Raw genomic sequence first — 82,630 nt, forward strand, 5'->3', positions numbered from 1 at the left:
ATATTAATGATCCGCGTTTTGCTCAGGCTGCCGCCGAGACTTTTAACGAGATAATGAAAATATCTGCGGAGAAGTAATATGCCAGGATTTCAACGTCATGAAATTTTGAATAAATTCAGAGAGATGATTGCCCGCCGTGAGCCAATTATTGGCGGCGGAGCCGGTACAGGCTTGTCAGCGAAGTGTGAAGAGGCTGGTGGTATCGATTTGATCGTTATCTACAACTCTGGCCGTTATCGCATGGCTGGTCGTGGCTCTTTAGCCGGATTATTGGCCTACGGCAATGCCAACGAAATTGTTGTCGATATGGCCAAAGAAGTTCTGCCTGTGGTTAAAAAAACGCCAGTTTTGGCGGGAGTAAATGGTACTGATCCGTTCTGCCAGTTTGACTATTTTCTGAGCCATTTGAAGCAATTGGGTTTTTCGGGGGTACAGAACTTCCCAACAGTAGGATTAATTGACGGTAACTTCCGTGCCAATCTCGAAGAAACCGGCATGGGATACCAGCTGGAAGTGGATATGATTCGTCTGGCTCATCAGAAAGATTTGCTCACTACACCTTATGTTTTCAGTGCAGCAGATGCTATCGCCATGACTGAGGCCGGTGCGGATATTATCGTGCCGCATATGGGGTTAACCACCGGCGGCAACATCGGTGCCGATACCGCGCTCAAACTGGCCGATTGTGTTCCACTGATTAATGAATGGGCCAAGGCGGCAAAAGGTGTGCGTGAAGATGTGATTGTGCTTTGTCATGGCGGGCCGATCTCTACGCCGGAAGATGCACAATACATTATGGATAACTGCCCACAATGTGATGGTTTCTACGGTGCCAGTTCTATGGAGCGCCTACCGACAGAAGTGGCATTAACCGATACCACGCGGAAATTTAAAAGTATTCAACGTTGATATTATTCGCCAATACCAAAGGGAAAGCCTGTTTGCGAATAAAACCCGTGAGTGGTTAGGTGCAGCAGGGTAGTCAAACCGGAGTCTTTTGGGACTCCGGTTTTTTTACGTGGTTTATCTCAGATAGCGTTGGCCAGCCGATGCAGAGGCATACCATTCCACCAGATTAGCGACGGTAGAATCGCCTTCAGCCGGTGACCAACTGGCGAAGTCTTCCGCAATTATCGGCTGATAAGGGCCGTGTTTGACTTCGAAAATCACCGCGTTTTCTTCCATTGACCTCACCGCATGCCAAGTATTGGCTGGAATTTCCAAGATAGCGACTTCCTTACCCAATAATACCCGCTCAATGACTTCTCCCTGATCGTTAAACAGCAGGACGACAAAATGGCCGGACAACGCTGTCAACAGCTCCCAAGTGTGTGGGTGGCGGTGTGGGCGAACGTAAGTGAGCGGCTCCATGGCAATGGCCAGGCGCTGAATAGCGTCGTCCAGCTCTGGATGAAAATTATGATTGGAGCGCAGGCGGCTAACCTGTCGTGCGCGTTCGCTCATTTGTACCAGCATCGGTTGGGTAATCTGTTTCATTCACAATGATTCCTGTTGGAGGATAAGCGTAATATAGCGAAAGTGTTGGGTTGATATAACGGGATAGAACAGTCGCCAACCGGTGGTTTACCTGCGGTTTATGCTGGCCATAATCTGTGTCAGTTAAATAGACAAATTCAGTGTCTGGATTAACTGTTCCATAGCGGTTGACAGTCTTTTTCTTCTCAGCGTAACATGCGCGCACTATTCTTTATGAGGACATTCGCCTTGGACACACCCAGTAGATACTGGCTCAATAACCCGTACATCGGGTGCAACTTCTAAGGCTATCCTCTTATGCTGATAGCCTTAGTGGTTGTCAGTGACCTCGTTTGATTGTCGCTGTGAGTCAGGTCTCCTTATGGTCTGAAACTTGCTGGTGTAACGACATCCCCTTGTTTCTGTGCTTCAATGCGTAATCCCTATCCATTACCCCAAGGGAGTTATGGCACATGCTGAGCGCATTTAAATTAGACAACAATCGCTTATGCCGTCTGGAACTGGATGAATCTGACGATCTGAAATCTTCTTTGTGGGTCGATCTGGTTGAGCCGGAAGAGGGTGAACGTGAGCGCGTCCAATGTGAATTGGGGCAAAGTCTGGCAACCCGCCCGGAACTGGACGATATCGAGGCTTCAGCCCGTTTTTTCGAAGACGAAGACGGTTTGCATATTCACTCATTCTTCTATTTCGAAGATGCCGAAGATCACGCAGGAAACTCCACCGTGGCATTCACCATCCGTGATGGCCGCCTGTACACGTTGCGTGAGCGTGAGCTGCCTGCTTTCCGCCTATATCGTATGCGTGCACGCAATCAGACCTTGGTTGATGGCAACGCCTACGAGCTGCTGTTGGATTTGTTCGAAACCAAGATCGAGCAGTTGGCTGATGAAATAGAAAATATTTACAGCGACTTGGAGGCATTAAGCCGCGTGATTATGGAGGGCCAGCAAGGGGATGAATACGATGCTGCGCTGTCTACGCTGGCGGAACAGGAAGATATCGGTTGGAAGGTTCGGCTATGCCTGATGGATACCCAGCGCGCGTTGAACTTCCTGGTGCGCAAAGCCAGATTGCCGACGGGTCAGTTGGAGCAGGCGCGGGAAGTACTGCGCGATATCGAATCTTTGCTGCCGCACAATGAATCGTTGTTCCAGAAAGTCAACTTCCTGATGCAGGCCGCGATGGGTTTTATCAACATCGAGCAGAACCGTATTATCAAAATATTCTCGGTGGTTTCTGTGGTCTTCCTGCCGCCAACGCTAGTCGCATCCAGCTACGGTATGAACTTTGAGTTTATGCCCGAGTTACGCTGGTCATTCGGTTATCCTGGTGCCATTGGCCTGATGATTGTGGCCGGTTTGGCACCTTATCTGTATTTCAAACGCAAAAACTGGTTGTAAGCCGGCGAGTTAATCATGCCCGACACCGATCGACGGGCATGATATTTCAGGACAGTGACTAACGTAATTTGCGTTGTGTGTACAGTGCATCCAGCGTAAATAGCAGCAAGGCTGCCCAGATAAATCCAAATGTCACCATCTTGTCACTGCTGACGGTCTCGCCATAGAAGCTGACAGCAAGAATAAACATCAACGTTGGGCCGAGGTATTGGAAAAAACCCAGTGTCGAGAGCCGCAAGCGGCTGGCCGCGGCGGTAAACAGTAACAATGGAATGGTGGTGATCACACCAGCGGCAGCCAGCAACAGATTGAGCGACCAGGCATTCACGCTCAGATGGCTGGTTGGACTGTCGGCAATGAAAAACAGGTACACGGCGGCCACAGGGAGTAGCCACAGGGTTTCGACCAACATGCCCGTCTGCGCATCAATTCCCATCTTTTTCCGCAATAAGCCGTATAACGCAAAGCTAATGGCCAGCCCAAGCCCAATCATTGGCAATGAACCAAATTGCCACAGCTGGATCAGTACGCCCCCAAAGGCCAGCGCTACCGCAACCCATTGCATCCGACGAAAACGCTCGCCGAGGAATAGCATACCGAATAGCACATTGACCAATGGGTTAATAAAGTAACCCAGACTGGCTTCCAACATATGGTGGTGATTTACCGCCCAGATAAACAGCAACCAATTACTGGCAATGAGTAACGCGGTCACGGCCAGTAATAGCAGACGTTTCCGATTCTTACAGGCTTGCCGTACCTGCGGCCAATTTTGGCTTAGCGTGAGCAGAATCAGCATAAAAAAGAATGACCAGATAATCCGATGAGTCAGAATTTCATCTGCTGGGACTTGCTGGATTAATTTGAAATAGGCCGGAGCAAGACCCCAAATAAAGTAGGCCGCCAGTGCAAATAAAATGCCCTGGCGTGTTTGTTGCTTATCCATGAAATGACTCGGTACAGAAAAGAGAGACAGTGAGTGTACTGAAGTTAGCGTGCCGAAGCACCTCTGAGCGGCTCACCGTCGCAAGGTCATGAATTATCCCACCAGATAAGTCGCGGTGGCGCTGGCAATATGTACAGATTTTTCATTATGCAATTCAACACGGGCAACCGCGACTTTATTCCCACTGCGCAGAATACTGCTACTGGCAGTAAAATGTTCCCCTCGGCCAGGACGTAAATAATCGACGCGTAAATCGATAGTACCCATTTTGGCCAAACGAACTTGCAGCTCCTCTAAAACCAGCGGCTCATCACGAATCAGGCTGTTACCGACACAGACCAGACCCGCAGCCACATCTAGCACTGACGCGATCACACCACCATGCAAGATACGTTGTGCAATGTTACCGACCAATTTATCTTGGTTACTGAAGGTGACTTCAGCATAATCCTGTTCAAAACGATGCAATTCAAGACCTAGCTCACGATTAAATGGCATGTGGTAAACAAAAACCTCGCCCACCATGCAGCGAGCCTCTTCAAGGGTTAATATAGTTCCTGACATGTGGCACGATTCTCATTTTGTCGCCACTGTAATACAGTGGCTGTTAATCAAATGTTTATTTTATGCTTATGTTTTGTTGCGCGCCAGTGGCTCAGTGATAAAACTAAACAACGCTAAACCAAGCTATTGTTTGTGTGTAGAATGAGCTGCTTTTCATAAAAAATACGAATAATCCATTCGATAATGGGAGTAATGATGGGAATCTTTTGGCGAATATTAGTGGCTTTGTTATTGGTGCCAACATTGGCACAGGCAGAAGAGGCGTTAGTAGAAAAGACTCATAATGCACCGGTGGTTCGCGGCAGTATTATTTCCGCCATGTTGCAGGATCATGATAACCCTTTCCTACTGTACCCGTATGAAACCAATTATCTGCTTTATACGTATACCAGTGATATCAACAAACAGGCCATCAGCTCCTATGACTGGGCAAATAATGCCAATAAAGATGAAATCAAATTTCAATTGAGTCTGGCATTCCCTATTTGGCGAGGTATCGCTGGGGAAAACTCCTTGCTGGGTGCGTCCTATACGCAACGTTCATGGTGGCAGGCATCTAACAGCGATGAATCTGCACCTTTCCGCGAGACAAACTACGAACCTCAAATCTTTTTGGCTTGGGCGACCGATTATGACTTTGCTGGCTGGACCTTACGGGAAATTGAGTTTGGTCTGAATCACCAGTCAAACGGTAAGGCTGACCCGACGTCGCGTAGCTGGAATCGTGGCTATGCACGTGTGATGGCGCATCGTGGAGATTGGGAAGTGGATCTGAAACCTTGGTTCCGCTTCTCGGAAAGTGATGCAAAAGATGATAATCCTGATATCACTAAATATATGGGTCACTATCGCTTAAAAGTGGGTTATGCCTGGGGAGACAGCGTGTTCAGCGTAGAAGGCCGGTATAACTGGAACTCCGGTTACGGTGGTGCTGAAATGGGCTGGAGCTACCCAATTACCAAGCATGTCCGTTTCTATACTCAAGTATTTAGCGGCTATGGTGAGTCAATGATTGACTATAACTTTAGGCAAACCCGCGTTGGTATGGGTATCATGTTGAACGACGTCATGTAGCGCCGTTTGGCGTGAGTTCAGAATCATACACAGGCCGGTTAACCGGCCTGTTCAGATCCAAGAGTTGGGGAAACGAGTGTCTACCGCGGCAGTGATAAACAAGGAGCAACTGGCAGCGCAAGTCTTGCGAGAGACTTTTGGCTATCAACAATTCCGACCAGGACAACAAGAAATCATTAACGCGACGCTCGCCGGGCAGGACTGCCTGGTGGTCATGCCGACGGGCGGCGGTAAGTCCTTGTGTTATCAGATTCCTGCGTTGGTGATGGACGGTTTGACGCTGGTGGTTTCCCCGCTGATTTCGTTAATGAAAGATCAGGTTGATCAACTCCTGGCTTACGGTGTAGCGGCAGGCTGCCTTAACTCGTCGCAAACCCGTGAGCAGCAGTTAGCCGTGATGGACGGCTGCCGTAACGGCCAGATTAAGTTGCTTTACATCGCCCCGGAACGTTTGGTGATGGAAAACTTTCTTGAGCAGCTCGAGCATTGGCGTCCGGCCTTGCTGGCTGTTGATGAAGCGCACTGTATTTCTCAATGGGGGCATGATTTCCGTCCAGAATATCGCGCGCTCGGCCAGCTTAAACGTCGTTTCCCTGCGTTACCGGTTATTGCATTAACCGCCACGGCGGATGAAGCGACGCGTGGTGACATTGTTCGTCTGTTAGACTTGAACCAACCGCTGATTCAGGTCAGCAGCTTTGATCGCCCCAATATCCGTTATACCTTGGTCGAGAAGTTCAAACCTTTGGACCAACTGTGGCGTTTTGTGCAGGATCAACGGGGAAAAAGCGGCATTATTTACTGTAATAGCCGCGCCAAAGTTGAAGACACCACGGCGCGATTGCAAAGTCGTGGGTTGAGTGTGGCGGCATACCACGCCGGGCTGGACAATGAACGGCGTGCGCAGGTGCAGGAAGCTTTCCAGCGTGATGACCTACAGGTGGTGGTCGCCACTGTGGCCTTTGGTATGGGTATCAACAAGCCTAACGTCCGTTTTGTGGTGCATTTCGACATTCCGCGCACCATTGAATCCTACTATCAGGAAACCGGTCGTGCTGGGCGTGATGGCCTACCTGCTGAGGCGATACTGCTTTACGATCCGGCGGATATGGCATGGTTACGCCGTTGTCTGGAAGATAAACCCGTTGGCGCACAACAAGATGTGGAACGGCACAAGCTGAATGCGATGGGCGCTTTCGCTGAAGCGCAAACCTGCCGCCGCTTGGTGCTGCTTAACTATTTTGGCGAAGGTCAACAGCAAGCTTGCGGCAACTGTGACATCTGTCTGGATCCACCACAACGCTACGATGGATTGGGTGATGCGCAAAAGGCACTATCCTGCGTGTATCGGGTTGGGCAACGCTTTGGCTTGGGGTATATCGTGGAGGTGCTACGGGGAGCCAATAATCAGCGTATCCGCGAAATGGGTCATGATAAGCTGTCTGTCTACGGTATTGGCCGCGAGCAAACTCACGAACACTGGGTTAGCGTACTGCGCCAACTGATACATCTGGGTCTGTTGAGCCAAAATATTGCCCAATTTTCGGCGTTACAGTTGACTGAAGCAGCCAGGCCGGTTTTACGGGCAGAAATTTCTCTTCAACTGGCGGTGCCGCGCATTCAAAGCCTGAAACCTCGCAGCAGTGCCAATCAGAAATCCTACGGCGGCAACTACGACCGTAAACTGTTTGCCAAGTTACGCAAACTACGTAAATCCATCGCAGATGAAGAAAATATTCCACCTTATGTCGTGTTCAACGATGCAACCTTGTTGGAAATGGCTGAGCAGATGCCGATCAAAGCCAACGAGTTGTTGAGTGTCAATGGTGTGGGCCAGCGTAAGCTGGAACGCTTTGGTGCGCCATTTATGGCGGTGATTCGCGACCACCTGGATAACGGCGAGTAACGATACATTTCCTATTCGGCGCAAGCATAAATGGCGGTCTGGTTGGGCTGCCATGCGCGTGATAGAGTGGTTCCTCTTCTTTATTTCCTGTCGGAATACCTTCATGTTAATACTGTTTCTTACCGTGGCACTGGTTCACCTTATTGCCTTGATGAGCCCAGGCCCTGACTTCTTTTTTGTATCACAAACCGCCGCCAGTCGTTCCCGTCGTGAGGCGATGAAAGGCGTGGTAGGCATCTCGCTGGGTATCGTGGTATGGGCGGCTATCGCACTCATGGGGCTGCATCTGATTTTGCAAAAAATGGCGTGGTTGCATCAGATAATTATGGTTGGTGGTGGGCTTTATCTGTGCTGGATGGGCTGGCAATTGCTGAAATCGGCACGAGCCAAAGGGCATTTGGCCGAAGGGCAGGTGGAAATGGCGCTACCGCTGCGTGGTCACACCTTCTTACGCGGTTTTCTGACTAACTTATCTAACCCTAAAGCTGTGATTTATTTCGGCAGCGTCTTCTCATTGTTTGTTGGAGAGGATGTTAGCGCAGGTGCGCGTTGGGGGCTGTTTCTCTTAATCGTCGTAGAAACCTTTACTTGGTTCAGTATTGTGGCCTGCGTTTTCGCCTTACCGCTTATGCGTCGAGGTTATCAGCGATTATCCAAGTGGATCGATGGGCTGGCAGGCGTGCTATTTGTCAGTTTTGGGTTGCATCTTATTTTCTCAAGATAAACCTCAACTCGCCTTGTCGCCATCAATGCTCGGCAATTGACGCGGCATCTCCGGTGGCGAATGGTGGTATTCATGGTGTTAATAGCATCGAAATTCGGTGAAAACGGCAGATAAAAATTGTTAGTGGATGGGTTAACCTCCGGTCTAAGGTTATGGCAAAACTCCCTGAATGGTTAAATTTGTGGCACAATGCGCTATTGCTTTTTAGATGTGCCACGACGCGAAAAAACCTAAGGACACCGGTTTAAGGATGCAATTAACAACCCTATGCCGCTAGAAACGAACATTGAAAACGGGTTAACCCGGGAAGCGCAATTTTCTGCGTTTGTTAACGGGCCACTGCTGGATTTCTGGCAGCAGCGGGAAGAGGCCGAATTTTCTGGTGTCGATAATATCCCTATCCGTTATGTTCGTTTTCGTTCCCCTCATCACACCAAGGTGGTGATGTTGGTCACTGGGCGCATCGAAAGTTACGTAAAATACCCTGAAGTGGCCTACGATCTTTTCCAGCAAGGTTATGACGTTATGGTGCTGGATCACCGTGGTCAGGGGCGCTCCGGACGTATGCTGCCAGACCCTCATCGCGGTCACGTGGTGAATTTTGACGATTATGTTGAAGATTTTTCCCAGTGGATCAGCATAGAACTCAGCAATAGCCATTACCTCAAGCGCTACGCGCTAGCGCATTCGATGGGTGGTGCAATACTGCTGCGTTATCTGATGCGTGACCCGACGGCTTTTGATGCTGTAGCGCTATGTGCGCCGATGCTGGGTATTCATCTTCCTATGCCGAAATGGTTGGCGCATCGGATTGTTAACTGGACTGAGAGCCACAAAAAATTTCGTGATTACTACGCCATTGGCACCGGTCAGTGGCGGCCGCTGCCGTTTATCGTCAATATGCTGACCCACAGCCGCGAACGTTATCGTCGCTGTTTGCGCCACTATGCTGATACGCCAGAAATTCGGGTGGGTGGCCCGACTTATCACTGGGTACGGGAAAGTCTGAACGCCAGTGAACAGATTATTGCCGAGGCAGATAAAATCACCACCCCAGTCTTATTATTGCAGGCCAGTGAGGACCGGGTAGTTTCCAACCCGGCTCAGGACGCTTTTTGTCAGGCAATGGCTCAGGCCGGCCACCCCTGTGATGGGGGCGCTCCCCGAGTGATTAAAGGAGCACGCCATGAGATCCTGTTCGAGCGGGACACGCTGCGTGTCGAGGCGCTAAGCGCCATATTGCGTTTTTTTGCGCAACATCATCAACCGCGCGTCCCTGCTGACGCTAATTCCACCAGAGGTTAGAACACCGCCATGTATCATGTTGTTGCTTCCGATTTAGACGGCACTCTGCTGTCACCTGACCATATTCTCACGCCTTACGCCAAAGAAACGTTAAAACTGCTGACCGAACGCGACGTACATTTTGTGTTCGCCACTGGACGCCACCATATTGATGTCTCACAGATTCGCGACAGTCTGGAGATCAGCGCATTTATGATTACCTCTAACGGTGCACGGGTGCATAACTCTGCTGGAGAGCTGATCTTCAGCCATAACCTTGATAGCGATATTGCTCGTGATCTTTACAATATTGAGCACAACAATCCGGATATCCTGACTAACGTCTATTTGGGCGATGAATGGTATATGAACCGTGAAAACCCAGAACAGAAAGAGTTCTTCCGCGAATCCGTATTTAATTACCAGCTGTTTGAACCAGCGCTGCTGCCAACCGATGGTGTGTGCAAAGTGTATTTCACCTGCGAAGACCACGATAAGCTATTGGTTCTCGAAGAAGCAATTAACGCGCGCTGGGGCGATCGGGTCAACGTGAGTTTCTCTTTCCCAACTTGTCTGGAAGTGATGGGGGGTGGCGTATCCAAAGGTCATGCCCTGGAGCAAGTCTCTAAAATTATTGGTTATTCACTGAAGGAATGTATTGCTTTCGGTGATGGCATGAATGATCTGGAAATGCTGTCAATGGCAGGTAAAGGCTGCATTATGCGTGATGCACATCAGCGTCTGAAAGATATCTTGCCGAATTTGGAAGTGATTGGCTCCAATGCCGACGATGCGGTACCGCATTACTTGCGCAAAATGTTTTTGGCTGAATAAAGGTTAACAGGGCGATAGTGTTATCGCCCTGAGGTTAATGACAAAGTGCTCGTTGCGGTGAAAACCGGCAGATCGTCAAGACGCCGTGAATACGTCCTTGTAGGCTCGTTCCGCGCCATCCCTGGCGCGGACGCTTGACTCTTCTACCGGTCTTCCCCACCAGAGATCGCAGGATCGCGGTTTGTCAGCAGTCTGAGGGCGATAGTGTTATCGCCCTGTTGTTACCACTGTCAATCAGCGGCAGTGTGTTCGAGTCGTGGCGTCATCGCCATAGTCGATCTCAACCTTACTTATGCTGCCCCTGTTTTTGCAGGAACTGTACGCCTTTATCCGGGAAATCGGTAAATACGCCATCAACTTTTGCCTGATTGTAAATGATGTCATAAAGCTGATTAACATCAGTAGCATATTTCGGTAATGCGTCAGCGCGGATAGTGTATGGATGCACCATCATATTGCTGGCGTGCGCGTCTTTAACCATATTGGTGAAGATAATTTTATTCGGTGTAGATTCGGCGGCCACCAACATATGGTAGTCTGGGCCAATGCCATCGGCATATTGTGCCACTTGCTTCATCGCTCCCGGTTTGAACATCCAGTCATAGCTATAGTTTACCCATTTACCGTTTGGTTGCTGTTCGTAGGTCTCGTTCCAATCGGTATAAGCCACTAACTGGATCAGCTTCAGATCCATGCCTTTCTGTGGTTCCAGCTCATTTTTAATTCTTTTTAATTCATTGGCATCAAAGCATTGCAGGTAAACTTTATCGGCTTTACCGGTGTAGCCATACTCTTTCAGCACGTCCAGCACTTTAGAGGAAATGTCTTTTCCTTCCTGACGATGGAACCACGGAGCTTTGATTTCCGGATAGATGCCGATATTTTTACCGGTTGAATGATTTAGCCCCTGAATAAACTCAATTTCTTCCTGGAAGGTATGAACACGAAAGTCAGATTTCCCCATAGGAAAACGGCCTGGATAACTTTGTACTTTTTTGCCGTCTTTAATATCAAAACCTTCGGTGAACTTCAGGGATTTGATTTCCGGCAGCGTAAAATCAATGGCGTAGTAGCGTCCATCTTTTCGTGCGCGGTCAGGGAAACGCTCCGCAACATCGGTGACGCGATCCAGATAATGGTCGTGTAATACCACCAGTTCATTATCTTTAGTCATCACCAGATCTTGTTCAAGATAATCGGCTCCCTGCGCATAGGCCATGGCTTTGGCTGGCAAGGTATGCTCAGGCAGATAACCGCTGGCACCGCGATGAGCGATAACAATTTTTTCTGCGGCCTGAGTAACACCGGCCATTGAGGATGCCAGAATAATGCCAGCGACCAAGGCTTTAACGTGAGTTTGCATGGTTTACCTACTCCATTTTTTGGTTTTAGGGTACAAAAAAGGCCGTGTCGCCAAATATAACGGCACGGCCTGAAACACAGAGACTGGCTACCGAACCTTAATTAGCGCGGTTTTTTGCCATTTCTTCGTGATGTTTTTTCTCGCTGAACATAACGACGATCAATAACAGAACCGCCAGAATGCTACCGCCAATCATCACCATAAAGCCGCCATCCCAACCGAAGTAGTCAACGGTATAACCGACGATGGCACTGGCGGCGACCGAACCGCCCAGATAACCGAACAGTCCGGTAAAGCCCGCCGCCGTCCCTGCCGCTTTCTTCGGCGCCAATTCCAGCGCATGTAAGCCAATCAGCATGACCGGTCCATAAATCAGGAAGCCGATAGTGATCATACAGGCCATATCAATGCCAGGATTACCGACTGGGTTCAGCCAGTAAATGATAGTGGCGATGGTGACCAGCGTCATAAAGAACACGCCAGTGGCCCCACGGTTACCTTTGAATACTTTGTCTGACATCCAGCCGCACAGCAGCGTACCTGGGATACCAGCGTATTCGTACAGGAAGTAGGCCCAAGAGGATTTATCCAGCGCGAAGTGCTTTACTTCTTTCAGATAAGTGGGTGACCAGTCCAGAATGCCGTAACGCAACAGATAAACGAATACGTTGGCAATAGCGATATACCACAGCAATTTATTCGGCAGAATGTACTGCATGAAGATCTGTTTAGCCGTCAGCTCTTCTTCTGCTTCTTGGCTGTAATCGTCTGGATAGTCGTTTTTATATTCTTCAATCGGCGGCAGGCCGCAGGATTGAGGCGTATCACGCATCAGACCGAACACAATCAGTGCAACCAGAATGGCACCGAAGGCAGGCATATATAACGCGGCTTTCCAGTCGTTAAACCAGGCCATCCCCAACAGGAACAGTAATGGTGGTAAACCACCGCCGACATTATGAGCACAGTTCCATACCGAAACGATGCTGCCTCGCTCTTTCTTCGACCACCAGTGCACCATAGTACGGCCACACGGTGGCCAGCCCATTCCTTGGAACCAACCGCACAGGAACAACAGTACAAACATGACAGCAATGCTGGAGGTTGCCCAAGGTACGAAGCCCATAAACAGCATCACGGCAGCGGCCAAAATCAAACCGGCGGAGAGGAATACTCGCGGGTTTGACCGGTCAGAAACCGAGCCCATGATAAATTTGGAAAACCCATAGGCAATTGAAATGCCAGATAAAGCAAAGCCAAGATCGCCGCGTGAGAAACCTTGGTCGATCAAATACGGCATGGCGAGAGTAAAGTTTTTACGCACCAGATAGTAGGCGGCGTAACCGAAGAAAATCCCCATAAAGATTTGCCAGCGTAGGCGGCGATAAGTCGGATCTATCCGATCTTCTGACAGCCGGGCTTGGTGAGCCGTAGGCTTAAATATACTCAACATGAGTGCCTCCAATGGCATTAATCATTTGTTCGATCTCAGCCTGACCTGGTGTCTGGACCGACGGCAGAATTGCTAACCTTCTATCGTTTATGTTCTATAACGAGCGCAATGCTAGATAAAAACGAACGACTTATCTGTGAGGGATGGCGCAATTGTTACAGTTTTATGTTAACGGAACGGATTTTGAGCGATTAGTTAACGATTTGAAATAAAAAGTGAGTCTTGCTGTGTGACTTTGATCACAATCATGGTTTTTATCCATCATTTGGTTTTCGTTTTTGGTTCGTTTTTGTTCCTTATCAAACAATCCGTTTACGGATTGTGTCTCAATAGGCGTAAATTTAGCCGCTAGGCGGTTGTCTATTAAAGTGGGGTCTTTCATGACGAACAGTTCTCCTTACAGCGAAACGGATGTCATCATCATTGGTGGGGGGGCAACTGGCGCGGGTATCGCCCGAGACTGTGCCCGCCGTGGATTAGGTTGTATTTTGCTGGAGCGGCACGATATCGCGACGGGAGCCACCGGCAGAAATCATGGGTTGCTGCACAGCGGTGCTCGTTATGCAGTGACGGATAGCGAATCAGCCAAAGAATGTATTGAAGAAAATCGGATTCTCAAGCGCATTGCTCGTCACTGTATTGAACCCACAAATGGCCTGTTTATCACCTTGCCAGAAGATTCTCTCGAGTATCAGCAACAGTTTATTGCCAGTTGTCAGCTGGCAGGTATTGATGCAGAAGCGATTGATCCCGCATTGGCGCTGCGAATGGAACCAGCAGCCAACCCAGCGATGATCGGAGCGGTTAAAGTGCCGGATGGCACGGTAGATCCTTTTCGCCTGACCGCTGCGAATATGCTGGATGCCCGTGAACATGGTGCTCAGGTTTTGACCTATCACGAAGTGATCGGTCTTATTCGTCAGGGCGATCGTGTGAGCGGTGTGCGTGTATTCGACCATAAAAATCAGCATCAGTATGATATTCATGCACAAATTGTGGTTAATGCGGCTGGGATTTGGGGGCAGCATATCGCGGAATATGCCGATTTGCGGGTCAGAATGTTCCCCGCTAAAGGGGCGTTACTGATTTTAGGTCATCGTATCAATAACATGGTCATTAACCGCTGCCGAAAACCGGCTGATGCAGATATTTTGGTACCGGGCGATACGATCTCCCTGATTGGCACGACCTCCACCCATATTGATTATGACCAAATCGACAATATGCTGGTCACGCCGCAAGAGGTGGACATTCTGATTCGTGAAGGTTCGAAGTTGTCACCTAAGCTGGCGGCCACCCGCATCCTGCGAGCCTATGCTGGTGTGCGCCCACTGGTGGCTAGCGATGATGACCCGAGCGGACGTAATGTCAGTCGCGGTATTGTGCTGCTAGACCACGCCAGCCGCGATGGTTTGGAAGGTTTTATTACCATCACCGGCGGCAAGTTAATGACTTATCGCCTGATGGCGGAATGGGCAACGGATAAAGTGTGTGAGAAATTGGGGCACACCGCCAGTTGTACTACGGCGCAAGAACCGTTACCTGGTTCTCGCCAGTCAGCAGAACAAACGCTGCGCAAGGTCATTTCCCTACCGGCAAGTATTCGCGGTTCTGCGGTGTATCGTCATGGCGACAGAGCAACCCAATTATTAGCAGGCAATCGGCTGGATAACAGTCTGGTGTGCGAATGTGAAGCCGTAACTGCGGGTGAAGTACGTTATGCCATTGAATCTCTTACGGTAAATAACTTACTAGATTTACGTCGTCGCACCCGCGTCGGCATGGGTACTTGTCAGGGTGAGTTATGTGCCTGTCGTGCCGCTGGTCTACTTAACCGTTTCAACGTGACTACACCGCAACAATCTCGTGAGCAGTTGACACAATTTCTCAATGAACGTTGGAAAGGCGTACGACCAATAGCCTGGGGTGATGCACTGCGGGAAAGTGAATTTACCAGTTGGATCTATCAGGGATTGTGTGGTCTGGATCGGGCCTCTGCCACGCATTCAGCTCAGGAGAAAAAGGATGAAATTTGACGCAATTATTATCGGCGGCGGGCTGGCAGGATTGACCTGTGGCATTCGTCTGGCAGAGCAGGGAAAATATTGCGCCATTGTGAGCGCTGGGCAAAGTGCGTTGCATTTCTCATCCGGTTCACTGGATCTACTGGCACAGTTACCGAATGGTGATGAAGTTCGTCAACCGCTTTTGGCACTGGATGCATTGGCGCAACAGGCACCTGAACATCCTTATAGCATAATGGGGGCAATGGCGGTAGCGTCGCTGGCCAGTGAAGCTCAGGCGTTGCTGAGTCGCTGTCATTTATCGTTTGTTGGTAGCGCGGCAGAAAACCATATGCGTATTACGCCGCTGGGAACCCGTCGACCAACCTGGTTAAGCCCGGCAGAAATTCCGGTCACTACGCTGGATGCTAACCTAAGTTACCAACAGATTGCGGTCATCGGTATTGAAGGCTTCCTCGATTTTCAGCCACAAATGGTGGCAGACGCGCTGCAAACTCAGGGAGTGGCTGCGACGTCAAGCTATATGCATCTACCGGCATTAGATCGACTGCGTGATAATCCGAGTGAATTTCGTGCAGTGAATATTGCTCGGGTACTGGATCTGGCTGAAAGCCTGGAGCCTCTGGCTGAGGAGCTGTGCCGCTTATCCCATCAGGCACAAATGATCTTGTTACCCGCCTGTATTGGTCTAGACAATCCAGAACAACTGGAAGCCTTGTGTTTAGCGGTCGGCAAACCGGTGATGTTATTGCCGACGTTGCCGCCATCTCTGCTGGGCATGCGTTTACATCAGGCTTTGCGCCAACGTTTTCAGCAACTTGGCGGCTTGGTGATGCCTGGCGATGCGGTATTACGCGCTGAGTTGGACGGCAACCGCGTGGCTGGCTTATATAGTCGTAATCACGGCGATATCCCACTAAGAGCGCCTCATATTGTTCTGGCGAGCGGCAGCTTTTTCAGCAACGGGCTGGTAGCCAGTTTTGATCAGGTCTATGAGCCGATTCTGGGGCTGGATATGTTATCACTGCCAAATCGTGCGGACTGGAGTCGTAGCGATATGTTTGATGCACAGCCGTACCTGCAATTCGGCGTAAAAACGGACGATCAATTGCGTGCATTACGCGGCGGTAAGCCGCTGGAAAATCTGTATGCCATTGGTGCAGTACTGGGTGGCTATGATCCATTACAGCAAGGATGCGGCGCGGGCGTATCTCTGACCAGCGCGCTGTTTGCTGCCCACCAAATTGCCGAAATCACGGAGGTGAAACCATGAGTTTACCGCGGGATAACAGTTTTGAAAGCTGCATTAAATGCACGATATGCACGACTTATTGCCCGGTGGCTAAGGTTAACCCGTTATATCCGGGGCCTAAACAGGCGGGGCCGGACGGAGAGCGTCTGCGACTCAAAGATCCGATGTTGTATGACGAAGCACTGAAATACTGTACTAACTGTAAACGTTGCGAGGTAGCTTGTCCGTCCGACGTAAAAATTGGTGACATTATTCAGCGCGCCAAAGCCAGTTATGGTAGCGATAAACCCAAACTGCGCGATGCGATTTTAAGCCACACCGACCTGATGGGCTCACTATCAACGCCGTTTGCACCAGTAATTAATGCTATCACTGGATTAAAACCGGTACGTAACTTGCTGGATAAAGCACTGAAAATTGACCATCGGCGTGAACTGCCCAAGTATTCTTTCGGGACTTTCCGGCGCTGGTATCGCCAGCAGGCGGCCAAACAGCAGCAATATGCCGAGCAGGTGGCGTTTTTCCACGGTTGTTTTGTTAACTATAACCATCCGCAGCTCGGGAAGGATTTAATCCGCGTGTTCAACGCGATGAACATCGGTGTGCAATTACTGAAACGAGAAAAATGTTGCGGTGTCCCGTTGATTGCCAACGGTTTTATCGAACAGGCCAAAAAACAGGCCAAAGTTAACCTTGAGTCACTGACTGACGCGGTGATCGGGCGGGATATTCCTGTCGTCGCGACCTCTTCCAGCTGTACCTTTACCCTGCGGGATGAATACCCTCATTTATTGGATGTGGATACGACGCCCGTACGGGATCGTGTCGAGCTGGCTACGCGTTATATTTACCGATTATTGGATCAAGGGCGGGAATTACCGCTGAAACATTTGCCATTGCGTATTGCCTACCATACGCCGTGCCATATGGAAAAAATGGGCTGGACGGCGTATACACTGGCCTTGTTGCAGCGCATTCCCGGTGTTGAATTGGTGACGTTGGATTCTCAGTGCTGCGGTATTGCTGGCACCTATGGATTTAAGTCCGAAAACTACGCCACATCTCAGGGAATCGGGGCATCACTTTTCCGCCAGATCGAGGAAAGTGGCGTGGATTTGGTGATTACTGACTGTGAAACCTGTAAGTGGCAGATAGAAATGTCCACCAGTAAACCATGCGAGCATCCGATAACGTTGTTGGCTCGGGCATTGGCATAGCATATTCAGAGCGCGGTGATCCGCGCTCTCTTAACGCTTAACCGGTTTATTTCAGTTTTAGGCTGCTGATAATGGATTCGGCTTCGGTCTGTGCCTGCTGCTGGTTTTCTGCTGGCAGCGTAATTTGCAGCGTCATGCTATTGTTACCCACATTGCCCATCACCACGGATGAATACGCTTTCTGACCGCCACTAGTGATAATGCTATCCAATTGCTGCAACGGTTTTGCGTCAATTTCGATAGATTTATTGGTGACGATTTGCAAATTGGCATCGCGGGTTTTCTGTTGTTCGATCAGACGCTGAGCCAGCACGTCCAATTTTTCGGTGTTCTTATCATTTAAAATAATCACTACCGCTTTTTCACCATTATTAGTCGCATAAACGTGCTTATTGCTGGCAGGATTGCTGATTTTATCGCTTTGATCGGAAAACTCGGCGGGCAGAACCAGAGCAATATTACCGTCCAACAGACTCAGTGGTTGGCCGACGTTATTGTCGTTTTTGACATCACAGGCGCTCAGCCCGCTAACCAGCAAACCAACGGCGAAGAGTTTGGTCATTTTGTTCATGGGAATTCCTTCTGGATGAAAGTTTTTAAGCCTTAACTCAATAGTTGTATCGCACCTTATTCAGCAGGTAAATGCAACAGATTGTTCGGTAAAGAAATGTCTAAAGGCCAAATTTAAGAGAATTCTATGCATGACAGGGGGCCATGCGCAAGGCCGGCCACCCTTACGAGTTAACCCCGATAGTTAGCCAATTTGTGCTAATGGTCGTGCTGCTGTTTGGCGAGCAAAATACTTCAGCAATACATTCAGCATTACGCCGTAGGCGGGCAGGAAGAAAAACAGACAAATCAGTAGCTTGAATGTGTAATCCACTAAGGCAATTTCTACCCAGTTCGCGGCCATAAAAGCGTCGCTGCTTTTGTAGAAAGCGATAAAGAAGAACGCCATGGTGTCACTAATATTACCGAAGAACATGGCCGCAGTAGGAGCCACCCACCAGGCGCTGCGTTGACGCAAACGGTTAAACACCTGAACATCCAAAATCTGCCCTAAAACGTAGGCCATAAAACTGGCTACGGCGATACGGGCAACCATCACATTAAAACTGGTGAGTGCAGGGAACCCTTGCCAGCTACCTTGAAAGAACAGGGCCGAAACCAGATAGGAAATCAGCAGCGCTGGTAACATTACCGACAAAATAATCCGGCGAGCCAAAGGCGCACCAAAAATTCGCACGGTAAGATCGGTAGCTAAAAAGATGAAGGGAAAGGTGAAAGCTCCCCAGGTGGTGTGAAAGCCAAAAATAGCAATTGGTAATTGCACCAGATAATTACTGGATGTGATGATGACAATATGGAATAGCGAAAGCCATACCAAAGCGGTCATCCGCTGTTGGGGCGTAAACGAAAACATGATGTGACCTTTTTGGTTATTGGGGTGAGGGAACCCAGACTGAATCTGCCCGAATTTTTGCGGTGCGGCGGCATAATACGTGTTTGCGCAACGAATGCAACGGTTAATTTTAGCGCAAACGTTAGCGTAGCTTGCACCAGGAAATGGGCGGAGTAAACTAGCTGGCTTTTATCGGGATGTTCCCGGCGAGATTGATTTTTGTACTATGACTAACGAGAGAAACCCGATGACCGACCCCTTTTCCCATCCCGATAAAACCCTGGATACGCTTGGCCTACGCTGCCCAGAGCCGGTAATGATGGTGCGAAAAACGGTACGCCATATGGAACAGGGACAGACGTTGCTGATCATCGCTGACGATCCGGCTACCACACGCGACATTCCGGGTTTTTGCCGCTTTATGGATCATGAACTGGTGGCACAACAGATCGAAGCTACGCCTTATCGATATCTGATTCGTAAAGGTATACAGGGTTAGTCACTGACTATTTACGTAGACGAAAACAACGGCTCATTGTTGGGCCGTTCAGGCCGCTGACAAACCTCGACCCAGTGATCTTTGGTTGAGAAGACAGGCAAACGAGTCAAGCGTCCGCGCCAGGGATGGCGCGGAACGAGCCGACAAGGAGGTATTCACGGCGTCTTGATGATCTGCCTGTTTGCGCCGCTACGAGCAGGTTATCATTGATGGATGTGGCTTAAAGATCGCGTTTCCTCAATAATCTCAAGGCATTGGCGGTCACTAGTGCCGTTGCACCCGAATCCGCCAGCACCGCCAGCCATAATCCGGTGAGTCCCAGCAGCGTTGTCACCAGGAAGATGCCTTTCAATCCCAGAGCAATAGCAATGTTTTGCCGAATATTGGCTCGTGCTGCACGGGAAAGAACGATGATCTCAGCCAGTCCGGTCAGGCGATTATGCGTCAATGCAGCATCGGCGGTTTCCAATGCCACATCGGTACCGCTGCCCATGGCAACGCCAATGCTGGCGGCTTTCATGGCGGGTGCATCGTTAATACCATCACCAACCATGACTGTAGGCTGTTGTTGGTTCAAGGCGGTTACCGCCTCGACTTTGTCTGCTGGTAGTAAACCTGCGCGGTAGTCGATACCCAATTCATAGGCAATTGCTGCGGCTGCTCTTGGATTATCACCGGTTAGCATCACGCCTTGAATACCAATTTTTTTCAATGCGTTAATGGCTGCTTTTGCATCACTGCGCAAGGTATCACGCAATGCCAATAACCCAATGAATCGATCATTTTCCAGTACCGCGATAGCCGTTTTCCCGCTGCTTTCTAGCTGATCCAGTTGTGTTTGCCAGTGGCTATCTAAGGTCTGTGCCGCCAGTTTTCCGGGTGAACTGACCAGAATCTTCAGGCCATCAACGACACCTTCAACACCAATCCCAGCTAATGCACGGCGTTCATTGGCCAGCGGTAAATCAGGCGAATCTTGCGTGGCTCGCTGCAAAATGGCTGTCGCCAGCGGATGATGAGAACCGGCTTCAACGGCGGCGGCCAGCGCGATCAAACGGCGTTCAGTCATGCCATCCACCGGCAGTACATCAGTGACTTGCGGTTTTCCTTCGGTCAAAGTACCTGTTTTATCGAAGGCAACAGTTTGAATCAGACCTAACTGCTCCAATGCCGCACCACCTTTGATTAGCGCCCCACGACGGGTAGCTGCCGCCAGCGCTGAGGTAATGGCCGCCGGAGTTGAAATCACCAATGCACAAGGGCAGCCGATGAGTAACAGTGTTAAACCACGGTAAATCCAGATATCCCACGACTGTGCATAGAATATCGGCGGTATCAGAATGACCAATACCGACAGCAGCATAATCAGTGGCGTATAAATACGGCTGAAGCGGTCAATAAAGCGTTCGATCGGAGCGCGACGTTCTTCTGCCCGTTCAATCAATTGCAGAATCCGATCGATGGCGTTGTTGCCGGGTTCAGATACCACCTGCATTTGTGCCGCCCGATCGACGGACAAACTACCTGCCGCCACTTTTTCCCCTTGTTGGCGTTCAACGGGGATCGATTCGCCGGTCAATGCACTTTCATCGAAACTGGCGAACGCTGTAACCAACTTTGCATCGGCGGGTAAGCGTGCACCCGGTGCGATTTCGATAACGTCACCTGGGCGCAGGCTGGCAACCGGCACCCGACGCCGTTGCCCTTCGGTTAGTAACAGCGCCTCTTCTGGCACCAGCGCCATTAGTGCCGAAACGCCTCGACGTGCGCGGCCGGCAGCATAAGACTCCAGTAACTCACCCAGCATAAACAGCAGCAGCACCATCGCTGCTTCCGCCGTTGCACCGATAAACAGTGCACCAATGGCGGCGACGCTCATCAGCGTCTCTATGGCGAAAGGCGTTCCGGAGCGGGTGAGTTTCCACGCTTTGCTGACGATCGGTACCAACCCGACCAAAGTAGTAATAATAAAGGCGATACGACCCATTTCAGGGCTGAATAATGATGCTACCCAACTGAGTACCATCAAGGTGGTTAGGATAATAAGTGGAAAATATTCGCGAAATTTTTGCTCGGCAGCGGGGGATTGTTGCCCCGAAGCACCCACCGTATTCACCAAACTGAAACCTGCTCTGGTGACGGCATCTTGTACCTGCTGGCGGATATCGCTTTTAGCATCGACAACCAGTTTTTCCGTCGCAAATAGCACTTTGACCTGTTCCACGCCACTTAGATTGCCAACGGCAGTTTCAACTTTGCGTGCGCAGCTTGGGCAATCCATACCTTTAATCTGCCAGCTGTAGCGCTGGTGGTCGGCGGCCAGCGGCGCAGTATTCAGACTATCGTCAGCGCTATTGCTACAGCACGTTTTTTGAGCTGTGTGAGCATGTTTTTCCGACTCATGGCGATGAGTGGAATTTTGCTGTTTATGGTCGTGATGTGAATGCATAGAGTCCCCGAAACGGATAATTCATCGTTAATGATAGGACTTTACACCTTGGAGTTGACTCCAGAGTCAATAGAAGAATAAGAATTATTACTAAATAGCGATGAATTAATCGGTAGTGGAAATAGTAGAAGGTTTATGGCGGACAAAATAAAAAGCGACACCCCACTAGCGTGGGGCGTAGGGGTTACAAGTAAAGGGAGCGGACAATCAGGAAGTGACCGACGAAGTAACAGCCTGCAACCAAGGCATCAGCGGCCCGGAAAGAGAAACGATAGCGACTAAGCAGCCAGACGATATTGGCCAAAAGTAGCAGCGAGGTACCGATGAGTAACGAAAACCCCAAATCGGTGCTACGGGCAAAATATTGTTCGCCAGCGACCCACACCATAAACAGCGTCATGGCCATATAGGTTACTATCGGCCAGCGCATTTCTTCCAACCGCGTCCACAGGATTGCCAGCAGCAATGCGCCAATAATGATCAGCACTAACGGCAATGGCCAGAAAATACTGATCGACATCTGGGTCGCAAAACTGATGGTATACAGCAGGTGGCAAAGGAAAAAAGCCCCGATGGCATAAAGTAAGCGCTCACTGGGTAGCAACAACAATGCATCGGCTACCATGGTCGCTAACAGACCGAGGACAATCAGATAACCCGCCGGCCCAAGAACCGGAGCCTGCCAAGCGAGTAGCACCAGCAGTAATAATGTAACAGGTTTGAATAGCCAGCGTTGCCAGCGTGGCCCACGGTAGGTGGCATCAACGAATAACCAACCAGAAAAAAATACAGCAAGGAATGGCCAGCTCATTTTCTATCCTTTTCAGCGTTAGGTGTTTGTAAAAATGCCTGTTTTATTGCGACAACTTTACACCCAGTTTCTCTTTTAAGTGTAGGGGATAGCAAGGTGGAACAACAACGTCTATTCTGCCGTCAGCCTATTTTATCTGCCGACTGGTGCAGGTGGATGCTCAGCATTGAGTGAGATAGTGAGAATGATATTCTCAATAAGCATTAACCTATAATAATGGGTCTTTTTATAAATATGATTCACAGGTGTGAAAATAGATAACTTTTTGATTGTATTTGCAATATGTTTATCGTTGGGTCTTGGATGGAACAGAGGGAATAGTGCAACTTGGTAAACCATTCGCGCCAATCTGGCGTGCTTTATTGCCAGACGTAATCACGTCAAGGGTACGGATGCGTCTTTAGTGGCTTCATGGTATGTTAACCACCGATACTCTCCCTCTGAGACTGACGTGATAAATGGATATCAATAGGTAACGCAATGGCGAATGATCAAACGCTTTACCGTATTCAGTTCATGAACAACGGTAAAAATTATCAGCTCTATGTCCGCGAGATAATGCCAAGCTCGCTATTTGGTTTTATTGAAATCGCTGGTTTTGTTTTTGATAGCCAATCGGCTGTGTTGGTCGATCCTTCAACAGAAAAACTGAAAACCGAGTTCTCCGGCGTAAACCGCAGTTATATTCCACTTCACGCAATCATTCGCATTGATGCGGTGACGGAAAAAGGCAACGCGCGTATCTCTGAATTGGGCGCGAATGTGATGAGTTTCCCTTACTTACCCGGAAATAAACCCTGAGCGGATGCAATTATCCATGAGTAAACCACCGTTAATTTTTATTGTGGTCGTTGCGCTGATTGTGATTTTAGCCACGCGTCAGTATTGGCAAAAACGGCGTCAGGATGCGGAAAACGATAAGTTGCCAGTGCGGAGCCTTCAGGTCGAAGTCAGTAACAAACGTGAGATATTGTCGCCGAATCGCCGTTCCCGCCAGCGGGAGGAAATTGTGGCGGAAGATAAAGATTATGAAGTGTCTTTCCGCCCGTTATTAAGTGGTAGTGAACTTAACATTAGATTGGCGCGGGAAGAATATCAGCGTATTAACCCAGGTACGCAAGGCACCTTGCAATTACAAGGTACCCGATATATTGATTTCACACCGAGTCAACATTCTAATAGCCCGAAAAAAGACTGATGCTTATTTCTTGGGCATCGGTGGCTGTTTTTTCTGCCATGCCAATAATTCAAATATGCCAAACACAAAAATCCTGACTTGCTGCCAGCCGCTGATCGGCTGATCTTTTGGCTGGGTCGATTTTAGCAATATCAGCTGCAATCCATGCATCAGTACCATAAAAATCATCGCAACATTCACAAAGTATTTCAGTGGACTAGGGAATGGCTGAATCAAATTCAGAACTAAAAAAGCCCATACGCCGAGCATCAATAAACGACCAAGATTAATCAACATCTTGTTGCTCCTGTACCGCATTTTCCGCAGCATAATGACGAATATATAAACGATAGGCGACCTGACCGGCCACTTTCTCACGATGTAATTGCCAGCTTGATGGTACGTCTGTGGCGGCGCTCTCGGCTTCGGCTTCTACATAAATCCAGGCCTCATCAGCCAGCCAGCCTTGTCGCTCCAGCAAATTGACCGTTTCCGCCAGCAACCCTTTACGGAAGGGGGGATCGAGAAAAACCAAATCAAAGGGTTTACCTGCTTGCGCCAGCCAGTTTAGGGCATTGGTATTCACTACTTGTGCATTATCGGCATTCAACAGTGCCAGATTGCGGCTAAGCTGATGGGCAACATGGCGCTCGTATTCCAGCAACACGGTTTCGCCTGCATAACGAGAGAGGGCTTCTAGCCCCAGCGCACCACTGCCGGCAAAGCAATCCAGACAACGTGCGCCCTGAATCATCGGAGCTAGCCAGTTAAACAGGGTTTCTCGCACGCGATCGGTTGTGGGACGCAAACCCGGGCTGTCGGGAACGGGTAATTTCCGGCCACGCCATTTGCCACCGATAATTCGAATCTGCCCGAAGGATTGTTGCTGTGGTTTTTTTGCCATAACTCGCTTGCTTGAAATGTGGCCATTTTGGCGGCACTGAACAGAAGATATAGCCGCTATTCTACCGATGTGTGCTGCGAGGGGAAACGTTAATACTTTGTTGATTGAATTCACAACGGAAAGCAGCATCGTGTGCGTGTTGCTGTTCGGGGGAAAGTGATAGACTGCGAGTTATTATCTTATTTATGTAAGCCATGATTTAACCGCGAGGAGTGTAGTCGCAAATGGCAAAAGAAAAAAAACGTGGATTTTTTTCCTGGCTGGGTCTTGGCCGTCAGAGTGAAGAACAGAAGAAAGAAGAGTCGGTCGCTGAGCCGGTTGTTGATGAACAACCAACTGTAGCGGCGGAAGTCGCACCTGTTGCCGCTCAGGAACCCGTGCAGTTGGCGGAAACCTCAACACCTGACACTGTGGTGCCAGGCGAGTGGGATAGCGAAGTTAACGCCGAAGTGGCGGCTGAAATTGCACCAGTTGTTGATATCGCGCCATTGCTTGATGAAACACCGTTTGAACCTGAGCTTGCTGCCATTCAGTCTGTCGCTGAAACAGTGGAACCCAAAGTCATTGAGCCAGCTAGCGCTGTGGTGACAGAACAAGTGCAATCCGTTGAGCTCTTGGCCGAAGAAGTGGTGCGGGCTATCGAGCCGGTCATGGACGAAACTGTTGTTGAAATGGCCACCGAACAGGTGCAACCGCAGGTTTCTGAACCTGAATCAGCCCTGATTGAAGCAGAGATCGTCATTCCTGCGGAAACAGTGCCAGAAGTTGAGGTTATTCAGCCGGAGCCAGCAGTTGAGGTTGTTGCTCTTGCTGAACCGATCGAAGACGCTGGGCTTGAAGAGCACGAGGCGGTGATTGCGCCAGTTGCGCAGGAACAAGAACGCCCGACCAAAGAAGGTTTTTTTGCGCGGTTAAAACGCAGCTTGCTCAAAACCAAACAAAACCTGGGTTCCGGTTTTATGGGCTTGTTCAGCGGCAAGAAAATTGATGACGATTTATTCGAAGAACTGGAAGAACAACTGCTGATCGCCGATGTGGGTGTGGAAACCACGCGTAAGATTATTGCCTCACTGACCGAGCATGCTAGCCGTAAGCAATTGAAAGATGCCGAAGCTCTGTATGGAAAACTGAAGGAGGAGATGTCTGAGATTCTGGCTAAAGTCGATAAACCTCTGGATGTGAGTGGCAAAAAACCGTACGTCATCCTGATGGTTGGAGTGAATGGCGTCGGCAAAACGACCACTATTGGTAAGTTGGCGCGTCAGTTCCAGGCGGAAGGTAAGTCGGTCATGTTGGCGGCTGGGGATACGTTCCGCGCCGCAGCGGTAGAGCAGTTACAGGTGTGGGGCGAGCGCAACAAGATTGCAGTGGTGGCGCAGCATACCGGTGCCGACTCGGCTTCTGTTATTTTCGATGCGATTCAGGCGGCTAAAGCCCGCGGTATTGATGTGTTGCTGGCAGATACCGCAGGACGTTTGCAGAATAAAGCCCACCTGATGGAAGAGCTGAAGAAGATTGTCCGGGTAATGAAAAAGCTGGACGGCGATGCCCCTCATGAGGTTATGCTGACGTTAGATGCCAGCACCGGACAAAATGCGGTCAGCCAGGCCAAACTGTTTAATGAAACCGTCGGCCTGACGGGGATCACCCTGACCAAGCTGGATGGTACCGCCAAAGGTGGGGTCATCTTCGCGATTGCTGATCAGTTTGGTATTCCTATCCGGTATATTGGTGTTGGCGAAGGTATTGAAGATTTACGGCCATTTAAGGCTGACGATTTTATTGAGGCTCTTTTTGCCCGAGAGGATTAATACGGATGATTCGCTTTGAACAGGTCAGTAAAGCTTATCTGGGCGGCCGACAGGCGCTGCAAGGGGTAGATTTTCACCTGCGCCCGGCGGAAATGGCGTTCTTGACCGGCCACTCTGGCGCCGGGAAAAGTACGCTACTCAAGCTGATTTGTGGCATTGAACGGCCCAGTGCCGGCCACATTTGGTTTGGTGGGCACGATATCAGCAGGCTAAAGAATCGTGAGGTTCCCTTTTTGCGTCGTCAGATCGGGATGATCTTCCAGGATCACCATTTGCTGCTGGATCGAACCGTTTATGACAATGTGGCAATGCCATTGATTATCGCTGGTGCCAGCACTGAAGATATCCGTCGCCGGGTCTCTGCGGCGCTGGATAAAGTCGGTTTACTGGATAAGGCTAAGAACTTGCCGATCCAGCTTTCTGGCGGTGAACAGCAGCGGGTGGGGATTGCCCGCGCAGTGGTGAACAAGCCAGCGGTGTTATTGGCGGATGAACCTACCGGTAACCTCGATGAAGCCTTGTCTGAAGGTATTTTGCGCCTGTTTGAAGAATTCAACCGCGTGGGTGTCACTGTCTTGATGGCGACGCACGATACCTCGCTGATTGCCCGGCGACGTTACCCGATTCTAACGCTGAGTCAGGGCAGAATGTCAGGAGCGCGTCATGGCGAATAATGCAAAGAAAGCGAAAACCAAAGCGCTGAAAGGCGGCTGGCGTGAGCAGTGGCGCTATTCTTGGGTCAATGCTTTGGCGGATATGATGCGTCAACCACTCGCCACATTATTGACCGTGATGGTGATAGCCATCTCGCTGACGTTGCCGAGTGTCTGTTATATTGTGTGGAAAAACGTCAGTACGGCAGCCGAACAATGGTATCCAACGCCGCAGTTGACGGTGTATCTGGATAAATCCCTTGATGATAACGCAGCAGAAAATGTGGTGACCACATTGAAAGCGGAAGCGGGCGTGGAGAAAGTGAACTATCTATCGCGGGAAGAAGCGATGGGCGAGTTCCGCAATTGGTCCGGTTTTGGCGGTGCGCTGGACATGTTGGAAGAAAATCCGCTGCCGGCGGTGGCCATTATCACACCGCAAATGAGTTTCCAGCGTTCAGATACCCTCAACACCCTGCGCGATCGGGTGACCAAAGTTGAAGGTGTGGCCGAAGTTCGCATGGATGACAGCTGGTTTGCCCGTTTGGCGGCGTTGACCGGCCTGGTTGGACAGGTCGCAGCGATGATTGGCGTGCTGATGGTTGTTGCCGTGTTCCTGGTTATTGGTAACAGCGTGCGGCTCAGTATTTTCAGCCGACGAGATACCATCAACGTCATGAAACTGATCGGCGCCACCGATGGCTTTATCCTGCGTCCGTTCCTTAACGGTGGCGCGATGCTCGGTTTTGCTGGCGCGGTGTTGTCTCTGGTTCTGTCGGAAGCATTGGTGTGGAAATTGGGTTCGGTGGTGGCTCAGGTTGCGACCGTCTTCGGTGCCAGTTTTACTCTGCATGGTTTGAGTTGGGATGAAGCGCTGCTGTTAGTGCTGATTTCCGCGATGATTGGTTGGATTGCAGCTTGGCTGGCAACGGTGCAACATTTACGCCGATTTACACCGCAATAAGTAATCTTTGCTATACTCTTCCTCTGTCTGCTGCGGATAATGCAGGGGAAGAGTCACCTCATGTACTGTCTGCTGTATCCGCGAATTTCCGCATAATTCCGCTGGTAAGATCCTTGGTTTATCGGCTAGGATCGACAACTAAAACTTCTGGTTCACGTTGAACTTTTATGGTGAAAGCCAGTCGAAAAACACAGTGAAATGATTAAGGTGTTCAGCGCTTGAATCTGGTTATCCGGATGCTAAAATATCCGCGCTGAAAGCCAATGCACGATCTGCACATGCTATGAGAGGGTTTAAATGACCAAAGAAATGCAAACTTTAGCCTTAGTACCGCAAGGTAGTCTGGAAGCCTATATTCGGGCTGCCAATGCCTATCCTATGCTGACAGCAGAGGAAGAGCGGGAGCTGGCTGAACGGCTGCATTACCAGGGCGATCTGGGGGCAGCTAAAAAGCTAATCCTGTCTCACCTGCGCTTTGTTGCTCATGTTGCCCGTAACTATTCTGGATACGGTCTGCCGCAGGCTGATCTGATTCAGGAAGGTAATATTGGCTTGATGAAAGCGGTTCGTCGGTTCAACCCGGAAGTCGGGGTTCGTCTGGTGTCCTTCGCAGTGCACTGGATCAAAGCAGAAATTCATGAGTATGTTTTGCGTAACTGGCGCATTGTTAAAGTCGCGACCACTAAGGCACAACGTAAGTTATTCTTTAACCTGCGCAAAACCAAACAGCGTTTAGGTTGGTTCAATCAGGAAGAAGTTGAGTTGGTTGCCAAAGAGTTGGGTGTGACCAGCAAAGACGTTCGTGAAATGGAGTCTCGTATGTCCGCCCAGGACATGACGTTTGACCCCACCCCGGATGATGACGTACGTGATGGCCAATCTATGGCTCCGGTTCTGTATCTTCAGGATAAAACCTCTGATTTTGCCGATGGCATTGAAGAGGACAACTGGGAAAGCCACGCGGCAGATAAATTGTCTTATGCGTTGGAAGGCCTGGATGAACGTAGCCAGCATATTATTCGTGCCCGTTGGCTGGATGACGACAACAAAACGACATTGCAGGAGCTGGCCGATCAATACGGTGTTTCTGCGGAGCGTGTTCGTCAGCTTGAAAAGAATGCCATGAAGAAACTGCGTATAGCAATCGAAGCGTAAGAGCGATAAAGCGTAAACACCAGAAAGGGCGATAATAAGATATCGCCCTTTTGTTTTTTTCGATTTTCACCCACGGCTCACTTCCTTAACATCCATTCTGTTTTTTTGTTACGCTTGGCTAAAGCGGTTACCCAATCTGTTTTTTGAAGCATGTATCGGTAAAGATTGCAGGATTCACGTAGAGTGAGTGACGAATAACTTTCCCCACATTTCTGTGTTATGCGAGCAGTAAACCAATGCGCCAGAATCATCTCGAAGAATCTACCGCTCGGCAAATTGTCCAGCGAGCCATGAGCATTATTCAGCATTCAGTTAACGTAATGAATGAACAGGGCATTATTATTGCCTCCGGTGATCCGCTGCGGGTGAATCAACGCCACGAAGGCGCAGTGTTAGCCCTGATGGAAAATCGGGTGGTAGAAATTGATTCAGCAACGGCTGCCAGGTTAAAAGGTGTGAAACCTGGCATCAATCTGCCGATTATCTTCCACCAGCAACTGGTGGGTGTGATTGGTATTTCTGGGGAGCCAGCAGAAGTTCGGGCTTATGCTGAGCTGGTACGGATGGCTGCGGAACTGATTCTGGAGCATGCGGCATTACTGGAACAGAGCCAATGGGAAAAGCGTTATCGCGAAGAACTGGTCAGCCAATTGTTGGCTGAACATCAGCAAACGACTTCTATCGGCTCAATGGCTGCTTATTTGGGGCTAAATTTGTCGTTGCCACGTATTGCCCTGATTATCAAGTTGGATCAGCAGGATCATGAATCTTTGCGTCAATTGATTGAAGTTTTAGATGCAACAGGATGGGATCATCTGGTCAGTATGATGGGATTCAATCAATTAGTGATGCTGAAACCTTTGGTTGCAGACAGGCTTTCCCGGCCGATAAATAAGCAGTTACAACCTTTTATCTCCAACCTCCAGGCTCGGTTTGATGTGCGGGTGTTTGTTGGTGGTGTTTTCCCCGGCATCGAAGGTATTCGGCGTTCGTATTTAACCGCCCGCGCAGCACAGGCAATGACGGAGCGCCTAGGGCTACGTCATAAGACGCTGTATTACAGCGACTATTCTTTGCCCGCTTTATTGGGCGAGTTTGCCGGTAGTTGGCAAGCTGAAGAACTGGGCACCAGTTGGCTACAACTTTGCGCATCCGACAGTAAAGGGGTGCTGCGACAGACACTTCAGCATTATTTTGATCAGAACTGTGATCTGTCTCAATCAGCGAAACAGCTACATATCCATGTGAATACCCTACGCTATCGTCTGCAAAAGATAGAGGAGATTACTGGAATGAAAATCAATGAGTTACCTTCTATATTACGGCTGTATATTGGCATGAAGATTTATAGCTGATTTGTCGATTACTACAATTATCCCGTACTTTACCCCCTGATTTTTTGGTTGATCCTCCCAAGCCTTTCGTTGAATAAGCTTACATAATGCTCGCTCCTTACCCTACAAATAACAATGATACCCAATCGATTTTGAGGCCATCTGATATCAGATCTCCTTGAAAATTAATGGGATAGAAAACCTCCAGGGAGCAGATCATGACAACGATTTCAGCCTTAGGCGCATTGGTGGCACTTATTGTCTCCATCGTGCTGATATTACGCAAAGTTCCTCCTGTTTACGGCATGATGGCCGGTGCGCTTGCTGGTGGTCTGGTGGGGGGGGCTGATTTAATTCAAACCGTCAGTTTGATGATCAGCGGCGCGCAGGGGATTACGAATGCAGTTCTACGTATTCTGGCGGCTGGTGTATTGGCCGGTGTGTTAATTGAATCCGGTGCTGCCAATACGATTGCCGAAACTATCGTACGTAAGGTCGGTGAGAAGCGAGCCTTGCTGGCGTTGGCTGTGGCTACCATGTTATTAACCGCCGTTGGGGTATTTGTTGATGTGGCGGTGATTACTGTGGCGCCGATTGCTCTGGCAATCGCTCATCGGGCAGATATTTCTAAAATGGCCATTTTGCTGGCGATGATTGGTGGCGGTAAAGCGGGAAACGTGATGTCGCCAAACCCCAATACTATTGCTGCCGCCGATAGCTTCCATGTGCCACTGACCTCATTAATGGCTGCCGGTATTATCCCTGGTCTGTTCGGTTTGGTAATGGCTTATTATTTAGCCAGACATCTAAAACACAAGGGTAGTAAGGTTAGCGCCGACGAACTTATCGTGCATGAAACTAGTCAGCTTCCTTCTTTTATCACCGCTATTTCTGCGCCTTTAGTCGCTATCGCCTTACTGGCACTACGGCCAATCGCCGGTATCACTATTGATCCATTACTGGCGCTACCGTTGGGTGGATTGGTTGGTGCGGTGGTGATGGGGCGCTGGCGTCAATCGAATCGTTATATGATTTCCGGTTTGAGCCGCATGGCACCAGTAGCCATTATGTTATTGGGAACCGGCACCTTGGCGGGGATTATTGCTAACTCGGGTTTAAAAGACGTACTGATTGATGGACTGACTGCCTCCGGTATGCCTGCGTATTTGTTGGCACCGATCTCTGGGGCGTTGATGTCGATGGCGACGGCCTCTACAACGGCAGGTACCGCTGTGGCTTCTGCGGTGTTTAGCTCCACGTTACTGGATCTGGGCGTGACTGCGCTAGCGGGTGCCGCGATGGTGCATGCTGGAGCAACCGTGCTGGATCATATGCCGCATGGTAGTTTCTTCCACGCCACCGGAGGTAGCGTCAATATGCAGGTACACGAGCGCTTAAAACTGTTGCCTTACGAAACACTGGTGGGCTTTACCATCGCACTGGTATCAACATTGATGTTCGGTGTGTTTAATCTGGCGGGCTAATTGAGGTATTCCATGAAAATTGTCATAGCGCCCGATTCATTCAAAGAAAGTCTGACCGCCATGCAGGTTGCAGACGCTATTGAACTAGGATTTCGCGAAATCTATCCACATGCGGATTATATCAAACTACCGATGGCCGATGGTGGTGAAGGTACCGTTGAGTCGATGGTCGCGGCCACCGGCGGTGAGATTATTCAGGTTGCGGTTCGTGGGCCACTTAATCAATCGGTCAATGCGTTCTATGGTCGATTAGGTGATGGTGTGACTGCGGTTATCGAAATGGCAGCGGCCTCTGGCTTACATCTGGTTCCGCAGGAACAGCGCAACCCGCTGCACACCACCAGTTATGGCACCGGCCAACTGATTTTATCAGCGCTGGAGAACGGTGCGCGTAAAATTATCTTGGGTATCGGCGGTAGTGCCACTAACGATGGCGGTGCCGGCATGATGCAAGCGCTGGGCGTGAAGTTTTTCGACGCACAGGGAATGGAGCTGGCTGGCGGCGGCGCGGCATTAAGCCGCTTGCATCACATTGATTTATCAGCGTTGGATTCACGTCTGGCGCAGAGCGAAATCATTGTGGCTTGTGACGTAGATAATCCGCTATGTGGTATCAAGGGCGCTTCTGCTGTTTTCGGGCCACAAAAAGGCGCTACGCCAGAGATGGTCAGCATTCTGGATAGCGCTTTACACCATTATGGTGAGCAAATCGGGATGTTGACCGGACGGGCAGTGATCGACGTTGCTGGCGCTGGAGCCGCGGGCGGTATGGGCGCCGCATTGTTCGGTCTGCTTAATGCGCAACTGAAACCGGGCATTGAAATAGTCATTAATGCGTTAGGTTTGGCAGAAGCCGTAGTTGGAGCCGATCTGGTGATAACCGGCGAAGGGCGTATTGATAGTCAGACCATTCATGGGAAAACGCCGATTGGCGTCGCGCGGACGGCCAAACGGTTGGGTATTCCAACCATAGCGCTAGCCGGTGGCATGACGAAAGATTATCAGGTAGTCCATCAATACGGTTTAGACGCGGTATTCTCCGTGGTAAACCGGATTGTTACTTTGCCCGAAGCGTTAGCCGAAGCGCAGGAAAATCTGCGCATAACGGCTCGTAATGTTGCCGCAGTCTGGCAGCTGGCTAGCGCCTCTAACGCTGCCAACCTTGTGCGCCAGAACTAAAACCACAGGCACACATAAATTGATCCATTTCAGAGTGTCCAACACCAGGGACCTCGCTATAACTCAACTGCCAGTGCTGGATGGCTGGCAGTTGATGCAGCATCTCTTCTATCAGATACAAGCCCACGCCACGACGGCGGGTGACAGCTCGCACCTGTAAATCCTGTAATTCAGCCTGTTCATCCTGCACTCTGACTTTCACTGCACCCAACAATCGTTCATTAAACCGAGCAGCAAACAGCGGTTGGCCAGCATCTATCCAGCCTTGCCAGTCGCTGGCCTGCTGATTTGGCCAGATTTTTGCCAGATCGATAAGATCTTGATGCGAGAGATCGGTTAAACGCTCAATGGTCAATTTCATCGGGGATATTCCGAATAAAAATAAGAGGGATAGTGTACTGGATCTCGGGTGATGGACGTGTGTAAGTTTTTCGGTACGCGAACGGCGGAAAATGTTTTTTGCGCTGCGCATTTTCCGAGTTAAAAATTAGTAAACAGAATCATAACCAGCACAAGCCACTACCTATTGTGTATAAACCATGCAGTTTGCGCCTTATTTTATCTCGTTTGTGCCGCTTGTTTCTGCTTGTCTGAGTTGATTTGCAGCATAAAACTCCTGTTTAATAGTATGAAAAATAAAGTCTTATTAGAAAATGTTGCCATATAAAAGACTAAATCATTATTACGTATAGATAAAAGCTAAAGGTAATGATGAATTGGCGGGCAAATACAACAGTAGGTTCACAACGACAGATGGGGATTGCGCGGATGAAATTAACCAAAAGTAAAGTGTTGCTGGCAGGTTGTATGGCAATGGCGATGAGCCATTCAGTATTGGCGAAAGACATTAAAGTGGCGATTGTCGGGGCGATGTCTGGCCCGGTAGCACAGTACGGTGATATGGAATTCACTGGCGCGCGCCAGGCGATTGCCGATATTAATGCCAAAGGCGGTATTAATGGCGATAAGTTAGTCGCGGTAGAATATGACGACGCCTGTGACCCGAAACAAGCGGTCGCGGTGGCGAACAAAGTGATCAATGATGGAATTCGCTATGTCATCGGTCACCTCTGCTCTTCCTCAACCCAGCCTGCTTCAGATATTTATGAAGATGAAGGCGTGATCATGATTACCCCAGCAGCCACCAATGCCGATCTGACGACGCGTGGCTACAAAATGGTACTGCGAACCACCGGGCTGGATTCTGATCAGGGACCAACAGCCGCCAAATACATCGTTGAAACTATTAAACCTAAACGTATAGCTGTGGTGCATGATAAGCAGCAATACGGCGAAGGTCTGGCTCGTTCGGTTCGTGATAGCCTGAAAAAACAAGGCGCGGATGTGGTGTTGTTTGAAGGTGTGACCGCAGGGGATAAAGACTTCTCTACGCTGGTGGCTCGTTTGAAGAAAGAGAACGTCGATTTTGTTTATTTCGGCGGCTACTACCCGGAAATGGGGCAAATTTTACGTCAGGCTAAACAAGCTAACCTGACAACCCGCTTTATGGGGCCGGAAGGTGTGGGTAACTCTTCGTTGTCTAACATCGCCGGTGCAGCTTCCGAAGGTATGCTGGTGACCTTGCCAAAACGTTACGATCAAGTGCCAACCAACCAGCCAATCGTCGATGCGCTGAAAGCCAAGAAGCTAGACCCAACTGGGCCATTCGTCTGGACAACCTATGCCGCGCTGCAATCGCTGACCACTGCCATGGAACGTAGCGGTAGCCAAGAACCAGCTGATCTGGTGAAAGCGTTGAAAACCGGTAAACCGGTTGAAACCGTGATGGGGCCGTTGAGTTGGGATGAAAAAGGCGACCTGAAAGGTTTCGAGTTCGGTGTTTTTGAATGGCATGCCGACGGTTCATCAAGCGCCGTCAAATAACCACCTGACTAAATCAATAGGCAGTTAAGATTGCCGTGATTGGGCAATCAGGCCCCTTTACCCGCAATGTATCCCCCAGATTTTGGGGGATGTTTCCATATCCAGTAAACGATGATGGAGCGGGTGGGAAGGGCGGCCAGGCAAGAGAATTCAAGGGTTAGAGTATGTCAGAGCAGTTTCTCTATTTTTTGCAGCAAATGTTCAACGGTGTCACTTTGGGCAGCACCTATGCGCTGATCGCCATCGGTTATACCATGGTGTACGGCATTATCGGCATGATCAACTTTGCCCACGGTGAAGTCTATATGATCGGTAGCTACGTTTCTTTTATCGTCATTGCCGCTTTGATGATGATAGGGATCGATGCCAGTTGGCTGCTGATCGGCTCGGCTTTTGTGGTGGCGATAGTGATCGCCAGCGCCTACGGCTGGAGTATCGAGCGGGTGGCCTACAAACCGGTTCGCAGTTCTAAGCGTCTTATCGCATTGATCTCGGCGATCGGAATGTCGATCTTCCTGCAAAACTACGTCAGTCTGACCCAGGGTTCGCGAGATTTGGCTCTGCCTAGCCTGGTTACCGGGCAGTGGACACTGGCTGAAAGTAACGGTTTTGCCGCCACCATTAGCACCATGCAGCTCACTATTTGGATTGTGACGTTCCTGGCGATGTTAGCGCTGACGTTGTTTATCCGCTATTCCCGCATGGGACGTGCGTGCCGGGCTTGCGCGGAAGATTTGAAAATGGCCAGCCTGCTGGGTATTAACACCGATAGAGTTATCTCGCTGACCTTCGTGATCGGTGCGGTAATGGCTGCTGTTGCCGGCGTGCTGTTGGGGCAGTTTTATGGGGTTATTAACCCGTATATTGGTTTTATGGCTGGGATGAAAGCCTTTACTGCTGCGGTATTAGGCGGTATTGGCAGTATTCCTGGTGCGATGATTGGTGGATTGATTCTGGGGGTTGCCGAAGCGCTGACCTCTGCTTATTTAAGTACAGAATATAAAGATGCAGTGTCATTTGCACTGCTGATTGCGGTGCTGTTAGTCATGCCAACCGGGATTCTGGGTCGCCCGGAGGTAGAAAAAGTATGAAGCAGCTCAATGTGTTCAATGCGATTATTTCTACTCTGGTCATGCTGGTGCTGGCCTCGTTTCTGATGGGGTTGCAATTGGCTCTGGACGGAACGCGGCTGGTGGTTCATGGCGCTGGCGAAGTGCGTTGGTTCTGGATTGGTATCGGCTGTGCTGCCGTATTCTTCTTCCAACTTTTTCGACCGTTGATGCAGCAGGGACTCAAGAAAGTGACGGGTCCAAGCTGGGTATTACCGAGCTTTGATGGCACGACGCCAAAACAGAAACTCTTGGCAGCCTTAATGATTATTGCTGCGATTGCCTGGCCGTTTTTGGTGTCCCGTGGCACGGTGGATATTGCCACTCTTACACTGATCTACATTATGCTCGGCTTGGGTCTGAATGTGGTGGTGGGACTGTCTGGCTTGCTGGTATTGGGCTACGGTGGTTTCTATGCCATTGGCGCCTATACCTATGCCTTGCTGAACCATTATTACGGTCTGGGTTTTTGGGAAAGTCTGCCGCTGGCTGGTTTAGTCGCCGCACTGTTCGGCTTCTTGCTCGGGTTCCCGGTGCTACGGTTGCGTGGCGATTATTTGGCTATTGTGACGTTGGGATTCGGCGAAATAGTAAGAATCCTACTGCTGAACAATACTGAAATCACTGGAGGCCCGAATGGTATTGGCCAGATTCCGAAACCGACTCTATTTGGTTTGGAGTTTAGCCGCAACGCTAAAGACGGGGGCTGGGATACCTTCCATAATTTCTTCGGACTAAATTACGATCCCAGCGATCGGATTATTTTCCTGTATCTGGTGGCTTTACTGCTGGTCATTTTGACACTCTTCGTGATTAATCGGTTATTACGTATGCCATTAGGGCGTGCGTGGGAAGCACTGAGGGAAGATGAAATTGCCTGCCGTTCTTTGGGTCTTAGCCCGACTCGAATCAAACTCACGGCATTTACCATCAGTGCGGCTTTTGCCGGTTTTGCCGGAACGTTGTTTGCCGCTCGTCAGGGTTTTGTCAGCCCGGAATCCTTCACCTTTGTCGAGTCGGCCTTTGTACTCGCCATTGTGGTATTGGGCGGTATGGGATCACAATTTGCGGTGATTCTGGCGGCTATTTTGTTGGTGGTATCGCGGGAGTTAATGCGTGATTTAAATGCCTACAGCATGTTGTTATTGGGCGCATTAATGGTGTTGATGATGATTTGGCGTCCGCAGGGTTTACTGCCAATGAAACGGCCACAGTTAAAATTGAAAGTGGCTGATGTGAAACAGAAACCGGGGGAGCAGGCATGAGTGCGCAACCTTTGTTAGTTGTCGAAGGGCTATCGATGCGCTTTGGTGGACTACTGGCGGTAAACAACGTCGGTTTGACCCTGAATCAAGGGGAAATTGTTTCGCTGATTGGCCCCAACGGTGCGGGTAAAACCACCATATTTAATTGCCTGACCGGTTTCTATCGTCCCACTGGCGGCACCATTAAACTGCGCGATCGTCATTTGGAGGGTTTGCCCGGTCAGGCCATTGCCCGAATGGGCGTGATCCGGACTTTCCAGCATGTACGGTTATTCCGTGAAATGACGGTGATTGAAAATCTGTTGGTTGCGCAACATCAGCATTTAAAAAGTGGTGTGTTCGCCGGATTATTGAAAACCCCCGCTTTTCGTCGGGCAGAGGCGGATGCGCTGGATCGTGCTGCCGTTTGGCTCGAACGTGTAGGTTTATTGGACTTAGCCAATCGACAGGCTGGGAATTTGGCCTATGGGCAGCAGCGACGTTTAGAAATCGCCCGTTGTATGGTGACGCGTCCAGCATTACTGATGTTGGATGAGCCGGCTGCGGGTTTAAACCCGAAAGAAACGGATGAGCTGAATCAACTGATTATGGAATTACGCAATCAGCATCAGGTTTCTGTATTGTTAATTGAGCACGATATGAAACTGGTTATGGGCATTTCTGACCGTATTTATGTGGTGAATCAGGGAACGCCATTGGCACAGGGTATTCCAGCAGAAATTCGTAATAATCCGGATGTTATCCGGGCCTATTTGGGTGAATAAAGGTGGGCGAGGCTTAATATGTTGTCATTGAATCAGGTTTCAGCCCACTACGGCAAAATTCAGGCATTGCATCAGGTTAGTTTACATATTCAGCAAGGGGAAATTGTCACGCTGATTGGTGCCAATGGCGCGGGTAAAACTACGCTATTAGGAACATTATGTGGTGAACCGCGGGCGACGGAAGGCAGTATTCATTTTCTCGATCAGGAGATTACGGACTGGCAAACGGCGCGAATTATGCGTGAGGCAATTGCTATTGTACCTGAAGGGCGTCGGGTATTTTCCCGTATGACGGTAGAAGAGAATCTGGCAATGGGGGGATTCTTTGCTGACCGCGAACAATATCAGCAACGCATTGCACGGGTTTATGATTTATTTCCCCGTTTGCATGAGCGGCGTATTCAACGTTCCGGCACCATGTCCGGTGGTGAGCAACAAATGTTGGCTATTGGTCGGGCGTTAATGAGTCAGCCAAAATTATTGCTACTGGATGAGCCATCGCTAGGATTAGCGCCGATTATTATTTTGCAGATTTTCGACACTATCCAGCAATTGCGTGAGGAGGGCATGACAATTTTCCTGGTTGAGCAAAATGCCAACCAAGCGTTAAAACTGGCTGACCGTGGTTATGTGCTGGAGAATGGTCGAATTGTTTTAGAAGATACCGGTGCTGCATTGTTGGCGAATGAAGCCGTGCGCTCAGCCTATTTAGGCGGTTAATCAGCCTGATGTGAATGAAGCCGTGGTTGTAGGAGCGGAGGCTATCAGCGGCCTGAGGCTCAGGTATAACCTGAGCCTCAGACAATGAAATAAGTCCATTAGTCTTATTTTATAACGCAGTTTCTTGGTCATGAGAGCGGCGTAAGAGTAAATGATAAGGTATCCGAATAAAGATCCTGATCGGTACTTTCTGTCGGATACAGGAGGATATTGGGCCACCAACATATTTTTTCTGAGCTATGGGCAATATTCTTCGTCAGGTTTATCTCCTGGGCTTTCCCCGGCAAGATAAAACTCTCACCGTTAGGACGATTCAGCCTTACCGAATAATGAATCAAGTGCTTGGGGTCTGAGCCGGTTAGGCGGAAATAATCGTTTGGTGGTTTGGTATTATTACCTGTGGCTGAAATGGCATAGCGTGGAAGGTCTTGATCCAGCCCTAAACCTAATGGTCGGTAGTTCAGGCAAAGCTGATTTTGCAGCGGCGCCATAATTTCGGCCTGAAATCCGGCTTTTTTTGCTGCTATCAGCTCGTCCAAATCAACCGTTTTTAGTCGCCAAACGGCAGAGTCTAATCGAAATTTTGGATCAACCTTTAACGGCACTGGTGCAGATCGATTCATTGGGATATAGGATTCGCAGGAATTACCCTGTGGCCCAAAGGAAATACCTTTGATATCGACAAAAAAATATTTTTCATCATCAGTTATTAACCGTCGGCCGGCGCTGGCTCCGATCGCCAGTTTTTTTAAAGCGGAGGTCCTTATTTCAAAGGACACGTGATAGCTGGCATTAATCTCAGAGTCGCGATTAATCGTGAAGTGGATCCCTGAATCATTTTCCAAAAGTTTAGGTTGTTGGTTATTTATCCGAAGATTCAAAATATCCCTGTCAGTGATAGTCATATCTTTATTTTCGCCGGCATCATAAAAATAGAGCGATAGCACAACGCCATTGGATACGGAAAAAACTACGTCCTCTTCGGTGTCTCTTTTATCTCTGAATGGATTACCTAACACGAAATTAAACGTTACCTGAACAAATTGATCATCGTCGGTCAGAGCCATCTTGCAATCGGAATACCGATTGAGCATAGGTATCGATATCCCCTCCAGCTTTGCGTCTGCACGCCCGGTAAATAATCCACTTATTCCTAAAGCACAAAATAAGCTGGCAGACAGGTAATTCATTTTATTTTTCATCACTCCTCCCTAACTGAGGCGTTCTGTCCCAGGTTCATGCTTCGGCTTCAAAGAGCAACGTCAACACGCCGTGGTAAAGGCCTATGGTATTGTTGCCGGTTGGGGCTTTAGCTGAAATATCAAGTTTATAGTCTTGAGAGTACCAACCACTCCCAGAGTGTTTATGGTTGAATAACAATGGGTTATGGCTTAATTTGGCTGTATTTGCCCGATTTTCTCCCACCTTATGTAAACGTACGGTTGCCGCAGAGAACTGGCGACTACCCGGTCTGTTTCCGTCAGATTGATGGCGTAAAATTAGCGGTTGTGCTAACCGAACTCTGAAACCTTTTGCTCTTTTGACTTTTACTGTGACGGGTGCTTGTGCTCGATAAATATCCTGCTGATGCAGATCATGTTTTAACGTTAGGGATGTCAGCGAGCCACCACCGGTTTTTTCAACAATTATTTTCGATTTTTCAGTGACCTGGACGCTAACGTCTATAGTGCCAATCTCAATGGATTCTGAAGCGATAACGGGGAGGGAGAGTAAGGGAAGTATCAAGGCCGCAATCATATGGTGGATATTCATAATGCCTCCTATTCTCTGAAACTGCGTTGGCATGATAGGTTGACGGGGGCACCCTCTACGTTTCCGGTGATTTTGTGTACGCCAAGCTGCCGTTGCTGGTTGGGGTAAAGATTAAAGTCGTCGATAACCTGTAGATTCCTCCAGCTTAAACGGATATTTCCCTTGTTATACAGTAATATACCTTCTATTTCACAGGAGTGATGCCACTGTGGGGCAGGTTTTTTTGGCAAATGTCTGACTAAGCCCATATAGGCAATTTGGACACCAATCACCGCTCCTTTTTCACCACTGGCTGTTAGATTTCGCTGCGGCATCACACTGAGCCGATAAACTTGTTCCTGCTCCGGAGCCCCTCGTGCTTTTAAAGCGATCCTGCTTCGTTGATTGACTCCAAGGGCTAATTTCATTGGTGCAGCGAATAACAATGGTTGAACGGTTATTCCCAACGGTGTCAGCGATTCTTGATCTGGCGGTACGCCGGGGTTGTTCAAACGGTATAACGCAATGGCAACGTACTCGGTCTGCTCTCCGGTATTGATTATCTCAACGTAAGATTCCGAGTTATCAATAACAGCGATATGAGGCCGCATATCGATAGCGCTTATAGCTTGAAACGGGAGTGCCAAGCATGCCAGCGCCATTCCGCTATGGACAATGAAGGTCAAAGGGTACGCCATCGGCTTCTCCTGACAGTTGTTTTACCGGTACGATATAAGGTGTGCCGGGGTAAATACTTTTACTTTTTTCTGTCTCTTTCTGTTTTTGTTTTTTGGACCACAGATTCAAGCGGGTAAATTGGCTGCGTACATTGCCGGTTGCCGTCAGTTGGATGCCTTCGGCAACGCATTGATGGCTCCAGCTTTTTCTTTGCATTTTCTTTTCAGGAACGTGATGGATCAGTACGCCATAGGCGATACTAAGAATCATCGGGGCGCTGATCGTTTGCTCCGGTTTTGCTGATAGGCTGGCGGGTTTAAGATCTAATACCGGGTTGATATACAAGCGATAGAGTGTTTCCTGTTGTGGCATCTGGAGTGGGATCAGATTGATCTCCCGCTCTTGGTTGGGAGCCAGAGTGATGCGCGTAGGATTGAAGATCATTTCCGGCCTTTTGATTTCACCGATAGGGGTTTTTATCTCCGCGATTTCGCCGGGATTCTCGATCCGAACCAGTGTGACATCCAGATAAAGCGGCGTATCACCACTGTTATAAGCCCTGACGGTTCGGTTTTTTTGCAGGCCTTCTATTGTCGTTCGGGTCGGGTCAGCCACGAGATTGGCATAACTATTCTCACTGACAAAAAAAAGCAGTTGTAGGCAGAGTAACGGGAGCGTGTATCGGGACATCATCATTTTCCTTATCAAAGAAGCTGACCATTATTTAGGGTGGCAAAGGTAGTCGTGGTTATGTTGCTGACGTAAATCGCATAGGTAGAGCATGGTTTTATCCTGCACGTTGACGTGCTTCATCGCTTTGTCTGAAATAATGGAAAACAGGCCGTTGGGATAAACGGTTTCGCCAGTTTCCAGAATGGTGCCGGAAACCGGTTGGTTTTGAGCATCGATGAAAAAGCCGTTGTACAGCAGCGTTAATTGAATATCAGCCTGTGCGGCAAAGACTTGGCCAGGATGAGCATGCATAAAGTTAACCGGCAGGTTGATGTGCATATCCATATCGTTGCGACGAGTCTGAACCTCGGCAAATGTCTGTTTAGCGTAGCGTGGAACCGGTATTGCAGTGGTGGTTCCACCTACGACCGGATAGCCTTCAACGCTAAAACTATAAGGGGTGCCAACGTCAGGTGTTTTGACCAGCATTGCGGTGCCGGTATAGCCATTTGGCCCGAAGGCAATACCTTGTGTATTGGCCGCCACCATGCCGTCATAATGCAGCCCGCCGTAGATTGTTTGATTGCTGGCTCCTATTTCCGCAGACAAATTGCCTCGTGAACCTTGACGGGAAACGAGGCTACTGAGGTTATAATTTTGCCTATTAACGGTGCCGCTGAGGCCCAACGCGGTGTTACCGTAATCATCTGTTTGGTTATGTTGATAGTTGATGCCGCTGGCAATGTGTTTATCGGTATAAATGCTGGTTAGCTGAGTATTATGCTTTTTGAATGTTAGGGTGGCGTTTAAAAACAGGCCATAGTCATTTTTTCGATCGTTACGTTGGTCTTTACGCACGCCGATTGAAAAATTTACTCCATATTGAGGCTGTTGCCAGCGCCAGTTACCGTGCAACCGATGCTGAGCGGCGTTATTTGCATGGTGCAAATGGTAGCTGAGCGTAGTCGTACCAAATCGGCGACCATAAGAGAATGTGCTGCTGTTATTGCCCGTCGGGGTATAGAAAGAAACATTGGGGTTTTGATAGCGCGAAACTGACCAAAATCCGAAAGTCGGATTGCTTCCACTGAGGCGTAGGTAACCGCCGCTACCTTTTTCACCGGAGATGACGCCGAGTGAAGGTGAGATATTAAGGCGTCCAAAAGTGAGTGGCCGTGAAATATTGCCTTCGGCCGCCCAATGATGCGCATTATCTGCGAGTAAGCTAACGTTAGAATTGAACCAGGGGGTAATCATGCTACGGCCAAATTGCATCAGATAGGCATCGGTTATCTTTTTTTTCTTTCTGGCGCGTAGAGATTCACCAACGGTAATAAACCAGCCTTTATTACCGTGGAAACTTATATTAGCAATTTGCAGACTTTCTCTGCTGACTTCTCGGCCGGTACGGTCAATCAAGCGTATGTCAGCATTATAATACCCGCTGGGTAATTGGGCGTAATCGATTTCATTACGGCCAAGCTGGGCAGGGAAACGACGGATAAACTGACCATCGCGATAAATATCAAAATCCCCGTTTTGCGTGGCATATAGCACTAACGTCTCCGCCGAAGACGTTTCTGACGATATGTGATGTTGACTACCCAGCGAGACAAAATGATCGAGCGCTGGGGAGATTAGGGTCTGCACCCTTGCGGCACTGTTATCTAAATAGTTTCTGTGTCCCGCGCGTAAATAAACAGAGGAAAAGTTCTTCTGTATATACCAGTTCTGGCCAATACCCTTTTTGGTGTCTCCATTGCGTAGCAGTCGTTGTACATGACTGGTATTATTATAGAACCAACCAAGATAGCCGTAGGACTGAAAAGGAAGGCCAATATAGCCTTGTCCATTGACTGATATTGCCAAGTAGTTATTATTTGCTGCGCGTAAATCTACGGATTGATTATGAACCAACCCAAAGGTTGTTATGGGTAGTACGTTACTCAACTTAGGATCTTTAATGATAAGAGTCTGATTTATTTTATCCAGCGTTACTGAATGCCCGTTGAGGAAGTAGTCACAGCCTGACTTACATTCATCATAAGGTAATTTCTCGAGTAATTTTTCTAATAAAACTATTTTTTCTATTACTATACCATTGTGTAGAAGTGACTCTTTATCGAAATCCAACCTCTTGAGACTGTGTGAATAAAATAGTGGAAAAGGAAGATATTCACCATTTAATACAACCAATATTCTTCTTGATGTATCTTCCTCTACAGCAGTAAAACCAGCAGGGACAAGGTGGTTAATGATGATTTCTCCATTGGAATAGAATGGGGTTATTATCATTAAAGAATAGAATGTAATTTTCCATTTTGAAACGTGATTAGTTGTAATTGCCATTGGATTCCATTCCATTATTCATGATGGCGATTTTTACGACTCTATTTATGACTAAAAGACGGAGTTTTCACCCCGTCTAATTCACTCTTTATGGGTTGTTAAATCTGGTCTTCTTGGTCACCTACTTCTTCTAATGGGTCAGCATCAGGTAGATGGATGACCGCTGATGTGCTGGACTCCAGCATTAAAGGAATGACACCAGTATAAATCTCTCCAGCGACAGCATTTGCGGGTGCCCGGGCTGTTACCCGGAAATCGACATTGGATCTGCCATTCCCCTCCACAGCAAACGTTTGTGCATTATCGTTACCAATCCCGATATCTCTACCACTAATACTAAGATTAATATTCTCAAATGCTTTTTGACGATCATCCGTCATCAGTGTTGGCAGACCTGAGATATAAATCACGAATTCATCATGGGATGAATTTGAAGAATTTAGCCGTACCTCCCTTTCTCCTGCATAGTCATTTTGGTCTAAGGATCTTAAATCGTGAACCAGCGTTATAGCACCCAATCTGGAACCATTTGCTTCGCTGATTGAAATATTTTCTGTTATTTCAGCCGTTATATCTACATCCTGATGTAATGCGGCATGGAGTGGAGAGCTTGCCAAGATGGCTATTGCCAAGGTCGATATTGCTAATTTTTTCATTTTTATATCCTTATGTTTAGTTAACAGATTTCCGTATTTATAACGGTCGGTCACAATTTTGATAAGCTGTAGTTTTTTTAAAATAAATAACGTTATCTTTGTGCGTAGAAAACACTAACATGGTTAATAATCGATGCTCAAGATTATCTTTTATTTATTTGCCTTATTCTTTTTTTTGTTTTTTTTATTCAGAATTGTTATTTATGATGTTTGTCGCATGGGTTGGGCTTATTTGATTTCTGAGTGGCCATGTTTTTATTAATATAATAACAATCTCCATTTATTCATTGATTCATAGTCTATTTGTCATATCGCGGAAATGGCGCAAAAGTATATTTTGGCGCAATATATTTTTTTTGTCACATCCGTGTCATAAAAAAAGTATTTTTTTGTAATCAATCAATGTCATGTTTGTTTTCGAACAAAAAACTGATTTATTTCGCTCACGGTTATCTTTTATTCCATCTGTTCATTAACTGCGTGAGCTACACCAATTGATTCAGGGACCAGACATGTTCTATCAGACGCTTCGTAACACAACGCTGTGTGCCGCGCTTACTTTGGTATTTAGTGCTCATGCACTCGCGACCACTGAAATTCCTTTTTGGCATTCAATGGAAGGAGAGTTAGGCAAAGAAGTCGACTCTCTGGCCCAGCGTTTTAATCAGACTCACCCAGATTATAAAATCGTTCCGGTCTATAAAGGTAATTACGAACAGAACCTGGCTGCGGGTATTGCGGCATTCCGCTCTGGTAAAGCACCGGCTATTTTGCAGGTTTATGAAGTCGGCACCGCCACGATGATGGCCAGCAAAGCCATTAAGCCGGTGTTTGAAGTTTTTAAGGACGCTGGGATTAATTTTGATGAGTCAATCTTCGTGCCTACGGTTGCGGGCTATTACACCGACGCTAAAACTGGCCATTTATTATCTCAACCATTTAACAGCTCCACACCGGTACTTTATTACAACAAAGACGCTTTCAGGAAAGCGGGTCTGAATCCCGAACAGCCGCCAAAAACTTGGCAGGAACTGGCAGAAGATACTGCCAGGTTACGCACTGCGGGTATGACTTGTGGCTACGCCAGCGGCTGGCAAGGATGGATTCAGATTGAAAACTTCAGCGCCTGGCATGGCCAACCGATAGCCAGTAAAAATAATGGCTTTGATGGAATGGATGCGGTACTCGAATTCAACAAACCTTTACAGGTCAAGCATATCCAATTGCTGGCTGATATGAATAAAAAAGGGGATTTCTCTTACTTTGGTCGTAAAGACGAATCTACTGCCAAGTTCTATAACGGCGATTGTGCTATCACTACGGCTTCTTCTGGTTCACTGGCCGACATTCGACACTATGCCAAATTCAACTATGGCGTGGGCATGATGCCTTATGATGCGGATGCTAAAAACGTGCCGCAGAACGCCATCATCGGCGGAGCCAGTTTGTGGGTAATGGAGGGTAAGACTCCCGATACCTATAAGGGTGTGGCCGAGTTCCTACAGTTCCTGACTCAGCCAGAGATTGCCGCCGAATGGCATCAGAAAACCGGGTATCTGCCCATCACCACTGCGGCTTACGAATTGACTAAACAGCAAGGCTTCTACGATAAGAATCCGGGTGCCGATGTTGCTACTCGTCAGATGCTGAATAAACCGCCATTGCCTTATACCAAGGGTCTGCGCTTGGGCAATATGCCGCAAATCCGTACTGTAGTTGATGAGGAATTGGAAGGCGTGTGGACCGGTAAGAAAACGCCGCAGGAAGCATTGGACAATGCTGTTAAACGAGGTGATGTGCTGTTACGTCGTTTCGAGCAAGCCAATAAATAATCCAGTGCCCCGCTGATGTGGGGAAGATCGCGCTCTCTTGTATTGATGATAGCAATGAGGGAGCGCGATTTAATGCTTCAATATATCAATGAGCTAAATTCTTTATGAGTGCTTCCCGCCCCGGTTTTTCCTGTAGCTGGTTACCCTATTTACTGGTTCTGCCACAGTTATTGATCACCGCAGTCTTCTTTCTTTGGCCTGCGGGTGAAGCGTTATGGTACTCGGTGCAGTCCCTTGATCCTTTTGGTCTTTCCAGTGAGTTCGTTGGTCTGAGCAACTTTACCCAGCTTTTTCAAGACGAATATTATCTAGCCTCTTTCTATACCACGTTGATTTTCAGTGGCTTGGTTGCGGGTATCGGCCTGATTGTTTCGTTGTTTTTTGCAGCCATGGTGGATTATGTCCTGCGTGGCAGCCGTATTTATCAAACCCTACTGATTTTGCCTTATGCTGTTGCGCCCGCAGTGGCGGCAGTGCTGTGGATTTTCCTGTTCAGTCCTGGTCTTGGATTGATTACTCATTTCCTCGGAATATTGGGCTATAACTGGAATCACGCACAAAATAGCGGCCAGGCGATGTTCTTAGTGGTATTGGCATCGGTTTGGAAGCAAATTAGCTATAACTTTCTATTTTTCCTCGCTGCATTACAGTCAATTCCTCGTTCATTGGTTGAAGCGGCCGCTATTGATGGCGCAGGGCCGGTACGACGCTTTTTTAATATTGCGGTACCGCTGATTTCACCCGTGAGCTTTTTCCTGTTGGTCGTCAATCTGGTTTATGCCTTTTTCGATACATTTCCAGTCATCGACGCGGCAACGGGCGGCGGCCCGATGCAGTCCACCACCACTCTGATTTACAAAATCTATCGCGAAGGATTCGCTGGTTTGGATCTTTCCAGTTCTGCCGCCCAATCGGTGGTGTTAATGCTGCTAGTGATTGGCCTCACCGTCATTCAGTTCCGTTTTGTCGAACGTAAGGTACGTTACCAATGATTGAGAATCGCCGAGGGCTGGATATTTTCTGCCATGTGATGCTGATTATCGGCGTATTGCTGATTCTTTTTCCGCTGTATGTCGCTTTTGTCGCCGCTTCGTTGGACGACAAGCAGGTATTTCAGGTGCCGATGACTCTGATTCCCGGCACGCAGCTATGGCATAACATCAGCCAAATCTGGTATGGCGGAGTGGGGAGCAGCAGCGCGCCTTTTGGTTTGATGCTATTCAATAGTTTTGTGATGGCTTTTGCGATTACGGTAGGGAAAATCACGGTATCGATACTCTCTGCCTACGCCATTGTTTATTTCCGCTTTCCCCTGCGAAACCTGTTTTTCTGGCTGATTTTTCTTACGCTGATGTTGCCGGTTGAAGTGCGTATTTTCCCGACAGTTCAGGTTATTGCCAACCTGAATATGCTGGATAGCTACACCGGGCTGACATTACCATTGATGGCCTCCGCTACAGCGACTTTCCTGTTCAGGCAATTCTTTATGACTTTGCCTGATGAACTGTTGGAAGCGGCGCGGATTGACGGAGCCGGTGCCATGCGCTTCTTTTGGGATATTGTATTGCCACTGTCTAAAACCAATTTGGCAGCGCTATTTGTTATTACCTTTATCTATGGTTGGAACCAATATTTGTGGCCAATATTAATCACCAGTGATGCCTCAATGGGCACTGCGGTGGCGGGTATCCGAAGCATGATTTCCAGCTCGGGTGCTCCTACCCAGTGGAATCAGGTGATGGCGGCAATGATCCTGACATTAATTCCACCGGTTGTGGTGGTTCTTCTGATGCAGCGCTGGTTTGTGCGCGGTCTGGTAGACAGTGAGAAGTAATCTGATATGGCATGTTTAAAGCTTCAGGCAGTAAGTAAATCCTATGACGGCATTACGCCGGTGATTAAAACTATCGATCTGGATGTCGCCGATGGTGAATTTATCGTGATGGTCGGCCCGTCAGGCTGTGGAAAATCAACGTTGCTCCGGATGGTAGCGGGTTTAGAATGTACCACCAGCGGCGATATTTATATTGATAACCAACGGGTGACTGATCTGGAACCCAAAGATCGCGGTATTGCGATGGTATTCCAGAATTACGCGCTGTATCCCCATATGAGTGTTTACGACAATATGGCCTATAGCTTGAAAATACGGGGATTTGGCAAAGAACAGATTCGTCAGCGTGTGGATGAAGCTGCGCGTATTTTAGAGTTACAGCCGCTGCTCAAACGTAAACCGCGAGAACTGTCCGGAGGCCAACGCCAGCGTGTAGCGATGGGACGCGCTATTGTGCGTGAACCTGCGGTATTCCTGTTTGATGAGCCATTATCAAATCTGGATGCCAAGCTGCGGGTGCAGATGCGCCTTGAATTGCAACAGTTGCATCGTCGCCTAAAAACCACCAGTTTGTACGTCACTCACGATCAGGTTGAAGCCATGACATTGGCAGAGCGGGTAATTGTGATGAATAAAGGTGTGGCAGAACAAATCGGTACGCCAAGTGAAGTGTATAAGCGCCCTGCCACATTGTTCGTAGCCAGTTTTATTGGCTCACCGGCGATGAATTTACTGTCGGGTAGTATCAGTCAGGATGGCAAACAATTTTTGTCTGGAGAGAGTGCGCCAATCTTGCTTGAACAGCCAAGACCTGCCTGGGCAGGGCGATTGTTGACCTTGGGTATTCGACCAGAGCATATTGAACTGACTACTTTGGCCCAAGGCGGGATCCCCTTAAACCTGCTGACACTAGAGCTACTGGGTGCAGATAATCTGGCTCATGGTCAATGGAATGGGCAGGGCGTTATTGCTCGGTTATCCCATGAGCATATGCCCGCAGTGGGTAGCACGTTATATTTGAAACTGCCGGCTCAGGCACTGCACTTTTTTGATACTCAAAGCGGACTACGAATGGAATGATGAATATAGATTGGCCTTATCCTACGATTGTTGCCCACCGTGGTGGTGGCTCCTTGGCTCCGGAAAATACCTTGGCAGCGATTGACGTTGGCGCTCGCCACGGCCATAAGATGGTCGAGTTTGATGCGAAATTGTCGCAGGATGGACAGATTTTTCTGTTGCATGACGACACACTGGAACGCACCAGTAACGGTTGGGGCATTGCGGGGGAATTACCGTGGGACAAACTGGTGCAGCTAGACGCTGGCGATTGGTATAGCTCGGCATTTCAGGGCGAGCGCTTGCCGTTATTGTCGGCGGTAGCGGCACGTTGCGCAGAATACGGTATGGCGGCCAATATCGAGATTAAACCGACGACGGGCGTAGAAATGCATACGGGACGCGCTATTGCGCTGGCGGCTCGTTTGCTGTGGCAGGGATGCAAAATACCGCCGTTGCTTTCTTCTTTCTCGGTCACGGCACTGGCGGCGGCACAGGATGCAGCACCGGAATTACCCCGTGGGCTATTGCTGGATGAATGGGATGAGCGCTGGTTGGAACTGACTCAGTTTCTGGGCTGTGTTTCTTTGCATATTAATTATAAAGAACTGACTGCTGAACGAGTGGCGCGACTGAAAGCTGCTGGGCTACGTATTCTGGTCTACACGGTAAACCATCCAGCGCAAGCCAGAGAATTGTTAAATTGGGGTGTGGATTGTATTTGTACCGACCGTATAGATTTGATTGGTGTGGATTTTGCCAACGGCTGAGCTACCTGATGACGGTTTGTTGCCGGTTAGCTCAGTCATTATTTTGACGCTAACTGTCTTCGAATATTACGATAAGGTTACGGGTTTAATCGGTACCATTTTGGGTACGGCGGGTGAGGCGCGATGAAATAGATCGATGGCTGGCGCGATCGGTATGACCGGTTTCACCTGTAATAGCGGTTGTTGCTCCTGAGTATATTGTTGTAAGCGCCGTTGCTCCTGCTGCTGATTAATGAGCAGCCGTTGTTGCTGGCGCATCTCGCTTTGCTGATTAATCACCCGTTGCTGTTGTTCCAAAGGTGTAGATATGAGGCTATTTTGTGCCAGCGTCGCGACGGGCAGCAGCAAATAACCCAACAGATAATGAATTTTTTTCATCTTAATTTCCCGCTTGCTACTGCGATAACCCATGAAAATCGCCCGTTCGAACTAAAATCACTCAGATGTAAACCATGTTGACGATAAATTCAGCATCCGCTTCCGATACAATTGTTTTTTATTACTTCAATGAGCTTAACCTATCGTGTTGTTACTGGTTATTACTACCATCTTGTGGGCATTTTCTTTCAGCCTGATCGGCGAGTATCTAGCAGGCCAGGTAGATAGCTGGTTCTCTGTGCTCATGCGGATCGGTCTGGCTGCCGTAGTATTCCTGCCATTTCTCCGCTGGAAGAACATTCAGAGACGGGTTATTGCACTGTATATGATTGTCGGCGCGATCCAGTTGGGTATCATGTACCTGTTTATCTTCCGCGCATATTTATATCTCAGTGTCCCGGAATTCTTATTGTTTACCGTGATGACGCCTCTGTATGTCACCTTGATTTATGATTTGCTCCGCCGTCAGCGTTTACGCTGGGGCTACGCTCTCAGTGCATTACTTGCCGTGGTGGGCGCCGCTATCATTCGCTATGACCAGCTAAGCGAACATTTCTGGTTGGGATTGGCGTTAGTACAGGCAGCGAATATCTGTTTTGCCATTGGACAGGTCGGTTATAAACGCTTGATGGAAGTGCATCCGATCCCGCAGCACACAGCTTTTTCCTGGTTTTACCTTGGGGCTTTGCTGGTGGCAGCGGTGGCTTGGTTTGCTTTCGGTAATCCCAATAAGCTCCCAACCACAGAATTGCAATGGGGCGTATTGATTTGGCTCGGGGTCGGCGCATCTGCGCTGGGTTATTTTATGTGGAACTATGGTGCCACGCAGGTTGATGCTGGCACCCTCGGTATTATGAATAATATTCACGTTCCAGCCGGCTTACTGGTTAACTTGGCAATCTGGCAGGAAAAACCTCACTGGCTGAGTTTTATCATTGGCGGGACGGTGATAATGGCCTCGTTATGGGTACACCGGCGTTGGGTCGCTCCGCATTCTTTACAAAGGGTAGGTGATCGCAAGCGTGCTGACGAGCCGAACGAATAAAGGCTTCCGTTACCGGCTGGCGCTGCTCCCCATTGCGGACTGCGGCGTACAGTCGGCTCCATAACCCTTCTCCCAAGGCTGTTGTTACCACTAAACCCTGACGTTCGAAGCTTTCCACCACCCAGTGCGGCAAAGCCGCTATTCCCATCCGCGCCGATACCATCTGAATCAATAACAAGGTGTTATCCACACTTTTCAGTGAAGGACTGACGCCAGCAGGCTGTAGGAAATGACGCCAAATATCCAGCCGCTGACGCTGAACCGGATAAATCATGAGCGTTTCATCGGCTAAATCTTCGGGTTCTATCCGTGCCTTTCCGGCCAATGGATGGTCTGGAGCCAGCACCAAGCGCACTTCAAAATCAAACATCGGCGAGTAATGCAGACCGCTACGCGGCAAAATATCGGAGGTCAATACTAAATCTAGCTCGCCTTGTTGGAGTGCGGGTTGTGGGTCAAAAGTCACGCCGGATTTGAAATCCATGGTGACCTGTGGCCAATGCTGGTGGAAATTGTCCAGAGCAGGCGTAAGCCACTGAATACAGCTATGACATTCAATCGCAATTCGCAATGCCGTTTGGTGCGGTTCACTACAGGTTTGCAGCGCTTGTTTGATTTGCGGTAATACTTGTTCAGCTAACTGCAAAAGAATCTCTCCCTGAGTGGTGAAACGCAGCGGCTGGCTTTTACGCACAAACAAACGGAACCCCAGACGTTGCTCCAGATCGCTGAATTGATGTGATAAAGCCGATTGGGTTTGGTGGAGTTGCGTTGCTGCCGCCGCCAGCGATCCAGTATTACGCAAGGCTTGCAGGGTGCGTAAATGTTTCAGTTCGATCATGAGAGTCCTTCACAGTGACAGTGAAAAAATTGCGCTTGTGGTTAATACAGTACCTGCTGATTATGGATGTGTAAACATCTGGATGGCTAAATGGGAAATACAACGATGACAATTTTAAATCACACACTGGGTTTTCCGCGCGTTGGTCTGAAACGTGAACTGAAAAAAGCACAAGAAAGCTACTGGGCAGGCAACATCACGCAGGAAGCATTGCTCAATGTGGGTCGTGAATTGCGCGCTCGTCATTGGCAACAGCAGCAGCAGGCGGGCGTCGATTTAGTCCCGGTCGGTGACTTTGCCTGGTATGACCATGTATTGACCACAAGTTTGTTGCTGGGCAACGTACCTGCTCGTCATCAAAACGACGATGGCAGCATCGATCTGGATACCTTATTCCGTATCGGCCGTGGCCGCGCACCAACCGGTAAGCCGGCCGCCGCCGCTGAAATGACCAAATGGTTTAATACCAACTATCACTATATGGTGCCAGAGTTCCAGCAGGGACAGGCGTTCAAATTGAGCTGGACACAACTCCTGGACGAAGTGGACGAAGCGCTGGCATTAGGCCACAAAATCAAACCGGTACTGCTTGGCCCGATAACTTACCTGTGGCTGGGTAAAGTCAAAGGTGAGCAATTTGATCGCCTGTCACTGCTAAAAGACATCTTGCCGGTTTATCAGCAAGTGCTGGCTGAGCTGGCAAAACGTGGCATTGAATGGGTACAAATTGATGAACCAGCGTTGGTGTTGGAACTGCCTCAAGCGTGGCTAGATGCTTATCAACCCGCTTATCAGGCACTACAAGGGCAGTCTAAGCTGCTACTGACTACCTATTTTGATAGCATTGGCCACAATCTGGATATTATTCGCACTTTACCGGTACAGGGTCTGCACGTGGATGTGGTTGCCGGTAAAGATGATATTGCTGAACTGAATCAGACATTGCCAAAAAACTGGCTGCTTTCATTGGGTGTAATTAATGGCCGTAACGTATGGCGTGCCGATTTGAGTACATGGTTTGAACGTCTACAACCGCTGGTAGCAAGCCGCCCGCTGTGGATTGGAACCTCTTGTTCACTGTTGCATAGCCCGATTGATCTCAGCGAAGAAACCCGGCTGGATCATGAAGTCAAAAGCTGGTTTGCCTTTGCTCTGCAAAAATGTGCGGAACTGTCATTGCTGACAAAAGCGCTGAATGCACCAGATGCCGTGAAACTGGCAGAACTGGCTGCCTACAGCGCGCCGATCCGCGCTCGACGGTCATCTAGCCGAGTTCATAACCCTCAGGTAGAACAACGTTTGGCTGCGATCACGCCAAAAGATAGCGAGCGCCAGCACCGCTACCAACAGCGTGCCGAAGCGCAACGTCAGCGCTTTAATCTACCGGCCTGGCCGACCACGACGATCGGTTCATTCCCGCAAACAACAGAGATTCGCGGTTTGCGTCTGGATTTCAAACAGGGTCGTCTGGACGGTAAAAATTACCGCACCGGCATCAGCGAACATATCAAACAGGCGATTGCCGAGCAGGAGCGACTAGGGCTGGATGTTCTGGTTCACGGTGAAGCCGAACGCAATGATATGGTGGAGTATTTTGGCGAGCATCTGGACGGTTTCGTATTTACCCAAAACGGTTGGGTGCAAAGCTACGGTTCCCGCTGTGTAAAACCGCCAGTGATTATCGGCGACATTAGCCGCCCGGAAGCCATTACCGTCGAGTGGGCTAAATATGCCCAGTCGCTGACGGACAAGCCGGTCAAGGGCATGTTGACCGGGCCGGTAACCATCTTGTGTTGGTCATTCCCACGGGAAGACGTCAGCCGAGAAACCATTGCAAAACAAATTGCCTTGGCACTGCGTGATGAAGTGGAAGATTTGGAAAAAGCTGGGATTGGAATCATTCAAATTGATGAACCGGCGCTGCGTGAAGGTTTACCGTTACGTCGTACTGAATGGCAGGAATATCTGAATTGGGCGGTAGATGCATTTAAGCTGAATGCTGCTGTGGCGCAAGATGATACCCAGATTCATACTCACATGTGTTATTGCGAGTTTAACGACATCATGGATTCTATTGCTGCGTTGGATGCTGATGTTATTACTATAGAAACTTCCCGTTCAGATATGGAACTACTTGAGTCATTTAAAGATTTTGATTACCCGAATGAAATTGGGCCCGGCGTTTACGATATTCACTCGCCGAATGTGCCAAGTGTCGAATGGATTGAAGCCTTGCTGCGCAAAGCGGCACAGCGAATCCCGGCGGAACGCCTGTGGGTTAACCCGGATTGCGGTCTGAAAACCCGTGGCTGGCCAGAAACCCGTCAGTCACTTGCTAACATGGTGCTGGCCGCTCAACGTCTGCGTGAAGAACAGATTTAATTCGTTATCGTGATCTTAGGAGCACGGAAACGCCCTCAGACTGCTGACAAACCTCGATCCTGCGACCTCAGGTGGGGCAGACCGGCAGAAGAGTCAAGCGTCCGTGCTAGGGATGGCGCGGAACGAGCCTACAAGGAGGTATTCACGGCGTTCAACGCGGCGAGCACTTTGTCATTAAACCTCAGGGCGCGTAAGCGCCCTTTTTCACGCTGATGACCTGACGGTGGAAGGCGTATTTTACGGTGCTTTACGAGGGCTGATATCATAGCGATTAAACCAGCCAATCATACGCTGCCAGGCATCCAAAGCGGCTTCCTGATGATAGTTCGGACGATAATCCGCATTAAACGCATGTCCTGCTTCGGGATACACAATCAGTTCAGCCTCGGCATTGGCGGCGCGCAATGCGTGGCGCATCGTTTCCACTTGCTCCTGAGATATTCCGCTATCCTGACCACCGTACAAACCAAGCACCGGCGCAGAAAGATTCACTGCAATATCAACTGGATGCTTAGGACAGTTCAGGCTTTTATCTCCGGCCAGCTTTCCATACCATGCTACTGCGGCTTTCAACTGCGGATTATGTGCCGCGTAAAGCCATGCGATACGGCCTCCCCAGCAAAAACCGGTGATAGCTAATTTGCTGATGTCTCCATCGTGGCGCGAAGCCCAGTTAACCGTATGATCCAAATCCACCAACACTTGTCTATCTGAAACTTTGCCGACCAATTGGCCAATGAGTTCGCTGATATCATGGTATTCACTGGCATTACCTTGACGAAAATAGAGATCAGGAGCGATAGCCAAATATCCTTCTTTGGCCAAGCGACGACAAATATCTCTGATGTGTTCATGCACACCAAAGATTTCATGCACTACAATCACCACCGGGTAAGGGCCATGATGTTGTGCGGGTTTGGCGATGTAGGCTGGCAACAGCTCTCCTTGTGAGGGAATAGTTGTATCACTTGCATGAATGTCTTGTGAGTCAGTATGAATCACTGAGGAGGCCAAAAAATCGACGGCTGGGGTGAACTGGCTGGCAGTTTGCCTGAGTGTCATGTCTTGATCGGTTTTCATTATGCTCTCCCTGAAGTTAGCGAATGAGATGGCTGGCCTTAACTATAGGTAATATTGCACATTAATGGACAGGCGCAGGTGCAGTAAGCCGTCGATTTTGTGACGAATGAGAGAGAGGGTAGCTTGGCGGCCTGATATTGCCGTTGTTTCTTTTACTCTGATGCCATGGCACTTTTTTTTGGCTCATTTAGGGATAGAAAATAACGTTTATTGGATTATTTTGTGATTAAGGTCACGATATTAATGTATTTGTTGTTTCTATTTCTTTTATCAAGGTGATAGTCGTCACGAAATTATTTGGCGATTTTAAGTAAAGTAGTTCTTTGTTCCTCCCAACCACATTTCTCATGAAAGAGGAGTCTCATATGTCTAAATCCGATGTTTTCCACCTTGGCCTGACTAAGGACGATCTGAAAGGGGCCACTTTGGCCATCGTTCCTGGCGATCCGCAGCGCGTTGAGAAAATCGCTCGACTCATGGATAACCCGGTACATTTGGCTTCTCATCGTGAATTTACTACTTGGCGTGCCGAATTGGATGGCAAGCCAGTGATCGTTTGTTCAACCGGTATTGGTGGACCCTCAACGTCTATTGCCGTTGAGGAACTCGCTCAACTGGGGGTGCGTACTTTCCTGCGTATCGGCACTACGGGGGCGATCCAGCCGCACATTAACGTGGGTGACGTATTAGTGACTACCGGTGCAGTACGTTTAGATGGTGCGAGCCTGCACTTTGCTCCGCTTGAATTCCCTGCGGTAGCCGATTTTGCCTGTACGACTGCGCTGGTTGAGGCCGCTAAATCCGTTGGTGCAACCACCCATATCGGGGTTACTGCCTCGTCAGATACTTTCTATCCTGGGCAGGAACGCTACGATACTTTCTCCGGTCGCGTAGTGAGTCGTTTCCGTGGTTCGATGGAAGAGTGGCAATCTATGGGAGTCATGAACTATGAGATGGAGTCAGCCACCTTGCTGACCATGTGCGCCAGTCAGGGCTTACGTGCCGGTATGGTTGCCGGTGTCATTGTCAACCGTACGCAGCAAGAAATTCCTAATGCAGAAACCATGCAGAAAACGGAAAGTCATGCAGTAAAAATTGTGGTAGAAGCGGCTCGTCGCCTGCTGTAATTCCTGTGACGGGCTGCTTCATGTAGCCCGTTCATTCTTTCCTTCCGTCTATAATCTGGTAAGGTCATATCTCTTATAATGGACGATAAAATAAGAGGATAGTATGACAACTGCCTTTGCACAGCATCCTTCTCTGCTCCCACTCGACGGCGGTATTAACTTTCGTGATATCGGTGGCAATCTCGCGGCTGATGGCCGGAAAATCAAACAGGGATTACTGTTTCGCTCTGGTTCTCTGGATCGTTTGAGTGAGAGAGACTGCCAGTTTCTCAGCAGTTGCGCAGTGAGCCACATTCTTGATTATCGGGATGTAGATGAAGTGCGTAATAAGCCAGATATTCTGTGGCAAGGAGTCCAATATCATCATTTTCCAGCGAACCCACTCAGTACCGAAGTGAATGCCAATTTGGAAAAACTGACCAATGAGACACTGTCTGGGTTTGATGCCCGCGCATTTATGTTAGAGCTGTATCGCCGCTTACCTTTTAATAATTCGGCTTACAGGCAGTTGGTAGATTTACTGCAAAATTCTAACGGTGGCAGCATTGTGCAGCACTGCGCGGTGGGTAAAGATCGGACGGGTATCGGTTCGGCATTAGTATTGTTTGCTCTAGGAGCAGATGAAGATACGGTTCTGGAAGATTATTTATTGACTGATACCACTTTGTCGCCTTTTCGCCAACTGATGCTGAACGAATTAGCGAAAAAACTGAATGACCAAGCTTTAAGTCAGTTTGCTTATGTTCTATCAGCCAAAGAGGAGTTTCTCCAGACCGCATTGAACAGCATTAATGCGCGTTATGGCAATCGGGAAAGCTGGTTGCAACAGGAGTTTGGTTTGGGCCGTGCCGAGTGTAAAAGATTGCAATCATACTTCCTTGAATAAGCGATAGCTCGCTGTATTTTTGTGATGTATATCATGTTGTTGACGGTGAATTCCCCGTCAGCTTTTTCTTCAGGTCTCTTTATTGCCTCTCGACATCCACCACTCAATCGCCTTTTTTTACCGCTTAATCATGCTGGCTACCGCTCAATCAGATCCCCTGCACTCCTTTTATAACCCAGGCGTATGTTAGCACCTGATAAATTCCCTGGAGAGAATGATCATGCAACATGCGATTACCTTTGTTATCGCCTCCGCGTGTGTCCTGACGATTTGCTACCGTTTATACGGTATCTTTTTCGTTCGTAAGGTGCTGCGAGTCGATGATACTGAAGTAACACCTTCCCACACCTTTGAAGATGGTAAAGATTACGTCCCAACTAAAAAATGGGTTAACTTTGGTAGCCATTTTGCGGCTATTGCAGCCGCGGGTCCTTTGGTTGGCCCAGTATTAGCAGCTCAGTATGGTTATTTACCTGGTTTTCTGTGGTTGCTTATCGGCTGCGTGATTGGTGGCGCAGTTCACGACACGGTCGTGTTATTTGCCTCAATGAAACATCAGGGCAAATCTCTTTCTGAGGTTGCTAAATCAGAATTGGGTCCCATTGCTGGCTGGTGTACCGGTCTGGCCATGTTGTTTATCATCACCATCACGATGGCAGGTTTATCGATGGTTGTGGTGCACGCTTTGGAACGTAACCCTTGGGGCACGTTCGCCGTCTTTATGACCATCCCAATCGCCATCTGCGTTGGTTTATGGGAGCGCATGACCGGCAGTATGAAAGGTGCTTCCTATGTTGGTATCGCCGCCATCATGGTTTGCGTTTTTGTCGGGCCTTATATTGAAGGCACTTGGTTGGGTGAATGGCTGATGTTGAAAGCGGATACTGTCAGTATCATTCTGCCAATGTACGCTTTCTTTGCGACCGCTTTACCTGTGTGGATGCTACTGACTCCCCGCGGTTACTTATCCAGTTTTATGAAGATCGGTGTATTCGGTGCATTGGTTATCGGCGTTGTTTTCATTAACCCAGAAATCCAGTTCCCGGCAGTCACGCAATTTATTCACGGTGGTGGCCCCGTGTTGGCTGGCCCGGTTTGGCCCTTTATTTCTATCACTATTGCTTGCGGTGCAATCTCCGGTTTTCACGCGTTTATTGGCTCAGGTACGACGCCAAAACAGATCGATAAATGGAGCGATATTTTACCGGTAGGTTTCGGTGCCATGTTGGCTGAATGTATGGTTGGCGTAATGGCATTGATCGCTGCAACGGCTTTACATCCTGCGGACTACTTTGCTATTAACTCCTCTGCTGAAGCATGGGGTGCACTAGGCATGGAAGTTGTGAATCTGCCAACGCTTAGCCAGGAAATTGGTCTGGACTTGTATGGACGTACTGGCGGTGCTGTTACTTTGGCTGTGGGTATGACAGATATTTTCATTCGTGTGCCTTGGTTCAGTAGTATGGCTGCTTATTTCTTCCAATTCGTTGTGATGTTCGAAGCGGTATTTATCCTGACTGCTGTTGACTCTGGTACTCGTGTGGCACGCTATTTGCTGCAAGACTTCCTTGGTGATATATGGGCACCACTGAAGCGTACCGATTGGTTGCCTGGCACTTTAGTTTGCAGCGTTATAGCCTGTGCGCTGTGGGGTTACTTGTTGAACTCTGGCGATATCAACTCCGTTTGGGCTTTGTTCGGTGTATCCAATCAGCTAATGGCATCCGTTGGCCTGATTATCGGTGCAACCATTATCCTGCGCCTGGCTACCAAACGTGTTTATATGCTGACTTGTGTTATCCCATTGGCTTATCTGTTTGTCACCGTAAACTACGCAGGTTATTGGATGATCAAGCACGTATATTTCAATTCGGCAGCCAAAGGTTACAACCTGTTTAATGGCATCATCTCGATCATCATGATGACGTTGGGCGTAATTATTCTGATTGCCGCACTCAAGAAATGGCGTGAGTTGTGGAAACGTCGTTCGGCAGAAATGGCGGCGCAACCTGTTACTGCAACGGCCTGAAATCTGTAATACTGTGCATTAACCTTAATTTAAACGGCCGGCATTCACCGGCCGTTTGTTTTTTGTTGAGTTAGAGTCAACTTGGATTGGTTATGCTGTTGGCTCGTAACATCATCAATAACAGGAAAATGCATGTGACCCTTAATGATCTCATTACTTACATAACGGATTTTGTTCGCGAACATGAAATCTGGGCGATACCTATCGTTTTTGTCCTCGCTTTTGGTGAATCACTGGCGTTTTTGTCACTGCTGTTTCCCGCGACCGTTATTCTGTTGGGGCTAGGGGCGCTGATCGGTGAAAGTGGTATTCCATTCTGGCCAATCTGGGCCGCGGCTGCCTCGGGGGCATTCTTTGGCGACTGGCTTTCTTATTGGATCGGTTTTCACTATCAGGATCGTGTAGCAACATTATGGCCGCTTTCACGTAATCCCCAACTGCTGGTCCGTGGTCATGCTTTTTTCGAACGTTGGGGTATTTTTGGTGCCTTTATCGGTCGTTTCTTTGGCCCATTGCGGGCTATTGTTCCTTTGGTTGCTGGTATTTGTGCTATGCCTCAACGTTACTTCCAGCTCGTCAATATCACTTCAGCCCTGATTTGGGCATTCGGTATCTTGGCTCCTGGTGCTTTTGGAATTAAATGGCTCTCTCATTGGATAGGGTAGCTCCGATTGTCGGTTGCTGTTGGGATGTCTTGTTTTATCCGATTTAGTGGTGAAGGAATACAACGTTTCGAAGGGTTTTATTATTTTGCGCGCGGCCTCGCATCACCAGATGTAAGACAAAAACCCTCTGGACATCCATACAGTATCGTCTTACCTTGACGGGCAGAGGGTTAATGTGGCGGAGGAGCCGTGGATACCAGTTTATTTTTGGGTTTGAGTGCCTGTCTGGTTGGAGGATTGATTGGGTGGCTAATTGCCAGCCTGCGCTTTCAGCAGATCAATACGCAGCGTGAAACGACGCTGCGCCTTTTGGAGCAATCCTTGGCGCAGGCGCAGCAAGAGCTGTCCGCTCAACACCAAATTCAGTTGCGTAATGAGCAAACGCTTCAGGAGAATGCATTGGAGCTGCGTAATCTGCATAGCCAACTGGCTGCAGCCAATGAAAAATTACAGCAGCTTGGTCATTGGCGAAATGAATGCGAACAGCTAAATCAGGAGTTGCGCGCCCAGCGTGAAGTGAATAGCGCGCAGGAAGCTGAATTACGCGAAGTCACCATTCGTCTTGAAGAGACGCGTCTGGCGGCGGAAGAAAAGCAGCGTTTGCTGATGAATAGTGAGCAACGACTCACCACTCAGTTTGAAAATCTGGCTAACCGCATCTTTGATCAAACGGGGAGGCGGACAGATGAACAAAATAAGCAAAGTCTGGATAAGCTGCTGTTGCCACTACGTGAGCAGCTAGAAGGTTTTCGCCGTCAGGTTCAAGATAGCTTTGGTCAGGAAGCCCGTGAACGGCACACGCTGACACACGAAATTCGTAGTCTCCAGCAACTAAACGCACAAATGGCACGTGAAGCACTCAACTTGACTAAAGCATTAAAAGGCGACAACAAAACTCAGGGTAACTGGGGTGAAGTTGTTCTCAGTAAAGTACTGGAAGCCTCCGGACTGCGAGAAGGGTATGAATACCAGACGCAAATCAGTGTGAGCCTCGATAATAATAGCCGCATGCAGCCTGATGTTATTGTTCGTCTTCCTCAGGGCAAGGATGTGGTCATTGACGCCAAAATGTCATTGGTAGCTTACGAGCGTTATTTTAACAGTGAAGATGATGCCGAGAGGACGATAGCCATTAATGAGCATCTGGCCTCAGTTCGAAATCACATCAAATTGCTGGGTAGAAAAGACTATCAGCAGTTACCTGGCTTACGTACTTTGGACTATGTATTGATGTTTATCCCAGTAGAACCCGCATTTTTGGTCGCCATTGATAAACAACCGGAATTAATAAACGAAGCACTACAGCACAATATTATGTTGGTCAGCCCAACGACGCTGTTAGTCGCGTTACGCACGATTACCAACTTATGGCGCTATGAGCACCAAAGCCAAAATGCCCAGCTTATCGCTGAACGTGCGGGTCGGTTATACGACAAATTGCGTTTATTTGTAGATGACATGGAATCGATCGGACAAAGCTTGGATAAAGCGCATATAAGTTATCGCCAGGCAATGAACAAACTGGCTCAAGGCCGTGGTAACCTGATAGGACAGGTTGAAGGTTTCCGTGCTTTGGGTGTTGAAGTTAAAAAGCCCATTAGTCCGTCATTAGTGGCGCGCGCTAGCGCAGAACACAATCCTGAAGGTGATGTGGCACGCGTAAATGATGAGGTGGAATTGTCGCAGCAAGATGGTCCTGCCTCATTGAAATATCAGAATTAGCTGTATGCCGCTCAATATCACTGCGTTGAAAAACAGCGGCAATCCCATTGGTTCAACGTTAGGCGAAGTGGGGCTTTCCCCCCAGTTCTGGTACACTCCCCCGAAAGATTGACTGAAAAGCAGGCAGAGAAAATGGTAGATCAGGTTAAGGAAACCACTCATTTCGGTTTTCGCACCATAGCCAAAGAAGAAAAAGAAGGCATGGTGGCAGAAGTTTTTCATTCCGTAGCAGCGAAATACGATTTGATGAATGATCTGATGTCATTCGGTATTCATCGTATCTGGAAGCGTTTTACCATTGATTGCAGCGGTGTCCGCCGTGGGCAGCGAGTATTGGATCTGGCTGGTGGTACGGGCGATCTGACGGCCAAATTTTCCCGACTAGTCGGCGATCAAGGTCAGGTTGTCCTGGCTGATATCAATGAATCCATGCTACGAATGGGGCGCGAAAAACTTCGTGACAGCGGTATTCTCGGTAATGTCAGCTATGTGCAGGCTAATGCTGAGGCTTTGCCTTTCCCCGATAACTATTTTGATTGCATCACCATTTCTTTTGGTCTGAGAAACGTTACCGAAAAAGAGAAAGCATTACGCTCCATGTTCCGGGTACTGAAACCGGGTGGACGCCTTCTAGTACTTGAATTCTCTAAACCTTTGCTTGAGCCATTGAGTAAAGTTTACGATGCCTATTCATTTCATATCTTACCAAAAATCGGTGGTATGGTTGTCAATGATGCAGATAGTTATCGCTATCTTACCGAATCCATTCGCATGCATCCTGACCAGGAAACATTGAAAGATATGATGATTGATGCTGGTTTCGAGAATGTGACTTATACAAACTTGACCGGTGGTATTGTTGCATTACATCGTGGGTTCAAATTCTGAGATGAATTCGCCTATCTTGTTGAAACCAATGCTGTTAACGCCTTTGATTACCGCAGCGCTAGAAACCTTGCTAAATAGCCTTTTGTTCCGCGATCGGAGCTTGAAAGCCGCACGTTCGCGCCTGTTTGGCAAAGTGTTACGCGTTGAGCTACATGAGCTTAATCAGCCATTGTTACTGGTATTCAGTGATAACCAGGTTGACGTTCTGGGCGAGTGGGAAGGGAGTGCTGACTGTACGGTGAAAACAAGGTTCTCGGCGCTATCTAAGCTGCGGGATCGGCAACAGTTATCTCCACTGATGCGCAATGGTGAATTGGTCGTTGACGGCGATATCCAGGTGGTTCAACAACTTGTAACTCTATTGGATCTTGCCGAGTGGGAGCCTGCTGAATGGGTGGCTCCTTATCTGGGTGATATTGCCGCAGAAACAATAGGGCTGGCGTTACGCAAAGGTGGTCGCTTTTGGGGTAACCATTTGCAACAACAACAGGAATATTTGGCTGAAGCATTAACTGAAGAGTGGAAGTTGGCACCCGCTCCATTGGAGGTGATATGGTTCAACGAAGAGGTTGATGCTATCGCCCGTGATGTGGACGCACTTATAAACCGGTTAGTCAAAATGGAGACAAAGCGATGACGCCAGGAGAGCTTCGGCGGCTGTATTTGATTATTCGGGTATTTTTGAGTTACGGACTGGATGAATTAATCCCGAAAATTCGTTTGACGCTCCCACTACGCATTGGTCGCTATTTGTTTTTCTGGATACCTAACCGTCATAAAGACAAGCCGTTGGGTGAACGTCTGCGTCTGGCCTTGCAGGAACTAGGACCCGTCTGGATAAAGTTCGGGCAGATGATGTCTACTCGCCGCGATCTGTTCCCCCTTGTCATTGCTGATCAACTCGCTTTATTACAAGATCGCGTCGCCCCTTTTGATGGCGCATTAGCGCGTAAGCACATTGAACTAGCCATGGGCGGGCCGCTGGAAACCTGGTTTGATGATTTTGATCAGGAAGCTTTGGCATCCGCTTCAATTGCTCAGGTACATACAGCTCGGCTGAAAGAAAACGGTCAGGAAGTGGTACTAAAGGTGATTCGCCCGGATATAAGACCCATAATTAAAGCTGACGTACGATTAATGTATCGCCTAGCCGGTTGGGTCCCTAAATTATTACCTGACGGTCGTCGGCTTCGCCCAAGAGAAGTGGTTCGCGAATACGAAAAAACGCTGTTGGATGAGCTGAATTTGCTGCGTGAGGCTGCTAATGCTATCCAGCTACGCCGCAATTTTGAAAATAGCCCAATGTTATATGTTCCTGAGATACTTTCAGATTACTGCCGCGAAAGCGTGTTAGTGATGGAACGTATTTATGGTATTCCAGTATCTGATATTGTTGCATTGGAAAGCCAGGGTACCAATATGAAGTTGCTGGCTGAACGTGGGGTACAGGTTTTCTTCACGCAGGTATTCCGCGACAGTTTTTTCCATGCAGATATGCACCCAGGCAATATTTTTGTCAGCTATGAACATCCTAATGACCCGCTCTATATTGGTATTGACTGTGGTATCGTTGGTTCACTGAATAAAGCAGACAAACGCTACCTGGCGGAGAACTTCATCGCTTTCTTCAATCGGGATTACCGTCGGGTAGCGGAATTACATGTAGATTCAGGTTGGGTTCCCCGCGATACCAATGTGGAAGATTTTGAATTTGCTATTCGTACCGTTTGCGAACCGATTTTTGAAAAGCCACTGGCCGAAATATCATTCGGGCATGTATTGCTGAATTTATTTAACACTGCTCGCCGTTTCAATATGGAAGTGCAGCCACAGTTGGTTTTATTGCAAAAAACGTTGCTGTACGTTGAAGGATTGGGTCGTCAGCTTTATCCACAACTTGATCTTTGGACTACGGCCAAGCCATTTTTAGAAAGCTGGTTGCGAGATCAGGTTGGAATACCGGCGGTTATTCGGGCACTGAAGGAAAAAGCGCCATTTTGGGCTGAAAAATTTCCCGAACTCCCTGAGCTGGTTTATGACAGTTTGCAGCAGCATAAATTGTTGCAGCAAAGCGTGGATAAGCTAACGACACAAATGCAGGGGCAGCAGCAACGGCAGGGGCAATCACGGTATTTATTCGGCGTGGGCGCTACACTATTAGTCAGCGGTACGATCTTTCAGTTGGCGGGTTCAACCGAGATTTCAGTCGGGTTGGTCGTTGTAGGTGCGTTAGCCTGGATTATCGGATGGCGACGTACCAGCTTATAGTTGCCAGGAATGTAGGTTGTTTAAAGATTGCGTAAGACGTAGTAAGTTAGATCAGTATCCAGAGAGAAAGTATGTCGTATAATGCGGCCATCTTTGGAGTAACCCCTGTTAATAAAGGTGATTGAAATGGGTGGTATCAGTATTTGGCAGTTATTAATCATTGCCGTGATCGTTGTTCTGCTGTTTGGCACCAATAAACTGCGGACGTTAGGTTCAGATTTAGGCGCATCCATCAAAGGCTTCAAAAAAGCGATTGGTGATGAAACTTCTACACCTACAAATGTTGAAAAGAACAGTAATGACGCTGATTTTACAACGAAAACGATTACCGATAAGCAGCCGGAAGTAAAAGCTGAAGAGTCCAAGAGTCAAAATAAAGAGCAGGTGTAAGCCGTGTTTGACATCGGATTTAGTGAACTGCTACTGGTGATGGTGATAGGCTTGGTTGTTCTTGGCCCTGAACGGTTACCTGTAGCAGTAAGAACTGTTGCTGGCTGGATTCGGGCGTTGCGCTCACTAGCTGCCACGGTTCAAAACGAGCTGTCTCAGGAACTCAAATTGCAAGAGCTTCAGGATAGTCTGAAGAAGGTGGAACAGGCCGGTTTGCAAAATTTAACGCCTGAGCTCAAGGCTTCAATGGATGAGTTAAAAGAAGCGGCTGAATCACTGAAGCGTTCTTATCATCCAGATTCGATCTCGGATATGCCTCATACCATCCACAATCCGCTGGCTACCGATCCGGAAGCTATGCACGATGTGGCAGCTCATGCTGAATCTGCAATGGTAACGTCGACGCCGGTTAAGGCGTTAGATACGGATACCGTCGAGACGTCTCATGCTGCGGAATCGGCACCTGCAGTGGTTTCCGGCGTTTCTGATGTCAAAGTAACCCTGGCGTGTACACCGAATTCTGCGCCGGTATCCCATGCAGATCCTGTTTCTAGTCAATCTAGTCTTACTCAACCAGGCGGCGATCGGTAAACATGGCTGTTGATGATACCCAACCTCTTATTAGTCATCTGATAGAACTGCGCAAGCGGCTGTTGAATTGCATCATTACCGTTTTGGTGGTTTTTTTTGCATTGGTTTATTTTTCCAATGACATTTATCAATTAGTATCAGCTCCGCTTATCAAGCAGTTACCTCAGGGTGCCAGCATGATTGCAACCGATGTGGCATCGCCGTTTTTTACGCCGATTAAGTTGACCATGATGGTTTCGGTGTTTGTTTCAGCACCGATGATTCTCTATCAGGTGTGGGCTTTTATCGCTCCGGCGTTGTATAAACACGAACGCCGTATGATGGCACCACTGCTGGTTTCAAGTAGTCTATTATTTTATTTAGGTATGGCATTCGCGTACTTCATTGTCTTCCCGCTAGCTTTTGGTTTTTTTGCCAAAACAGCACCTGAAGGCGTAATGATTGCTACTGATATTAGCAACTATCTCAGTTTTGTCATGGCACTGTTTATGGCTTTTGGCATATCGTTTGAGGTGCCAATAGCGATTATTTTGCTATGTTGGAGCGGCGTCACCAGCCCGGCTGAGCTAAAGAAAAAACGGCCCTATGTATTGGTTGGGGCGTTTGTGGTGGGGATGCTATTAACGCCACCAGATGTCTTCTCACAAACTTTGCTGGCGATTCCTATGTATCTGTTGTTTGAGGTTGGTGTGTTCTTTGCCCGTTTTTATGTTGGCAAACAACGTCGCCCGATGACGGAAGAAGACAGTGACGATGTGGAAGAGCATTCCAAAGAACTTTAAATACGCCAGTTTCCTTTAAGCCGCCCTTTTCGGGCGGCTGCTGTTTTGGAATACTTATGTTTGATATTGGTGTTAATCTGACCAGTTCACAGTTTGCTAAAGACCGCCATCAGGTGGTTGAGAGAGCAAAAAATGCCGGGGTGACCGGTTTATTAATCACCGGAACTAACGCGGAAGAAAGCCACGCTGCCGCATTATTGGCAGCAGATTATTCGGGCTATTGTTGGTCAACGGCAGGTGTACACCCTCACCATGCAAGTCGCTGGAATGATCGGGTTGCGCAGCAGATTCGCGAGCAGGCTGCCGCACCGGTTACGGTTGCCATCGGTGAATGTGGTCTGGATTTTAATCGCAATTTTTCTACACCTTTTGAGCAGGAAACCGCTTTTACTGCACAGCTTGCTCTTGCCGCCGAGCTGTCTCTTCCGGTTTTTTTACATTGCCGCGATGCCCATGAGCGTTTTGTCAGCCTGCTATCTCCATGGCTGGAAAAGATACCTGCGGCTGTAGTGCACTGTTTCACCGGCACCACTGATGAACTGGATGCTTGCATATCGCTAGGTTTGTCTGTGGGAATTACCGGCTGGGTATGCGATGAACGTCGTGGTCTTGAACTGCGGGCGTTGCTGCCACGTATTCCCGCCGATCGTCTGCTATTAGAAACTGATGCCCCCTATTTATTGCCCCGGGATCTACATCCTAAACCTGCATCTCGTCGCAATGAACCCTGTTTTCTGCCTCACATCGTCCGGCAGGTTGCCACTTGGCGAGAAGAAGAACCTGAATGGCTAGGACAGAAAACTGCTGAAAACGCTCGCCGGGTTTTCCGGTTGGTTTGAGTTAGGAGAAAAATATGAGCTATGCATTTCCGGGTACATTCCCAGGTCGCCGTATGCGTCGTGTACGTCGCCACGACTTTAGTCGCCGTCTGACTGCCGAGAATCAGTTGACGGTTAACGATCTGATTTATCCGGTATTTGTCATGGAAGGAGTGAATCGACAGGAAGCCGTTCCTTCCATGCCTGGGGTTTCGCGGATGACGATCGATCTGTTGCTGAAAGAAGCAGAGGCTATTGCGAAACTGGGTGTTCCCGTCATTTCTCTCTTCCCGGTAATCGAGTCGAGTTTCAAATCATTACATGCTGAAGAAGCCTATAATTCGGATGGTTTGGTACAACGTACCGTGCGTGCGCTGAAAGATGCCATACCGGAGTTGGGTATTTTGACGGATGTTGCGCTTGATCCCTATACCACTCATGGCCAAGATGGCGTGATTGATGATGATGGCTATGTTATTAATGATATAACCAAGGATATCTTGGTTCGTCAGGCATTGTCACATGCGGAAGCCGGGGCTGAAATAGTCGCCCCAAGCGATATGATGGATGGTCGTATTGGGGCCATTCGTGAACGTTTAGAAGCTCAGGGGCTGATTAATACCCAAATCATGGCGTATTCCGCCAAGTATGCCTCTTGTTACTATGGTCCATTCCGTGATGCTATTGGTTCCAGCAGTAATCTGAAAGGGGGTAATAAAAAAACTTACCAAATGGATCCGGCAAACAGTGACGAAGCGTTACAGGAAATTGCGCAGGATCTTCAGGAAGGTGCTGATATGGTGATGGTGAAGCCGGGGATGCCGTATCTTGACGTTGTGCGTCGCGTCAAAGACACCTTTGGTGTGCCAACTTTCGCCTACCAAGTCTCGGGGGAGTATGCAATGCATATGGCCGCCATTCAAAATGGCTGGTTACAAGAGAAGCCAGCGGTTATGGAGTCATTGTTATGCTTTAAACGGGCTGGTGCGGATGGCGTACTGACTTATTTCGCCCGGCAAGTGGCTCAGTGGCTCCATGATGATAAAATGCAACGCTAGTTGCTGATACCTAATGAGGCAAGTGTTGCATCGTACTTGCCTTGCTAAATAGCTTTATATTTTATCGAACTGGCTGTTACTCAAGCTCTGATTAATCGGTTTATTGAGGATATTTAACAGCAGCATTGAACGAGCCTCTCCGTCGGGTTCGTTATAAATAGCCTCTAATCCGGCGAAAACGCCCTCTTTAATCCTGACAATATCACCGGGAACGGGGACTGCTGGATCAATAATAACCTTTTGAGAACAGCTAATTAATTCATTGATTATATTTTCAGATACAATTGTCGGCCCAGCGCCGAAACGCACGAAGTGACTGACGCCTCGGGTCGCGCTGATCGTTGTGGTATGAATACATTCAGGATCGAATTTTACAAACAGATAGTTTGGAAATAGATGCACATCGGACGTCTGACGCTTGCCCCGAACAATTCTCTCCATCATGGCTGTCGGCGTAAAGCTGACAACTTGCTGCCGCTCTAAATGCTCTTTGGCACGTAAGAGTTGCCCGCGCTTGCAATATAATAAATACCAAGATTCCATGATTTCATATGCCTTAGGACTGAAACATCAGCATATCAAAAGAGATGGCTAAGATATAGATACTGGAAATGCTATTAGATATAGGTTAGTTACAGTCAATGAAATAGCTTTGATATAGATTCCCTATCAGTGTTACAGCACCAATAGCGCAAAATCAGATAGAGAAGGACAACCTATTAATTATCTAGGCGGTTACTTAAAGCGGTTAAGTAAGAACCTATCAGGTATATGTATTGATAAGGGCTTTAATGATTTGCTAAATAACATAATACATATCAAATGAGACAATTTCCTAATGTATAACTCATGAATGGTCGCCGTTGCCCAGTGCTGCCAGGATAGAAATATTAGGAGATAACTGATGCGAAAAGTAAGTCCTTCCTTGTTCTCATGCCTTATTACCTTTAGCTGTTTGCCAAACGTTGCTGCTGCAACTGCGGCCAAAATTACACCTGAGCAGATGGTCGACGCTCTGAATGATGTCTTCGGTGTACACCGTCAACAACGGGCATCCCATGCCAAAGGTTTTTGTTTTTCGGGGAAATTTATTGCGACCGGCAAAGGAGCGGAACTTTCGCAGGCAGAGTTATTGATTAAGGGGGCACAGGCTGATGTTGTCGGTCGTTTTTCAATCGGCGGAGGGAATCCTGAGGCTGCCGATAACGCGAAAAATTTGCGCGGATTAGCGTTTGAGTTGGTTAATGCAAAGCAATCTCGCTGGCAATTCGTGATGATCTCGTCGCCTTTCTTTTTTGCTCGAACACCACAAGAATTTATTGAATTCTTAAAGGTTAGAGTGCCAGATCCAAAAACAGGGAAACCCAACCCGGATCGCCTAAGTGCGTTTAATCAATCTTATCCGCATACTCTGCGTCAGGCCCAGTACATTGCATCACAGCCAGTACCCGCCAGCTACGGTTCTATTCCCTATTGGGGCGGTAGTACGTTTATCACTTATAAAGGCCAAGAGCAGCATGCCGTTCGTTGGCGCATGGAACCGGTGAAAGGGCCGCAGGGGTTAAGTGATGAACAAGCGAAAGCACAGTTACCGAATTTTTTGCAGGAAGAATTGCACCAACGTCTTACCAAGGGACCGGTAGAATATGATCTCTACGCCACCATTGCACAAAAGGGCGATAACTTGATTGATCCGACGCAGTCTTGGCCAGCAGATCGGCGTGATGTTAATATGGGGCGGTTATTTATCGAGCAAGTTACGGATCAGCAATGTGATAAAAAAGTCTTTATTCCAACGGTGTTGCCACCAGGTATTGGTGTCAGCAACGATCCTACATTGGCCATTCGCACGGAAGCTTACCTGATTTCGGCCAGCCGCCGTGAGTGACAACATAATGTTTGAGTACGGACATGGCTTGCTCGCTAGCGAGCCATAACGTCTAAAATAATGGTATTTGCGGGGAGCTATGCGACATTTGTCGCTAACAACGTTTTCATTTTTAACAAAAAGACAGCAACTGCTATAAAGACAGCCTATAATGGCGCATCATATAGCCGCCGAAATGATCAGCATGAAATACCGTGACTTACGTGACTTCCTCTCGTTGCTGGAACAGAGGGGGGAGCTTAAACGCATAACCCAGCCGATTGATCCCTATCTGGAAATGACAGAAATCGCCGATCGTACCTTACGTGCCGGTGGCCCCGCCTTATTGTTCGAAAATCCTAAAGGTTATGACATGCCGGTACTGTGTAATCTGTTTGGCACGGCCAAACGGGTTGCGATGGGAATGGGGCAAGAAGATGTTAGCGCACTGCGGGATGTCGGTAAGTTACTGGCTTTTCTGAAAGAGCCCGATCCTCCAAAGGGTTTTCGCGATTTATTCGATAAATTGCCCAAGTTCAAGCAAGTACTGAATATGCCAACCAAACGCCTGAGTTCGGCACCTTGCCAAGAGCAAATCTGGCAGGGTGATGATGTCGATCTCAGCCGTATTCCAGTGATGCATTGCTGGCCTGAAGACGCAGCACCTTTAGTTTCCTGGGGGCTGACGATTACTCGTGGGCCGCATAAAGAACGGCAAAATCTGGGTATTTATCGTCAACAGGTGTTAGGTAAAAATCAGCTGATTATGCGCTGGTTATCCCACCGTGGTGGCGCGCTGGATTATCAGGAATGGTGTGAGACACATCCTGGCGAACGTTTTCCGGTTTCGGTTGCACTGGGTGCCGACCCTGCGACGATTCTGGCTGCGGTGACGCCAGTGCCTGATACTTTGTCTGAATATGCTTTTGCCGGTTTACTGCGTGGGCATAAAACCGAAGTGGTTAAATGTATTTCTAACGATCTTGAAGTCCCTGCCAGTGCAGAAATCGTTTTGGAAGGATATATTGAGCAGGGTCATATGGCACCAGAAGGTCCTTATGGTGATCATACCGGTTACTACAACGAAATAGACAGCTTCCCGGTGTTTACCGTGACGCATATTACTCAGCGCAAAGATGCAATTTATCACTCAACCTATACCGGTCGTCCACCTGATGAGCCTGCCGTTATGGGTGTGGCGTTGAATGAAGTTTTTGTTCCGATTTTGCAAAAGCAATTCCCGGAAATTGTCGATTTTTATTTACCACCAGAAGGTTGCTCTTATCGTCTGGCCGTTGTCACGATTAAAAAACAGTACGCGGGTCACGCTAAACGCGTAATGATGGGTGTCTGGTCATTTTTACGACAGTTTATGTACACCAAATTTGTTATTGTTTGTGATGATGATATTAATGCCAGAGATTGGAATGATGTGATCTGGGCAATCACCACCCGGATGGATCCGGCGCGGGATACGGTATTAATAGAGAATACGCCAATTGACTATTTGGATTTTGCCTCGCCGGTTTCCGGTCTTGGTTCAAAAATGGGGCTGGATGCCACTAACAAATGGCCAGCAGAAACACCTCGTGAGTGGGGGCGTCCAATCAAGATGGATGAACAGGTTCGCACTCGTGTAGATGCTATCTGGGATGAGCTTGCCATATTCAGTGACAAAGAGCCTGAGCGCTGATTGCGTGATCTTTGTCCTCAGTTTTGCATTTGATGACCCGACAGAGGGAACGCATGACGACATTGAGCTGTAAAGTAACCTCCGTAGAGGCCATTACCGATACGGTATACCGGGTACAATTAGTACCAGAATCGGCGTTTTCTTTCCGCGCTGGTCAGTATCTGATGGTGGTGATGGATGAGCGTGATAAACGCCCATTCTCAATGGCTTCTACGCCATTGGAAACGGATTATATCGAGTTGCATATTGGTGCTTCAGAGCTAAATCTGTATGCAATGGCCGTGATGGATCGCATTTTGAAAGAAAAAACGCTGGATGTGGATATTCCTCACGGCGAAGCTTGGTTTAGAGAGGGCAGCTCTCGACCCTTGATTCTCATTGCGGGCGGCACTGGTTTCTCTTATGCCCGTTCGGTTCTACTGGCGGCATTAGCTGAACAGCCAAACCGCGAAGTCTCAATCTATTGGGGTGGACGTGAATCCAAGCACCTCTATGATTTGATTGAACTGGAAGCACTAACGATTAAGTATCCGCAACTGAAGGTCATTCCAGTTGTGGAGCAGCCTGAAGACGAATGGCGTGGCAGAACCGGCACCGTGTTAAGCGCAGTATTGCAAGACTACGGTTCGTTGGCTGAACAGGATATTTATATTGCTGGTCGGTTTGAAATGGCAAAAATTGCCCGAGAGCGTTTTTGTGCTGAACGTAATGCAGAGGAAACGCATATCTATGGCGATGCCTTCGCCTTTATTTGATAGCGTTGTTGTCGTGTCACTGTGCCTTGGTCCGCCGGTGGAGAAAAAAAGCCCGCCCCTGACAGGCGGGAAAAACGGCAACTAAACTCCAGGTACAACAGCGGTATGGACCCGTTTTGATGGGTCCGATAGTTTGTTTCAATCAAATACGTTCAATAACGGTCGCAATTCCCTGGCCTAAACCAATACACATGGTTGCCAGCCCGAACTGTACATCGCGGCGCTCCATTAGGTTCAACAAGGTTGTTGAAATCCGCGAGCCTGAGCATCCCAATGGATGTCCCAATGCGATAGCCCCACCGTTCAAGTTCACTTTGTCATCGATACTTTCCGCTAGACCCAAGCCTTTCACACAGGACAGCGCCTGTGCCGCGAAGGCTTCATTCAGTTCAAACAAATCAATATCCTGAATGCTTAAACCTGCACGTTTCAACGCCAATTGGCTAGCTGGCACCGGGCCGTAACCCATAATGGACGGATCGCAACCGACTACGGCCATGGAACGAATCCGCGCACGCGGTTTTAAGCCCAAAGATTTTGCACGGGACTCACTCATAATCAGCATGGAAGAAGCACCATCGGATAACGCCGAGGAAGAACCCGCCGTCACGGTACCATTCACCGGATCGAATGCGGGTCGTAATGCAGCCAACCCTTCCAGACTGGTTTCCGGACGGATGACTTCGTCGTAATCAAAGTTTTTTAAAACGCCATCAGCGTCATGACCATAAGTTGGAATGATTTCGTTGGTAAATGCGCCGCTATGCGTCGCTTCAGCGGCTCGCTGATGCGAGCGAAGGGCGAATGCATCCTGTTGCTCCCGGCTGATATGATGAATTTTTGCCAGCATTTCTGCGGTCAAACCCATCATGCCCGCTGCTTTTGCCACTGAACGACCCATCCCAGGATGGAAATCAACGCCATGATTCATTGGAACATGCCCCATATGTTCCACACCACCAATCAGGCAGATTTGTGCATCACCCACCATAATCGCGCGCGCACCGTCATGGAGTGCCTGCATCGACGAGCCACACAAGCGGTTAACAGTCACTGCGGCCACGTTGTGAGGGATTTCTGCCAGTAAAGAAGCATTACGGGCGATATTGAAGCCTTGCTCTAAAGTTTGCTGTACGCATCCCCAATAAATATCGTCGATTTCACCGGCATTCAGCGCTGCATTACGGTTTATTACCGCACGCATCAAATGAGCCGAAAGATCTTCGGCACGGACATTACGGAACGCACCGCCCTTAGAGCGACCCATCGGAGTACGGATGGCATCAATAATAACTACGTTTTCCATTTTTTCAGACCTCATGCCGGTTGGTCAGTGGAGATATCTGGCAGCGTCGCCGCTACGGGATAATAGGTTTCGTTATGTTCGGCTTTAGCTCTTAACCCTGCCGGAACATGGTAAAGTGCGCCAAGTTCAGCGTAGCGTTGTGCCATTTCCACATATTTAGTGGTACCCAACGTATCCAAATAACGGAACACGCCGCCGTGGAATGGAGGGAAACCGAGTCCATACACCAACGCCATATCACCTTCAGCCGGGCTGGCAATAATGCCTTCTTCCAGACAACGCACCACTTCGTTGATCATCGGGATCATTGCGCGTGCGATAATTTCTTCATCACCGAGTGACTTGCGCGGCTGACTAACCGTGGTGAGCAGTGCATCGGTAGTTTCATCGTTCTCTTTACGCGGCTTGCCTTTGGCATCTGGTGTATAGCGATAGAAACCCAGACCGTTTTTCTGACCATAACGCTGGTTTTCAAACAGTACATCGATAGCATCACGATAATCTTTGGCCATACGCTCAGGGAAACCGAGAGCCATTACCGCCTGAGCGTGATGTGCGGTATCAATACCTACCACATCCAGCAGATAGGCTGGACCCATTGGCCAACCAAATTGTTTCTCCATCACTTTATCAATCTGACGGAAATCCACGCCATCGCGAACCAACATGCCAAAACCGTATAAATATGGGAATAACACGCGGTTAACGAAGAATCCTGGGCAGTCATTGACCACAATCGGGGTTTTGCCCATTTGAGTGGCGTAGGCCACGACGGTAGCGATAGTTTTGTCCGAAGTTTTTTCACCGCGAATAATTTCTACCAATGGCATCCGGTGTACCGGATTGAAGAAATGCATACCGCAGAAGTTTTCCGGGCGTTTAAGCGATTTGGCTAATTCATTAATCGGTATGGTCGAAGTATTCGACGCGAGAACTGTCTCAGCGCTGATAAGTGTTTCTACTTCGCTCAATACGGCAGCTTTAACCTTTGGATTTTCTACAACCGCCTCAACGATAATTTGGGCTTGTTCGATACCGGCGTAGTTCAGCGTTGGGTGGATAGTGGCAAGCGTTTTTGCCATCTTTAAACTATCCAGTTTGCCGCGTTCCAGTTGTTTATTCAGTAGCTTGGCAGCCTCGTTCATCCCCAGATCCAGCGATTTTTCGCTGATATCTTTCATCATCACCGGAACACCTTTCAGCGCGGATTGATAGGCAATACCGCCACCCATAATTCCAGCACCCAGCACGGCCGCCTGTGTTGGCGCACTAATGCCTTTCGTCATTCTTTTCGCCTGACCTTTGACGAACTGGTCATTGAGGAAAATACTGACCAGAGCACGAGCAACACTTGAACCGGCTAATGGAACAAAACTGTCAGTTTCCAGTTTTAACGCGCCTTCACGACCCAGTTTGGCGGCAGCTTCAATGGTTTTTACTGCGGTAATCGGCGCTGGATAATGTTTACCAGCCACTTTCATGACCATGCCCTTGGCAATGGTAAAACACATGGCGGCTTCGGTGGCATTCAGCTTCAACGGTTCCAGTTTCGGACGACGTGCGGCTTGCCAGTCCAGCTTGCCTGCAATTGCCTGATTCAACATGTTTAATGCCGCAGGAATAAGTTTTTCCTGAACAATAATGGCATCAACCAAGCCAATTTTTAACGCGTCAGCGGCACTGACATCTTTGCCCGCAGCAATAATTTCTAGAGCGCTATCGGCTCCTAACAGGCGCGGCAAGCGAACTGAACCGCCAAAGCCAGGCATGATGCCAAGTTTGGTTTCAGGTAAGCCGATACGGGTTTCTGGCGATGCAATACGGAAGTCGGTTGCTAACACGCACTCACAGCCACCGCCCAGCGCATAGCCGGTAATAGCAGAAAGGGTTGGAACCGGTAAGTCTTCCAGTCGGTTAAATACGCTATTTGCGAAACCCAGCCACTGATGCAATTTTTCTGGCGGGGCATTAAACAGAGACAAAAATTCAGTGATATCCGCACCAACAATAAAGGCTGCTTTAGTTGAGCGTAATAGCAACCCTTTGAGTTCATTTTGTTTTTCAAGCACGCTTAGGGCTTCCCCTAAACTGGCCACGGTTTTGGTATCTAATTTGTTTACTGAGCCGGGGGCATCGAATACCAACTCGGCAATACCGTTTTCAAGCCAGTGCAACTTTAGTGTTTCGCTTTGGTAGAGCATATCTATCTCCTGAATAAGCGCATGTGATCTGGTATGACCAGATATTCAGGAAGTGTGGTTTTTTTGTTAAAAAAATGCAAACAAGAGATTGTTTTTTTGCAGTGACGATCACAGGGATTTGATGAATGCATTGATATATATACTATTTATTGTTTTTCTATATATAGGCTCATTATTTCATTGATGGCTACATTTGAACGATATCCTGCTGTCATTGGTAATAAATTGACGAGAGCCACATAAAATCCCCGCCCGCTAATCCGCCTTTCAATGATATCTTTTAAGGAGTTAGCGGAGTTATTTCACGGTTGAGGGTAGATAAAACACCGCCTCGATGACTGTGATAAGATAAAAAACCTGAAGTTCTATTGGCAAAGGGTACTTTGATGGAAACGCTGGCTTCTTTATATAACGAACATTTATCCACACTACAACAACGCACACGTGAAGTATTAGAGCGCAATAAGCTTGATGCCTTACTGATTCACTCTGGAGAGCTACAGCGCATTTTCCTTGATGATCGGGATTATCCGTTTAAGGTCAATGCGCAGTTCAAAGCGTGGGTGCCTGTCACCGAAGTGCCAAATTGTTGGTTATGGGTTGATGGCGTCAATAAGCCAAAACTCTGGTTCTACTCACCGGTGGATTATTGGCACTGTGTTGAACCTTTGCCAGACAGCTTTTGGACCCCATCCGTCGAAGTACTCCCGTTAACCAAAGCCGCGGATATTGCGGGGTTGCTGCCACAGCAGCGTCAGCGTGTGGCTTACATTGGCTACGCGCAAGAACGCGCCCTTGCCTTGGGCATCTCAGCTGAAAATATCAATCCGCAGCCGGTGCTGGATTATCTTCATTACCATCGTTCGTATAAAACGGACTATGAGCTGGCCTGTATGCGTGAAGCGCAAAAGACCGCAGTGGTCGGTCATCGCGCCGCTTACGAGGCTTTTCAGTCTGGAATGAGCGAATTTGATATCAATCTCGCTTACCTGATGGCGACTGGCCACCGTGATACTGATGTACCTTACGATAATATTGTTGCTCTCAATGAGCATGCCGCAGTATTGCATTACACTACATTGCAATATCAGCCACCGGCTGAAATGCGTAGTTTCCTGCTGGATGCTGGCGCTGAATACAATGGTTATGCCGCAGATTTGACCCGCACTTATGCCGCTAATAGCAAAAGCGACTTTGCGACACTTATCAGTGACCTGAATGCGGAACAACTGGCACTGATTGCGACCATCAAAAGCGGCGTGCGTTACACCGATTATCATCTGCAAATGCACCAACGCCTGGCTAAACTGCTGCGTAGCCACAAATTAGTGGAAGGTATTAGCGAAGAGTCTATGGTAGAGAAGGGGCTGACCTGCCCATTCCTGCCACACGGTCTGGGGCATCCGCTGGGGCTGCAAGTTCATGATACTGCTGGTTTTATGCAAGATGATACTGGGGCTCATCTGGCCGCACCGTCGCAGTATCCCTATCTACGTTGCACCCGTATTCTAGAACCTCGTATGGTGTTGACTATTGAGCCGGGTCTTTACTTTATTGATTCTCTATTGGCACCGTGGCGTATTGGCGAATTCAGTAAACATTTCAATTGGGATCGGATTGATGCACTGAAGCCTTACGGGGGTATTCGTATCGAAGACAATATCGTTATCCATGAAACACGGGTTGAAAATATGACGCGTGATCTGAATCTGGCCTGATGCAGCCTTATCTCATACCAGCGGCTTCTGTCAGTGTTAATGAAGAAATAAAGAAAAGCCGCTTTATCACGCTACTGGCGCATACTCGTGGTGTGAATGAGGCTAAGGCGTTCATCCAGCAGGTCAAAAGTGAACACCCAACGGCCCGGCATCATTGCTGGGCCTTTGTCGCAGGTGCGCCAACGGATTCCCAACAATTGGGTTTCTCTGATGACGGTGAGCCGTCCGGCACGGCTGGAAAACCTATACTGGCACAGTTATTGGGTAGTCATATTGGTGAAATTACGGCGGTTGTTGTGCGCTATTACGGCGGTATCAAATTGGGTACTGGTGGACTGGTCAAAGCCTACGGAAGTGGCGTACAGCAGGCGTTAAAACAGACAGAAGTAAAATATAAAGTGCCGCAGCTAGAATATACTCTGTTGTGTGATTATGCCCAATTGGTCATGGTGGAATCGCTATTACAGCAGGTCGACGGCCAGATTTTGCAAGGTGAATACGGTGTGCAAGTCAGCCTCCGTCTCTCTCTGCCAGCGACTCTGGCTTGTCAGATTGGGGATAAATTACGTGATCTCAGCCGTGGTTCGTTGCAATTGACGCTCATTTCGCAATAATCCCCATCCAAGTGAATTGCTAAGGAACGTGCCGGAATGCATTTTCGTGCCATAACTCGTATTGTTGGTCTACTCGTCATCTTATTCTCTGGAACTATGTTTATCCCCGGAGTGGTGGCTTTGATCTATCGTGATGGTGCCGGTCGTGCCTTCAGTCAAACCTTCTTTGTTGCCTTGGCCATTGGCTTATTTCTCTGGCTACCCAACCGAAAACAGAAGCACGAACTGAAGCCGCGCGAAGGTTTTCTGATCGTCGTATTATTCTGGACGGTATTGGGCAGTGTTGGGGCTTTACCGTTCCTCTTTTCTGAGCGGCCCAATCTTTCTGTCACTGATGCCTTCTTTGAGTCCTTTTCCGGTTTAACGACCACGGGAGCAACGACCCTGGTGGGGCTGGACTCTTTACCGAAAGCGATATTGTTCTACCGACAAATGCTGCAATGGCTAGGCGGGATGGGGATCATCGTACTGGCCGTGGCTATCCTGCCGATTTTAGGCGTTGGGGGAATGCAGCTGTATCGGGCTGAAATGCCTGGTCCGTTGAAAGATAACAAGATGCGACCACGTATTGCAGAAACGGCCAAAACTCTGTGGCTTATCTATGTGTTACTGACAATCGCCTGCGCACTCTCTTTATGGGGAGCCGGGATGTCGGTGTTTGATGCTATCTCCCACAGTTTCTCTACTATAGCGATAGGTGGTTTCTCCACTCATGATGCCAGTATCGGTTACTTTAACAGCCCGACGATTAACACCATTATCGGCATTTTCTTGCTGATTTCGGGGTGTAACTTTGGTCTGCACTTTGCCGTACTCAGTGGCCGCAGCCTAAAAGTATATTGGCGCGATCCTGAATTTCGCATGTTTATCTTTGTGCAACTGACACTCGTGGTGGTGTGTACTTTGGTGCTATGGCATCACAATGTATACAAATCGAGTCTGGAAACGTTAAATCAGGCGTTCTTCCAAGTGGTATCAATGGCAACAACGGCGGGATTTACCACGGATAGTATTGCCAAATGGCCATTATTCCTGCCAATCCTTCTACTCTGTTCAGCCTTCATTGGTGGGTGTGCCGGTTCAACAGGAGGCGGTCTGAAGGTTATCCGTATCCTACTGCTGTACCTGCAGGGTTCGCGGGAGTTAAAACGTCTGGTTCACCCGAATGCGGTTTACACCATTAAACTCGGCCGACGTGCGTTACCGGAAAGGATACTTGAAGCAGTATGGGGATTCTTCTCCGCTTACGCGTTAGTGTTCATCATTAGCATGCTGGCGATTATCGCTACCGGTGTGGATGAGTTTTCAGCCTTTGCTGCTGTTACGGCAACGCTGAATAATCTTGGGCCGGGTTTAGGCGTTGTCGCTGATAACTTCACATCAATGAATCCGGCGGCGAAATGGATACTGGTAATAACTATGCTATTCGGTCGGCTGGAAGTGTTCACCTTGCTGGTGCTGTTTACGCCGACATTCTGGCGCGAGTAACTCTGAATTAAGGATGTTGTTATGAAGGTATTGATACTCTACTCAAGCTGCGATGGGCAAACTCAAGCGATCTCTTCTTATATAGCTAATGAGTTAGCGGTGCTGGCAACCTGTGATGTACAAGATCTTGCTTCAGTAGGGCAGGTCGATCTTGGTCAGTATCAACAAGTACTCATTGGCGCGTCTATTCGTTACGGGCATTTTAATAAGGTACTGGCAAAATTCACTAGCCAACATCTTGAACAGCTAAACGCTATGCCTAGTGCATTCTTTGCTGTGAACCTAACGGCACGTAAGCCAGAGAAGCGCACTCCAGAAACGAATGCCTATGTACGCAAGTTCCTGGCTAACTCACCTTGGCAACCAAAACTCTGTGGTGTATTCGCGGGCGCGCTGCGTTACCCACGTTATCGCTGGCTAGATCGCATCATGATTCAACTTATTATGCGTATGACAGGTGGCGAAACCGATACAAGTAAAGAAGTGGAATACACCGATTGGCAGCAAGTTAGCGCTTTTGCTCGTGAGTTCTCGCAAATACAGTACAAAAAATAGTAAATTTGTTGATTCTTACTGCAATTCGTTGAAAAAAAGCGCGGTTGGAAAATTATTTGAAATTAGGGGTTGCAGCCTGTCAGGAACTCCCTATAATGCGCCTCCACTGACCGGGAACAACGAAACACACTTCGCCGGGTCAGGAAGAGAACAGATGAGTTTGACTTCGAAAGAAACCAAATAAAACCTTGACTCTTCAGCGGGAAAGCGTAATGTGCACCTCCCGCGTTACCGTAAGATTCGCCGCAAGCGAACAGGTAACGAACGCTCTTTAACAATTTATCAGACAATCTGTGTGGGCACTCGCAAGACGATATCTAGCCTGTTTCGGCAGGCAGAAGAAATATCAAAGTCTTGAAGAGTGACCAAAGCAGTACACATTTGAACTTCGGTTCGAATGCATATTTGCAGAAAGTAATCTTTGAGCATCGCTACCCTCGGGTAGCAAATCAAACAAATCTTAAATTGAAGAGTTTGATCATGGCTCAGATTGAACGCTGGCGGCAGGCCTAACACATGCAAGTCGAGCGGCAGCGGAAAGTAGCTTGCTACTTTGCCGGCGAGCGGCGGACGGGTGAGTAATGTCTGGGGATCTGCCTGATGGAGGGGGATAACTACTGGAAACGGTAGCTAATACCGCATAACCTCGCAAGAGCAAAGTGGGGGACCTTCGGGCCTCACGCCATCGGATGAACCCAGATGGGATTAGCTAGTAGGTGGGGTAATGGCTCACCTAGGCGACGATCCCTAGCTGGTCTGAGAGGATGACCAGCCAC

The 82,630-nt window shown here is 48.5% G+C and carries 78 protein-coding genes and 1 other annotated feature (2 of these 79 only partly in view); of the genes, 53 read left to right on the forward strand and 25 right to left on the reverse strand.

Features of this window, described 5'->3' with window-relative positions; genetic code table 11:
• A protein-coding gene (locus DJ39_RS02555) for a Tm-1-like ATP-binding domain-containing protein (RefSeq protein WP_004722715.1) crosses the window boundary here: on the forward strand, positions 1 to 77 show its end. It extends 1,144 nt beyond the left edge of the window; only the last 77 of its 1,221 coding nucleotides appear in the window; the start codon falls outside the window, past its left edge; its stop codon occupies positions 75 to 77.
• 1 nt (position 78) lies between these two features.
• Complete coding sequence (locus DJ39_RS02560; protein ID WP_004722713.1) at positions 79 to 909, forward strand: phosphoenolpyruvate hydrolase family protein; 831 nt, start codon at positions 79 to 81, stop codon at positions 907 to 909.
• A 114-nt stretch (positions 910 to 1,023) separates the two neighbouring features.
• Here DJ39_RS02560 and DJ39_RS02565 read toward each other — a convergent pair whose 3' ends face one another.
• Positions 1,024 to 1,497, reverse strand: a complete 474-nt coding sequence (locus DJ39_RS02565) for a WbuC family cupin fold metalloprotein (protein ID WP_004722711.1) — start codon at positions 1,495 to 1,497, stop codon at positions 1,024 to 1,026.
• Positions 1,498 to 1,949: 452 nt separating this feature from the next.
• On the opposite strand from DJ39_RS02565, the gene corA reads away from it, so the two are divergent.
• On the forward strand, positions 1,950 to 2,900 hold the full coding sequence (corA, locus tag DJ39_RS02570) for a magnesium/cobalt transporter CorA (RefSeq protein ID WP_004722710.1): 951 nt from the start codon (positions 1,950 to 1,952) through the stop codon (positions 2,898 to 2,900).
• A gap of 58 nt (positions 2,901 to 2,958) precedes the next feature.
• On the opposite strand, the gene rarD is transcribed toward corA, so the two are convergent.
• Both rarD and DJ39_RS02580 read right to left on the reverse strand, forming a co-directional pair.
• Positions 2,959 to 3,846, reverse strand: coding sequence for an EamA family transporter RarD (rarD, locus tag DJ39_RS02575; RefSeq protein ID WP_004722707.1), 888 nt, complete (start codon positions 3,844 to 3,846; stop codon positions 2,959 to 2,961).
• 93 nt (positions 3,847 to 3,939) lie between these two features.
• The gene (locus DJ39_RS02580) at positions 3,940 to 4,410 is read right to left on the reverse strand and encodes a thioesterase family protein (protein ID WP_038243158.1); all 471 of its coding nucleotides are present in this window, start codon (positions 4,408 to 4,410) and stop codon (positions 3,940 to 3,942) included.
• 195 nt (positions 4,411 to 4,605) lie between these two features.
• Here DJ39_RS02580 and pldA point away from each other — a divergent pair, with 195 nt between their 5' ends.
• The 5 genes from pldA to yigL all read left to right on the forward strand — a co-directional run bounded on the left by pldA (position 4,606) and on the right by yigL (position 10,232).
• Complete coding sequence (pldA, locus tag DJ39_RS02585) at positions 4,606 to 5,484, forward strand: phospholipase A (RefSeq protein ID WP_038243161.1); 879 nt, start codon at positions 4,606 to 4,608, stop codon at positions 5,482 to 5,484.
• Between the two features lie 76 nt (positions 5,485 to 5,560).
• On the forward strand, positions 5,561 to 7,390 hold the full coding sequence (recQ, locus tag DJ39_RS02590) for an ATP-dependent DNA helicase RecQ (RefSeq protein WP_004722700.1): 1,830 nt from the start codon (positions 5,561 to 5,563) through the stop codon (positions 7,388 to 7,390).
• Positions 7,391 to 7,493: 103 nt separating this feature from the next.
• A complete protein-coding gene (gene rhtC / locus DJ39_RS02595) occupies positions 7,494 to 8,114 on the forward strand; it encodes a threonine export protein RhtC (RefSeq protein WP_004722699.1) in 621 nt (206 codons plus the stop codon).
• Positions 8,115 to 8,381: 267 nt separating this feature from the next.
• Positions 8,382 to 9,419, forward strand: coding sequence for a lysophospholipase L2 (gene pldB / locus DJ39_RS02600; protein WP_004722697.1), 1,038 nt, complete (start codon positions 8,382 to 8,384; stop codon positions 9,417 to 9,419).
• 9 nt (positions 9,420 to 9,428) lie between these two features.
• A complete protein-coding gene (gene yigL / locus DJ39_RS02605; protein WP_004722696.1) occupies positions 9,429 to 10,232 on the forward strand; it encodes a sugar/pyridoxal phosphate phosphatase YigL in 804 nt (267 codons plus the stop codon).
• A 286-nt stretch (positions 10,233 to 10,518) separates the two neighbouring features.
• On the opposite strand, the gene glpQ is transcribed toward yigL, so the two are convergent.
• From glpQ to DJ39_RS02620, 3 genes are all read right to left on the reverse strand, one after another.
• A complete protein-coding gene (glpQ, locus tag DJ39_RS02610; RefSeq protein WP_004723319.1) occupies positions 10,519 to 11,595 on the reverse strand; it encodes a glycerophosphodiester phosphodiesterase in 1,077 nt (358 codons plus the stop codon).
• A gap of 97 nt (positions 11,596 to 11,692) precedes the next feature.
• On the reverse strand, positions 11,693 to 13,048 hold the full coding sequence (glpT, locus tag DJ39_RS02615; protein ID WP_038243165.1) for a glycerol-3-phosphate transporter: 1,356 nt from the start codon (positions 13,046 to 13,048) through the stop codon (positions 11,693 to 11,695).
• A 163-nt stretch (positions 13,049 to 13,211) separates the two neighbouring features.
• The gene (locus DJ39_RS02620) at positions 13,212 to 13,430 is read right to left on the reverse strand and encodes a hypothetical protein (protein ID WP_038243168.1); all 219 of its coding nucleotides are present in this window, start codon (positions 13,428 to 13,430) and stop codon (positions 13,212 to 13,214) included.
• Here DJ39_RS02620 and glpA point away from each other — a divergent pair.
• The 3 genes from glpA to glpC are packed head-to-tail and all read left to right on the forward strand — an operon-like array spanning position 13,429 to position 17,541.
• Positions 13,429 to 15,084, forward strand: a complete 1,656-nt coding sequence (gene glpA / locus DJ39_RS02625) for an anaerobic glycerol-3-phosphate dehydrogenase subunit A (protein ID WP_004723317.1) — start codon at positions 13,429 to 13,431, stop codon at positions 15,082 to 15,084. The two genes, DJ39_RS02620 and glpA, sit on opposite strands and share 2 nt — an antisense overlap.
• The gene (gene glpB / locus DJ39_RS02630; protein ID WP_038251132.1) at positions 15,074 to 16,345 is read left to right on the forward strand and encodes a glycerol-3-phosphate dehydrogenase subunit GlpB; all 1,272 of its coding nucleotides are present in this window, start codon (positions 15,074 to 15,076) and stop codon (positions 16,343 to 16,345) included. The genes glpA and glpB overlap by 11 nt, the downstream gene beginning before the upstream one ends.
• Positions 16,342 to 17,541 carry an anaerobic glycerol-3-phosphate dehydrogenase subunit GlpC gene (gene glpC, locus DJ39_RS02635; RefSeq protein WP_038243172.1) on the forward strand — a complete coding sequence of 400 codons (1,200 nt, stop codon included), beginning with the start codon at positions 16,342 to 16,344 and terminating at the stop codon, positions 17,539 to 17,541. Before glpB ends, glpC begins: the two co-directional genes overlap by 4 nt.
• A 46-nt stretch (positions 17,542 to 17,587) precedes the next feature.
• On the opposite strand, the gene DJ39_RS02640 is transcribed toward glpC, so the two are convergent.
• Positions 17,588 to 18,112, reverse strand: a complete 525-nt coding sequence (locus DJ39_RS02640) for a DcrB family lipoprotein (RefSeq protein ID WP_004723314.1) — start codon at positions 18,110 to 18,112, stop codon at positions 17,588 to 17,590.
• A 183-nt stretch (positions 18,113 to 18,295) separates the two neighbouring features.
• The gene (locus DJ39_RS02645) at positions 18,296 to 18,964 is read right to left on the reverse strand and encodes a 7-cyano-7-deazaguanine/7-aminomethyl-7-deazaguanine transporter (RefSeq protein ID WP_004723313.1); all 669 of its coding nucleotides are present in this window, start codon (positions 18,962 to 18,964) and stop codon (positions 18,296 to 18,298) included.
• A gap of 226 nt (positions 18,965 to 19,190) precedes the next feature.
• On the opposite strand from DJ39_RS02645, the gene tusA reads away from it, so the two are divergent.
• Entirely contained in the window at positions 19,191 to 19,442 is a 252-nt protein-coding gene (tusA, locus tag DJ39_RS02650; protein WP_004723312.1) for a sulfurtransferase TusA, read from the forward strand.
• Between the two features lie 220 nt (positions 19,443 to 19,662).
• Here the strand turns inward: tusA and DJ39_RS02655 are convergent, their stop codons facing one another.
• Both DJ39_RS02655 and DJ39_RS02660 read right to left on the reverse strand, forming a co-directional pair.
• A complete protein-coding gene (locus DJ39_RS02655; RefSeq protein ID WP_038243175.1) occupies positions 19,663 to 21,891 on the reverse strand; it encodes a zinc/cadmium/mercury/lead-transporting ATPase in 2,229 nt (742 codons plus the stop codon).
• Between the two features lie 184 nt (positions 21,892 to 22,075).
• Complete coding sequence (locus DJ39_RS02660; protein ID WP_004720572.1) at positions 22,076 to 22,702, reverse strand: lysoplasmalogenase; 627 nt, start codon at positions 22,700 to 22,702, stop codon at positions 22,076 to 22,078.
• Positions 22,703 to 23,182: 480 nt separating this feature from the next.
• On the opposite strand from DJ39_RS02660, the gene DJ39_RS02665 reads away from it, so the two are divergent.
• Positions 23,183 to 23,503 (forward strand): DUF1820 family protein, encoded by a 321-nt coding sequence (locus DJ39_RS02665; protein ID WP_004720570.1) that lies wholly within the window; start codon positions 23,183 to 23,185, stop codon positions 23,501 to 23,503.
• 16 nt (positions 23,504 to 23,519) lie between these two features.
• A complete protein-coding gene (locus tag DJ39_RS02670; protein ID WP_038243178.1) occupies positions 23,520 to 23,900 on the forward strand; it encodes a DUF2500 domain-containing protein in 381 nt (126 codons plus the stop codon).
• Positions 23,901 to 23,903: 3 nt separating this feature from the next.
• Here DJ39_RS02670 and DJ39_RS02675 read toward each other — a convergent pair whose 3' ends face one another.
• Together DJ39_RS02675 and rsmD are read right to left on the reverse strand one after the other, a co-directional pair.
• The gene (locus DJ39_RS02675) at positions 23,904 to 24,176 is read right to left on the reverse strand and encodes a DUF1145 family protein (RefSeq protein WP_038243180.1); all 273 of its coding nucleotides are present in this window, start codon (positions 24,174 to 24,176) and stop codon (positions 23,904 to 23,906) included.
• On the reverse strand, positions 24,166 to 24,783 hold the full coding sequence (rsmD, locus tag DJ39_RS02680) for a 16S rRNA (guanine(966)-N(2))-methyltransferase (protein WP_004720564.1): 618 nt from the start codon (positions 24,781 to 24,783) through the stop codon (positions 24,166 to 24,168). Before rsmD ends, DJ39_RS02675 begins: the two co-directional genes overlap by 11 nt.
• A gap of 224 nt (positions 24,784 to 25,007) precedes the next feature.
• On the opposite strand from rsmD, the gene ftsY reads away from it, so the two are divergent.
• The 7 genes from ftsY to DJ39_RS02715 all read left to right on the forward strand — a co-directional run bounded on the left by ftsY (position 25,008) and on the right by DJ39_RS02715 (position 33,363).
• Entirely contained in the window at positions 25,008 to 26,594 is a 1,587-nt protein-coding gene (gene ftsY, locus DJ39_RS02685) for a signal recognition particle-docking protein FtsY (protein WP_004720562.1), read from the forward strand.
• A 5-nt stretch (positions 26,595 to 26,599) separates the two neighbouring features.
• On the forward strand, positions 26,600 to 27,268 hold the full coding sequence (ftsE, locus tag DJ39_RS02690) for a cell division ATP-binding protein FtsE (RefSeq protein ID WP_004720560.1): 669 nt from the start codon (positions 26,600 to 26,602) through the stop codon (positions 27,266 to 27,268).
• A complete protein-coding gene (ftsX, locus tag DJ39_RS02695) occupies positions 27,258 to 28,211 on the forward strand; it encodes a permease-like cell division protein FtsX (RefSeq protein ID WP_038243186.1) in 954 nt (317 codons plus the stop codon). Before ftsE ends, ftsX begins: the two co-directional genes overlap by 11 nt.
• A 297-nt stretch (positions 28,212 to 28,508) precedes the next feature.
• Positions 28,509 to 29,366 (forward strand): RNA polymerase sigma factor RpoH, encoded by an 858-nt coding sequence (gene rpoH / locus DJ39_RS02700; protein WP_004720556.1) that lies wholly within the window; start codon positions 28,509 to 28,511, stop codon positions 29,364 to 29,366.
• Positions 29,367 to 29,602: 236 nt separating this feature from the next.
• Positions 29,603 to 30,721: a sugar diacid recognition domain-containing protein gene (locus tag DJ39_RS02705; RefSeq protein WP_004720554.1), complete on the forward strand. Its 1,119-nt coding sequence runs from the start codon at positions 29,603 to 29,605 to the stop codon at positions 30,719 to 30,721.
• A 197-nt stretch (positions 30,722 to 30,918) separates the two neighbouring features.
• Complete coding sequence (locus tag DJ39_RS02710) at positions 30,919 to 32,184, forward strand: GntP family permease (RefSeq protein WP_004720551.1); 1,266 nt, start codon at positions 30,919 to 30,921, stop codon at positions 32,182 to 32,184.
• 12 nt (positions 32,185 to 32,196) lie between these two features.
• The gene (locus DJ39_RS02715) at positions 32,197 to 33,363 is read left to right on the forward strand and encodes a glycerate kinase (protein WP_004720549.1); all 1,167 of its coding nucleotides are present in this window, start codon (positions 32,197 to 32,199) and stop codon (positions 33,361 to 33,363) included.
• Here the strand turns inward: DJ39_RS02715 and panM are convergent.
• A complete protein-coding gene (gene panM, locus DJ39_RS02720; protein WP_038243189.1) occupies positions 33,332 to 33,724 on the reverse strand; it encodes an aspartate 1-decarboxylase autocleavage activator PanM in 393 nt (130 codons plus the stop codon). The genes DJ39_RS02715 and panM overlap by 32 nt on opposite strands.
• Positions 33,725 to 34,131: 407 nt before the next feature.
• On the opposite strand from panM, the gene DJ39_RS02725 reads away from it, so the two are divergent.
• From DJ39_RS02725 to livF, 5 genes are all read left to right on the forward strand, one after another.
• Positions 34,132 to 35,247, forward strand: a complete 1,116-nt coding sequence (locus DJ39_RS02725) for a branched-chain amino acid ABC transporter substrate-binding protein (RefSeq protein ID WP_038243192.1) — start codon at positions 34,132 to 34,134, stop codon at positions 35,245 to 35,247.
• 164 nt (positions 35,248 to 35,411) lie between these two features.
• Entirely contained in the window at positions 35,412 to 36,338 is a 927-nt protein-coding gene (livH, locus tag DJ39_RS02730; protein WP_004720545.1) for a high-affinity branched-chain amino acid ABC transporter permease LivH, read from the forward strand.
• Complete coding sequence (locus DJ39_RS02735) at positions 36,335 to 37,621, forward strand: high-affinity branched-chain amino acid ABC transporter permease LivM (protein WP_038251133.1); 1,287 nt, start codon at positions 36,335 to 36,337, stop codon at positions 37,619 to 37,621. The genes livH and DJ39_RS02735 overlap by 4 nt, the downstream gene beginning before the upstream one ends.
• Positions 37,618 to 38,385 carry a high-affinity branched-chain amino acid ABC transporter ATP-binding protein LivG gene (gene livG / locus DJ39_RS02740; protein ID WP_038251134.1) on the forward strand — a complete coding sequence of 256 codons (768 nt, stop codon included), beginning with the start codon at positions 37,618 to 37,620 and terminating at the stop codon, positions 38,383 to 38,385. Before DJ39_RS02735 ends, livG begins: the two co-directional genes overlap by 4 nt.
• Before the next feature lie 18 nt (positions 38,386 to 38,403).
• A complete protein-coding gene (gene livF, locus DJ39_RS02745; RefSeq protein ID WP_004720540.1) occupies positions 38,404 to 39,105 on the forward strand; it encodes a high-affinity branched-chain amino acid ABC transporter ATP-binding protein LivF in 702 nt (233 codons plus the stop codon).
• A 128-nt stretch (positions 39,106 to 39,233) separates the two neighbouring features.
• Here livF and DJ39_RS02750 read toward each other — a convergent pair whose 3' ends face one another.
• From DJ39_RS02750 to DJ39_RS02775, 6 genes are all read right to left on the reverse strand, one after another.
• Complete coding sequence (locus DJ39_RS02750; RefSeq protein ID WP_038243198.1) at positions 39,234 to 40,307, reverse strand: hypothetical protein; 1,074 nt, start codon at positions 40,305 to 40,307, stop codon at positions 39,234 to 39,236.
• 34 nt (positions 40,308 to 40,341) lie between these two features.
• A complete protein-coding gene (locus DJ39_RS02755) occupies positions 40,342 to 40,878 on the reverse strand; it encodes a hypothetical protein (RefSeq protein WP_004720536.1) in 537 nt (178 codons plus the stop codon).
• An 8-nt stretch (positions 40,879 to 40,886) separates the two neighbouring features.
• Positions 40,887 to 41,555 (reverse strand): hypothetical protein, encoded by a 669-nt coding sequence (locus tag DJ39_RS02760; protein ID WP_370272842.1) that lies wholly within the window; start codon positions 41,553 to 41,555, stop codon positions 40,887 to 40,889.
• Positions 41,524 to 42,231: a pilus assembly protein gene (locus DJ39_RS02765; RefSeq protein WP_370272841.1), complete on the reverse strand. Its 708-nt coding sequence runs from the start codon at positions 42,229 to 42,231 to the stop codon at positions 41,524 to 41,526. The genes DJ39_RS02760 and DJ39_RS02765 overlap by 32 nt, the downstream gene beginning before the upstream one ends.
• A 24-nt stretch (positions 42,232 to 42,255) precedes the next feature.
• Complete coding sequence (locus DJ39_RS02770; RefSeq protein WP_230596558.1) at positions 42,256 to 44,157, reverse strand: TcfC E-set like domain-containing protein; 1,902 nt, start codon at positions 44,155 to 44,157, stop codon at positions 42,256 to 42,258.
• A 497-nt stretch (positions 44,158 to 44,654) separates the two neighbouring features.
• Positions 44,655 to 45,212: a CS1 type fimbrial major subunit gene (locus tag DJ39_RS02775; RefSeq protein WP_038251135.1), complete on the reverse strand. Its 558-nt coding sequence runs from the start codon at positions 45,210 to 45,212 to the stop codon at positions 44,655 to 44,657.
• A 512-nt stretch (positions 45,213 to 45,724) separates the two neighbouring features.
• On the opposite strand from DJ39_RS02775, the gene ugpB reads away from it, so the two are divergent.
• The 5 genes from ugpB to ugpQ all read left to right on the forward strand — a co-directional run bounded on the left by ugpB (position 45,725) and on the right by ugpQ (position 50,707).
• Positions 45,725 to 47,044: a sn-glycerol-3-phosphate ABC transporter substrate-binding protein UgpB gene (gene ugpB, locus DJ39_RS02780; protein ID WP_038251136.1), complete on the forward strand. Its 1,320-nt coding sequence runs from the start codon at positions 45,725 to 45,727 to the stop codon at positions 47,042 to 47,044.
• 104 nt (positions 47,045 to 47,148) lie between these two features.
• Positions 47,149 to 48,036: a sn-glycerol-3-phosphate ABC transporter permease UgpA gene (gene ugpA, locus DJ39_RS02785; protein ID WP_004720522.1), complete on the forward strand. Its 888-nt coding sequence runs from the start codon at positions 47,149 to 47,151 to the stop codon at positions 48,034 to 48,036.
• Positions 48,033 to 48,878, forward strand: a complete 846-nt coding sequence (ugpE, locus tag DJ39_RS02790; protein ID WP_038243205.1) for a sn-glycerol-3-phosphate ABC transporter permease UgpE — start codon at positions 48,033 to 48,035, stop codon at positions 48,876 to 48,878. Before ugpA ends, ugpE begins: the two co-directional genes overlap by 4 nt.
• A 6-nt stretch (positions 48,879 to 48,884) precedes the next feature.
• Positions 48,885 to 49,958, forward strand: a complete 1,074-nt coding sequence (locus DJ39_RS02795; protein WP_004720518.1) for a sn-glycerol-3-phosphate import ATP-binding protein UgpC — start codon at positions 48,885 to 48,887, stop codon at positions 49,956 to 49,958.
• Complete coding sequence (gene ugpQ / locus DJ39_RS02800; protein WP_038243211.1) at positions 49,958 to 50,707, forward strand: glycerophosphodiester phosphodiesterase; 750 nt, start codon at positions 49,958 to 49,960, stop codon at positions 50,705 to 50,707. The genes DJ39_RS02795 and ugpQ overlap by 1 nt, the downstream gene beginning before the upstream one ends.
• A 66-nt stretch (positions 50,708 to 50,773) precedes the next feature.
• On the opposite strand, the gene DJ39_RS02805 is transcribed toward ugpQ, so the two are convergent.
• The gene (locus tag DJ39_RS02805; RefSeq protein WP_038251632.1) at positions 50,774 to 51,085 is read right to left on the reverse strand and encodes a hypothetical protein; all 312 of its coding nucleotides are present in this window, start codon (positions 51,083 to 51,085) and stop codon (positions 50,774 to 50,776) included.
• A 145-nt stretch (positions 51,086 to 51,230) separates the two neighbouring features.
• On the opposite strand from DJ39_RS02805, the gene DJ39_RS02810 reads away from it, so the two are divergent.
• Complete coding sequence (locus DJ39_RS02810; protein ID WP_038243213.1) at positions 51,231 to 52,130, forward strand: carboxylate/amino acid/amine transporter; 900 nt, start codon at positions 51,231 to 51,233, stop codon at positions 52,128 to 52,130.
• On the opposite strand, the gene metR is transcribed toward DJ39_RS02810, so the two are convergent.
• Positions 52,018 to 52,971 (reverse strand): HTH-type transcriptional regulator MetR, encoded by a 954-nt coding sequence (metR, locus tag DJ39_RS02815; protein ID WP_004720515.1) that lies wholly within the window; start codon positions 52,969 to 52,971, stop codon positions 52,018 to 52,020. The genes DJ39_RS02810 and metR overlap by 113 nt on opposite strands.
• 105 nt (positions 52,972 to 53,076) lie before the next feature.
• On the opposite strand from metR, the gene metE reads away from it, so the two are divergent.
• Positions 53,077 to 55,353 carry a 5-methyltetrahydropteroyltriglutamate--homocysteine S-methyltransferase gene (gene metE / locus DJ39_RS02820; protein WP_096823694.1) on the forward strand — a complete coding sequence of 759 codons (2,277 nt, stop codon included), beginning with the start codon at positions 53,077 to 53,079 and terminating at the stop codon, positions 55,351 to 55,353.
• A 237-nt stretch (positions 55,354 to 55,590) separates the two neighbouring features.
• Here metE and DJ39_RS02825 read toward each other — a convergent pair whose 3' ends face one another.
• Positions 55,591 to 56,433, reverse strand: coding sequence for a dienelactone hydrolase family protein (locus DJ39_RS02825; RefSeq protein ID WP_004720510.1), 843 nt, complete (start codon positions 56,431 to 56,433; stop codon positions 55,591 to 55,593).
• Positions 56,434 to 56,798: 365 nt separating this feature from the next.
• Between DJ39_RS02825 and udp the strand changes: the two genes are divergently transcribed.
• From udp to hemB, 13 genes are all read left to right on the forward strand, one after another.
• On the forward strand, positions 56,799 to 57,560 hold the full coding sequence (gene udp / locus DJ39_RS02830; protein ID WP_038243219.1) for a uridine phosphorylase: 762 nt from the start codon (positions 56,799 to 56,801) through the stop codon (positions 57,558 to 57,560).
• Positions 57,561 to 57,663: 103 nt separating this feature from the next.
• The gene (locus DJ39_RS02835) at positions 57,664 to 58,446 is read left to right on the forward strand and encodes a tyrosine-protein phosphatase (RefSeq protein WP_004720505.1); all 783 of its coding nucleotides are present in this window, start codon (positions 57,664 to 57,666) and stop codon (positions 58,444 to 58,446) included.
• Positions 58,447 to 58,666: 220 nt separating this feature from the next.
• Entirely contained in the window at positions 58,667 to 60,475 is a 1,809-nt protein-coding gene (locus tag DJ39_RS02840) for a carbon starvation CstA family protein (protein WP_038243223.1), read from the forward strand.
• Between the two features lie 134 nt (positions 60,476 to 60,609).
• Positions 60,610 to 61,140 (forward strand): DedA family protein, encoded by a 531-nt coding sequence (locus DJ39_RS02845; RefSeq protein ID WP_038243250.1) that lies wholly within the window; start codon positions 60,610 to 60,612, stop codon positions 61,138 to 61,140.
• 189 nt (positions 61,141 to 61,329) lie between these two features.
• Entirely contained in the window at positions 61,330 to 62,862 is a 1,533-nt protein-coding gene (gene rmuC / locus DJ39_RS02850; RefSeq protein ID WP_004720500.1) for a DNA recombination protein RmuC, read from the forward strand.
• A 132-nt stretch (positions 62,863 to 62,994) separates the two neighbouring features.
• Positions 62,995 to 63,750 (forward strand): bifunctional demethylmenaquinone methyltransferase/2-methoxy-6-polyprenyl-1,4-benzoquinol methylase UbiE, encoded by a 756-nt coding sequence (ubiE, locus tag DJ39_RS02855; RefSeq protein WP_038243253.1) that lies wholly within the window; start codon positions 62,995 to 62,997, stop codon positions 63,748 to 63,750.
• Position 63,751: 1 nt separating this feature from the next.
• Entirely contained in the window at positions 63,752 to 64,387 is a 636-nt protein-coding gene (gene ubiJ, locus DJ39_RS02860) for a ubiquinone biosynthesis protein UbiJ (protein WP_038243227.1), read from the forward strand.
• On the forward strand, positions 64,384 to 66,018 hold the full coding sequence (ubiB, locus tag DJ39_RS02865) for a ubiquinone biosynthesis regulatory protein kinase UbiB (RefSeq protein ID WP_038251137.1): 1,635 nt from the start codon (positions 64,384 to 64,386) through the stop codon (positions 66,016 to 66,018). The genes ubiJ and ubiB overlap by 4 nt, the downstream gene beginning before the upstream one ends.
• 126 nt (positions 66,019 to 66,144) lie before the next feature.
• Entirely contained in the window at positions 66,145 to 66,408 is a 264-nt protein-coding gene (gene tatA / locus DJ39_RS02870) for a Sec-independent protein translocase subunit TatA (protein WP_038243231.1), read from the forward strand.
• A gap of 3 nt (positions 66,409 to 66,411) precedes the next feature.
• The gene (tatB, locus tag DJ39_RS02875; protein WP_004720490.1) at positions 66,412 to 66,999 is read left to right on the forward strand and encodes a Sec-independent protein translocase protein TatB; all 588 of its coding nucleotides are present in this window, start codon (positions 66,412 to 66,414) and stop codon (positions 66,997 to 66,999) included.
• Positions 67,000 to 67,001: 2 nt separating this feature from the next.
• A complete protein-coding gene (tatC, locus tag DJ39_RS02880) occupies positions 67,002 to 67,781 on the forward strand; it encodes a Sec-independent protein translocase subunit TatC (protein ID WP_004720488.1) in 780 nt (259 codons plus the stop codon).
• 56 nt (positions 67,782 to 67,837) lie between these two features.
• A complete protein-coding gene (tatD, locus tag DJ39_RS02885; protein ID WP_004720486.1) occupies positions 67,838 to 68,620 on the forward strand; it encodes a 3'-5' ssDNA/RNA exonuclease TatD in 783 nt (260 codons plus the stop codon).
• Positions 68,621 to 68,634: 14 nt separating this feature from the next.
• A complete protein-coding gene (gene hemB / locus DJ39_RS02890; RefSeq protein ID WP_004720484.1) occupies positions 68,635 to 69,657 on the forward strand; it encodes a porphobilinogen synthase in 1,023 nt (340 codons plus the stop codon).
• 54 nt (positions 69,658 to 69,711) lie between these two features.
• Here the strand turns inward: hemB and rfaH are convergent, their stop codons facing one another.
• The gene (rfaH, locus tag DJ39_RS02895; protein WP_004720482.1) at positions 69,712 to 70,200 is read right to left on the reverse strand and encodes a transcription/translation regulatory transformer protein RfaH; all 489 of its coding nucleotides are present in this window, start codon (positions 70,198 to 70,200) and stop codon (positions 69,712 to 69,714) included.
• A gap of 361 nt (positions 70,201 to 70,561) precedes the next feature.
• Between rfaH and DJ39_RS02900 the strand changes: the two genes are divergently transcribed.
• From DJ39_RS02900 to fre, 3 genes are all read left to right on the forward strand, one after another.
• The gene (locus DJ39_RS02900) at positions 70,562 to 71,545 is read left to right on the forward strand and encodes a catalase family peroxidase (protein ID WP_038243234.1); all 984 of its coding nucleotides are present in this window, start codon (positions 70,562 to 70,564) and stop codon (positions 71,543 to 71,545) included.
• 175 nt (positions 71,546 to 71,720) lie between these two features.
• Positions 71,721 to 73,217 (forward strand): 4-hydroxy-3-polyprenylbenzoate decarboxylase, encoded by a 1,497-nt coding sequence (gene ubiD / locus DJ39_RS02905; protein ID WP_038243257.1) that lies wholly within the window; start codon positions 71,721 to 71,723, stop codon positions 73,215 to 73,217.
• Positions 73,218 to 73,270: 53 nt separating this feature from the next.
• Positions 73,271 to 73,972, forward strand: coding sequence for an NAD(P)H-flavin reductase (gene fre, locus DJ39_RS02910; RefSeq protein ID WP_004720476.1), 702 nt, complete (start codon positions 73,271 to 73,273; stop codon positions 73,970 to 73,972).
• Between the two features lie 142 nt (positions 73,973 to 74,114).
• On the opposite strand, the gene fadA is transcribed toward fre, so the two are convergent.
• Together fadA and fadB are read right to left on the reverse strand one after the other, a co-directional pair.
• The gene (gene fadA / locus DJ39_RS02915; protein WP_004720474.1) at positions 74,115 to 75,278 is read right to left on the reverse strand and encodes an acetyl-CoA C-acyltransferase FadA; all 1,164 of its coding nucleotides are present in this window, start codon (positions 75,276 to 75,278) and stop codon (positions 74,115 to 74,117) included.
• Between the two features lie 11 nt (positions 75,279 to 75,289).
• On the reverse strand, positions 75,290 to 77,479 hold the full coding sequence (gene fadB / locus DJ39_RS02920) for a fatty acid oxidation complex subunit alpha FadB (protein ID WP_004720472.1): 2,190 nt from the start codon (positions 77,477 to 77,479) through the stop codon (positions 75,290 to 75,292).
• A gap of 386 nt (positions 77,480 to 77,865) precedes the next feature.
• On the opposite strand from fadB, the gene pepQ reads away from it, so the two are divergent.
• From pepQ to hemG, 4 genes are read left to right on the forward strand one after another with little or no spacing between them, the layout of a single operon-like run.
• Positions 77,866 to 79,197 carry a Xaa-Pro dipeptidase gene (pepQ, locus tag DJ39_RS02925; RefSeq protein ID WP_004720470.1) on the forward strand — a complete coding sequence of 444 codons (1,332 nt, stop codon included), beginning with the start codon at positions 77,866 to 77,868 and terminating at the stop codon, positions 79,195 to 79,197.
• Positions 79,197 to 79,811: an IMPACT family protein gene (locus DJ39_RS02930; protein WP_038251138.1), complete on the forward strand. Its 615-nt coding sequence runs from the start codon at positions 79,197 to 79,199 to the stop codon at positions 79,809 to 79,811. The genes pepQ and DJ39_RS02930 overlap by 1 nt, the downstream gene beginning before the upstream one ends.
• A 36-nt stretch (positions 79,812 to 79,847) precedes the next feature.
• Positions 79,848 to 81,299 (forward strand): Trk system potassium transporter TrkH, encoded by a 1,452-nt coding sequence (trkH, locus tag DJ39_RS02935; RefSeq protein ID WP_038243239.1) that lies wholly within the window; start codon positions 79,848 to 79,850, stop codon positions 81,297 to 81,299.
• Positions 81,300 to 81,320: 21 nt separating this feature from the next.
• Positions 81,321 to 81,854, forward strand: a complete 534-nt coding sequence (hemG, locus tag DJ39_RS02940) for a menaquinone-dependent protoporphyrinogen IX dehydrogenase (RefSeq protein ID WP_004720466.1) — start codon at positions 81,321 to 81,323, stop codon at positions 81,852 to 81,854.
• Between the two features lie 462 nt (positions 81,855 to 82,316).
• Positions 82,317 to 82,630 (forward strand) — a sequence feature (16S ribosomal RNA rRNA prediction is too short); it runs 446 nt beyond the window's last position.

It is taken from the genome of Yersinia ruckeri ATCC 29473 (assembly GCF_000754815.1).
GTDB classification, from domain to species: Bacteria; Pseudomonadota; Gammaproteobacteria; order Enterobacterales; family Enterobacteriaceae; genus Yersinia; species Yersinia ruckeri.

What these genes read in the sequence shown, in the direction of transcription:
- pldB (WP_004722697.1), top strand. Translation starts at nt 8,382, where the DNA reads ATGCCGCTAGAAACGAACATTGAAAACGGGTTAACCCGGGAAGCGCAA.
- hemG (WP_004720466.1), top strand. Translation starts at nt 81,321, where the DNA reads ATGAAGGTATTGATACTCTACTCAAGCTGCGATGGGCAAACTCAAGCG.
- DJ39_RS02765 (WP_370272841.1), bottom strand. Translation starts at nt 42,231, where the DNA reads ATGATGATGTCCCGATACACGCTCCCGTTACTCTGCCTACAACTGCTT.
- DJ39_RS02580 (WP_038243158.1), bottom strand. Translation starts at nt 4,410, where the DNA reads ATGTCAGGAACTATATTAACCCTTGAAGAGGCTCGCTGCATGGTGGGC.
- corA (WP_004722710.1), top strand. Translation starts at nt 1,950, where the DNA reads ATGCTGAGCGCATTTAAATTAGACAACAATCGCTTATGCCGTCTGGAA.
- tusA (WP_004723312.1), top strand. Translation starts at nt 19,191, where the DNA reads ATGACCGACCCCTTTTCCCATCCCGATAAAACCCTGGATACGCTTGGC.
- glpT (WP_038243165.1), bottom strand. Translation starts at nt 13,048, where the DNA reads ATGTTGAGTATATTTAAGCCTACGGCTCACCAAGCCCGGCTGTCAGAA.
- rsmD (WP_004720564.1), bottom strand. Translation starts at nt 24,783, where the DNA reads ATGGCAAAAAAACCACAGCAACAATCCTTCGGGCAGATTCGAATTATC.
- DJ39_RS02750 (WP_038243198.1), bottom strand. Translation starts at nt 40,307, where the DNA reads ATGAAAAATAAAATGAATTACCTGTCTGCCAGCTTATTTTGTGCTTTA.
- rarD (WP_004722707.1), bottom strand. Translation starts at nt 3,846, where the DNA reads ATGGATAAGCAACAAACACGCCAGGGCATTTTATTTGCACTGGCGGCC.
- glpB (WP_038251132.1), top strand. Translation starts at nt 15,074, where the DNA reads ATGAAATTTGACGCAATTATTATCGGCGGCGGGCTGGCAGGATTGACC.
- DJ39_RS02825 (WP_004720510.1), bottom strand. Translation starts at nt 56,433, where the DNA reads ATGAAAACCGATCAAGACATGACACTCAGGCAAACTGCCAGCCAGTTC.
- rhtC (WP_004722699.1), top strand. Translation starts at nt 7,494, where the DNA reads ATGTTAATACTGTTTCTTACCGTGGCACTGGTTCACCTTATTGCCTTG.
- ftsE (WP_004720560.1), top strand. Translation starts at nt 26,600, where the DNA reads ATGATTCGCTTTGAACAGGTCAGTAAAGCTTATCTGGGCGGCCGACAG.
- DJ39_RS02665 (WP_004720570.1), top strand. Translation starts at nt 23,183, where the DNA reads ATGGCGAATGATCAAACGCTTTACCGTATTCAGTTCATGAACAACGGT.
- livF (WP_004720540.1), top strand. Translation starts at nt 38,404, where the DNA reads ATGTTGTCATTGAATCAGGTTTCAGCCCACTACGGCAAAATTCAGGCA.
- rfaH (WP_004720482.1), bottom strand. Translation starts at nt 70,200, where the DNA reads ATGGAATCTTGGTATTTATTATATTGCAAGCGCGGGCAACTCTTACGT.
- DJ39_RS02760 (WP_370272842.1), bottom strand. Translation starts at nt 41,555, where the DNA reads ATGGCGTACCCTTTGACCTTCATTGTCCATAGCGGAATGGCGCTGGCA.
- pldA (WP_038243161.1), top strand. Translation starts at nt 4,606, where the DNA reads ATGGGAATCTTTTGGCGAATATTAGTGGCTTTGTTATTGGTGCCAACA.
- glpC (WP_038243172.1), top strand. Translation starts at nt 16,342, where the DNA reads ATGAGTTTACCGCGGGATAACAGTTTTGAAAGCTGCATTAAATGCACG.
- DJ39_RS02655 (WP_038243175.1), bottom strand. Translation starts at nt 21,891, where the DNA reads ATGCATTCACATCACGACCATAAACAGCAAAATTCCACTCATCGCCAT.
- ubiB (WP_038251137.1), top strand. Translation starts at nt 64,384, where the DNA reads ATGACGCCAGGAGAGCTTCGGCGGCTGTATTTGATTATTCGGGTATTT.
- DJ39_RS02620 (WP_038243168.1), bottom strand. Translation starts at nt 13,430, where the DNA reads ATGAAAGACCCCACTTTAATAGACAACCGCCTAGCGGCTAAATTTACG.
- DJ39_RS02675 (WP_038243180.1), bottom strand. Translation starts at nt 24,176, where the DNA reads ATGTTGATTAATCTTGGTCGTTTATTGATGCTCGGCGTATGGGCTTTT.
- yigL (WP_004722696.1), top strand. Translation starts at nt 9,429, where the DNA reads ATGTATCATGTTGTTGCTTCCGATTTAGACGGCACTCTGCTGTCACCT.
- metR (WP_004720515.1), bottom strand. Translation starts at nt 52,971, where the DNA reads ATGATCGAACTGAAACATTTACGCACCCTGCAAGCCTTGCGTAATACT.
- tatA (WP_038243231.1), top strand. Translation starts at nt 66,145, where the DNA reads ATGGGTGGTATCAGTATTTGGCAGTTATTAATCATTGCCGTGATCGTT.
- DJ39_RS02560 (WP_004722713.1), top strand. Translation starts at nt 79, where the DNA reads ATGCCAGGATTTCAACGTCATGAAATTTTGAATAAATTCAGAGAGATG.
- ugpB (WP_038251136.1), top strand. Translation starts at nt 45,725, where the DNA reads ATGTTCTATCAGACGCTTCGTAACACAACGCTGTGTGCCGCGCTTACT.
- ugpE (WP_038243205.1), top strand. Translation starts at nt 48,033, where the DNA reads ATGATTGAGAATCGCCGAGGGCTGGATATTTTCTGCCATGTGATGCTG.
- panM (WP_038243189.1), bottom strand. Translation starts at nt 33,724, where the DNA reads ATGAAATTGACCATTGAGCGTTTAACCGATCTCTCGCATCAAGATCTT.
- trkH (WP_038243239.1), top strand. Translation starts at nt 79,848, where the DNA reads ATGCATTTTCGTGCCATAACTCGTATTGTTGGTCTACTCGTCATCTTA.
- tatC (WP_004720488.1), top strand. Translation starts at nt 67,002, where the DNA reads ATGGCTGTTGATGATACCCAACCTCTTATTAGTCATCTGATAGAACTG.
- DJ39_RS02840 (WP_038243223.1), top strand. Translation starts at nt 58,667, where the DNA reads ATGCAACATGCGATTACCTTTGTTATCGCCTCCGCGTGTGTCCTGACG.
- udp (WP_038243219.1), top strand. Translation starts at nt 56,799, where the DNA reads ATGTCTAAATCCGATGTTTTCCACCTTGGCCTGACTAAGGACGATCTG.
- ubiJ (WP_038243227.1), top strand. Translation starts at nt 63,752, where the DNA reads ATGAATTCGCCTATCTTGTTGAAACCAATGCTGTTAACGCCTTTGATT.
- hemB (WP_004720484.1), top strand. Translation starts at nt 68,635, where the DNA reads ATGAGCTATGCATTTCCGGGTACATTCCCAGGTCGCCGTATGCGTCGT.
- DJ39_RS02755 (WP_004720536.1), bottom strand. Translation starts at nt 40,878, where the DNA reads ATGAATATCCACCATATGATTGCGGCCTTGATACTTCCCTTACTCTCC.
- DJ39_RS02725 (WP_038243192.1), top strand. Translation starts at nt 34,132, where the DNA reads ATGAAATTAACCAAAAGTAAAGTGTTGCTGGCAGGTTGTATGGCAATG.
- DJ39_RS02710 (WP_004720551.1), top strand. Translation starts at nt 30,919, where the DNA reads ATGACAACGATTTCAGCCTTAGGCGCATTGGTGGCACTTATTGTCTCC.
- fadB (WP_004720472.1), bottom strand. Translation starts at nt 77,479, where the DNA reads ATGCTCTACCAAAGCGAAACACTAAAGTTGCACTGGCTTGAAAACGGT.
- DJ39_RS02640 (WP_004723314.1), bottom strand. Translation starts at nt 18,112, where the DNA reads ATGAACAAAATGACCAAACTCTTCGCCGTTGGTTTGCTGGTTAGCGGG.
- ugpQ (WP_038243211.1), top strand. Translation starts at nt 49,958, where the DNA reads ATGAATATAGATTGGCCTTATCCTACGATTGTTGCCCACCGTGGTGGT.
- DJ39_RS02645 (WP_004723313.1), bottom strand. Translation starts at nt 18,964, where the DNA reads ATGTTTTCGTTTACGCCCCAACAGCGGATGACCGCTTTGGTATGGCTT.
- rpoH (WP_004720556.1), top strand. Translation starts at nt 28,509, where the DNA reads ATGACCAAAGAAATGCAAACTTTAGCCTTAGTACCGCAAGGTAGTCTG.
- DJ39_RS02705 (WP_004720554.1), top strand. Translation starts at nt 29,603, where the DNA reads ATGCGCCAGAATCATCTCGAAGAATCTACCGCTCGGCAAATTGTCCAG.
- DJ39_RS02930 (WP_038251138.1), top strand. Translation starts at nt 79,197, where the DNA reads ATGCAGCCTTATCTCATACCAGCGGCTTCTGTCAGTGTTAATGAAGAA.
- DJ39_RS02900 (WP_038243234.1), top strand. Translation starts at nt 70,562, where the DNA reads ATGCGAAAAGTAAGTCCTTCCTTGTTCTCATGCCTTATTACCTTTAGC.
- ubiE (WP_038243253.1), top strand. Translation starts at nt 62,995, where the DNA reads ATGGTAGATCAGGTTAAGGAAACCACTCATTTCGGTTTTCGCACCATA.
- glpQ (WP_004723319.1), bottom strand. Translation starts at nt 11,595, where the DNA reads ATGCAAACTCACGTTAAAGCCTTGGTCGCTGGCATTATTCTGGCATCC.
- tatD (WP_004720486.1), top strand. Translation starts at nt 67,838, where the DNA reads ATGTTTGATATTGGTGTTAATCTGACCAGTTCACAGTTTGCTAAAGAC.
- ftsY (WP_004720562.1), top strand. Translation starts at nt 25,008, where the DNA reads ATGGCAAAAGAAAAAAAACGTGGATTTTTTTCCTGGCTGGGTCTTGGC.
- DJ39_RS02565 (WP_004722711.1), bottom strand. Translation starts at nt 1,497, where the DNA reads ATGAAACAGATTACCCAACCGATGCTGGTACAAATGAGCGAACGCGCA.
- ftsX (WP_038243186.1), top strand. Translation starts at nt 27,258, where the DNA reads ATGGCGAATAATGCAAAGAAAGCGAAAACCAAAGCGCTGAAAGGCGGC.
- DJ39_RS02660 (WP_004720572.1), bottom strand. Translation starts at nt 22,702, where the DNA reads ATGAGCTGGCCATTCCTTGCTGTATTTTTTTCTGGTTGGTTATTCGTT.
- DJ39_RS02805 (WP_038251632.1), bottom strand. Translation starts at nt 51,085, where the DNA reads ATGAAAAAAATTCATTATCTGTTGGGTTATTTGCTGCTGCCCGTCGCG.
- DJ39_RS02835 (WP_004720505.1), top strand. Translation starts at nt 57,664, where the DNA reads ATGACAACTGCCTTTGCACAGCATCCTTCTCTGCTCCCACTCGACGGC.
- livG (WP_038251134.1), top strand. Translation starts at nt 37,618, where the DNA reads ATGAGTGCGCAACCTTTGTTAGTTGTCGAAGGGCTATCGATGCGCTTT.
- DJ39_RS02715 (WP_004720549.1), top strand. Translation starts at nt 32,197, where the DNA reads ATGAAAATTGTCATAGCGCCCGATTCATTCAAAGAAAGTCTGACCGCC.
- metE (WP_096823694.1), top strand. Translation starts at nt 53,077, where the DNA reads ATGACAATTTTAAATCACACACTGGGTTTTCCGCGCGTTGGTCTGAAA.
- pepQ (WP_004720470.1), top strand. Translation starts at nt 77,866, where the DNA reads ATGGAAACGCTGGCTTCTTTATATAACGAACATTTATCCACACTACAA.
- DJ39_RS02795 (WP_004720518.1), top strand. Translation starts at nt 48,885, where the DNA reads ATGGCATGTTTAAAGCTTCAGGCAGTAAGTAAATCCTATGACGGCATT.
- DJ39_RS02670 (WP_038243178.1), top strand. Translation starts at nt 23,520, where the DNA reads ATGAGTAAACCACCGTTAATTTTTATTGTGGTCGTTGCGCTGATTGTG.
- fadA (WP_004720474.1), bottom strand. Translation starts at nt 75,278, where the DNA reads ATGGAAAACGTAGTTATTATTGATGCCATCCGTACTCCGATGGGTCGC.
- glpA (WP_004723317.1), top strand. Translation starts at nt 13,429, where the DNA reads ATGACGAACAGTTCTCCTTACAGCGAAACGGATGTCATCATCATTGGT.
- DJ39_RS02735 (WP_038251133.1), top strand. Translation starts at nt 36,335, where the DNA reads ATGAAGCAGCTCAATGTGTTCAATGCGATTATTTCTACTCTGGTCATG.
- ubiD (WP_038243257.1), top strand. Translation starts at nt 71,721, where the DNA reads ATGATCAGCATGAAATACCGTGACTTACGTGACTTCCTCTCGTTGCTG.
- ugpA (WP_004720522.1), top strand. Translation starts at nt 47,149, where the DNA reads ATGAGTGCTTCCCGCCCCGGTTTTTCCTGTAGCTGGTTACCCTATTTA.
- livH (WP_004720545.1), top strand. Translation starts at nt 35,412, where the DNA reads ATGTCAGAGCAGTTTCTCTATTTTTTGCAGCAAATGTTCAACGGTGTC.
- fre (WP_004720476.1), top strand. Translation starts at nt 73,271, where the DNA reads ATGACGACATTGAGCTGTAAAGTAACCTCCGTAGAGGCCATTACCGAT.
- DJ39_RS02775 (WP_038251135.1), bottom strand. Translation starts at nt 45,212, where the DNA reads ATGAAAAAATTAGCAATATCGACCTTGGCAATAGCCATCTTGGCAAGC.